Annotated in this window: 78 protein-coding genes; 53 read left to right on the plus strand and 25 right to left on the minus strand. The window is 39.5% G+C overall.

Going from position 1 to position 87,416, the window contains the following annotated elements:
• Positions 1–145 precede the first annotated feature (145 nt).
• From VGE44_RS05435 to VGE44_RS05450, 4 genes are all read left to right on the plus strand, one after another.
• Positions 146–1,003 carry a UDP-2,3-diacylglucosamine diphosphatase gene (locus VGE44_RS05435; protein WP_331076733.1) on the plus strand — a complete coding sequence of 286 codons (858 nt, stop codon included), beginning with the start codon at positions 146–148 and terminating at the stop codon, positions 1,001–1,003.
• Positions 1,000–2,094, plus strand: coding sequence for a glycosyltransferase family protein (locus tag VGE44_RS05440; RefSeq protein ID WP_331076734.1), 1,095 nt, complete (start codon positions 1,000–1,002; stop codon positions 2,092–2,094). The genes VGE44_RS05435 and VGE44_RS05440 overlap by 4 nt, the downstream gene beginning before the upstream one ends.
• Positions 2,094–3,428, plus strand: a complete 1,335-nt coding sequence (locus VGE44_RS05445; protein WP_331076735.1) for a GH1 family beta-glucosidase — start codon at positions 2,094–2,096, stop codon at positions 3,426–3,428. The genes VGE44_RS05440 and VGE44_RS05445 overlap by 1 nt, the downstream gene beginning before the upstream one ends.
• A 214-nt stretch (positions 3,429–3,642) precedes the next feature.
• A complete protein-coding gene (locus VGE44_RS05450; protein WP_331076736.1) occupies positions 3,643–4,863 on the plus strand; it encodes an MFS transporter in 1,221 nt (406 codons plus the stop codon).
• 99 nt (positions 4,864–4,962) lie between these two features.
• Here VGE44_RS05450 and VGE44_RS05455 read toward each other — a convergent pair whose 3' ends face one another.
• The gene (locus tag VGE44_RS05455) at positions 4,963–5,364 is read right to left on the minus strand and encodes a Dabb family protein (protein ID WP_331076737.1); all 402 of its coding nucleotides are present in this window, start codon (positions 5,362–5,364) and stop codon (positions 4,963–4,965) included.
• Between the two features lie 59 nt (positions 5,365–5,423).
• Entirely contained in the window at positions 5,424–6,836 is a 1,413-nt protein-coding gene (locus VGE44_RS05460) for a sialate O-acetylesterase (protein WP_331076738.1), read from the minus strand.
• A gap of 138 nt (positions 6,837–6,974) precedes the next feature.
• Here VGE44_RS05460 and VGE44_RS05465 point away from each other — a divergent pair, with 138 nt between their 5' ends.
• The 12 genes from VGE44_RS05465 to VGE44_RS05520 all read left to right on the plus strand — a co-directional run bounded on the left by VGE44_RS05465 (position 6,975) and on the right by VGE44_RS05520 (position 24,140).
• Positions 6,975–7,868, plus strand: coding sequence for an alkaline phosphatase (locus VGE44_RS05465; protein WP_331076739.1), 894 nt, complete (start codon positions 6,975–6,977; stop codon positions 7,866–7,868).
• 122 nt (positions 7,869–7,990) lie between these two features.
• Positions 7,991–8,542, plus strand: a complete 552-nt coding sequence (locus tag VGE44_RS05470; RefSeq protein ID WP_331076740.1) for an RNA polymerase sigma-70 factor — start codon at positions 7,991–7,993, stop codon at positions 8,540–8,542.
• A gap of 96 nt (positions 8,543–8,638) precedes the next feature.
• Positions 8,639–9,811, plus strand: coding sequence for a FecR family protein (locus tag VGE44_RS05475; protein ID WP_331076741.1), 1,173 nt, complete (start codon positions 8,639–8,641; stop codon positions 9,809–9,811).
• Between the two features lie 255 nt (positions 9,812–10,066).
• The gene (locus VGE44_RS05480; RefSeq protein WP_331076742.1) at positions 10,067–13,504 is read left to right on the plus strand and encodes a SusC/RagA family TonB-linked outer membrane protein; all 3,438 of its coding nucleotides are present in this window, start codon (positions 10,067–10,069) and stop codon (positions 13,502–13,504) included.
• Between the two features lie 60 nt (positions 13,505–13,564).
• Positions 13,565–15,091 (plus strand): SusD/RagB family nutrient-binding outer membrane lipoprotein, encoded by a 1,527-nt coding sequence (locus VGE44_RS05485; protein ID WP_331076743.1) that lies wholly within the window; start codon positions 13,565–13,567, stop codon positions 15,089–15,091.
• Positions 15,092–15,161: 70 nt separating this feature from the next.
• Entirely contained in the window at positions 15,162–15,935 is a 774-nt protein-coding gene (locus VGE44_RS05490) for an HpcH/HpaI aldolase family protein (protein WP_331076744.1), read from the plus strand.
• Between the two features lie 13 nt (positions 15,936–15,948).
• On the plus strand, positions 15,949–17,397 hold the full coding sequence (locus VGE44_RS05495; RefSeq protein WP_331076745.1) for a GntP family permease: 1,449 nt from the start codon (positions 15,949–15,951) through the stop codon (positions 17,395–17,397).
• Between the two features lie 26 nt (positions 17,398–17,423).
• Complete coding sequence (locus tag VGE44_RS05500) at positions 17,424–18,287, plus strand: NAD(P)-dependent oxidoreductase (RefSeq protein ID WP_331076746.1); 864 nt, start codon at positions 17,424–17,426, stop codon at positions 18,285–18,287.
• A gap of 23 nt (positions 18,288–18,310) precedes the next feature.
• Positions 18,311–19,435 (plus strand): mannonate dehydratase, encoded by a 1,125-nt coding sequence (locus VGE44_RS05505; protein ID WP_331076747.1) that lies wholly within the window; start codon positions 18,311–18,313, stop codon positions 19,433–19,435.
• Between the two features lie 18 nt (positions 19,436–19,453).
• The gene (locus tag VGE44_RS05510) at positions 19,454–20,758 is read left to right on the plus strand and encodes an enolase C-terminal domain-like protein (RefSeq protein WP_331076748.1); all 1,305 of its coding nucleotides are present in this window, start codon (positions 19,454–19,456) and stop codon (positions 20,756–20,758) included.
• A gap of 105 nt (positions 20,759–20,863) precedes the next feature.
• The gene (locus VGE44_RS05515) at positions 20,864–23,083 is read left to right on the plus strand and encodes a PQQ-binding-like beta-propeller repeat protein (protein WP_331076749.1); all 2,220 of its coding nucleotides are present in this window, start codon (positions 20,864–20,866) and stop codon (positions 23,081–23,083) included.
• 88 nt (positions 23,084–23,171) lie between these two features.
• On the plus strand, positions 23,172–24,140 hold the full coding sequence (locus VGE44_RS05520; RefSeq protein WP_331076750.1) for an acetamidase/formamidase family protein: 969 nt from the start codon (positions 23,172–23,174) through the stop codon (positions 24,138–24,140).
• A gap of 58 nt (positions 24,141–24,198) precedes the next feature.
• Here VGE44_RS05520 and VGE44_RS05525 read toward each other — a convergent pair whose 3' ends face one another.
• Positions 24,199–24,816 (minus strand): outer membrane beta-barrel protein, encoded by a 618-nt coding sequence (locus VGE44_RS05525; protein ID WP_331076751.1) that lies wholly within the window; start codon positions 24,814–24,816, stop codon positions 24,199–24,201.
• A 450-nt stretch (positions 24,817–25,266) separates the two neighbouring features.
• Between VGE44_RS05525 and VGE44_RS05530 the strand changes: the two genes are divergently transcribed.
• From VGE44_RS05530 to VGE44_RS05625, 20 genes are all read left to right on the plus strand, one after another.
• Positions 25,267–25,872 carry a TetR/AcrR family transcriptional regulator gene (locus tag VGE44_RS05530; RefSeq protein ID WP_331076752.1) on the plus strand — a complete coding sequence of 202 codons (606 nt, stop codon included), beginning with the start codon at positions 25,267–25,269 and terminating at the stop codon, positions 25,870–25,872.
• A gap of 116 nt (positions 25,873–25,988) precedes the next feature.
• On the plus strand, positions 25,989–27,086 hold the full coding sequence (locus tag VGE44_RS05535) for a VIT1/CCC1 transporter family protein (protein ID WP_331076753.1): 1,098 nt from the start codon (positions 25,989–25,991) through the stop codon (positions 27,084–27,086).
• Positions 27,087–27,216: 130 nt separating this feature from the next.
• On the plus strand, positions 27,217–28,035 hold the full coding sequence (locus VGE44_RS05540; RefSeq protein WP_331076755.1) for a sulfite exporter TauE/SafE family protein: 819 nt from the start codon (positions 27,217–27,219) through the stop codon (positions 28,033–28,035).
• Positions 28,036–28,057: 22 nt separating this feature from the next.
• Positions 28,058–28,651 (plus strand): methyltransferase domain-containing protein, encoded by a 594-nt coding sequence (locus VGE44_RS05545; protein WP_331076756.1) that lies wholly within the window; start codon positions 28,058–28,060, stop codon positions 28,649–28,651.
• 125 nt (positions 28,652–28,776) lie between these two features.
• Entirely contained in the window at positions 28,777–30,174 is a 1,398-nt protein-coding gene (locus tag VGE44_RS05550) for an MBL fold metallo-hydrolase (RefSeq protein WP_331076757.1), read from the plus strand.
• Between the two features lie 127 nt (positions 30,175–30,301).
• Positions 30,302–31,717: an MBL fold metallo-hydrolase gene (locus VGE44_RS05555; protein ID WP_331076759.1), complete on the plus strand. Its 1,416-nt coding sequence runs from the start codon at positions 30,302–30,304 to the stop codon at positions 31,715–31,717.
• Positions 31,718–31,819: 102 nt separating this feature from the next.
• Entirely contained in the window at positions 31,820–33,052 is a 1,233-nt protein-coding gene (locus VGE44_RS05560; protein ID WP_331076761.1) for an MFS transporter, read from the plus strand.
• Between the two features lie 9 nt (positions 33,053–33,061).
• Positions 33,062–33,367: a DUF202 domain-containing protein gene (locus VGE44_RS05565; protein WP_331076764.1), complete on the plus strand. Its 306-nt coding sequence runs from the start codon at positions 33,062–33,064 to the stop codon at positions 33,365–33,367.
• Positions 33,368–33,458: 91 nt separating this feature from the next.
• The gene (locus tag VGE44_RS05570) at positions 33,459–33,695 is read left to right on the plus strand and encodes a hypothetical protein (RefSeq protein ID WP_331076766.1); all 237 of its coding nucleotides are present in this window, start codon (positions 33,459–33,461) and stop codon (positions 33,693–33,695) included.
• A 6-nt stretch (positions 33,696–33,701) separates the two neighbouring features.
• Positions 33,702–33,998: a thioredoxin gene (gene trxA, locus VGE44_RS05575; protein WP_331076768.1), complete on the plus strand. Its 297-nt coding sequence runs from the start codon at positions 33,702–33,704 to the stop codon at positions 33,996–33,998.
• Between the two features lie 9 nt (positions 33,999–34,007).
• Positions 34,008–34,319, plus strand: coding sequence for a rhodanese-like domain-containing protein (locus VGE44_RS05580; protein ID WP_331076770.1), 312 nt, complete (start codon positions 34,008–34,010; stop codon positions 34,317–34,319).
• Positions 34,320–34,393: 74 nt separating this feature from the next.
• Positions 34,394–34,639, plus strand: a complete 246-nt coding sequence (locus tag VGE44_RS05585; protein ID WP_331076772.1) for a rhodanese-like domain-containing protein — start codon at positions 34,394–34,396, stop codon at positions 34,637–34,639.
• Positions 34,640–34,656: 17 nt separating this feature from the next.
• Positions 34,657–35,493, plus strand: coding sequence for a universal stress protein (locus VGE44_RS05590; RefSeq protein WP_331076774.1), 837 nt, complete (start codon positions 34,657–34,659; stop codon positions 35,491–35,493).
• 9 nt (positions 35,494–35,502) lie between these two features.
• Entirely contained in the window at positions 35,503–36,057 is a 555-nt protein-coding gene (locus VGE44_RS05595) for a YeeE/YedE family protein (protein WP_331076776.1), read from the plus strand.
• A 3-nt stretch (positions 36,058–36,060) separates the two neighbouring features.
• Positions 36,061–36,474 carry a DUF6691 family protein gene (locus VGE44_RS05600; protein ID WP_324484721.1) on the plus strand — a complete coding sequence of 138 codons (414 nt, stop codon included), beginning with the start codon at positions 36,061–36,063 and terminating at the stop codon, positions 36,472–36,474.
• Between the two features lie 11 nt (positions 36,475–36,485).
• On the plus strand, positions 36,486–37,574 hold the full coding sequence (locus VGE44_RS05605) for a c-type cytochrome (protein ID WP_331076779.1): 1,089 nt from the start codon (positions 36,486–36,488) through the stop codon (positions 37,572–37,574).
• 30 nt (positions 37,575–37,604) lie between these two features.
• Entirely contained in the window at positions 37,605–39,293 is a 1,689-nt protein-coding gene (locus VGE44_RS05610) for a bifunctional metallophosphatase/5'-nucleotidase (RefSeq protein ID WP_331076781.1), read from the plus strand.
• A 144-nt stretch (positions 39,294–39,437) separates the two neighbouring features.
• Complete coding sequence (locus VGE44_RS05615) at positions 39,438–39,872, plus strand: DsrE family protein (RefSeq protein ID WP_331076783.1); 435 nt, start codon at positions 39,438–39,440, stop codon at positions 39,870–39,872.
• 36 nt (positions 39,873–39,908) lie between these two features.
• Entirely contained in the window at positions 39,909–41,339 is a 1,431-nt protein-coding gene (locus tag VGE44_RS05620) for an OprD family outer membrane porin (protein ID WP_331076785.1), read from the plus strand.
• Complete coding sequence (locus VGE44_RS05625; RefSeq protein ID WP_331076787.1) at positions 41,339–41,974, plus strand: Crp/Fnr family transcriptional regulator; 636 nt, start codon at positions 41,339–41,341, stop codon at positions 41,972–41,974. Before VGE44_RS05620 ends, VGE44_RS05625 begins: the two co-directional genes overlap by 1 nt.
• A gap of 3 nt (positions 41,975–41,977) precedes the next feature.
• Here the strand turns inward: VGE44_RS05625 and VGE44_RS05630 are convergent, their stop codons facing one another.
• Positions 41,978–42,991: a hypothetical protein gene (locus VGE44_RS05630; protein WP_331076789.1), complete on the minus strand. Its 1,014-nt coding sequence runs from the start codon at positions 42,989–42,991 to the stop codon at positions 41,978–41,980.
• A gap of 129 nt (positions 42,992–43,120) precedes the next feature.
• On the opposite strand from VGE44_RS05630, the gene uxaC reads away from it, so the two are divergent.
• The 7 genes from uxaC to VGE44_RS05665 all read left to right on the plus strand — a co-directional run bounded on the left by uxaC (position 43,121) and on the right by VGE44_RS05665 (position 52,550).
• Complete coding sequence (gene uxaC, locus VGE44_RS05635) at positions 43,121–44,521, plus strand: glucuronate isomerase (RefSeq protein ID WP_331076791.1); 1,401 nt, start codon at positions 43,121–43,123, stop codon at positions 44,519–44,521.
• Positions 44,522–44,566: 45 nt separating this feature from the next.
• Positions 44,567–45,889 (plus strand): MFS transporter, encoded by a 1,323-nt coding sequence (locus VGE44_RS05640; RefSeq protein ID WP_331076793.1) that lies wholly within the window; start codon positions 44,567–44,569, stop codon positions 45,887–45,889.
• A 123-nt stretch (positions 45,890–46,012) separates the two neighbouring features.
• Positions 46,013–47,056, plus strand: a complete 1,044-nt coding sequence (locus VGE44_RS05645) for a Gfo/Idh/MocA family protein (RefSeq protein ID WP_331076795.1) — start codon at positions 46,013–46,015, stop codon at positions 47,054–47,056.
• A gap of 4 nt (positions 47,057–47,060) precedes the next feature.
• Positions 47,061–48,275 (plus strand): Gfo/Idh/MocA family oxidoreductase, encoded by a 1,215-nt coding sequence (locus tag VGE44_RS05650; RefSeq protein WP_331076797.1) that lies wholly within the window; start codon positions 47,061–47,063, stop codon positions 48,273–48,275.
• A gap of 56 nt (positions 48,276–48,331) precedes the next feature.
• Positions 48,332–49,681, plus strand: coding sequence for a Gfo/Idh/MocA family oxidoreductase (locus VGE44_RS05655; RefSeq protein WP_331076799.1), 1,350 nt, complete (start codon positions 48,332–48,334; stop codon positions 49,679–49,681).
• Between the two features lie 128 nt (positions 49,682–49,809).
• Entirely contained in the window at positions 49,810–51,084 is a 1,275-nt protein-coding gene (locus tag VGE44_RS05660) for an MFS transporter (RefSeq protein ID WP_331076801.1), read from the plus strand.
• Positions 51,085–51,209: 125 nt separating this feature from the next.
• Positions 51,210–52,550, plus strand: a complete 1,341-nt coding sequence (locus tag VGE44_RS05665; protein ID WP_331076803.1) for a putative oxidoreductase C-terminal domain-containing protein — start codon at positions 51,210–51,212, stop codon at positions 52,548–52,550.
• Positions 52,551–52,554: 4 nt separating this feature from the next.
• Here VGE44_RS05665 and VGE44_RS05670 read toward each other — a convergent pair whose 3' ends face one another.
• The gene (locus VGE44_RS05670; protein ID WP_331076805.1) at positions 52,555–53,658 is read right to left on the minus strand and encodes a DUF3810 domain-containing protein; all 1,104 of its coding nucleotides are present in this window, start codon (positions 53,656–53,658) and stop codon (positions 52,555–52,557) included.
• A gap of 130 nt (positions 53,659–53,788) precedes the next feature.
• Between VGE44_RS05670 and VGE44_RS05675 the strand changes: the two genes are divergently transcribed.
• Positions 53,789–54,250 carry a MaoC family dehydratase gene (locus VGE44_RS05675; protein WP_331076807.1) on the plus strand — a complete coding sequence of 154 codons (462 nt, stop codon included), beginning with the start codon at positions 53,789–53,791 and terminating at the stop codon, positions 54,248–54,250.
• A 75-nt stretch (positions 54,251–54,325) separates the two neighbouring features.
• Positions 54,326–55,588: a TCR/Tet family MFS transporter gene (locus VGE44_RS05680; RefSeq protein WP_331076809.1), complete on the plus strand. Its 1,263-nt coding sequence runs from the start codon at positions 54,326–54,328 to the stop codon at positions 55,586–55,588.
• A gap of 21 nt (positions 55,589–55,609) precedes the next feature.
• Here VGE44_RS05680 and VGE44_RS05685 read toward each other — a convergent pair whose 3' ends face one another.
• Positions 55,610–56,209 (minus strand): hypothetical protein, encoded by a 600-nt coding sequence (locus VGE44_RS05685; protein ID WP_331076811.1) that lies wholly within the window; start codon positions 56,207–56,209, stop codon positions 55,610–55,612.
• An 83-nt stretch (positions 56,210–56,292) separates the two neighbouring features.
• Positions 56,293–57,135, minus strand: coding sequence for a CvfB family protein (locus VGE44_RS05690; RefSeq protein ID WP_331076813.1), 843 nt, complete (start codon positions 57,133–57,135; stop codon positions 56,293–56,295).
• 171 nt (positions 57,136–57,306) lie between these two features.
• On the opposite strand from VGE44_RS05690, the gene VGE44_RS05695 reads away from it, so the two are divergent.
• Both VGE44_RS05695 and VGE44_RS05700 read left to right on the plus strand, forming a co-directional pair.
• Entirely contained in the window at positions 57,307–58,068 is a 762-nt protein-coding gene (locus VGE44_RS05695) for a DUF2490 domain-containing protein (protein ID WP_331076815.1), read from the plus strand.
• 37 nt (positions 58,069–58,105) lie between these two features.
• Positions 58,106–60,301 carry a B12-binding domain-containing radical SAM protein gene (locus VGE44_RS05700; protein WP_331076817.1) on the plus strand — a complete coding sequence of 732 codons (2,196 nt, stop codon included), beginning with the start codon at positions 58,106–58,108 and terminating at the stop codon, positions 60,299–60,301.
• 55 nt (positions 60,302–60,356) lie between these two features.
• Here the strand turns inward: VGE44_RS05700 and VGE44_RS05705 are convergent, their stop codons facing one another.
• The gene (locus VGE44_RS05705) at positions 60,357–61,910 is read right to left on the minus strand and encodes a M20/M25/M40 family metallo-hydrolase (protein WP_331076819.1); all 1,554 of its coding nucleotides are present in this window, start codon (positions 61,908–61,910) and stop codon (positions 60,357–60,359) included.
• 224 nt (positions 61,911–62,134) lie between these two features.
• On the opposite strand from VGE44_RS05705, the gene VGE44_RS05710 reads away from it, so the two are divergent.
• Positions 62,135–63,274 (plus strand): carbohydrate-binding family 9-like protein, encoded by a 1,140-nt coding sequence (locus VGE44_RS05710; protein WP_331076821.1) that lies wholly within the window; start codon positions 62,135–62,137, stop codon positions 63,272–63,274.
• A 20-nt stretch (positions 63,275–63,294) separates the two neighbouring features.
• Here the strand turns inward: VGE44_RS05710 and VGE44_RS05715 are convergent, their stop codons facing one another.
• Positions 63,295–64,050 carry a YdcF family protein gene (locus VGE44_RS05715; protein WP_331076823.1) on the minus strand — a complete coding sequence of 252 codons (756 nt, stop codon included), beginning with the start codon at positions 64,048–64,050 and terminating at the stop codon, positions 63,295–63,297.
• 272 nt (positions 64,051–64,322) lie between these two features.
• Here VGE44_RS05715 and VGE44_RS05720 point away from each other — a divergent pair, with 272 nt between their 5' ends.
• A complete protein-coding gene (locus VGE44_RS05720; protein WP_331076825.1) occupies positions 64,323–65,258 on the plus strand; it encodes a type IX secretion system membrane protein PorP/SprF in 936 nt (311 codons plus the stop codon).
• Positions 65,259–65,310: 52 nt separating this feature from the next.
• Here the strand turns inward: VGE44_RS05720 and VGE44_RS05725 are convergent, their stop codons facing one another.
• The 6 genes from VGE44_RS05725 to dcd form a co-directional block, all read right to left on the minus strand.
• Entirely contained in the window at positions 65,311–65,592 is a 282-nt protein-coding gene (locus VGE44_RS05725; protein WP_305365307.1) for an ATP-dependent Clp protease adaptor ClpS, read from the minus strand.
• A gap of 55 nt (positions 65,593–65,647) precedes the next feature.
• Positions 65,648–66,034 carry a RidA family protein gene (locus VGE44_RS05730; RefSeq protein ID WP_331076828.1) on the minus strand — a complete coding sequence of 129 codons (387 nt, stop codon included), beginning with the start codon at positions 66,032–66,034 and terminating at the stop codon, positions 65,648–65,650.
• A gap of 16 nt (positions 66,035–66,050) precedes the next feature.
• Positions 66,051–66,947, minus strand: a complete 897-nt coding sequence (locus VGE44_RS05735; protein ID WP_331076830.1) for an SDR family oxidoreductase — start codon at positions 66,945–66,947, stop codon at positions 66,051–66,053.
• A gap of 1 nt (position 66,948) precedes the next feature.
• Positions 66,949–67,716 (minus strand): enoyl-CoA hydratase/isomerase family protein, encoded by a 768-nt coding sequence (locus VGE44_RS05740; RefSeq protein ID WP_331076832.1) that lies wholly within the window; start codon positions 67,714–67,716, stop codon positions 66,949–66,951.
• A gap of 4 nt (positions 67,717–67,720) precedes the next feature.
• Positions 67,721–70,432: a TonB-dependent receptor plug domain-containing protein gene (locus VGE44_RS05745; protein ID WP_331076834.1), complete on the minus strand. Its 2,712-nt coding sequence runs from the start codon at positions 70,430–70,432 to the stop codon at positions 67,721–67,723.
• A 148-nt stretch (positions 70,433–70,580) separates the two neighbouring features.
• Positions 70,581–71,117, minus strand: coding sequence for a dCTP deaminase (gene dcd, locus VGE44_RS05750; protein WP_324484770.1), 537 nt, complete (start codon positions 71,115–71,117; stop codon positions 70,581–70,583).
• Positions 71,118–71,187: 70 nt separating this feature from the next.
• Between dcd and VGE44_RS05755 the strand changes: the two genes are divergently transcribed.
• Complete coding sequence (locus VGE44_RS05755; protein WP_331076837.1) at positions 71,188–71,838, plus strand: 4'-phosphopantetheinyl transferase family protein; 651 nt, start codon at positions 71,188–71,190, stop codon at positions 71,836–71,838.
• The gene (lipB, locus tag VGE44_RS05760; RefSeq protein ID WP_331076865.1) at positions 71,831–72,535 is read left to right on the plus strand and encodes a lipoyl(octanoyl) transferase LipB; all 705 of its coding nucleotides are present in this window, start codon (positions 71,831–71,833) and stop codon (positions 72,533–72,535) included. Before VGE44_RS05755 ends, lipB begins: the two co-directional genes overlap by 8 nt.
• Positions 72,536–72,703: 168 nt before the next feature.
• Here the strand turns inward: lipB and groL are convergent, their stop codons facing one another.
• The 7 genes from groL to miaB form a co-directional block, all read right to left on the minus strand.
• On the minus strand, positions 72,704–74,344 hold the full coding sequence (groL, locus tag VGE44_RS05765; protein WP_331076840.1) for a chaperonin GroEL: 1,641 nt from the start codon (positions 74,342–74,344) through the stop codon (positions 72,704–72,706).
• 114 nt (positions 74,345–74,458) lie between these two features.
• Positions 74,459–74,752, minus strand: coding sequence for a co-chaperone GroES (locus VGE44_RS05770; protein WP_305365297.1), 294 nt, complete (start codon positions 74,750–74,752; stop codon positions 74,459–74,461).
• Between the two features lie 215 nt (positions 74,753–74,967).
• On the minus strand, positions 74,968–75,303 hold the full coding sequence (gene secG / locus VGE44_RS05775; RefSeq protein ID WP_331076844.1) for a preprotein translocase subunit SecG: 336 nt from the start codon (positions 75,301–75,303) through the stop codon (positions 74,968–74,970).
• Between the two features lie 5 nt (positions 75,304–75,308).
• The gene (locus tag VGE44_RS05780) at positions 75,309–76,766 is read right to left on the minus strand and encodes a hypothetical protein (protein WP_331076846.1); all 1,458 of its coding nucleotides are present in this window, start codon (positions 76,764–76,766) and stop codon (positions 75,309–75,311) included.
• Between the two features lie 32 nt (positions 76,767–76,798).
• Complete coding sequence (locus VGE44_RS05785) at positions 76,799–77,317, minus strand: LptE family protein (RefSeq protein WP_331076848.1); 519 nt, start codon at positions 77,315–77,317, stop codon at positions 76,799–76,801.
• Between the two features lie 14 nt (positions 77,318–77,331).
• On the minus strand, positions 77,332–78,567 hold the full coding sequence (locus VGE44_RS05790; RefSeq protein ID WP_331076850.1) for a sigma 54-interacting transcriptional regulator: 1,236 nt from the start codon (positions 78,565–78,567) through the stop codon (positions 77,332–77,334).
• Positions 78,568–78,711: 144 nt separating this feature from the next.
• A complete protein-coding gene (miaB, locus tag VGE44_RS05795) occupies positions 78,712–80,193 on the minus strand; it encodes a tRNA (N6-isopentenyl adenosine(37)-C2)-methylthiotransferase MiaB (RefSeq protein WP_331076852.1) in 1,482 nt (493 codons plus the stop codon).
• A 220-nt stretch (positions 80,194–80,413) separates the two neighbouring features.
• On the opposite strand from miaB, the gene VGE44_RS05800 reads away from it, so the two are divergent.
• Positions 80,414–82,171, plus strand: coding sequence for a hypothetical protein (locus tag VGE44_RS05800; protein WP_331076854.1), 1,758 nt, complete (start codon positions 80,414–80,416; stop codon positions 82,169–82,171).
• 132 nt (positions 82,172–82,303) lie between these two features.
• Here the strand turns inward: VGE44_RS05800 and VGE44_RS05805 are convergent, their stop codons facing one another.
• From VGE44_RS05805 to VGE44_RS05815, 3 genes are all read right to left on the minus strand, one after another.
• The gene (locus VGE44_RS05805; RefSeq protein WP_331076856.1) at positions 82,304–83,374 is read right to left on the minus strand and encodes a branched-chain amino acid aminotransferase; all 1,071 of its coding nucleotides are present in this window, start codon (positions 83,372–83,374) and stop codon (positions 82,304–82,306) included.
• Positions 83,375–83,474: 100 nt separating this feature from the next.
• Complete coding sequence (locus VGE44_RS05810) at positions 83,475–84,767, minus strand: HAD-IB family phosphatase (protein WP_331076858.1); 1,293 nt, start codon at positions 84,765–84,767, stop codon at positions 83,475–83,477.
• 18 nt (positions 84,768–84,785) lie between these two features.
• On the minus strand, positions 84,786–85,757 hold the full coding sequence (locus VGE44_RS05815; protein WP_331076860.1) for an NAD-dependent epimerase/dehydratase family protein: 972 nt from the start codon (positions 85,755–85,757) through the stop codon (positions 84,786–84,788).
• A 160-nt stretch (positions 85,758–85,917) separates the two neighbouring features.
• On the opposite strand from VGE44_RS05815, the gene VGE44_RS05820 reads away from it, so the two are divergent.
• Positions 85,918–87,099, plus strand: a complete 1,182-nt coding sequence (locus VGE44_RS05820; RefSeq protein ID WP_331076863.1) for a formimidoylglutamase — start codon at positions 85,918–85,920, stop codon at positions 87,097–87,099.
• Positions 87,100–87,416 lie beyond the last annotated feature (317 nt).

The raw sequence follows: 87,416 nt of genomic DNA on the forward strand, positions 1-87,416 counted from the left end.
CTTAATATTCAGATAATAAGTGTTTTACACATTTGTGTAGAAAATTTGAAAGAATTGAATCAAATCCACTCACTCCTGTCTGAACTTATTTTCAATCTCCTTTTTATTCGCTTTTCTAAAATCGGTTCCATTTTTAGACATTAGAATGAAGAAAGGAAAAAGACAGATAGATATAATCGTGATTTCAGATGTACACCTGGGTACTTATGGCTGCAGGGCTAAAGAGCTTTTGCATTACCTGAAATCAATTAAGCCTAAAATTGTTGTTCTGAACGGTGATATCATCGATATTTGGCAGTTCAGTAAAAGCTATTGGCCTAAATCACACATGAAAGTGATCAAGCATCTTATGAATTGGTTAAGTAAGGGAGTAAAAGTCTATTATGTAACTGGAAATCATGATGAGATGCTCAGGAAGTTCGAAGGCTTTAAAATGGGGTCATTTCAGATCGTTAATAAGTTAGTTCTTGAACTGGATAATAATGAAAAAGCCTGGATCTTTCATGGAGATGTTTTTGATGTAACTATGCAGCATTCTAAGTGGCTGGCAAAACTTGGGGCCGTTGGTTATGATTCATTGATTATGATCAATAGTTTGGCGAACTGGATTTCAGAAAGAGTATTTAATAAGGGAAAACTTTCATTTTCAAAAAAACTGAAGAACAGTGTAAAAAGTGCGGTAAAATTCATCAATAGTTTTGAACAAACAGCAGCGGATATTGGAATAAGTAATAATTACCAATATGTTGTGTGTGGCCATATTCATCATCCTGAAATGCGTTTGATTGAACAGGAGAACGGGAAAATTATGTATTTAAATTCAGGCGACTGGATAGAAAATCTCTCTGCTCTTGAGTACCATAATGGAAACTGGACCTTATTCCGTTTTGATGATTCTGAAAGAGTGGCCATGCTAAATTTGCAGGAAGAGGAAACAGATGAAATGAACATCAGGCAATTGTTCAATCAAATGCTGACTGAATTCAATTTAAAAACCTCATGAAAATTCTATATGCAATTCAGGGCACTGGAAACGGGCATGTGACGCGTGCAAGAGAGATTGTCCCCTTGCTCAAAAAGGATCATGACCTTGATATTCTGATTAGTGGTATCCAGGCCGATGTTGAACTGCCATTTGAAGTTCAATACCGTTTTCATGGCTTAAGTTTCATTTTTGGTAAGAAGGGTAATGTTGATATCGCCGAAACCTATAGAAAATCGCGTTTAAGGCGTTTGATGAAAGATATCAAATCACTCCCTGTTGATAAATATGATCTCGTAATCAGCGATTTTGAACCTGTATCGTCCTGGGCCTGTTATTTTGCGGGTAAACCATGTATTTCAATCAGTCACCAGGCTGCTGTTTTAAACAAAAATGCCCCCAAATCACGAAATTTTGATCCGATAGGTAAAGCCATACTTCGCTCTTATGCGCCTTCCACAAGTCAATATGGTTTTCACTTTAAATCATATGATATTAATATATTTACTCCTGTCATTCGGGCTGAAGTCAGGAAAAAAGAGCCATTGAGCTTAGGGCACTATACTGTTTACCTGCCCGCGTATGATGATGCAAGGATCATAAAAATCCTGTCTTTAATTGAAGATGTAGAATGGCAGGTTTTTTCCAAACATAATAAGCAGTCCATCCGAAAAGGGAATGTTTGGATAAGACCAATAAACAATGACGAGTTTATCGATAGTATGTCGAAGGCAACAGGTGTATTTTGCGGTGCAGGATTTGAAACTCCTGCCGAGGCCATGTTTCTTAAAAAGAAACTAATGGTGATTCCGATGAAAGGGCAATATGAACAGCAATGCAATGCTGCCGCTTTAGAGGAAATGGGTGTTCCGGTAATTAAGAGTCTTAAAAAGAAACATTTGCCAAAAATAAAGGATTGGGTTTCATCAGGTGAAGTAATACCTGTAAATTATCCTGATATTACCGAAACAGTTTTGAGAGATATTATTGCTAATGAAGCAAAGACAAGAATCGACAAAATGAAATCGATGACTAAGCAATCTGATTTTCAAATATCTGATAAAACTAATTTCCTGAAAAAACTAAATAAGATAGCTTCCGGAAGGTTCTGATGGTTAAGAGAGCAGATTTTGAAAAAGATTTTGTTTGGGGTGTAGCGGCTTCTGCATTTCAGACAGAGGGAGCAGTTGAAGCCGACGGTAAAGGCTTGTCTATCTGGGATGAATTTTCACGAAGAAAGGGTAAAATTTATAAAGGTCATGCTGCTGATATCAGCAGCGATTTTTACAATCAATATACCAGGGATATTGCCTTGATGAAATCAATGCATATCAATAATTTTCGGTTTTCATTTTCATGGTCCAGAATTTTTCCAGCAGGAACTGGCGAGGTAAATGCCAAAGGTGTGGACTTTTACGACCGCGTAATAGACCTTTGTTTAGAAATGGGCATAAGGCCCTGGGTAACCCTGTATCATTGGGATCTTCCATGGGCATTACAACAGAAAGGGGGTTGGGCAAACAGGGATATCGTCGACTATTTTTCTGACTATGTTGCATTTTGTATCAATCACTTTGGAGATCGGGTTAAACAATGGATGATCTTAAATGAGCCGATGGTTTATACAGGGGCAGGATACTTTTTAGGTATTCATGCACCAGGAAAAAGAGGAGTTGATAATTTTATCCCGGCCATACACCATTCGGCATTATCACAGTCAAAAGGTATCAGGATTGCTCAAAGCCTTAGAACTGACCTGGAAGTTGGAACAACTTTTTCCTGCTCTGCTATTCATCCGCATACGACCAGCCAAAAGGATTTGAATGCTGCCAGAAGAGTAGATGCTTTAGTCAACAGGCTATTTGTAGAGCCTTTGAACGGATTAGGCTATCCGATTCAAGATCTTCCATTCTTAAAAAGGATCGGAAAGTATATGCTACCGGGAGATGAAATAGCATTAAAGGCAGAACCAGACTTTATTGGTATACAAAATTATACAAGGGAGGTAGTAAAACATTCCTATTTTACCCCTTATATAAATTCATCTTTGGTTAATGCTAAAAACAGAGTTGATGAAGTGACCGAAATGGCCTGGGAGATCTATCCGCAGGCCATGCATGAAATGCTTCATCAATTTTCAAAATACAAATTCAAAAAATTATATGTGACTGAGAATGGCGCCGCTTTTCCTGATATTGTTGATGATGGAAAAGTGAATGACATTAAAAGAATAAATTACCTGCAGTCTAACATAGCTGAAATATTGAAAGCAAAAAAGGAGGGTGTAAATGTGGAAGGGTATTTTGTATGGAGTTTCACAGATAATTTTGAATGGGCAGAGGGATATCGGCCCCGTTTCGGTTTGGTTCATGTAGACTATGAAAGCCAAAAGCGAATAATTAAAGCATCCGGACACTGGTACAGTAATTTCTTATCTGAAGTTTAGTTTCTTCCTTTTTCGTTGCCCAATTGCTCACCCGGGCCTGCGGCGCTTGATTAGTAATTTTTCTGATTCAAATAAATACATTTTAATCTGAGCTCATTCCTTGTGAGTCATTAATTATTTAATTCTTAGGTTTTTAATTTCATATTATTTTATCTACTTTAATTTAATGTTTTGAAATCAACCCTAATATTAAACCTTAAAAATTAAAACTGTTATGAGTCAAACTATTAATGCAAATCGCCTCTTTCTGGCGAGTTGTTTTGCACTGATTACTACGGCCTTTTCGTTTAGTATTCGGGCGGGAATCTTAACCCAGCTGGGAACTGAATTGAATTTAGACCCGGTACAGTTAGGTCACATTAATCAAATGTGGTTTTTAGGCTTCCCGATTTCCATGATTCTGGGAGGTATTTTTTACTCAAGTATTGGCCCCAAATTGATTATGCAAATTGCGTTATTAGCTCATGCAATTGGTATAATCTTAACAATTTATGCAACCGGATATGACACTTTATTGATCTCTACACTTTTAATTGGGTTAGGTAATGGTTGTACCGAAGCAGCTTGTAATCCAATGATCGCCGATTCTTATTCCGGCTTGAATTTTAGTCGTAAGATGAATCGTTTTCATATGTGGTTCCCTGGAGGGATAGTTTTAGGAGCTTTGATTTCTAAATTCATGACTGATGCAAATATGAGCTGGCAGTCTCAAATTTGGGTAATTCTGATTCCGACAATTATTTATGCTGTCTTATTCTTTGGACAAAATTTCCCAAAACCCAGGATCGTCGAAAATTCAACTTTGGATAACTTTAAGGCAATGTTGAACCCATTGTACCTGTTCATGGCTGCTTGTATGGCTTTAACCGCAATATCTGAATTTGGTCCACAGCAATGGGTGGGTCCTATTCTGGCAAAGGCCGGTGCAAGCCCAATGCTTATTTTGGCCCTGGTAACCGGTTTAATGGCTGTTGGAAGATATTTTGCAGGTTCCCTGATTAAACAATTAAATACAGTAGGAGTTCTTTTAGGTTCTGCCGTGTTCGGTGTACTTGGTATTTATATGATGAGTACAATGGACGGTACTATGCTGTACGTAGCCGCTGTTTTTTATGCTCTTGGAATCTGTTATTTCTGGCCAAATATGATCGGATTTATTGCAGAAAATATGCCTCAAACAGGAGCTCTTGGACTTTCAATCATGGGTGGTATCGGAATGTTTTCTTCCTCAATGTTTCAACCAATTATTGGAGGATGGATTCAGGACAATAAAATAGTTGCAGTATCTCAAGGTCTGGCCGGAGATGCCGCCGATTTAGCTGCTGGTCAGGCTACATTATCAAATATGCTGATTTTCCCTGCTATACTAATTGTCGCATTTCTTGGTCTTTATTTCTATATGAAAAAGCAAAAAGACCTGAATCCGGCTGTCTGATATAATTTAAGAGGGGGCATTTGCCCCCTCTTTTTTTACTTCAATGCTCTTTTTAAAATCTACCTTAAAATCGGGACTAAGTGCTTGATTTTTTAGAACTTATACCATTTCTGCATCATAGATAACAACCTTATTCCATAGATTACTGTAATTCTTCACGAAATCCAGGTGAATCGGATCTGTTTGATAGCTAGCCTCTCCGGCAATATCATCGAAGAATAATAGCAATGAAACGCCCCAGCTTGTATCTATTACATCTCTTTTTTCAGTTCCGGCTACTATACCTACATGCATTTGGCGGACTGTCTTAATTTTTTTGAGTGTATTTATTCCGTCGATTAATTTTTGCCGTTCTTCCGGATTTTTTAGCCAGAAATATACCTGATGTGCAATTTTATTGTTCTTAGTTTTCATAGATAAAGTTTCGGCCATTGTTGTGCTGCCCGCGGTAAGAATTACCGCCGTGCTGATGAATTTTCTTCTGCTGGATTTATTGTTCATAATAGAAGTTTAGAAACATTTCTAAATCATTAATTAGTTTAATTTAAAATCAAAACATTTTACTTTTTAATAGCACTGGTATCCATTTCCCAATTATCTGTTCTGAATAAATTGACAGGTAATCCCTCCTTATTATACAAATTAGGAATTGCTGTATTATTAAATGCAAACCGAACTGCTACAGGATTTTTAATCTTTTTGTTATAGACAGTTATAGTGTTGCCTTCAATCTTTGCCTGTGCTGGTAAAAAGACTTTATCATCTGCCGCAATCTCAAAACTTGTAATCTGTTCTCCTTTAGCAACCAGACCGTTTGATGCATTGCTGAATTGAACTTTAATTTTATCCTTTTCAATAGTATGACTGCTGTAAACAGGGCTTTCGCAGCTAATGTCCCGGTAACCATAAGTTTTGTTCAGGGCCATATTGGATAAGCGTTTAGCAACTTCTTTCTTAGGTGTAGGATGTATGTTGCTTGTATCGGGAATCAAGTCGGTAATGACTACCATACCTGTATTAGTGTGACTAGCAGCTTTGGTTTGCGTTTCCCGGAGTAAAGCACCAACATTTTGGAATCCGTAGGTAAATGGAGCGATTTGTACAAAATAGAATGGGAAATTTTTATTCCATTGCTGACGCCATGCATCAATCATACCTGTGAATAATTTCTCGTAGGTATAATATGTTCTGACATTGCTTTCACCCTGATACCAGATTGCACCTGCAATGGTGTAATTTGTTAATGGAAAGATCATCGCATTATAAGCCAATGCAGTTTGATGAGGCCATCCGGGTTGGGATTTTAGTTCAGCGGCACCTTTTTTAATAATACTGTTATTATTGACAACATATTCCGGGGTCCAGGTCTCTGCGGGAGTACCCCCCCAGTTTGAATTGATTAATCCGATTGGGGTATTCATTTTCTCATTCAGGTTTTTACCGAAGAAATAACCAATTGCACTGAATTTAATCATTTCTTCAGGCGAGCAAACCACCCATTTCCCGTCCAGATTATCCTGTGGAAATGCTGAAGTCGATTTGCTTACATAAAATAGTCTGATTTTATCATTTCGGGCATTTGGGGCTTCTTCCAGGCTTTGAGGTAATTTTTGGGTGCCCGACCATTCCATATTACTTTGGCCGCCACATACCCATACTTCTCCAATTAAGACATCTTCAAGTTGTATGGTATTATTCCCTTGTAAGGTTATCGAATAAGAACCACCAGCCTCAGGTGTTTTGATTTCTGTTATCCATTTGGCATCATTTGTTGCCTGAGTTTGGTAGCTAACATTATCCCAGCCTGTTTTAATAACTATTTTCTCACCCGGTGCAGCCCATCCCCAAAGCTTAACGCTTGATTTTTGCTGCAAAACCATATGAGATCCGATAATATTTGGTAAGCGGATATTCGCCGCGACTGATATCGAAGTAAAACATATCAGCAGCAGGAGCTGAATTCGTTTTGTCATTAATGAATTGATAATCATAAGGGTTGATTTTCCTGAATTCTGTTTTTTGATTTAAATATAATCGTTTTCCCCGATTGTAAAATTAGATTTTGTTCTTTAAGACTAAATTGTGATTTTGTTATTCAAAATAAATGAAAAATGAAGAATGAATTAAGGAAGCTAATAGTCGTATTATTTCTTTTTGCACTGACACCGGCAACTGTTTTTTCGCAGAAAATAAAGCATGTTATATTAATTGGCTCTGATGGATTCGGTGCCTATGCCTTTGAAAATGCGAAGGTGCCTAATCTCAGAGCTATGATGAAAGAAGGTTCCTGGAGTTTGGAGGCGAGAACTGTACTACCCTCCTCAAGTGCAGCAAACTGGGCATCGATGGTGATGGGTGCTGGTCCGGAGTTGCACGGCTATACTACCTGGGGCAGTAAGAAGCCCGATATGCCTGCCAGGGTTTTGGATGAGTACGGGATGTTTCCAAGTGTTTATGCACTCTTACGTAAAGAAAAACCAGAGAGTGAAATTGGTGTAATATATGAATGGGATGGCATTGGCTATCTCTTTCCGAAAGCAGCAGTCAATCATGACCAAAATGCAAATGGAGATATTGCTATTGCCAATGCTGCATCAAAATATATCATAGAAAAGAAGCCAAATTTTTTGTTTGTTCATCTCCATGATGTAGATAGTGTAGGCCATAATGTAGGGCATGGAACCTCTGATTACTATGCAGCCATTGAGCGTACCGATAACCATATTGGTACTATTTTGAAAAGTATAAAAGAGGCAGGAATTGAGAAGAACACAGTGGTGTTATTTACCGCGGATCATGGCGGTGTAAATAAGGGACATGGCTTGATCTCTATGAATGAAATGCAAATTCCCTGGATAATTAGAGGTCCGGGGATTCAAAGAAATAAGGAATTAACAGAAAGTATCATGACATTCGATACGGCGGCAACTATTGCTAAACTATTAAAGCTGAAAGTGCCACAAGTTTGGATCGGAAGGCCGGTTAAAGGGGCTTTCAATAAATAATAAGGTATTTAATTTTATTCTGAAGATTAAAATAATGTTTACAATGACCCTTTAAAAAATAGTTTATTCGAATTTGATTAATTGAAATATTCATATATTAGGTTTACTAATGTTCGATAGAATTGAATTATCACACTAAAACAGATAGTGAATTACTTGCCTTATTGAGGTTTGGCAATGAGGAGGCTTTTTCGGAGATCTATAACAGATACTGGAAGAGGTTACTTTCAATTGCATACAATATAAGCAAGGATAAATCTGTCTCTCAGGAGATTGTTCAGGATATTTTCATCGGGATATGGTCAAGAAGATTAGATCTCGACATTTCCTGTTTAAATAGTTACCTAGCCAGTTCTGTTAGATTGTCAATGTTCAAGTTTATCTACAGGCAAAAAAGAAGAATGGAAATTGAATCTTCAAATTGTCTGGATGAATCCTCGACGCTAAGTGAAGAACTGATTGATGCCAGATTTACACAGGAGTACATTAATAAGCTGATTGAAAAGCTTCCTGAAAAGTGCAAACTGGTTTTTAGATTCAGTAGAAATGCCGGCCTTAGCATTTCCGAGATATCAATGGAATTAGGAATTTCAGAAAAAACTGTTGAAGGCCATTTAACCAAAGGACTGAAGGCTCTCCGCCTTAGCCTGAAGAATTCACTGAACCTTTTTTAGGTTAATCAATAATTTTCCTCAAAATATTTGAGCCATGAGCAAGGGTAGGGGGCCAAGTTGTGGTACTTTATAATTAATACGCCCAAATTTTAAGCTATGCCAAAGGAGGAAGTCCAGCAACTAGTCGAAAAATACCTGCATGGTACTGCCTCTAAAGAGGAAGAGGAGAGATTGCTTCAATGGTATTGGAGAGAGAGTAGTCTTGAGTCAGAATGGGAATTAAATAATTCACAATCAGAAAACGAACTGAAGTCGATGATTTATGCCAAAATAATTGAGCATGATGAAACCGACAGTAATCAGCTTTCAAAATCTAAAATTAATTTTAGCAGATTAGGCGCACCGCTCCTGTTCACGTTAATTGTTATACTCAGTGCTTATTTTTATTCAGCCAGGGTTCAAAAAGATAGTACTGATAAAATTATTGCGAGCGTAAAGCCGAATGATATTCTGCCGGGCGGAAGCAAGGCTATTCTCACCCTGGCGGATGGAAGGAAGATTGAACTGGATGAGTCTGAAAATGGAATACTGGTTAACCAGGGAGGTATAAAAGTTCATAAGAATTCGGATGGTATTATCGAGTATACATTTTCAAAACAAGAAAGGAATACAATAGTTGCTTCAGATGAAGCTGAACCTGTTTACAATACGATTGAGACCCCGGTTGGTGGTAAATATCAATTGAATCTTGCCGATGGAACTAAAGTTTGGTTAAATTCTTCTTCTTCTTTACGTTTCCCAATCTTTTTTTCTGAGGATAATCGCGAAGTTGAATTAAAAGGAGAGGCTTATTTTGAAGTATCAAAAGACTTTAAAAGAAAGTTTTCAGTCCGTTCCGGAATTCAAACCGTGGAAGTACTGGGCACCCAATTTAACATCAATGCGTACTCTGATGAGAAGTCGATCAAAACAACCTTATTTGAGGGTGAAATTCGTGTAATTGACTTAAAGACCAATGATTCTAAGCTTCTTAAGCCGGGTGAACAATCCAATGTTGATCAAAGTATTCAAATCAAGCGGATTGATACCCAGGCTGAGATAGCATGGAAGGAAGGTTATTTTTATTTCAAAAAAGCTGATATAGAAACGGTTATGCGACAGCTGGGAAGATGGTATGGCGTAACAGCCAGATATGAAGCTAATCTGCCGGAACACCACTTTTCAGGTGCTATTTCGAATAATTTGACTCTTTTAGAAGTATTAGAGATTCTTGAAAAAAGTGATATCCATTTTAGTTTAGATGGAAAGGAGGTTATTGTTATGCCTTAATATCTTACAAATATGAGGCTAAACAAAAAACCAGAAGCGTTGGCCCGCTCCTGGTAAGAGTTTGGGCTTCAAATAATTTTATTGCTTCAATTTCTGATCACCAAACCAATCAAATTTATGAATTTATTTTCTAAAAATGAAGGCTATGTGGGTTTTAACACAAGTTTAGACTCAAAGCCAGAGATAAAAAGTGGAATTCAATTCTTAACATATGCTAGTTCACAATGGGTTATTTTCAATAAAATACTCCGTGTTATGAAGCTGACATTCATACTACTTGTCGTTTTAATATTAAATGCAAGTGCCGAAGGATTTTCACAAAAGGTTACCTATACCGGTAAAAATGTCTCCCTTGAAACTGTATTTACAGTGATTAAAAAGCAAACTGGTTATGGCTTCTTTTTTCAGGAGGAATTATTTGCATTAGCAAAGCCGGTTACAATCAGTGCTTCAAATGAAGACCTATCCAAGGTTTTGGTTAGTGTTTTTAAAGATCAGCCTCTTGATTTTAGTATTAAGAATAAAACAATACTCGTTTCTAAAAAAACATTTCCTTCAATAGACTTGAAACAAAATCAGAACTTATCTGCTGTTTCCGAAGAAGTTAATTTACTGAAGGATATAGTTGTTAAGGGTACCGTTACCGATTCGAAAGGTGAAACCCTTCCTGGTGTAAGCATTAAGCTTAAAGGTTCTACCATTGGTGCCAGTACGGATCTGGATGGAAAATTTTCAATCACTATTCCTGATGGTACCGGCATCCTCGTTTTTTCTTTTATTGGCTTCACTACTCAGGAAGTCGCGGTAAATCAGCGAACATCAATAAATGTAAAACTTGAAGCAGCCAATACTGCACTGAACGAGGTTGTTGTTACAGCATTAGGTATCAAAAGACAATCCAAAAGTTTAGGTTATGCGGCTACAAATGTCTCTGCTGAAGAATTGACCGTTAACAGGACGACCAATTTCATGAATGCGCTTCAGGGTAAAGTTGCCGGTGTAAATATCACGCCAATGGGAACTGGTCCGGCTGGAACAAGTAAAATCAGAATCAGAGGACAGTCTTCATTTGGTGGTAATAATTCACCTTTGATTGTAGTAAATGGTGTGCCGATAGATAATACCAATTATGCTGCAAGAGGAGATGTTTCAGAGAGAGGAAGTAATCGTACATCGGATGGTGGTGATGGTTTAGGAAGTATCAATCCTGATGATATTGAAAGCATGACTGTATTGAAAGGTGCAGCAGCATCAGCATTATATGGTTCAAGAGCCAAGGATGGAGTAATTATGATTACTACCAAAAATAAGGGCTCTGATGGAGTATCGCTTTCGTATAATTCAAATTATACAACCGATCAGCCTTTAGATTATACTGACTATCAGAGTGAATATGGGCAGGGGGAAAATGGGGTAAGACCAACAACAGCTTTTCCTACTTCTGGTGTGTGGAGCTTTGGAGAGAAGTTTCAACCGGGCATGACTCATACTTTATTTAATAATATTATAGTGCCTTACGAGTATCAGGGCAGTGTAATTGATAAATATTACAGAACCGGAAACAACATGACCAATACCATCAGCTTAGCTTCAGGTGGTGCAAATGGTGGAATGAATATTTCGGTTTCAAATCTTAAGAGCAATGCAATCCTTCCTAATTCAGGTTACGACCGGAATACAATCAACTTAGGATTTACCCAAAATTTAGGGAAAAAGTTAACGGTATCAGGAAATGTAAACTACTCTAAAGAGAATCGTAAAAATCCGCCTAACATTGCCGAACAGGATTTTAGTCCTGTAACCATTTTTACTTTGGCTACATCTATGCCTTTATCCATTTTGGAACAATATGCTGAGGATGCTAATGGCAATGAAAATGTATGGTCCAGATTTACAAACAGGACGAACCCTTATTTTGCTCTGAAACGTTTTGATAACATTCAGAATGACCGGGTATTTGGTAACATCACTGCAAAATATAATATCAATGACTGGCTATTTGTTCAGGGCAGGATCGGTCAGGATTATTATGCAAGAGAGCAGGATTACAATTTACCAACAGGTACTCAAAGACAGCCGGCAGCTCCGGCAGGATTCGTGAATGGACAATTTGTACAGGATGCACGTTCGGTCAGGGAGTTAAATGCTGATTTCTTAATTGGTGCAAATAAGACCTTCGGTGATTTTGGTGCAAGCCTGAATGCCGGTGGAAATACAATGAATCGTAAGATCAGCAGACATAATGTGTTTGTACAGGATTTTTATACAAGGGGACTTTACACTATTGGAAATAGTCGCCAGAGAGATGCAATATATGATTATTCAGAGCGCGAGGTAAATTCATTCTATGGATCTGCTGAACTTTCTTATAAAGACTTCTTGTTCTTAAATGGAACGGTTCGTAACGACTGGTTTTCAACCTTATCGCCGGCTAACAGAAGTATCCTATATCCTTCGGTTACAGGTAGTTTCGTGTTCTCCCAGGCATTTGCTTCGGTTTTGCCTAAATGGCTGAATTTTGGTAAAATCAGAGCTGCGTATGCAGAAGTTGGTAGCGATACAGATATTAGTCCGTATGCGAATAATTTATTTTATGGAATTGGCGCACAGCAATTTCCTTCTCCAAGTGGCGCAGCCCAGCCTTTAGGAAGTATTAATGGTTCGACTGTTCCAAATGCAGATTTACGCCCAATGAGGGTATCTGAAAAGGAATTTGGTTTAGAATTGAAAGTACTTGATAATCTGATTGGTTTGGATTTAACTTATTACAATAAGCTATCATCTGATCAGATCCTAAGAGCTCAAACTTCCAATGCGGGTGGTTATTTAAATCAATTGATAAATGTTGGACAAAGCAGGAATCAGGGAGTTGAAATGTTGCTGACTTTAAATCCGATCAGAACTCAAAATGTTTATTGGAATCTTGCTTTAAACACCTCTTACAATAAAACAGAAGTTTTGAATCTTGGAAGTGGTGTTAGTGACAATATGATTACGGTAGGTACTGCTGATTTTACCGGTGAACTTCGCCAGGTTGTTGGTCAGGCGATGGGGCAGTTATATGGCTTTGGGTATTTAAGAGATGCACAAGGCAGACAAGTGTTTGATGCAGGTAATGGTCGTCCGCTTCGTACTCCAACACAGATTGCCTTTGGATCTGCCATACCGGTATGGGTTGGTGGTATTTCTAATAGTATTTCTGTAAAAGGTGTTGAAATGTCTTTCCTTGTCGACTTCAAATTGGGTCATAAATTGATTTCCGGAACCAATCATAATGCATGGCGCCATGGTTTGCATAAAGCAACATTGGCCGGGCGGGATCAGAATTTTGTAATTGGGGATGGTGTAAATCCAAATGGTCAGGTAAATCAAACTAAAGCTGGCGTTCAGGCTTATTATGAAACGGTTCGTTCACAAAATATTGCAGAACAATTTGTCTACAATGCCGGGCTATGGCAATTACGTCAGATTACGCTAGGCTATGATTTTACCAAATTTATACCTGCGAGACTTTCATTTATCAAAGGATTGCGTTTGAATGGAGTTGCAAACAATGTATGGGCAATAAAAAAATGGGTTGATAATATTCACCCTGAACAATCCGGTTTGCCATCCGACAATTTGGTTGGATTGGAAGCAACCGGACTGCCTATTACAAGAAGCATAGGATTCAATCTTAACGTTAAGTTTTAAGGAATCCAAACACTCAACACGAGATTATTTTAGATAAATCGAATACTAAAAAATATTAAGATGAAAAATAAACTAAGAATTTCAGCTATTTTTCTGGTTCTTTTCGGACTGGTAAGCTGTGATAAAGGTTTTGATGAAATGAATGTCAACCCCATTGCTTTAACATCAGTGGAACCTTCTTATCAATTAAATTCCGCCATTATTAATACTGCTCCGGGATATGGAAATTTAAGTTATGAAACCACCATTGTGAAACAGATGATCACACCTTTCAGTGGTCAGGGTTCTGCAGCTAATTTCAATCAGGATAACCGTGGTGTTGCTGCAGGAAACTGGAATACTCTTTATCAAACTAATGTTAAAGAATTAACTGATGTAATTGCAAAAACCAAGGATCTTCCAGCCCGCTCCAACCTCTATAACATGGCCAGGATTTGGAAAGCGTATACTTTCATGCTCTTGACTGATACTTATGGAGATGTTCCTTACAATGAGGCTGGTAAAAATTACCTGGAGGGAATCTCAACTCCCGCCTATGATTCTCAGGAATCAATCTATACATCAATCTTAACAGAGCTGGAAACTGCCTCTGCAGGTTTGGATGCTGCAAAAGCAAGGGTTACTGCAGATGTTTTATATGATGGAGACATAGTCAAATGGAAAAGATTTGGATATTCTTTATTGTTACGTGCCGGTATGCGTTTATCAAAAATAAACCCGACCAAAGCTGCAGAAGCTGTTGGTAAGGCAGTTACCGGTGGACTAATGCAGTCTAACGCAGATAATGCAATTATCAGACATAATGCATCCTTTGCAAATCCTGTTGGGTCACAATTGAATGGTGGACAGTCTGCATTCTTTTACCTTGCAGCAGATTTTGTAACTCATCTGAAAAATGCGAATGACCCGCGTTTAGTTGCCATTGCAGTGCGTTATGTTGGTGCAGCCAGTGGTGCACAGCAGGTTGAAACAAGGGCTAACCGAACCGCTGCTGTTCAGGTTGGAGCGCCTTTGGGTTTTGATAATACAACTATTGGCCCGGCAGTTACGGCAAATGGATTAGCAAGTCTATGGGATTTCAGTCAGCTGGACCGTACCCGTGTTGCCGGCTTGAATGCTCCCAGCTTTCTGGTTACTTATGCCCAAACTCAATTACTGTTGGCAGAAGCCTCATTCAGGAATTGGACAACAGGTACTCCGGGTACTTTCTATTCCAATGGTATTCGTGCCCATATGCAGCAGTTTGCTAGTTATGGTACAAGTTCTGCAATCGCTGATGCGGCAATTAATACATTCGTTTCGGCTAACCCATTAACTGCAGGAAAGGAACTGGAGGAAATTAACACGCAATATTGGGTAGCAAATTTTCTGATTGGACCAGAGGCATGGGCTAATTTCAGAAGAAGTGGTTTCCCAAATCTGACACCAAATCCTTATCCTGGTAAAGATCTTAAGACAGAACCATTTATCCGGAGATTGACCTATACTGATGCTGAACTAAATGTAAATAAAACGAACGTTCAGGCAGCAATAGCCAGACAGGGAGCAGATATCATGGATACCCGCGTCTGGTGGGATAAAAAATAATCATATTTCATGTACCGGATGGGGTACAAATAATTGAATTTTAAATACAAACAGCACTGTCAGATTTAACATGAAAAACTTAAAGCAGAGATTATTAAATGGGGAAACCCTGAATGGTTGTTGGTTAAATCTTGGCAGTGCTGTCACTGCTGAAATAGTGGGTCTATCGGGTTTTGACTGGGTTTTAATCGATCTGGAACATGGGGCAGGATCAGAAAGTACTACCCTTTCGCAGATACAGGCTATTGAGCATACCTCTGCCGGAGTAATAGTTCGCGCCGAAAGTACAGAACCACAACGAATTCACCGGGTTCTGGATATGGGGGCTGAAGGAGTAATGTGTCCGAAGGTCCGGAATGCTGAGGAGGCATTAAAGGTTGTAAAAGGTCTGCATTATCCTCCTTTTGGAAACAGAGGAGTCGCTAAAATGGTTAGGGCAACACAATTCGGTCTGAACTTTAATGATTATTACCAAAAGTCTAAAGATCAGATTCTGGGTGTGGTGCAAATTGAAACCAGGGAAGTATTAAATCACCTTGATGAAGTAGCTGCTACTGAAGGAGTGGATGTTCTTTTTATCGGACCCGCAGATCTGACTATGGAGTTAGGTATTTTCGGTCAGTTTGATCATCCTGATTTTCTGGATGCAGTTCAAAGGATTATTGGAGCTGCAAAAAAGGCAAATAAAGCCGTAGGGATTCTCTTCTTTAACTCCGATGATTATCAAAAATACCATAAAATGGGAATCCGGTTCATGGCTTGTGGTGCCGATGCAACTTTCGTAGCTGACGGTGCACGGAATATGGCAAATAAACTGGCAGATTTTAGAAAACAACAAATTTAATCCGATTAATCTTATGTATGTAACCGATCCTTTTTTATTGTTATTTATTGGAGTAGTCATAGTTGTGGGTGGGATTATCGGGTTTAAACTTCACCCTTTTCTTGCTTTACTATTCGCAGCATTTATTGTTTCAATGCTTACTCCACCTGAATTTCTTCAAAATTATGCCTTATCAAAAGGCATGTCTGCCGATGCGGCATTGTCCTTTTCGAAAAGAAATGTCGGAGAACGCATTGCCACGGAGTTTGGAAATACCTGTGTTAAAATTGGAATTCTGATTGCAATGGCTGCCATTATTGGTAAATGTTTACTCGAAAGTGGAGCTGCAGAACGAATAATCAGATCTATCCTGTATTTAACAGGTATGGATAAAGCACCGGTAGCATTTTTAGTGAGCAGCTTTTTTATAGGTATTCCTGTATTTTTTGATACTGTAATTTTCTTAATGATGCCATTGGTTAAATCTATGGCCCTAAGGATTAAAAATAGCTATTTATTGCTTGTAATGTGTGTTATGGCGGGGGCTGCGATGGCTAATTCTTTGGTTCCACCGGCACCCGGCCCATTATTTTTAATTGGTGAAATGAATATCCCAATTGGTTTGATGATGGTTGCAGGTACAATAGTAGGTCTTTTTACCATTACAGCAGGTTATTTCTTCTCGGTATGGTCGAATAAAAGAGGTCCAATAGAATTGAGGGATTCTGTGGATGCCAAACTTGAAGATATTCAGGCCGCTGCAATCATTGACACCAAGCACTTACCGGGATTAGGGATTTCGTTATTACCTATCCTTATTCCTTTGGTTTTTATTTGTATTGATACGATTGTAAACGCCGTGAAACCTGCTGACCTTAGTACACTTTCGTCGATGAATCAGACTTTAATAAGTGTAGTAGGATTCTTTGGAAACAAAAATACAGCCCTTGTATTAGGTGGTATTGCAGCTTTATTGATTCTGGCAAGTCGTAAAAAAGGCTCAAAAGAAGGAATTTCATCACAGATCCAGGCTGCTTTGAATAGTGGAGGCGGAATAATCCTGATTACTGCTGCCGGGGGTGCATTTGGAGGCATGTTGCAGCAAACCGGAATCAGTTCCCAAATTGCCGATATAACCAAAGGCTATCAAATGGCATTGATCCCTTTGGCTTTCATGATCGCTGCTGTTGTTCGTACTGCACAGGGATCAGCAACGGTCGCTTTGATCACCGCATCTGGTATTTTATCCGGGATGGCTTTGAATTCAGATTTGGCATTTCATCCTGTGTATTTGGGCTTAGCAATCGGTTGTGGATCAAAACTGGTACCCTGGATGAATGATTCCGGGTTCTGGATTATTTGTAAATTAAGTAACCTGACAGAAAAAGAAGCACTTAAGACTATTTCTCCCTTGTTGGTAGTTATGGGTTTTACCGGACTGATTATTATTATGATAGGAGCTAAATTGTTTCCACTGGTTTAAGGATTTTAAATTGTAATAAGTTAATAATGGGAAAAATAGGATTTATCGGTTTGGGTATCATGGGAAAACCTATGGTATTAAATTTATTAAAAGCCGGTTATGAGGTAAATGTTTTAAGTAAAAGCAGTTCATCAGGGATTGTTCAGTCCGCCGGGGCAAAGCTTTTTGATAGTATACCAGAACTTTCGGCAGATTCGGATATCATTATCACGATGTTACCTGATTCACCGGAAGTAAAGCAGGTTGTTTCTGAAATACTTCCCGGAGTCAAAAAGGGCTCTCTATTTATAGACATGTCTACCATTTCACCGGGTGTGACAATAGAAATTTACAATAGTCTGAAGGAGAAAGGAGTTTCAGCTCTGGATGCCCCGGTTTCGGGTGGGCAGGTCGGTGCTGAAGCGGGTACCTTGTCAATCATGGCGGGAGGATCAGAAGAAGCCTTCAACAGGGCTCTGCCAGTTTTTCAGGCAATGGGTAAAAATATCATCCTAATTGGCGATGCCGGTGCAGGTCAGGTTACAAAGGCATGTAATCAAATGATAGTTGGCATTACGATACAGGCAGTAGCCGAGGCCTTTTCAATGGCAAAGAAAGCTGGAGTTAATCTCGAAAAGATGAGAGAGGTGCTATTGGGTGGATTTGCACAAAGCCGTATTTTAGATTTACACGGCAAACGTATGATAGACGGGAATTTTGTGCCCGGTTTCAAAGTTAAATTACATAAGAAGGATATGGGAATAGCGCTTCAAACCGGAGCCAGTCATCAGGTATCTTTAAAAGCAACAGAATTAGTATCCGGATTAATGAATCAACTTGTTAATGAGGGTCATGGCGAGCTGGATCACAGTTCTCTTTTTCTGCTACAGGAAGAAAATAAATCAGTTTAACCGTACTCAGTAAAATTAAAATTATGCAACGTAGAAATTTTGTTAAAACAATCGCTGCAGGATCCATAGGTGCATCTGTGTTGTCTCCAATGGAATCACTGGCAAAAGTAAAACCAAAACCTAAAAAGGTATTGATGAAAGTTGGCTGCCAGTCGGGTGGAACAACAGAGGAGAATCTTCAATTAAAAGGTCGCTGTGGGGTCTATAATATTGATGGAGGGTCACCTAAATATATCCCTGGTGTAGGCTGGGATCTTGAAGATTCACTTAAAAAGCGCGAAGCTTGTGAAAAATATGGAATAAGTTTAGATGCCTATCACTGGCCCCTGACCTCTGCCGGAATTGATAAAGTACTCTTCCCCAATGTAATGCTTGGTAAAAGCCCGGAAAGGGATCGTGAAATCGAAATGCTCAATCAAATGATCATGGTTTCAGGAAAAACAGGCATTAAGGTATTAAATTATAATACCACTATCTTACCTGTACTCAGAACCGGAAAAACACTTGATCCGAAACGGGGAAATGCAGAGTACAGTACATGGAACCTCGCAGAAGCATTAAAAAGGAATGATCCAAAAACAATTGCGGGGGATGTAAGTATTGATGATATGTTCGAAAGGATCACTTATTTATTAGACAGGACCCTGCCTGTGGCAAAAGAATATAATGTAAAACTGGCTAATCATATTGCTGACCCTCCTGCTCCTGTTGGCTACAGGGGAATCACCCGCTGGAACAGCCCGGATGTATTTGAAGGGATTAAAAAATTTGCTCAGCTATATGACAGCAAATATCATGGCTTTAACTTCTGTATTGGCTCAATTGCTGAAGGATTAAAAGATCCTAAAAATGATATCATTCCAATTATCAGATGGGCCGGAGAACGGAATCAGATATTTAATATCCACCTGAGAAACATAAAAGGCGGATGGGGTAATTTTCAGGAGGTTTATCCTGATAATGGAGATATGAATTTCCTTCAGGTTGTTCGTGAATTACGTGAAGTAGGTTTTGATGGGATGGTAATGCCTGATCACGTACCTTACCACAAAGATCCTGTAGCCAGCTGGCAGTCCTTTGCATTTTGCTATGGATACATCAAGGGCTTGATTCAGGCGGTAACTGAAGAGGCAGAAACAGCAAGCTAATCTAAGAAACAAAATAGTATGCTCAGACAAAGGGGTCCCAGGATAAAGGATATTGTGATCACACCTATAGCAATTGTTGACCCGCCATTATTAAATGCGGCAGGTTTGCATGCCCCCTATGCCCTGAGAATTATATTGGAAATTATAACCGATGATCAGATTTCAGGTATAAGTGAAATACCTGGAACCAGTGATATCGAGCAGGCACTTTATGAAGCAAAGGAGCTTCTTATTGGGAAGGATGTATTTCAGCTAAATCAGATCAGGACGGTATTAACTGAACGTTTTGGCTCCGAATCTCCTTTAGCAAGAGGAGAAACTCCATGGGACCAGCGAAAGCTGGTGCATATCTTCAGTTTAGTTGAAGTGGCCTGCATGGACATCATGGGCAAAGTTCTTGGCCGGCCGATAGTGGATTTACTTGGAGGTAAAATGCGGGAAAGTGTACCCTTTTCCGCATACCTCTTTTATAAATACGAAGGTGCAGGAGGTGAGTTTGGGTTTAACCTGAAACCAAATGCCGAAGGGTGGGAGGCAGCGAAACAAAAACAGGCTATAAATCCTGAAGAAATCGTATTTCAGGCCAAAGCAATGTGCAGGGAGTTTGGTTTTAAATCCATTAAACTAAAGGGGGGTGTGTTCGAACCGAGAATTGAAGTGGATACAATCCTTGCACTTTATAAAGAATTTGGACCATCTGTTCCATTGCGTTTTGATCCCAATGCTATTTGGGCATTGGATACGGCAATTCAATACGGAAAAGAACTTGAAGGAGTATTAGAATATCTGGAGGATCCTGTCCGGGGACAAGAAAATATGGCTGCTGTGAGAAAAGTTTTAAAAACACCACTGGCAACAAATATGTGCACTACCTCATTTGAGGAAATACCTGCAGGTATAAAAATTGGTTCAGAAGATATTATTTTGAGTGATCATCATTTTTGGGGCGGTTTAAGGGCATCCATGACGCTTTCAGGTATTTGTGAAACCTTTGGGCGGGATTTATCCATGCATTCTAACAGCCATTTGGGGATTTCATTGGCTGCTATGGTACATTTAGGTGCTGCACTTCCTAAAATGCCCTATGCTTTAGATACACACTATCCGTGGCAATCGGATGAAGTTATAATTGGTGGCCGGATTAAATTTACAGATGGTTCAGTTGTGGTACCAGATGGACCGGGATTAGGTGTTGAATTGGATAAAGTGGCATTAGCCAGATTACATCAAAACTATATTGATTGTGGTCTCAAAAAGAGAAATGATGAGATCGAAATGCAGAAGAAAGTCCCGGGCTGGAAATTTCAATCCACAAGATGGTGAATCACTTATACCGCGAAAATTTTTCAAATTCCCCTAATCCAATAATTTTTTAGGCTTAAATTGTAATGAATTTCTACTACTTGGAGTTTATTAATTATTTAAGTCTTGAACAAACATGTACCTGACACATTGATATATCAAAAACTTAGCAGAAAATCTGGTTTGTGGCTTATTTTGTTCCTGTTTATTTGCTCAGCCTGCCAGACAGCAAATCAGAAAATCACTAACTGGAGCACATATAAAGCAGACTCAAAAAGCAGTAGTTACTCAGCTTTAAAGCAAGTCAATAAAGCAAATGTCAATCAATTGAAACTGGCATGGACTTTTCGTTTTAAAGATGCGCTGCCGGGCACCCGCACCTCCAGAATACAAGCCAATCCTATCATTGTTGGGGGGATCATGTATATTCCTTCCAGCAGGAACAGAATTTATGCAATCAATTCAATAACAGGTGAACAAATATGGACTTTTGACCCTTTTTATGGGGCTCAGGGTGGAGGTGTTAGCCGCGGGGTAACCTATTGGCAAGACGGTAATGATAAAAGAATCCTGTTTACTGCAGGCAGCAATCTTTTTGCCCTGGATGCCCTTAGCGGGAAATTAATTTCTGATTTTGGAAAGGACGGCAAAGTGAATTTGAACGTGGGTATGCGGGGCGATCCAGACAAAATATCCGTTGTTCCTTCCTCACCGGGAATTGTTTATAATGATCTCTATATCCTTGGCACTGCAGTTTCAGAATTATATGGCGCAGAACCGGGATATCAACGGGCATATAATATCAGGACTGGCAAACTGATATGGACTTTCCATACTATCCCTCATCCGGGTGAATTTGGGTATGAAACCTGGCCAAAGGAAGCCTGGAAATATGCTGGTGGCGTAAATAACTGGGCCGGAATGAGTCTTGATGAAAAACGAGGAATGGTATTCCTCGCTTTGGGATCCCCCTCATATGATTTTTACGGGGGAGACCGAAAAGGCCAGAACTTATTTGGAAACAGTATTGTAGCCCTTGATGCGCAAACCGGGAAATATATCTGGCATTATCAAACCATTCATCATGACCTTTGGGACTATGACCTGCCGGCACCTCCAAATCTTGTTAGCGTGGTGCATGAAGGAAAGAGAATTGATGCAGTAGCCCAAACATCCAAAATAGGATTTCTTTATTTGCTTAATCGTGATACAGGTGAACCCTTATTTCCTGTAGAAGAACGCCCGGTACCTGCTTCTGATGTGCCCGGCGAAGAAGCCTGGCCTACTCAGCCATTCCCATTAAAACCAAAACCCTATGCCCGTCAGCATATCTCTTTGAATGATCTGAGCAATTATTCAAAGGAATCATATGATGAACTTTTGAAGAGGTTTAAATCAATAAGGTATGAAGGTCTTTTTACTCCTCCATCCCTGAAAGGTAATGTCAATCTTCCCGGAACAAGTGGTGGCTCAAGTTGGGGAGGGGGTGCTTTTGATCCTGTAAGCGGGGTAATTTACGTCAGGGCTACAAATACCCCCGGAGTGAGTCTCATGAAAAAAATGGAACCTGAAAATGAATCCGGTACCCCATTTACGCAGGGGAAAGCGCTTTATACTACTTATTGCCAGGCTTGTCATGGTGCTGACAAGAAGGGAGATAATGATTATCCATCATTAATTGGACTTCAGGGCAGAATGAATGAGGAAGAAGTGTTAGGTAAAATCAGAGTAGGATCCGGTAAGATGCCCTCATTTGCGAGCATAATTGCAGGTAAAGAGGAAGCGATTATTTCCTTTCTGTTTGATAAGGATACAAGACCTGCAAGGGAGATCAATTTTTTAAAAGAAATAGCAAAAAGTGAGTCAGCAAATAAGGATGCGGATAAATTTAAAACAGAAGTTCCGGTAAGATATCTTGATATTTTATCCAATGGTAAATTCCGTGATTCAGAAGGGCGATATGGAATTAAACCTCCATGGACGACCTTAAATGCAATTAACCTCAATACAGGCGAATATGCCTGGACTATTCCTTTAGGTAATTATCCTCATTTGCAGCAAAAAGGAGAGCCTGAAACAGGTTCTGAGGGTAATACCGGGCCAATTGTAACGGCGGGTGGATTGCTTTTTATCGGAGCCAATATGGGCGGGACCGATTTCAGGTTCAGGGCATATGATAAAGATTCAGGAGAATTATTATGGGATACCCCAATCCCGGGCAGTACAACTTCTAATGCATCAACTTATAAGAGTGGTAAAAAGCAATACATAGCCGTGTCGGTTGCAGGTGATGCTGAGAATCCCGGAGGATATGTCAAGGTTTTTGCATTACCGGATCGCAAGTAAAATTGAAGATAATCTGTTAATTTATGAATCGAAGGATTTAATTTGACTTATAATTCTCTTAATTTAAGTGAAAATTTAATCTAAGCCCATGAAAAAGATCTTCCGTGAACAGGCGGTAAAATTTGCTTTCAATTATTCAGATACCCCCTTAATTTATGTTAAACCTGGTGAAAAATTTGAAATTGAAACATGGGATGCGGGAATTGGATTTTTTAAAAGTTCTGCTGATAAGGCTATTCCTGCCAATCGGCCAGGTTTTGACCGCACACCGCCTCTGGTAAACCCAATTGCCGGCCCGATTTTTATTGAAGGGCTTGATCGTGGTGATACTCTTATTGTAAATATTCATCAGATTGAGGTTCAGAAGACTTCCTGGATTGCTGTAGGGCCAAACCGTGGTCCTTTGGGTGAATCCTCACGCTGGAACGAAATCTCAGGCGAATACAGTACAATGGTTTTTGATCATAGTCCGGGCCCAAGCGGGACTACAGTTGATGGAACACTCCATTTTAATGATAAGATCTCCTGGCCAATTACCCCATTTGTGGGTACTATGGGTGTAGCTCCCGACCGGGATGTGGCAAACAGTCTGGATGGACAGGGTGATTGGGGTGGAAACCTGGATATTCGTGATTTCAAACCAGGGAATAAAATATTTCTTCCGGTTTATCATCCTGGCGGGCTTTTCTATCTGGGCGATGTACACGCTAGTCAGGGTGATACAGAATTCACTGGCACAGCAGCAGAAACTCAGGCAACTGTAAGACTTTCATTTGAAGTGATTAAAGGAAAGAGATCTCCGGGTATTAGAATCGAAACACCGGAATCCATAATTGCGATTCATGCTTTCAGACCGCTGGAGGATGCGGTACATCAGGCAACGGTTTATATAATGGATTGGCTGGTCAGTACCTATGGTTTTACTCAGGTTGAGGCCTATTGCTTTGTCAGTACCTGCCCTGATTTCAGAATTAATGTATATCAGATGTGCAAGATCGGCAAGCTGAATTATGTAGCCGGAGCTGAGGTTCCAAAGAAATATTTAAAAGAAAAATAAACGGCTAAAACAAAGAAGGCGCACTATAAGTGCGCCCTCAACCCTAAACTATTAATTATTAAAAGTGGAACTGTACACCGATTTGAGGTGCGAAGAAATTGGTTCCGAATGAGAAATCTTCTCTTCCTGCACCTTTAACGTCGTTGTCATTAGCGTCTTTTACCTTTAAATTATTGTAAGAGATGCCTTTCAAAGCTAGCTCGATTCCAAGCTTTTTAGTTGGGAAATAAACAAATCCCGGAGATAAAGCCACACCAAAAGATGTTGAAGTTCCTGCTTTAGCACCAGCATCACCATTTGCATCAACTGCTTTTACTGTTCCAAAGGCCATCGGAACGGATGCCTGCCCAAAAAACTTAAACTGGTCACTTAATCCGGCATAATAACGGCCAAAAGGACTTACAATTACAGCATTGTTGATACCTGTAGCACTTGCAACAGCAGCTTTTGAAAAGCTGTAACCTATACCAGTACCGATTGCAAAGTTATCTGAAACAAAATAGCCCAGATTTGGTACAAGGTTAAGATTTTCAGCAGAATTTGCGTTGGCTGCGTCGCTTTTTGAGGTCTCATATAAAGCAGTACCCCCTAAAATAAATTTACCTTTTTCTGTTTGTGCATAGCTCGCTAATGTTAGACTACTTAATGCAACAATTGATAAAATTAACTTTTTCATTTTCTTTAGAATTTACGTTTTAAAAATAATTGTCTTTCGACCATAGAACAAAATTAGTCTAAAAGTTTTGTTTATTAAGCAGGTTGTTTTGGTATAACTGATTTCGTGTTCACAATCGCCTGATAATCAATATAGAGCGTTAAAATCAATTATTTATCTTGACAATCAGATGATTTTCAAATTCCAATCAGAATTTTAATACTGCTATTCAGTTAAAAATTTAGACTAAAAGTTAAAATTGGTTTATATATGTTCGCCCGAATTGATTTTGGATTCTGGAAATGAATTTTGGCCAGCAAAGTTCAATTGCCGGAATGGCTCACATATACACGAACGTTTTGTAAAGACTTATTATTTAATGAGTTTCGGAGAAATTTTTAAATCTCCATATTTTTAATTGATCAGATTTTAGACTATATTTAAACTATGGTCGATAAACTTTTGTGTTAAATGTTGAAAGATGAATTAATCATTCGGGATATTCTGGAAGGCGCAAAACGTCTTTTTTCACATCATGGATTAAAAAAGACCACGATGGAGGATATTGCGGAAGCAGCCGGTAAGGGTAAAAGCACACTTTATTATTATTTCCCGAGTAAGAATGAAATTTTTGAGGCGGTTGTAGATGATGAAATGAAGAGTCATATACAGAAAGTTAGAAAAGCTATAAATAGTGCTACAACGGCTAAGAAGAAGTTGAAAGCATTTCTCGGGACCAATCTTTCTTCAATTATTGGTTATCAGAATCTTAGCAAGATTGTCAAAGAGGAAATCTTTGATGGTATGAAGAAACTTCATGAGCTCAAGCAAAGGTATGATCAGACTCAGGTGGATATGATGAAGGAAATTATTATTGGTGGTGTTCAATCGGGCGAATTCAGGGAATTGTCGCCCGAAATGATAGAGAAGTGTTCTTTCGCTTCTATTGCAGCTTTCAGAGGACTGAGCTTTCCTCTTAGCGTTACATTATGCGACTTCAAGTCGGAAGAATATTTTGATGTTCTTGTTGATATACTTGTAGATGGTATTGGGAACCAAATTGCAAAATCCCGGTAAATAATAATATTTGATTTACCGGCTGATTGTTTATTATCCCTCATTATAGAATAACAGTTTTTTTGTCATAACTATTTTTTTACACTGTTCACAGGCCTGAAAATCCTGATTTAAATATGATAAACCTGAAAAATATTCAGACAGAGGTCGATACCGGCTTTCTGTATAAAACTCTCGCAGAGAACGAAAAGGATTCCAATGTTGCCCGGGTTTTCACTGAAATGAGCGAAATTGAGCACAGTCATGCGCTGGCTTTTCTGCAGAAAAACAATCTGGATATTTCGAATTTACCATCTCCCTCAGGGCGGGCAAGAGTATTGAGGTTTATTGGTAAAGTATTCGGGTATGATTATGTACTTGGGGTATTACTGGATACCGAAAAGAGCATTTCATCTTCCATTGTCAAGGTTAAGAGGAAAAGGAATACAGCCCCTTCTCTATCCGATACATCGCATGTAACAATTCTTAAAAATATCTTAAATAATCATCAGGATATTTCCGGTTCTAATCTGGCCAGGTTTGAAAAGAGACATAGATCTGTGGGTGGCAATGCGCTCAGAGCAGCGGTACTTGGAGGGAATGATGGACTGGTTTCAAATTTCAGTCTGGTAATGGGAATAGCAGGCGCAACAAGCGGACAAAGTGAGGTCTTGTTAACTGGTCTTGCCGGACTGATGGCGGGTGCACTCTCAATGGCTCTTGGAGAATGGATTTCGGTAAAAAGCTCACAGGAACTCTATGAAAATCAAATGCAGCTGGAGATGGAGGAACTGGAAACAAATCCCGAGGGTGAGGAAAAAGAGCTGGCTTTGATTTATATTTCAAAAGGGATTCCTGAACCGCAGGCAAGGTCTATGGCAAAGTCCATTATCTCTGACAAAGACAGGGCTCATGAAATGCTGATAAGGGAAGAGTTAGGTATAAATGCGGAAGATTTGAAAGGCTCAGCAATGGAGGCAGCAATTACCTCTTTTCTTTTGTTCGCTATTGGTGCGATTATTCCGGTCATTCCTTTTTTCTTTCTAAGCGGGATGAATGCTGTATTGATTAGCGCTGGTTTGAGTGCCCTGGGACTGTTCTTAATTGGCTCGGCTATTACCTTATTTACAGGAAAAAGCATCTGGTTTTCAGGTTTCAGGCAGGTCTTTTTTGGCCTGGCAGCAGCTGCAATAACCTATGGAATAGGTACGATCATTGGTGTGTCCCTTGGTTAAAAGGCTTTTGCTTCAGATTCTGATCAATTCAGGCTGCGACATCAAAATTTACTATTATTGCTAAATGTAACTTTTGTAACCATAAAGCGGGTTTGCTATTAAGACCTTTGTGTTCAAATAAAAAGACATTATGGAAATTTTAGGTTATATTTTAGCAGTACTCGTTGGTGTTTCATTAGGCTTAATAGGAAGCGGTGGATCTATACTTACAGTACCGATTCTGGTTTATGTAATGGGGGTTAATCCTATTCTTGCTACCGCTTATTCTCTCTTTATAGTCGGTTCAACCGCCTTTGTTGGAGGTATTCAAAGTGCACTTCAGAAAAAGGCAGATTTTAAAACTGTTCTGATCTTTGGAATTCCATCCATTGCAGCAGTATATCTGACCCGCATGTGGCTGGTACCATTTATTCCATCTGAACTATTCACAATCGGCTCATTGGTTATTACCAAATCCATAGGTATTATGGTTCTGTTCGCCATAGTCATGATTCTGGCCTCTGTAAGTATGATCAGGCCATGTATTGATTGTGATAAAGCAGATGATGAACCCCTGCAATATAACTATCCAATGATCCTTCTTGAAGGTGCCTTGGTAGGTTTACTTACTGGTTTGGTAGGTGCCGGTGGTGGATTTTTAATCATTCCTGCATTGGTGCTTCTGGCTCGTATGCCAATGAAACTTGCAGTAGGAACTTCCCTATTTATTATTGCTGCAAAATCATTAATTGGTTTTATAGGAGATATTCAGGGTGGACAGCTGATCGACTGGAAGCTGCTTGGAACATTTACAGGTCTGGCGGTAGTTGGGATATTCATTGGCATTTACCTGGCTAAGAAAATCAGTGGCGAAAAGCTGAAAAAGTCCTTTGGCTGGTTCGTTCTGATTATGGGTATTTACATTTTTGTGAAAGAATTATTCTTCCCTTCAGCCGGAGGAGGACATTAAGATGTTAAGCAAATCTGCTCAAATGAACAAGGAGCCTGATCTGGACAAGAACTTTTGGAATGAACGCTACAGATCAAACCAAACCGGCTGGGATCTGGGTCAGGTTTCTCCTCCATTAAAAGCCTACATAGATCAGTTAACTGATAAAAATCTGAGGATTCTCATTCCGGGATGCGGCAACTCATACGAGGCAGAATATCTTTTGGAGAAAGGATTTACGAACATTACTATCATTGATATCGCTCCTGAACTGGTTAAAAGATTAAAATCTAAATTTCGATCAAACCAGAATATCAAGATAATTCTGGGTGATTTCTTTACTCACGAAGCTAAGTATGATCTGATTCTGGAACAAACCTTTTTCTGTGCCCTCGACCCGAAACTGCGAAAAAATTACGTGGAAGCAATGAAAGGCCTTCTTGTTAAGGGTGGAAAACTTGCAGGAGTATTATTTAATAAAGAGTTTGAAACGCAGGGGCCACCATTTGGAGGAACAGATACTGAGTATCTGGAACTATTTAGAGATGCCTTTGGTTTCAGAATTTTTGAGCCTTGCTATAATTCTTTCTCTAAACGTGCTGATTCAGAATTATTTGTAATTCTGGAGAAAAAATAAGTCGTTCAGTTTTTGTTGATTGTAACCAATGTTACCGACTGATGTAAGTTTAGTCCCGACCTTTGTATAAGAAATTCGAAGACAAAACAATTAACCAATAGATTCAAAACTAAAAATTAGAAAATATGTTTTTTCAACACATTTATGATAAAAGCCTTGCACAGGCAAGTTATTTCATCGGCTGTCAGAAAGCCGGAGTAGCCGCAGTTATTGATCCGAAGCGTGATGTGGATACTTATCTTGAAATTGCTCAGGCAAACAACATGAAGATCACCCATATCTTCGAAACACATATTCATGCTGATTTCCTTTCCGGTTCACGTGAGCTGGCAAAATTGACCGGGGCTGATATGTATCTTTCAGACGAAGGTGGTGAAGGTTGGGAGTACGAGTTTGATCATATCGGTTTAAAGGATGGTCAGATAGTAAAGCTGGGTAATTTGGTTTTTGAGGTGATGCATACTCCGGGACATACTCCCGAAAGTATCAGTTTCCTTCTAACAGATACCCCGGCATCTAAGGAACCTGTGATGTTATTTACCGGCGATTTTGTGTTTGTTGGGGATATCGGTCGTCCTGATCTGCTTGAAAAGGCTGCAGGTATGGTAGGTACAATGAATGCCGGAGCCAAAGAAATGTATAAGTCGATCAATAAGTTCTCAGCATTGCCGGATTTTATTCAGGTATGGCCGGGTCATGGTGCAGGATCGGCATGTGGAAAAGCTTTAGGAGCCGTTCCAAGTACAACTGTCGGATATGAGAAGATAAGAAACTGGGCATTGCAATACGACAATGATGAGCAGGGATTCGTTCAGTATCTTTTAGCAGATCAGCCAGAACCGCCGAAGTATTTCGCAATGATGAAGAAACTCAATAAAGTTGATCGTCCATTGCTGACAGAGGTGCCTGTATTGAAGAAATTATCGGCTTCAGATTTAAAAGAAGCGATGGGTAGAGGTATGAAAGTGCTTGATGCAAGGGATAAAGTTGATTTTGCTGCAGGATTTATTCCGGGCAGCATGAATATACAGGGTAATAACTCTTTTGCCACATGGGCAGGTTGGTTCCTGAAATATGATGAGCAGTTTATTATCCTTGCTGATGAATCAAAGCTGGATGACCTGACCAGAAAATTAATGCGTATTGGCCTGGACAATATCTATGGCTATGTTCCTTCAACTTCAGTATGGACAGAGTCTGGCGGGAAACTTGAAAAGGCAAATGTGATATCGATTGAGGAAGCTAAAAAGCTGATGCAGGAAGATATACAAATCGTAGATCTGAGGGGTGTTGCTGAGTTTAATTCAGGTCATATAGCGAATGCTGAAAATGTATTTGTGGGTACTTTGCCTCAGAACTTAGATAAGATCAGTAAAGATAAGAAGGTAGTGATTCACTGTCAGAGTGGAGACAGAGCCGCAATTGGCTACTCAATTCTTGTGAAAAATGGCTTTACTAATATCGCCAATTATTCTGGTGGTATTAATGAGTGGGTGAATAAAGGGGAACCATTAGTTTCATAACAGCGGGTTCTTTAAGGTGAGTGTTAGAATTCGCCGGATTCATTTCCGGCGAATTTTTTATTTGCAACAAATGTTACAGTTATGATTGCTAATATTCACGATTTTTGTAGTATCAAAATTAACAAAAATGAATGTAGAGCAAATTTACACCGGATGTTTGGCACAAGGTGCGTATTACATCACCAGCAATGGCGAAGCTGCCATTATAGATCCACTGCGTGAGGTGGAGCCTTATCTTAGCAGACTTAACAAAGATGGGGTTAAACTAAAATACATTTTTGAAACTCACTTTCATGCTGATTTTGTCAGCGGTCACGTTGATCTGAGCAGGAAAACAGGAGCTCCGATTGTTTATGGTCCTAATGCAGCCTGCGAATTTGAATGTATTTCTGCAAGCGACGGACAGGAATTTAAGATAGGTGATATTACAATCAAAGTTTTGCATACTCCGGGTCATACGATGGAAAGCACCACTTTCTTATTGAAAGATGAAACAGGAAAAGACCATTGTATTTTTAGTGGCGATACTTTGTTTTTGGGTGATGTAGGTCGTCCGGATCTTGCCCAGAAGGCAGCACATATGACACAGGATGAACTTGCCGGTTTACTCTATGATAGCCTTAATACTAAAATAATGCCTTTGGCAGATGATGTGATAGTATACCCTGCTCATGGTGCCGGTAGTGCTTGCGGTAAAAATATGATGAAAGAAACCGTAGATACTTTGGGTAACCAAAAGCGGGTAAATTATGCATTGAATCAGCCGGATAAAGAATCTTTTGTGAAAGCTGTTACCGAAGGTCTCCTGCCGCCTCCTGCTTATTTTGGATTAAATGTTGCCATGAATAAGAAAGGATACGAAAGTTTTGATACCGTCTTAAATAATGGCATGAGAGCTCTGAGCCCTGATGAGTTTGAAGCAGCAGCTGAAAACACGGATGCACTGATCCTTGATACCAGAGATAATACAATTTTCTACAAAGGATTTATCCCGCAATCAGTTAATATCGGCCTTGGTGGCGATTTTGCACCCTGGGTTGGAGCATTGATTGTAGATGTAAAACAAGCCATTTTGCTGGTAACTGATGAAGGAAATGAGGAAGAAGCAGTTACCCGTTTGAGCCGTGTAGGTTTTGATAATATTCTGGGACACTTAAAAGGTGGATTTAAAGCCTGGTTAGATTCAGGTAAGGAAGCTGATGTAGTTGATCGTATTACTGCTGAGCAGTTTGCGAAGGAATTCAGACCTGAAAAGGACATGGTACTTGATGTACGAAGAGAAAGTGAATATGCAGCCGAACATGTCGAAAATGCATACAACAGACCTCTGGCCTATATAAATGAATGGATTAAAGATGTAAATCCTAAACAGCATTTCTTCTTACATTGTGCCGGTGGTTACCGCAGTATGATGGCTGCATCAATTCTTCAGGCAAGAGGTTACAGAAACTTCACTGAGATTGCTGGTGGATTTGGAGCAATCAGTAGTACAAATATTCCAAAAACAGATTTTGTTTGCCAGAGTAAGGTGATGCCTGCCTGATCTGCTGATATCTTTCTAAATTTTTTCGAAGGGAGGTGTTTTTAAATGCCTCCTTTTGTTTAATAATACATCTGTTTTTTGATTTTATGCTTAAATTGAATTATGCAGGGTTTACATAAAAACAGATATCAATTTGCATTACTGGTATTGGTGAATGCATTTGTTGGTGCCATGGTTGGCCTGGAACGGTCAATCATGCCTAATTTCGGGAAACTGGAATTCGGTATCAATGCCAATACTGCCTTAATGTCTTTCATTATTGCATTCGGTATCAGTAAATCCCTTAGTAATTATGCTGTTGCTCAGCTTTCCAAAAAACTAAACCGTAAAACTATCCTGATCATTGGCTGGATTGCAGCACTTCCGGTGCCTTTTTTATTGATGTATGCACCAAACTGGAACTGGGTTATTGCGGCTAATATTTTATTAGGGATAAACCAGGGTCTGGCCTGGAGTGCAACTGTAATTATGAAAATTGATCTTGTTGGATCAAGAAACCGCGGCCTTGCAATGGGAATCAATGAATTTGCTGGTTACCTTTCGGTAGGTTTGGCTGCCTGGCTGGCAAGTTCAATTGCACTAAATTATGGCTACGCTTTTTTTCCCTTTATTCCCGGTGTTATATTTTCAATAGCGGGCTTATTAACCACAATTTTCCTGGTTAAAGACACTACCCATTTCGTAAATGCAGAAAGTCTGACAAGCAAGGTCCACCTGCTTCAGAATGTATGGAAGGAAACAAGCTGGAAACATCAAAATTTGGGCTCGGTAACTTTGAATGGTCTGGTGAATAATCTGAACGACGGGGTAGTCTGGGGTTTATTGCCGGTACTGCTTATGCAAAAAGGTTTCGGAATAGGCCAGATTGGAATTATTGCAGGAATTTACCCTGCTGTTTGGGGGACTTCGCAATTATTTACCGGAAAACTAGGGGACAGTCACTGTAAAAAACAAATTATCACTTCGGGAATGTTTTTGCAGGCTCTTGCCATCATCATCATGGCCCTGGCAACTTCCTTACCCTTTTTAATTTTCGCATCGGTATTGCTTGGATTCGGTACAGCACTGGTCTATCCAAATTTTCTATCGGTTGTAGCCGAATGGACTCATCCTTCGCAGCGTGCCGAAAGCCTAAGTATTTTCAGATTATGGAGGGATAGTGGCTATGTTTTTGGAGCCATTTTAAGTGGGATATTAGCAGATGCCTTTGGAATTGTCAATGCGCTTTTTATTGTAGCAGCCATAACAGCTACAGCAGGAATGATAGCTAACCGGCGGATGTGCTGTACAAATAAACTATTCTGGAGCAGCGATTATTGCGTCCCGGTATATTAAAAAAGACCTATGAAATCGAATGAAATTCTAAATAAGGATCTTATCCTCCGTGAAAATCTCGCAATAGAGAGGACTGATATGGCAATTGACAGAACCCTGCTGGCTTTTGTGAGAACCTCTTTATATTTTGCTATCGCAGGCATGACACTAAACAGCCTGTTAAACCTCAGCTATGGATGGTATCTTGAAATCGCTTTCTGGATAATCGCTTTGCTGATATTTTTTATTGGACTTTACAGGTTTTATCATCAAAAGAGAAAACTCAGGAATAACCGCAAGCATATCGGGAATTATATCGCGGACGATAAAAGCTGAAACTGAGATTTTCATTTGTAACCTTTGTTACTTAAATCGCAGCCAGCAGTCCTTACTTTTGTTATATAATTTAGCGTAACAACATATTCAGATGAAAGAGATAATTTTTAGTAACTGGAACATCATCAGAGTTCTTCGTTTGGGAATTGGACTGGTAATTCTGGTTCAGGCAGTGATGGCTGCGGATATATTGTTTGGTTTGATAGGCTTACTTTTTACAGGAATGGCTGTTTTTAATGCATCTTGTTGTGGTACAGGTGCATGTGCTGCTCCTCCTGCCAAAAACGATACCGGATCGAAAGAAATAAGTTATGAAGAAGTTAAATAAACAGCTATGACATTCAATGAATTAATAAAATCCGACAAGCCGGTGCTTGTTGATTTTTTTGCAGAATGGTGCGGGCCATGTAAGGTTATGGCACCAATATTAAAAGATGTTAAACAGGAAGTTGGGGATGCTGTAAGTATCCTTAAAGTTGACGTCGATAAGAACCCCCAGGCTGCTGCAGCATATCAGGTTCAGGGTGTTCCAACCCTGATATTATTTAAACAGGGAAAAGTATTGTGGAGACAAAGTGGGGTCGTTCAGAAAAGCGGATTAGTTGGGGTGATAAATAAATTTACAGTTTAAAATAAGATCATGGGCATATTGACTTGGTTATTTGGAGGTTCTGCAAAGCAGGATCTGACTGGAATTATAAATGATGGGGCATATTTGGTTGATGTCAGATCTCCACGTGAATTTTCTCAGAATCATGTTAAAGGTTCTGTAAATATTCCTCTGGACAGCATACCATCACAATTGGCAAAATTCAAAAATAAGAAGCACATCATTGTTTTTTGCAGGAGCGGGAACAGAAGCTCTCAGGCAAAATCATATCTGGAGCAAAATGGATTTGCAAATGTTGTGAATGGCGGTACTGTAGAAATTGTGAATCAGTTTGTAAGTTAATTCTGATACCAATGTACTGGTTTAATTTTTTAATACCGGGCTGAATTAATTTAAGAACAATAAAAAAAATTATAATGAAAACAATAGTAGTTGATGTAAGAACAACAGATGAATTCAATCTGGATGGGCATGCAGAAGGCAGTGTAAATTATCCTCTTGATAAAATTGAGAACTATATTGATAGTTTACGTCAATTTGATAAAATCATTTTGGTTTGCAGAAGTGGTAACAGAGCCAATATTGCAAGAAGTATACTTTTACAATCGGGTATTTCCAATATTGAAAACCAGGGTGCATGGCAGAATGTTTCGCTAAATTAATTTGATATAAAACCACAATGGAAACACTTAAAATTATAATTCCGACAGATTTTTCAGTTCAGGCAGAGTTTGCTTACCTGATGGTGCAAAGGCTGGAAGAAAAAACAGCAATTGAAATTCATTTTTTGCATGTTTTGAATGTGCCTGACACCGTGACGTTGGATTCATCCGGAAAGATTCAGACATGTGGTGAGATTGATGTAAATTATGTTACACAACAAAAGGATATCGCTGAAAGAAAGCTAGCAAATCTAAAAGTCTTGTATGGCGATCATATTAATACCCATCTGGTGCTTGGTAAAACTACCGATGCGATTTTAAAATTTACAGAGTTAAATCAATTCGATCTGATCGTGATGGGAACCAAAGGTGCCAGCGGTTTGAAGGAAAAACTTTCGGGTTCGGAAACTCAAATTATTGCTCGTAAATCAAAGACGCCTTTACTTTCTTTGATGTGTGATCGTTCTGATCTTCAGATTCGCAACATTTTGCTGGTACATAATTTTAGTCAGCCGGCAAAAGAAAATCTGGTCTTAATGCATAAACTCATTAAGGCATTTGATACTAAAATACACCTGTTGCAGATTACTTCAGGAAGTGTAGATGCGGAGAAGGCAAAAGTTGAAGCTCAAATGACCCGGTTTGCTGAATTGAATGGTATTTCAAATTACCAGTGTCATCTGATCAATGATAAGGATGTGGAGAATGGAGTTATACATTTCAACCAGATGATCAATATGGATATCGTTTGTATTGGTACACATGGTAAAGGTGGATTATTCCATCAAAGTGCGACAGAGAAATTAATTAATCATCTCTTCAAGCCGATTATTTCCTTTCACTTAAACAACTAAAAACAGATAATGGAATTTATATTACAACCATGGTCCTGGTGGTTCTCAGGGATAATGATAGCAGCTATCATGTTCTTTTTATTGTATTTCGGACAATCCTTCGGATTTTCTTCAAATTTAAGAACGATCTGTGCAGCTGCAGGTCTAGGCAAATCAGCTAAATTTTTTGATTTCAACTGGAAAGCACAAATCTGGAATCTGGTGTTTCTTGTAGGTGCAATTTTGGGTGGTTTTATCGCCAGGGAGTTTTTGTCTACTGATGCACCTGTTCTGATTTCTGATGCAACAATCCAGGATTTATCCAAACTGGGAATTGCTGCTCCCGAATCCCTGCAGCCTGCCGAACTTTTCGGACTTGATGCGGTTCTATCCATCAAAGGATTCCTTCTCCTTGCTTTCGGAGGTTTAATGGTTGGATTTGGATCCCGCTACGCCGGGGGATGTACTTCCGGACACGCTATCAGCGGTTTGTCGGACCTTCAGGTTCCATCATTGATAGCAGTGATGGGCTTTTTTATCGGGGGTTTGCTGATGACCTATTTATTTCTTCCTTTAATATTTTAAGTTATGAAGTTTATAAAATTTTTATTGCTGGGTATAGTTTTCGGTATTGTGATGACGAAATCTGAGGCGGTTTCCTGGTACAGAATTCAGGAAATGTTCCGCTTTCAGGCTTTTCATATGTATGGAATTATCGGGACTGCAGTTACCCTTGGTGTAGCGGGTGTGGCTTTAATCAAAAGGTTTCGTATGAGAGATTATCATGGTAACCCTATTATGTTTAATCCGAAAGAAAAATCTGTTGCGCGTTACCTTATAGGAGGTTCGATCTTCGGACTCGGCTGGGCATTGAGCGGTGCTTGTCCGGGGCCAATGGTAGTGAATATCGGATATGGTTATTGGGCTATGGCAATTGTGTTTTTCTTTGCAATAGTTGGAACCTACCTGTACGGACTAATCAAGAATAAATTACCTCACTAAAAATCAGTCATATGTCTCAGAAGCACGATGATGGCGATGTATCTAGGGATCTGCTTTCAGTTATAAGAAAGCTGATCAACCTGATGGTATTATTGATTGTTATAATAGTTGCTCTTCCACTGGGCTATTATCTGGTCAATCTGCCAAAAAGACCAAAAGTTAAGCTGGAGGATACCCAGGCTGTAATAGCTGAAGTTAAATCAGTTGTTCAGGATTTTTGGATTGCACCAGAGGTCAGCACTATCACTAATGCTGAACAAAAATCGGAAGTTGAGTATGGAAAGGAGCTCATTGCACATACAGCTAAGTACTTAGGTCCTAATGGTTCGGTGAGGCAGATCAGTAACGGTATGAACTGCCAGAACTGCCATTTAAAGGCCGGGACAGCAGTATTTGGAAATAACTATGGTTCTGTAGCCTCATTATATCCTAAATTCAGAGCAAGAAGCGGTACAGAGGAAGGTATTGAAAAACGTGTGAATGATTGCTTCGAAAGAAGTTTAAACGGTTCGGCATTAGAAACGAACAGTAAAGAAATGAAAGCTATTGTGGCTTACATTAATTTTCTGGGCACTAATGTGAAAAAGGGTGAAAAGGCTGCCGGTTCTGGCTTCGGAGAACTGGCATATCTCGACAGAGCTGCCGACCCTGGTAAAGGGAAGGCCGTTTATACTTCAAAATGTCAGAGCTGTCATCAGCCTGATGGTTCAGGACTGTTAAATCAGGATAAAACTGAGTATATGTTTCCACCGCTTTGGGGTAAGAACAGTTATAATGATGGAGCAGGTTTGTACCGTATTTCAAACTTCGCTAAATATGTAAGGGACAATATGCCGCAGGGTGCCACTTATGAAAACCCGATACTGAGTGATGAAGAAGCCTGGGATGTTGCTGCCTATATTAATTCACAAACACGTCCGCACATTAATGTTCCAAAAGATTGGCCGGATAAATCAAAAAAGCCGATAGATCATCCTTTCGGTCCGTATTCAGATAAGTTTAGTGAGGAACAACACAAGTTCGGTCCATTTAAACCTATAGCAGAAGAACAAAAAAAGAGCGCAGACTCCTCAAAGAAGAATACAGCGGTAAAAATTTAAAAATTTAATTGAATTCCCGGATCAGGCAATATGGAAAATAACAGGAGAGGCTTTTTAAGAAAAATGGGTGCGATAAGTGCGGGTGCTGCTCTGGTTTCTGCAAATCCGCTTTTAGCGATTGCAAACGAGGCTTCAGGGAGTCTTGCACCTGCAGAGAAGGATGGTGAGTTTACCGTTTCAATATTGCAAACTACCGATGTGCATTGTCAGGTTCATCCCCATGATGAGCTTTTCTGGGAAAATGATCAGGCTGTATTTCGAAAGACAGGAGGCTATGCTCATCTGGCGACCTATCTAAGAAAAGAGAAGAAAAAGAATCCGAATACCTTTATCATCGATACCGGAGATATGTTTCAGGGTAGTGAACTATCTGTAAAAACCTCCGGAAAAGCTATGGTTCCGGTTTTAAATGAGCTGGGTTATGATCTTTATTTACCGGGTAACTGGGAGGTGATATATTACAAAAAGGCCATGCAGACTTTATTGGGGGCATTAAATGCTCCGAAAGTTTGTGCCAATATGTATCATGATCTTGGGAATGGTAAAAGGGGGGAATTGATTTTTCAGCCTTACCATATCTGGAATGTAGGAGGTGTAAAAATTGGATTCCTCGGATATACTGATCCATTGGTTCCTATCCGTCAATCGCCAGGTTACAGCAAAGGAATTATTTATACCAAGCCTGAAGAAAATCTGGCTCATTTTGTAGATGTTTTGCGCAATCAGGAGCAATGTGCCTATGTTTTATTGCTTTCTCACCTGGGATTATCGCAACAGATTCATCTGGCTAATCTGCCCGAATGTGATGGTGTTGATTATATCTTAGGTGGCGATACACATGAAAGAGTAAGAAAGCCTATTCAGTGTCGGTATTCAAAAGTAGTTGAACCAGGAGCTTTTGGCTCTTTTGTTGGAAAACTTGAGCTCCGGATAAAAGATGGTAAGGTTATTCAGGACACCTATTCACTGGTTGAAATTGATTCAAAAAAGTATAAAGCTGATAGGGAGATTTCTAAATTGATAGAAATTCATGAGGAGCCTTTTGAGGACGATATCAATCATATTGCCGGCTACAGCACTTTGCCGCTATATCGTTATTTTGTGATTGAAAATACAATAGATACCCTGATACTTGATGCCTTAAAGTGGAAAATTAAGGAGGCTGATATAGTTCTGTCAAATGGATTTAGATTTTGTCCGCCCAATTCCACACCGGATCACACAGGAAATATCCCAATTACCAATGGATATATATTTGATATGCTACCTGTTGATAGTGTAGTCAGAACCGGTTCGGTTACCGGGAAACAAATTTTCGACTGGCTTGAAAAAGAATTGAATAATGTTTTCGCTAAAGATGCTTCACAGCGGCTTGGTGGCTGGGTTATTAAGTTTAAAGGCATGAAAATTAGCTTTAAGGCTTTTGAGGAAAATGGCCGTAGAGTTAAAGATGTGGAGGTTAACGGTTTGCCACTCGATCCGGCTAAGATTTATAGGATCTGTGCATGCGAACGCGAAGGAGATCCTGAGGATATGCTCTGCAGGATGAGAGGTGTAGTCAACCCGAAGAATACCGCATTTACATTACACTCTGTTTTAAAAGAATATTTAAGTGTAAATTCACCGGTAAGTCCGGTTCCTCCAATGTCTGCAAAGGTTTTAGATGCCTCTCAAACACTTCTGACTCAGGTTACTGGAGTGGATTATCAATTTCGTTAATCAATTTAATATTTAAGAAAATATTTTATTTCATCTAAGAATTAATTTCAAACAAATGAAACCTGCATGAGCATATCACTCACAAAACAACATGAATATAAGTTCATGCAAGCTTCATAGCCATTAAAAAACAAAAATATAAAAATGAAAAAACTTCTTTTTATCCTGGTGTTCTTTGCATTCTCAAATAATATCAACGCTCAGAGTGTTTCTAAGGATCCACGTGCCGATGCTTATAAAGGACTTAAAATCGTGTTCCAGCTTACTTCTGCAGATACAGTTATTCATCAAACCCTGATGTCTCAATTGAAAAACTATTTTGGAGTAGCACCCGATATGCAGGTAGAGGTAGTTTGTCATGGTGGCGGATTAGGAATGCTGGTAAAAAGTACTTCAGTTGTTCAAAAAGAGATCAAAGCTTTTGCAGATAAGGGAGTAAGTTTTGTTGCCTGTGAATTTGCAATGAAAAAAAGAAAAATTACACATGACCAGTTAGTTGCCGGTGCAGGGTCCGTTATTTCAGGTGTAATGGAAATAGCTAAAAAACAGCAGGAAGGCTGGAGCTATATTAAACTCTAAAACCACTTTAAATCATCTTATTTTAACGTTTTGAATATGAAAAATTTCATATATAGAATTCTTTTGCTCTTATTTTTCCTGATTCCAACTAGTGTTTTAGCCCAGCATCAGGAAATTTCTGAACGTCCTGAAATGTATAAAGGCAAGGGGAAGGATTCGGCAGACAGCAAGTCTGTGTTAGGTGCTTTCAAAAACGGAAGTGTGCAGGGTCATTTCAGGTATTTCAATATGATAATCCTTAATGAAAAGGATTTAACTGATTATTATGCGAATGCAGCCGGTGGAGGCTTAAGGTTCGAGACGGCAAAATTTCATAATTTACAGTTTGGGATCAGTGGCTTTTATATTTTCAATATAGGTTCTTCAGACATGACGATTCCGGATCCGCAAAGCGGGCAGTATAATCGTTATGAAATTGGTCTTTTTGATCTGGAGGATGCAGCTAATAAGAAAGATATAGACCGTTTAGAAGAACTTTACCTGAAATATAATTATAAGAAATCTTCCATGACCTTTGGGAGGCAGTTGCTGAACACTCCATTTATTAATCTTCAGGATGGCCGGATGCGACCAACCGGAGTGGAGGGGCTATGGGCAGAGATAAATGAAATTAAAGGAACTAAAATTGAAGCAGGTTGGTTATACAGTATTTCTCCAAGAAGTACTACCAAATGGTTTGGCGTCGGAGAAACAATAGGTATTTATTCCGCCGGTCTGAATCCTGATGGTAGTCAATCACTTTATAGCGGACAAGTACATAGTAAGGGGGTAGCATTATTAGGTGTTACTAAGGTAATTAACAAAAGGCTGAAGCTTCAGGCCTGGAATATGCTCACAGAGAATGTCTTTAACACGGCTATGTTACAAACCGATATTTCTTTTCCTCTCAAAGGAAATTCAAGTCTGATGGCTTCGTCACAGGTCATTAAACAAGATGCTATAAGTAATGGAGGTAATGTAAACCAATCGAAAACATATTTTCCAAAAGGAGCAGGTTCATTGAGTTTCGGGGCGAAGTTAGCCTGGAAAAATAAAGAATGGGAGACTTCTCTAAACTATAATCGTATCACAGCGCAGGGGCGTTATTTAGTCCCAAGGGAGTGGGGCAGGGATCCATTCTTTACTTTTCTACCACGTGAACGAAATGAAGGATTCGGAGATCTGGATGCAGTTATGGCTAAAGTGAACTATAGTATCCCAAAATCGGGATTCAAAACTTCTGTTGCAGCCGGCTATTATCATTTACCTGATACAAAGAATTATGCGTTGAATAAGTATGGAATGCCGTCATATACACAGATAAATACGGATATTAGATATACCTTTACAAATACTTTAAAGGGGCTTGAAGCTCAGCTCTTGCTTGTTGCCAAATTAAATAATGGTGAAACCTATGGCAACAGCAGACTAATTATTAATAAAGTAAATATGGTACAGTCTAATTTTGTTCTAAACTTTCATTTTTAATGAACGCAAATCTGGATATATTCAAAAGTATTTTCGAACCTCAGCTAATACAGGAAATGCAGCAGTTCGGGATCCTTCAATCTTTTAAAGAAGGTGATTTGATAATGGATTATGGTAAATATGTTCGGATGATGCCTATCGTCTTAAAGGGCACAGTAAAGGTTTATCGTCTGGATGAGAAAGAAAATGAGATTTTGCTCTATTATCTGTCGAGTAACGAGAGCTGTTCTATGGCTTACAGTTGTTGCCTTGAGGCAAAAAAGAGCGAAGTCAAAGCTGTTGCCGAAGATAATGTTGAACTGATTGCGATTCCACATGTTAAACTTGATGACTGGCTTTGTACTTATCCAAGCTGGAAGAACTATATCATGCGTAGCTTCAATGAACGCTTTATTGAGCTGTTAAAATCGATTGAAAGCATTGCTTTTCACAAGCTTGACGAACGGCTGATTGGATATCTGAAAGAGAAACAGCGCTTGAGTGGGTCTAGTGTGATCAAGGCATCTCACGGACTGATTGCTGATGAATTGGCCACCAGCAGGGTAGTAATTTCACGTCTCCTGAAGCAGCTTGAGAACGATAAAAAAATTATTCTTTACCGTAATGAGATTAAATTGCTTGCTTCGTTCAGCTAATAGCTATTCCAAATAGTACAGTGCAAACAATAAGGCAACATAGAGCAGTATCATAATAACTGCGTCTATGCCTAATGCAAATCGTTTTTTTGGTGAACTGAACAGGATGCTAATGCTAATCACACTGGTCATTAATAATGTAACCAATGCACTTAATGCATGATTAGGATTTGTGGCAAGAAGTATTGGTCCATCAGTATAAATGAGATCGTCGATTGCGAGAATAAACATATTGAAAATATTACTGCCCAATAGATTTCCAACAGCAAGATCAATACTTCCCATTCTGACTGCGGCAATAGAAACGACCATTTCTGGCAATGAGGTCGACGCAGCAACTAACAATGTTCCCACAAATGACTCCTTTATTCCAGTTTCCTGAGCTAATTTTTCAGCGAAATAAGGAAGAGCAAGAGCCGCTGTAACAATCAGGACTGAGTAAAACAAAAATTTGATTATTGCCTTTTTTAATGAAATTTTTATCTCCTTTTTATGGGGTTGACTTGCCAGATTTTCGATTGCTTTTTGTGCCTGCCTGTCATTTTCGAAGATGATTTGTATAGAAATCAGGTAAATAAAGATAATAAGGCCGGGAAAAAGGCCAAACCAGCCTTTCTCAGGAAATAGTTTGCCGAAATGGATTTCTATTACTGATAAAATAATCAGAATCATACCAAGGAATCCTGCCAGAATTTGACTTTTGGTAACAACTGAAGAGATAGGTTTTCCAGGAACAAAATAATCCAGGAGGGCAAGAATTGCAAGATTAAATGCACAGCTTCCGAACACGGCTCCAACGGCAATGTCCGGCTTTTTTAGGATCAGAACAGAGCTGAATCCTGAAAATAATTCAGGAAGCGAGGTTACGGCTGCCATTAGTATTAATCCAATCCAGGCTTTTCCCAGCCCGCTTAGATCTGCAATTATATCTCCATATTTTGACAGTCTAACCCCTGAAAGGACGATTAGCAAGGCACAAGAAATAAATCCCCCCAGTGTTAGTATAATTGGATTCAATGGCTGATGATTTTTAAATGATAATATTTTTGAATAGTGCCAAATTATGATATTCTAATAGTTAAGCCTATACTTTCAGAATTTTATTTCAGATATTGCTAATCGATATTAAATTACTTATCAGGATAAATGAAAGATTTTTTAGATCAAAATTTTTTGCTGGAGACGAAAACTGCGCTGACATTGTTTCATGATTATGCTGCAGGTTTACCAATTATAGATTACCATTGTCATCTTCCCCCTGATCAGATTGCTGCTGATTCAAATTTTGAGAATCTGACACAAATATGGCTCTATGGCGACCATTATAAATGGCGTGCGATGAGGGCCAATGGCATCCCTGAGAAATATATTACTGGTAATGCCAGCGACTGGGAAAAATTTGAAAAATGGGCTGAAACAGTACCTTTTACTTTCCGGAACCCTCTTTATCACTGGACACATCTGGAGTTACAGCGTTATTTTGATATCTACGAAATTCTTTCGCCCGCAACTGCAAAAAAGATTTATGATGAATGCAATGCAAAACTCCGGACGCCTGAGTTCTCAATTCGCCGGATGATCGAAAGAATGAATGTTGAAAGTATTGGTACAACAGATGATCCGCTGGACGATCTTTCATTCCACCAGAAGATCAAAGCTGATGACTTTTCTGTACTTGTTCGCCCCTCATTCAGACCTGATAAAGCAATGAATGCAGATAATTTACCGGAGCTTCAAACTTATATACAAAAACTGGGGACTCTTTCCGGACAGCAGATCAAAACTTTTGACCAGTATTTGCTTGCACTGAAGAGCCGGCATGATCATTTTGCAAAAAACGGCTGCGTGGTTTCAGATCATGGTTTGGAGCAACTCTGCTATGAAGAATATACTGATGCTGAAATAGATCAAATATTTATTAAAATCCTCAATCAGGATGCTCTGAGTTCAATTGAAATTCTCAGGTTTAAGTCTTGTATGCTGCTTAATCTGGCACATTGGGATCATGAAAAAGGTTGGGTTCAACAATATCATCTCGGTGCTATCCGAAACAATAATTCAAGGTTACTTACAGAGCTTGGTCCTGATACCGGCTTTGACTCTATGGGCGATTTCTCACAGTCGCGGGGCATGTCTAAATTTTTAAATAAACTGGATTCTACCAACAGACTTGCAAAAACTATAATTTATAATCTAAATCCTGCTGATAATGAGATGTTTGCTACCATGGCGGGTAATTTTAATGACGGAACCGTGCCTGGTAAAATCCAGTTCGGATCAGCCTGGTGGTTTCTGGATCAGAAATTCGGGATGGTCAATCAGATTAACGCACTATCAAGCATGGGTTTGTTAAGCCGTTTTGTTGGTATGATCACCGATTCCAGAAGCTTTATGTCTTATCCAAGGCATGAATATTTCAGAAGAATTTTGTGTAATCTGATTGGTAGTGATGTTGAAAATGGGGAATTGCCAAACGATATTCAATGGCTGGGGCAAATGGTTCAGAATATTTGTTACTTTAACGCAAAGAATTACTTTAAATCATAAGCTTACCGGGCACTCTGAATGTAAGAAGCTTAATTATTGATCTGCATGCAAAAAATGACTAATTATCGCTGGACGATATGTTCGCTGGTGTTCTTCGCTACTACTATCAATTATCTTGACCGTCAGGTAATCAGTCTGCTGAAGCCTTATTTAGAAAAGGAATTTAATTGGTCTGAAACTGATTATTCGAATGTTGTAGCTGCATTTCAACTGGCCTATGCACTCGGAATGCTTGGTGTTGGAAGTATTATTGACAGGGTTGGGAGTAAAATGGGTTATGCAATATCTCTTATTTTATGGAGTATAGCCGCAGTTATGCATGCATTTGTAAAGACCACTTTCGGATTTGGAGTGGTGCGGGCATTTTTAGGGCTTACCGAAGCCGGTAACTTTCCGGCTGCTATTAAAGTTGTCGCAGAATGGTTCCCAAAACGCGAAAGAGCATTTGCAACAGGTATTTTTAACAGCGGAACCAATATAGGGGCTGTTATTGCCCCCCTGCTCGTTCCATGGCTTGCTGTAACCTATAGCTGGCAGATGGCTTTCATACTTACCGGAGCTGTTGGCTTTCTATGGCTCATCTTCTGGTTCCTGCTTTATGAAACACCGGAACGGCATAAACGGATTTCAGCTTCAGAACTTGCACATATAAATAGTGATGAGGAAACAATAACAAGTCCCAATGAGGGAGAAACTGAGGCAGTAATTCCCTGGAGGCAACTTTTAACCTATAAACAAACCTGGGCTTATGCTGTAGGAAAGTTCCTTTCTGATGGTGTATGGTGGTTTTTTCTTTTCTGGCTTCCTGCATTTTTAATTTCAGAATATGGATTAGTTGGCCTTGAGGTAAGTTTTCCTGTCGCAGTGGTCTATTTGATTGCCGGAATCGGAAGTATTGCCGGAGGTTGGTTACCAATGTGGTTCAGCAAAAATAAAGGCTGGACTATGGTGAGATCCCGTAAAACATCAATGCTTATTTATGCCGCAATCCCATTGATGGTTATGTTTTCGCAATGGGCCGGATCATTTAATATGTGGTATGCGGTAATCATTATTGGAATTGGAATGTCAGCACATCAGGCCTGGTCGGCTAACATTATGACAACAGTTTCAGATATGTTTCCCAAAACTTCCATAGGTGCAGTTATTGGAATTGGGGGAATGTTCGGAGGTTTTGGAAATATTACTGTTGCAAAGAGTGCCGGATATTTACTTGATCATTATAAGGCTGCAGGACATATTCAAACAGGATATTATATGTTGTTTCTTTTTTGCGGAACTGCTTATTTACTGGCCTGGTTTTTAATGTTCAGGGTTTTGGTTCCCAAAATGACTCCCATTAAGCCTCATATGAAGAAGATAGAGTAACAATATACCTCCCCTATGTACATTATTTGCATTATTGAGCTATTTATTTTACTTTTCGATATGCATATCGGGATATTAACCAGCTAATAACTGGTTTAAATCATAATCACATTTATCATTAATATGAAAATAGAACAGAATCGTAGAACGTTCATCAAAACAACAGCAATTGCTGCTGCAGGTATAGGAATTGGTGCAAGCAGCTTTGCTGAAAGCCTTTACCCCTCATCAAAATTCAGTGCTGCTGTCGGTACCAGAGTTGGAATCATCGGCCTGGATACTTCCCATGTAATTGCTTTTACTAAAGCTCTAAATGGCCCGAATCCTAGTCCTGATTATAGCGGATTTAAGGTTGTAGCGGCTTATCCTTATGGTAGTAAGGATATTAAAAGTAGTTATGAGCGTATACCCGGTTACATTGAAGATGTAAAAAAACTGGGTGTCGAAATTACGGACTCAATAGCTAGTCTTTTAGATAAAGTTGATTTTGTTCTGCTTGAGACCAATGATGGACGTTTACACCTTGAGCAGGCTTTGCAGGTTATTAAAGCCGGTAAGCGCTTCTTTATTGATAAACCGATAGCAGCTTCACTTGCAGATGCTTCTGCCATATTTTCTGCAGCTAAAAAGGCAAATGTGGGAGTATTTTCTGCTTCTTCACTAAGATATTCTGTTGGGGCACAAGAAATTGCAGGCGGTAAGTACGGTAAAGTACTCGGTGCTGAAACTTTTAGTCCATGTCATTTGGAAAGCACCCATCCTGATCTATTCTGGTATGGTATCCACGGTGTAGAATCACTTTTTACAGTTATGGGTCCGGGTTGCAGGCAGGTGGTAAGAATCAGTTCGCCTGATGTTGATGTTGTTGTTGGTACATGGAATGATGGAAGGGTTGGTACTTTCCGTGGACTTCGTTCCGGAAAACTTGGATATGGAGGGACAGTTTTCACTGAAAAGGCTACTGTTCAAATTGGTGAGTATGGAGGCTATAATCCTCTTTTAAAGCAGATTACAGATTTTTTCAAAACAGGGGTAGTTCCTGTAAGTTCTGAAGAAACTCTTGATATGTGTGCATTTATGGAAGCTGCTGATGAAAGTAAACGAAAAGGAGGAGTTCCAGTTAATGTAGCTGATATCTATGCCAGAGCGGCCAGAAAAAACAGATAAATTCATGAAAAATAAAGAGCAATCAAGAAGAAAGTTTATAAGTACCAGTGCATTAGCATTGACAGGTCTTACTGCTTTCGGATCTAAGGGATTTGACTTCCTTCAGCCCGACCAAACTGAAAAGGTTCGTGTTGGGCTGATTGGCTCAGGCAGTCGTGGTTTGGGTCTCGCTCAGACCCTTGCAAATGTTCGTAATATTGAGCTTGTTGCATGTTGCGATATTGTAGAAGATCATTTGAAAGCTGGCTTGAGGCTTGCCGATAAAGATGCCAAAGGATATTATGATTATCAGAAACTTGTAGATGATCCCAAAGTACATGCGGTAATCATTGCTACTCCGCTTTATTTACATTTTCCGATGGCTGTAGCCGCCCTTAAAGCCGGCAAGCATGTTTATGTAGAGAAGACCATGGCTTATGATATACCACAAACGCTTCATCTGGTGAAATTGGTTGATAGCTCAAAGCTTGTATTTCAGGTGGGCCATCAATACAGGTACTATGCAATGTATCATAAAGTCAAGGAGATTATTGAAAAGGGATGGATTGGAAAGGTATTTCATTATGAATGTCAGTATAATCGAAATTCCGACTGGCGTCAACCGGTGACTGATCCTAAAACCGAGCGGGCTGTTAACTGGAAGATGTATAAGGAATACTGCGGGGGCCTTCTATCTGAACTCAGTGCTCATGAAATTGACATGGTTAATATGATTCAGGGCAGCCATCCGATTAAGGTTGCAGGATTTGGTGGTATTGATTTCTGGAAGGATGGAAGAGATAATTTTGATAATATCCGTCTGGTTTATGAGTATCCCGGTGGAGTAAAATCCAGTGTTACTTCTATTCTTACAAATGAGTACAAAGGGTATTCCATTCGTATCCTTGGAACCAAGGGTACGATTGAAATATTAAGGGATAGGGCCTTTATTTATCCCGAAGCAAAAAACAAGACCAAAGGAACGGTTGATGGCGTTACAGGGGCTACTGTGGAAGTTTCACCCGGAGGTGCCGGAGTGCCAATTGTTTTTCACAAAGACAGTCCGGTGCTGGATCCGACTGTTTACGCCCTTCGCGATTTTGCAGAATGTATCTTAACTGGAAAGCAACCTGCTTCCAATGTCAGAACCGGCAAGGATGTGGCTATTGCTGTACATATGGGAAATAAAGCCGCTGAAACTGAGACAACCCAATACTGGAAAAGTGAATATGATATTTAAGCTTTCCTGAGAATTAAAATAAAATAAAGGCTTAAACGCCATAAATTAATATACACATGAAAAATTCAGATTCCCGCCGGGATTTTATTAAAAAGACAGTTACTGGTGCTGCCGCAATTTCATTTGGAGGTGTTCTGCCTGGTTTTAGTGCTAGTAGCTATGCAAAAATTATGGGTTCAAATGAACGCATTCAGGTTGCAATGATGGGTGTTAATAGTCGCGGACTTGCACTTTCTTCAAATTTTGCTGCTCAGAAGAATTGTGAAATTCGTTATATCTGTGACGTGGACAAGCGTGCAGCCGAAAAATGTATCAGTACGGTTACAGGCATACAAAACACCAAGCCGATGGCTCAGCCCGACTTCAGAAAGGCTCTTGAAGACAAACAGCTTGATGCGCTTGTAATTGCAGCACCTGATCACTGGCATGCCCCTGCAGCTTTATTAGCATCGGCAGCCGGTAAACACGTTTACCTTGAAAAACCGTGCAGCCATAATCCTCATGAAGGGGAACTCCTTGTGGCTGCAGCCAATAAATATAAAAATGTGATTCAGATGGGTAACCAGCGCCGTTCCTGGCCTAATGTAGCTGCCGGGATCGCTGAATTACATGGTGGAATTATTGGACGACCTTATTTTGCAAAAACCTGGTATACCAACAACAGACCATCAATTGGAGTCGGTAAAACTACCCCTGTTCCTGAATGGCTTGATTATGATCTTTGGCAGGGACCTGCACCGCGCCGCGAGTTTAAGGATAATCTGATTCATTATAACTGGCACTGGTTCTGGCACTGGGGTACAGGAGAAGCATTGAATAATGGTACACATATGATAGATCTTGCACGCTGGGGCCTACAGGTAGAATTCCCAACTAGAGTAAGCTCTGCAGGTGGAAGGTATCGTTATCAGGATGATTGGGAAGCACCTGATACTCAAAATATTAATATAGAATTCGGAAATAAATCAACTATTACCTGGGAAGGCAGAAGTTGTAATCCGTTTCCAATCGAAGGTAATACGGTAGGTGTTATTTTTTATGGGGAGAATGGCACTTTAGTGATAGGCGGTAGTAATGCATATAAGGCTTTTGATCTCAAGAATAATCTTATCAAAGAAGCTAAGAATGAAATCAAAGTCGATACAGGCAGCCTGACCAGTCCTTCGCAACAATTGGATGCTTTTCATATTCAAAACTTCTTTAGCGGTATTAAGAGCGGAACACCTCTTGCGGCAGATATTCATGGTGGACATCAGAGTACCTTGCTATGTCAGCTCGGTAATATTGCTCAGCGTACAGGTAGAACCCTGAATATTGATCCTAAAAACGGTCATATTTTAAATGATGCGGCTGCAATGAAACTGTGGAAAAGGGAATATCAAAAGGGCTGGGAACCAAAAGTTTAAGCTGAAAATACTGTCATTGTAAAAAAGGGGCTGAATTCCTCAATGTTTGATTGTGGCGAACCATGATTTTTATATCTGTTCCCAATTGCATGTAAATGCAATGATATGTTAATAGAAATGAGGAAATAATGCTTATAGCTTCAAAATCAGGAGTCGGTAATTACCGCTGGAAGATTTGTGCAATGCTGTTCCTGGCTACTACAATTAATTTTGTTGACCGGCAGGTTCTTGGTATTCTGGCCCCGCAGCTTCAAAAGGAATTTGCCTGGTCTGATTCAGAATATGGATTTATTGTCTCCTCTTTTCAGGCTGCATATGCATTGGGATTCCTCATTATGGGTCATCTTCTCGATAAGATTGGAACCCGTTTGGGAGCCACAATTGCTATCGGATTCTGGAGCATGGCTACAATGATGCATGCACTGGTTGCTTCTCTTTTTGGATTTGCGGCAGTCCGTTTTCTCCTTGGATTGGGCGAAGCAGGAAATTTTCCTTCAGCTTTAAAGGCCGTTTCAGAATGGTTTCCAAGAAAAGAGAGGGCTTTAGCTACAGGTATTTTTGTATCCGGAGCAAGTGTTGGAGCAATAGTTGCCCCTCTGACAGTGCCGTTTATAGCCATCAATTATGGATGGCAGATGACCTTCGTCATTACCGGAGCAATAGGTTTTATCTGGATTGTTTTCTGGATGATGATGTACCGGTTGCCCCAGGATCATCCAAAACTTGGAAAAGCAGAACTGGAATACATAACGAGTGATCCAATGGAACCTCAGATCAAAATTCCCTGGCTGCATCTGCTAAAATACAGGCAGACCTGGGCATTCGCATTTGGCGCATTCATGACTCATCCTATCTTTTCATTCTTCCTGTTTTTTCTCCCAAAATTCTTTTTTAGTAATTATGGGATTGGGATCGCTAAGATTGGCCCCATTCTGATCATAATTTACCTGATGTCTGATTTCGGTAGTATTATTGGCGGCTGGGCATCTTCTGCCTTAATTAAGCGCGGATGGTCTGTAAATAAAAGTCGTAAAACTACGTTGTTTGCATCGGCATTATGTGTTGTTCCGGTTTACTTTGCAGCACAGACAACGGAATTATGGCTCGCTGTAGGTCTGATAGGCCTGGCTTTAGCTGCGCATTCCGCATGGTCTGCTAACCTGTTTACGCTTACAACCGATATGTTTCCACGACAGGTAGTGGGTTCTGTTGTTGGCATAGGCAGTATGCTTGGTGCTGTTGGGGGTATGTTCGGTGCAACGATCGGTGGCTTCCTGTTACAAACAACCGGAAGCTATGTTTCATTGTTTATTTTCGCCGGATGTGCCTACTTGATCGCATTTACAGGAATACAATTGCTTTCGCCAAAATTAAAGTCTATAACTCTAGAAAAAATTATTTAATATTTAGTATAGAATTTCCGTTCTTCTACCTGAAATTCAAATAATTGGGATAAATTTAATTTCAAGCTATTCTTATGATAAAATCTAACTTCAAAAACATTAAACACTTTCTGTTAATTAACTGTATGATTCTTTTTGGTACATCATGTGCAGATAAATCTGAAAAAATACAAGAACCTGAAATTCGTTTGATAACCCTTGATCCGGGGCATTTTCACTCTGCTCTGATACAGAAGTCTATGTATCCCGAAATTGATTCAGTGGTACATGTTTATGCCCCATACGGAGATGAGGTCAAGGCTCACCTTAATCTGATCAGTTCTTATAACAAGAGGGCAGAGGGACCAACAAAATGGAATCAAAAGGTATATACAGGGGATGATTACCTGGCAAGGATGTTTCAGGAAAAGGCAGGGAATGTGGTCGTCATTGCCGGAAACAATAAGTTTAAGACTAACTATATCAAGCAGTCGGTTGATTCGGGCTTGAATGTTCTGGCAGATAAGCCGATGGCAATTGATACCGAGGGCTTTAATACCCTGGTTCAGGCTTTTGAATCGGCAGAAAAAAATAAAGTGCTGCTTTATGATATCATGACTGAGCGTTATGAGATCAATAGCATCCTTCAAAAGGAGTTTGCGCATCTTCCGGCTTTTGGTGATCTGGACAAGGGTAGTCCCGAAAATCCGTCGGTTACAAAAATAAGTGTTCATTATTTCTTCAAGAATGTTTCCGGAAAACCTCTTGTCAGACCGGCCTGGTTCTTTGATGTTAAGCAGCAGGGAGAGGGAATCACTGATATTACAACCCACCTCGTTGATTTGGTACAATGGGAATGTTTTCCTGATCAGGTGCTTGACTATAAAAAGGATATTGAGATTGTTTCAGCTAAACGATGGAGTACTAAATTAACAGCCCAGCAGTTTGAAAAGGTTACCCTCAAAAAGGAATTTCCTGAATATCTGAAGGCTGATGTTAAAGATGGTGTATTGAATCCTTATTCAAACGGAGAAATAAACTACCGTCTGAAAGGAATTCATGCAAAAGTTTCTGTGACATGGGATTTTCAGGCGCCTGAAGGAACCGGGGATACCCATTTTTCAGTAATGCGTGGTACTAAGGCGAGTGTCATTATTAAGCAGGGCAAGGAGCAGAATTTTAAGCCTGTATTGTACATCGAGCCTGCTGCAGGTACCGATATGAAAGCATTTGAGAATGCGATTATGGATGATCTGAAAAAAATTAACGACAAGTATCCAGGAGTTGAATTGAAGAAAAATTCAACAGGCTGGGAGGTAATTATTCCCGATAAATATAAAGTTGGACACGAAGATCATTTTGCACAGGTAGCCAAAGCGTACTTTCAATATTTGAGAGATGGAAAGTTGCCGGCATGGGAAGTTCCAAATATGATCGCGAAATATTACACTACAACCAAAGCCCGGGAAGTGGCATTAGCAAAATAATAAGTCAGGGGGCCATTAAAAGCCCCCTTTTTTTATAATAGGCCATGGTCAGTATGATCATCCGGTTATAACTTTTCATTCCATCCGGTTGTTTATTGGCCTTCAGGTAGTTATCGTAAAAGATGCTGCTGAATCTTCTGGTTATTCCTCTGTATTCCTCCCAATAGGCTCTTTCATTTTTCAGATCGGCCAAAAATGGTTCTGAGATCCGGCTTTTCAGAGTTTGAAATACTACAGTATCCAATCTGCCGGTTTCAGACATAAATTCCTGGGCAGCCAGATAATAAGCTGAATATTTGAGCATCGGATTATCCGATTCACTGGCGCTTATAAAACCAATAAAATTAGCCTCATCCTCAGCACCATAGCCCATAGAATGTGCTGTCTCATGACATGCAACAAATGGTTTAAGATAAATCGGCATTCCTGAATTGATCTGAGCTTCACCGGTAAATGGATTGAAGTATCCGGCAGTCCCAAAATAATTCATTAGCGTGCCGATCAGAGAGTTCTTTATTTTTGGAATCGGATATACAGCTGCATCATATGGCGGATGAAGGTTTTTTATCGCTTTGGCTGATTCCGAGTAAAGCTCAGGGTCAGTTTGCGGCCATTGTTCCGGATTGATTTTCGAGCGGATGGAATTAGCAGAATCAATCAGAATTCCGGTTATCTTGTAAAGTTCCTCCTTTGAATACTCCATGCCGCTTAGTTTCAATCTTTCTGCTGCCGGCTGCCGGAAATAATTCAGCCCCCAGAACGAATAGAAAATAAGGATGAGGACTTCAAGGGAAATAATCATGTTGAGTCCAATTTTTGCTCCATCAAGGTGTCTTTTCTGAAAGAAAAAGATCTTTAAAAGCTTAAAAATGGAAATCAATATGGCGATGCTAAGAAGCAAATAAAGAATATCACCCAAACTAATTGGGATATTATTGAAAATGAATTGAAGCCCGCTTCGAATCAGAGGATAGGTGCTAATTGAATAGTATTTTTCAACCAGCTCAGGCTGAGATTTTTGTTGAAAAATGAGTATGATCAGGGAGAGCAGAAAAATGCTGCTGAATAATTTTAGCTTTGGAATTCTATCTGAATTTTTCTGAATCATACCTTAAATATGCAATTTATATTGTGAAGCAAATTCCTTGATTCAAACAGAGAGGTCATCACTTAATAAACATTAACTTTGCAATAATTGATTAAATAAGAACCATTTTGCCCATAAATACCTCCTTAATATGCTTATAATTAATAATTATACTGAGTTTGAATCTTTCCTTGGCCAGGAACTCGGTGTTTCTGCCTGGCACAAAATCACTCAGGATCAGATCAGGAAATTCGCAGATGCTACCCTTGACCATCAATGGATACACATTGATACTGAGAGGGCGGCCACTGAGGGTCCATTTAAGGCAACGATTGCTCATGGTTATCTTACCTTATCACTGATCCCATACTTATGGAAACAGATTACCGATATTAAAAATCTCAAAATGGAGATCAATTATGGTATTGAGAACCTCAAATTTGCACAGGCAGTTGTTGTGGAATCTGAGGTCAGATTAAGAGCAAAATTGGTTTCGATTGCCAACCTCAGAGGAGTAACAAAGGCTGTTCTGGGTGTCGAACTTGAGATCCAGGGGCAGAGTAAACCTGCTTTTAAGGGTGATGTAGTATTCCTTTACCATTTTATTGACTAATCCCTTTTTGTGTAACGTTTATAAACTCCCTGAATTTTAACTAAGTTCACCGCCTAATAATCTGAAAAGGAAATTATGCCTAAATCCCGCAAAGCTGCTGTCAGCTTTATTTTTATTACCCTCTTGCTTGATGTCATTGGCCTCGGTTTGATCATCCCGGTTTTCCCTCAATTAATAGAGGAGCTAATTCAGGGAAATATTAGTGAGGCTTCACAATGGGCTGGTTTATTAACTTTTGCCTATGCAATCATGCAGTTTATTTGCGCTCCAATTGTAGGCAATCTGAGTGATAAATATGGACGACGGCCGGTTTTGCTTTTATCCTTATTAGGCTTTGGAATTGATTATATTTTTCTTTCGATGGCCCCAACAATCTGGTGGCTTTTTGTCGGAAGGCTAATTGCAGGACTTTTTGGTGCAAGTTTTACTACAGCTACAGCTTATATTGCCGATATCAGTACTCCTGAAAACCGGGCTAAAAACTTTGGGATGATTGGGGCTGCATTCGGTTTAGGATTTATTATTGGTCCCGGAATTGGCGGACTTTTGGGCGAGTTTGGTCCCAGGGTTCCATTCATGGCAGCGGCAATTCTAACTTTCCTGAACTTTATCTATGGCTATTTTGTACTTCCTGAATCACTGGCAAAGGAGCATCGGAGACCCTTTGAATGGAAACGTGCCAATCCACTGGGCTCTCTGATACAACTTAAGAAGTACAAAGGTGTGGGGGGCTTAATTGTTTCCCTTATTTTTGTCTATATCGCAGGTCATGCCGTTCAAAGTACCTGGACTTTTTTCAACATAGAAAAATTCCAATGGAGTAATACCTTAATGGGCATTTCATTAACAGTAATTGGTTTGCTTATTGCGATAGTTCAGGGTGGTTTGATCAGATATATTAACCCAAAGCTGGGTGATGAGAAAAGCATCTATGTTGGATTAGGGCTATATTCTCTTGGTCTATTTCTATTTTCTTTCGCTACCGAAGGCTGGATGATGTTTGTTTTTTTAATTCCCTACTGTCTGGGCGGTATCGCAGGTCCGGCACTGCAATCAATCATTTCAGGCAATGTTCCCAGAAATGAGCAGGGGGAATTACAGGGTGCATTAACCAGTTTAATGAGCGCGACTTCTATCGTCGGTCCTTTACTCATGACCAATTTATTTGCCTGGTTTACAAGGCCCGAAGGGGATGTTAAATTTGCGGGTGCCCCATTCTTTGCGGGTGCAATATTAATGCTGATCAGTGCGGTAGTTGCTGCAAGAAGCATGAAAAAAGAAGCCTTTCTGAACAGAAAGACTATTCATGACGAAGAGCCAATAAGCCCGGTTCAATAAATATTTAAAGCAAGGAACCGATCAGTTTTTCTGAGGCTGAGGCGGACTAATCATAATATGAGCCCTGTGTGTTCCGGGATCCATTAGCCAGGGCATACCCGGCACATCAGGTTTAAGTGGAAGGCCGGTACTTTCTGCAGTAGCATAAGGGATGTAAACTACATATCTCAGATATCCATCTTTTACAGTTCCGGTCATAGGATCGAAATTTTCAGCCTTCGCGGTATAAACAAATAAGCTTGCAGGTTGTTTTGGCATAGGAATCCACCCGCTTTTTGCCTCATGATCACGGATATCAGCCACTTCCTTAGGAGTCTTTCCTTCAGCTTTTAAATCACGTCCTCTTTTCATAAATGGTTCCAGATCTTTATGATAACAGGCTACATTTAAGCCGGGAATTTTCGGATCATCTGCCAAACAGATCATTTCATTGGTGCCCTTTCTGAGCAGAATAAATTCTCCTTTTGCAGAATAGCCATAAACACTTGAAGCCCCACGCTTGTCGGCAGGAGCAGCCAGTTCGGCTGTTTGAATTTGTATAGCGGCAGCAGGAATATTGTTTTGTGCCCTTACAGTAAGTCCCATACTTATGAGAACAATGGCTAAAAGTGTTCTTTTCATTGGAGTATTTTTGAATAGATGGTGGATATACCTATTAATGATAAGACTTTTTTCTGATAAAAACAAGCATCAGACCTCCATAATCAGACCTTTTCTTTTGGGACTAATTTTATCTCATGATCAGATATTGTGATAAGACGTTCCTTATAAAGACTCCCAATGGCTTTTTTGAAGGCCTTTTTACTAATCTTTAAACGGTTGTAAATATCTTCAGGTGAGCTTTTATCACCCAGGAGAATGGATCCATTATTTTCCTGAAGATCAATCATCAGGCTATCTTTCAGATCAAGAATATGTTTGAAGCCGATTACCTGCAGACTAAGATCGATTTTATTTCCTTCCCGGATCTTTTTTATAAATCCACGTTTCTGATCACCGGGTTTCAGGTCTTCAAAAACTTCATTGCGGTAAAGAAGTCCCATGAATCGTTGGTTGATAATGGCGCTGAATCCCAGATCACTTTCATCCGTAATCAGCAACCTTACCTCATCTCCCTCTTCAAAATCATGTTCATCCTGATTAATAAAATCACTCAGATATGAAGAGGCTGTAATGCGTTCGGTTTTCTCATCATTGTAAAGGAACACTACATATTTCTGTCCAATCTTCATCGGGCGTTTTTGCTCTTTGTTAGGCACAAAAACATACTTACCTATGCCCATATCCATGAAGGCACCATTTTCATTTTCATCAACAACCTCCAGAAAAGCAAATTCATCAACCTGGGCTATAGGAGTTTCTGTGGTAGCCATTAAGCGTCCATCACTGTGGATATATACAAAAACATGAAGATTGTCGCCAATCTCTGCACCCTCCGGAGCATACACATAGGGTAGCAGAACTTCTTTCTCTCCTTCAGTCAAGATTAGACCATTTTCAGTCTTTTTTATAAACCTTAGCTCATTGAATTTGCCGATCTCTACCATGATTGTAATTTAATATTTTGCAAAGATACTAAACTGTTAACTATTGAATCCTGATACCGGGGTTGATTAGTTATTAAACCTCACCTGATTTCAGGTAATTTATTTGTTATCTGATACTTATCCTGTTCAATTTTCAAATCCATTGATTATTTTCAGACAATATTTGCTGCTATGTTTCTGAGATCTGCTGGGATCTTTTTTAAGATTATAACCTTCCTTTTAGTTTCGTGTTCTGTATATGCTCAGGATTCCCGGAAAGAAGTTATCCGGCAAAGTCTTGCTGTGGCATTTTTTTCCTCTGATCTGGAACTTTCGCCAAAATGGTCTTTGAATGTTGAAGTTCAGGAACGCATTTATACGGACCCAGTCAGGCAATCACAGATGTTTTGTAAATCACAGCTGGGTTTTGAGCCCTTTAAGAATTTTAGTTTTAAAAATGGAATTGCCTATTATTTAAATTCTCCGGGTGATCCTGAGTTCTCAAGTTCATTAATGGTCCCTGAAATAAGACTTAATCACGACCTGGGGTATAGTCACAATTTAAGATCAATTCATTTAAGCCACCGTTATCGGATGGAAGAGCGATTCATCCATAAGAAACAGGATAATTCATTAATCGCAGGATACAGATTTGTGGAAAGGATATCGTATATGTTAGCTCTTGAATGTAAATTAATCAATTCAAAAGATCATAATCACGACATTTATCTTAAACTAAGTGATGGGATTTATGTCAATACTCATAAGGGCATACTTTTTAATTCGTTTGATCAGAACCGGTTCTTTGCCGGACTTAATTATCAATTGATCAAAAATCTGACCGTTGAACTGGGATATATCAACCTCTATCAGCAACGTATTTCGGGAGTCGAGTATTTAAATCGTAATATTGCAAGTCTAGGGATCAATCATAGCCTAAAATTGTATCATTAGTTTTTGAGCAAAATATTAGGGTTTAAAATTTCAGGATTTGGCAACGAAGGTTTTTTTACTAACCCCACCCTTTACGCAGTTAAATACGCCATACCCCGCTACGGCATATCTGAAGGGCTTTCTTAACACAAAAACTATTTCTTCACATCAGGCTGATCTTGGAATTGAAGTCATTTTGAGGCTGTTTTCCAGATCCGGATTGGAAGACATGTTCAATCAGATCATACACACAGATACTATTTCAGAAAATTCAAAGCGAATAATAGCTCTCAAATCTCATTACATTAATACTATTGATGCGGTTATATCATTCCTGCAGGGTCATAATCCAACGCTTTCACACCTGATTTGTCAGGAGGATTTTTTGCCGGAAGCATCACGATTTGAGCAGCTGGACGATCTCGACTGGGCATTTGGTACCATGGGTACCCAGGATAAAGCAAAACACCTGGCAACACTATACCTTGAAGATATTTCCGATCTGATTGTTGAGTGCATCGATCCCCATTTTGGATTCAGCAGATATGCTGAGCGTATGGGACGTTCTGCATCAGCTTTTGATGAATTATACGAAGCATTACAACTTGATAATACCTATATCGACGGAATCCTTTTGCGTATTCTGGAAGAGAATATTACGAAGTTGAAACCTGAGCTTGTGTCGCTCTCAGTTCCATTTCCAGGAAACCTTTATTCTGCTTTTCGGATTGCACAATGGCTGAAATTGCACTATCCTGAAATTAAGATCGCAATGGGTGGTGGTTTCCCGAATACTGAATTGCGTTCAGTTTCAGATGTAAGGGTATTCGAATTCTTTGATTTTATCTGTCTGGATGATGGCGAAGCTCCAATTGAGCATCTTTGTGAATATTTAGATGGAAAGCGTGGTTTGAATGAGTTGAAACGGACTTTTGCAATGGTTGATTCAAAACTGAAGTATTGCAATGGTAGTATTTCTCCTGATTACAGGCAGTTTGATGTAGGTACACCTGATTATAGTGACCTGCTGCTTGATAAGTATATTTCGGTTATTGAGGTGGTCAACCCAATGCACCGCATGTGGAGCGACGGTAGGTGGAACAAGCTGACCATGGCTCATGGTTGCTATTGGGGAAAATGTACATTTTGCGATATTTCACTTGACTATATTAAGGTTTATGAACCTGTTGCGGCCGGTCTGCTTTGCGACAGGATGGAGGAAATGATTGAACAAACGGGTGAGCGGGGCTTTCATTTTGTCGATGAAGCTGCACCACCCGCCTTAATGCGATCACTTGCTTTGGAGATTATCAGGAGAAAACTGACTGTAACCTGGTGGACAAACATTCGCTTTGAGAAGAGTTTTACAAGGGATCTTTGTTTGCTTTTAAAAGCATCAGGTTGTATTGCAATATCCGGCGGACTCGAAGTGGCATCCGATCGCCTGCTGGAACTGATCCATAAGGGGGTAACAGTTGAACAGGTAGCCAGAGTTTGTCATAATTTTACTGAAGCAGGAATTATGGTTCATGCTTATCTGATGTATGGCTTCCCTACCCAAACTGCTCAGGAGACCATTGATTCACTGGAAATGGTAAGACAAATGTTTGAGTCAGGAGTTCTTCAGTCGGCGTTCTGGCATCAATTTGCAATGACAGCTCATAGTCCGGTGGGGATGTATCCCGAAAAGTTCAAAGTTGAAAAAGCATGCAGTACAAGTGGCAGCTTTGCAAATAATGATATAGTTCACATTGATAAAAGTGGAACTGACCATGAACTCTTTAGTTATGGTTTAAAGAAATCCTTGTTTAATTATATGCATGGAATCTGTTTTGATTACCCTTTGCAGGAATGGTTTGAAAATAAGGTACCAAAGACTAAGGTTGATCCTGAATTTATTATGAAGTCTCTTTCTAAGGAAGAGTCATTCCTGCTTAAACCCGATGCAAAAATAGTATGGCTCGGGACAAAGCCTGTAATCGATTATTTTACCAAAAGTAAAAAAGGCAGGCAGTGGGAAATGGCCGAGTTAAAATTCTTTGATAAGAAAGGGAATTTTAACATTCAGGTCGAAAAAGCACAGGCTGATTGGCTGATTAAATTCTTGACTCTTGCAGGTCCTGAAAATGCAGAACTGATGACCCTTAAAAAGGCAAAAATAGATTTTGAGGTTTACTTGGAAGTAGATTTTGAACCATTTTGGTATGGAAAAGCAATAAATAGTTTGAGGCAAAACGGTTTATTGGTAATATAATCGCTAATAAGCTGTTCGACATGCCCTGCGGAACATGCCGAACAGCATATTTATTTTAATTCACACCACCTTTGCGAATAGGGCTGCGTTGTGCAGGCCATGACATTGGCTGCCCGGTTCTTTGACTAACAGGAAGAATACTTTTTTCACGCGATGCAGGTGTTGGATCTTCACTTGCTTTATAAGCCATGATTGCTGTAAGAATTGCATTTTTTTGAACATCATCAAATACAATCTTATCGTAAGTATCACGGTTGGTATGCCAGGTATAAGTTCCATAGGCCCAGCTTAATGAGCTTAATGAAAATGCAGGAACACCTGCAGCTACAAAAGATGCATAGTCAGATCCACCACCACCAGGAGTACCGGGGAAGTTGGTTTTAATCTCTGATCTGATTTCATCAGGTACAGCCTGTAACCATTTACCCAAATAACTGTAAGCATGCAAAAATCCCTGACCTGAAAGATCAACAACCCTTCCGGTTCCGTTGTCCTGATTGAACAAAGCCTGAATATTCCGGACGATATCCGGATGGTCCTCAACAAATGCTCTGGATCCATTTAATCCTTGTTCTTCACTACCCCAATGCCCAACAAGAATGGTCCTCTTTGGATTAGGATAAACTTTTTTAAGGATTCTCATGGCTTCAAGCATGGTTATTGTTCCGGTTGCGTTATCTGTAGCTCCTGTTCCGCCATCCCATGAATCGAAATGTGCGGATAGGACTACATATTCATCAGGTTTTTCAGTGCCTTTGATTTCAGCTATGGTATTGAATACAGGCACCATCCCCAGTTGTTTTGAATCGGCGCGTAAATTAATCTTTGGATTAACTCCTGATTCTGTGAGACGATATAGCATTCCGTAATCTTCAAGAGAAAGATCAATGGTTGGGATCTTTGTACTTTGAGCACCAAATATTTTATTTACACCAAATCCTGCAGACCAGTTTGAAGCAAAAATACCGGCGGCTCCTGCATTTTCGAGTGCTATAGCCAGTGTTTTCGGACTTAATCCTGTTTTGTTGAGACGGTTTCGCCATGCATTTACTGCAGCAGTACGCTCGGCCTTCATTTTTTCAAGAGATTCTTTGGTAGCAAATTCTTCCCAGTTTCTGTCATCTCTTCCTGTGGGCTGCTGCATAGAAATCATAACGAATTTACCCCTTACATTGGGCAACCAGTTTTGAAATGCAATTGAGTCGGCAAGATCTGCCAGAATAATTGTTTCTGCTGTAACAGTTTTACCATGGGTCGAAGCACTCCATGCCAGCTGCATTCCCTCAAGCGATTCTGTACGCGGATGAATCATATCAATGTGGGTTATACCTCTTTCCCATCCGCGCCATTCTCCCCATTTTTCATTTCTGGCAGGAATTCCCCAGCTTTCATATTTTGCAATCGCCCAGTCGTGAGCTTGTTTCATTTGTGGTGTTCCAACTAACCTTGGACCAATGCCATCCGTTAACTCATGTGCAAGTTTTTTCAATTGTGAGTTTTCGCTTGCTTCTTTAATGATCTGCTGTACAATCGGATCGTTGTTTTGGGCATAGGTAATACTACCTGACAATAAAAAGACTATAGCTAAGAGCTTGATTAATTTTCTCATGAATTTAAGATCGTTTTAAAATTGGTTCTGAACTGCGAAGATATTAAAAAGCCAGAAGAAAGAAAATTATACCACTTTGAAAATCAGTATAGTTTCAGACCTTTTATTCTTTCTGGTCTATCGAAATTTCTTTCTTGTTCACCGGACTTCCTTTATTTAATTTTAGTTCTAAATCATAAATAATCTTCTTAAATTCCACCTTTGCATAATACTAAAATTATTAAATGGCCGCCAAAACTGTTTATCCTGTTATTAATCATTATCTGCTTTATTCAAGCCTTCTAACTCTCCTGACAATATCTTTAACTAATGCACAGCCTAAATTTGCTGGGAAAGAGGATTTATTGTCTACTCCAAAGAAATATACCGTATTTTTTAATTCCGAGTCGCCAAAAATCGATGGTAAACTGGATGATGAGGTTTGGAAAAATGTGGAGTGGACAGAAAATTTTAAGGATATTGAAGCTGAACGAAAACCCCTTCCTATCTGGAATACCAGAGCAAAGATGACCTGGGATAGCAAAGGATTATATATTGCCGCTGAACTCATGGAGCCACATGTTTGGGCAAATTTAAAGAACTATGATGATATCGTTTTTTATGACAATGATTTTGAAGTATTTATTGACCCCGATAATGATACTCACCGTTATTATGAGTTCGAGGTGAATGCTTTAAATACCATGTTCGATTTGTTTATGGCAAAGCCATACCGCAATGGAAGTGGAGCTCTAATTGCTTATAATGCTCCCGGTATGAAATGGGCTGTGGATATTCAGGGGACCCTAAATAATCCATCAGATATTGATAAGGGCTGGACAGTCGAGATGTTTATCCCGTTTCGGGCAGTAAGCATGGCTAATTCTGCTAAAGTGCCTGTTGATGGTGATTTCTGGAGGATCAATTTTTCGAGAGTAGAATGGAAAACTGAAGTGAAAGATGGAAAATATATCAAATTGAAAGGAGCTGATGGCAGGAACCTACCCGAATACAATTGGGTATGGTCATCGCAAGGTATAATCAATATGCATTTTCCTGAGCGCTGGGCTTATCTGCATTTCAGCAAACAAGTATCCGGAGATGCTAAAAATTCATTTACTATCCCGTACAGTGAAGAGCAAAAGAAGCATCTCTGGTATGTATACTATCTGCAGCAGGATTACTATCAGAAACATAAAGTGTATGCTTCCGATCTTGGTAAGCTGGGCATCACTCAATTGATATTCCCTGTTGAAGGGAAGGAAAATAAGCTTTGGATGGAAGCTGGCACCCAGCAGTTCATGATATTTATCAGTAGCGATGAGCAGGTTTACAGTGTAAATAATGAGGGGCTGGTACAGATGAGGAAACAGGCGTCTAAGTAATAGCTACCCTTTTCTTCAAATTAATTATAGCCCTGTAATTTATAGATAATAATCCCTGCAATTTCATGCATCAGGTTTTCCCAATGAACAATATTCCAGGTATTCGGGATAAATAGATCAGATGGAGTAGAACCCTGACCGTGGTACATCCCATCAACAGGATGTATATCCACTTCCAAACCAACTTTCTTGAAACATCCTTCTGCCCGTCTCATATGCCATGCAGAAGTGATCATGATTGCGGTTCTTAGTCCTGCTGCATTCATGATTTTTTTAGATTCAACAGCATTTTCGTAGGTATTCCTCGATACGGTGTCAATAATAACTACTGAGTCAGGCACATTGCAATTTTCTATTAAAAATGTTTTTGCGAGTATTGACTCACGTGTATCATCTACCAGACTTCCACTACCCCCACTAATTATTATTGTTTTTATCCGGCCCTTTCTATATTGTATTAAACCCTCGGTCAGCCTGTCTGCACCTTCTCCAAAGCTAAGCCTGCCGCTTTCTTTATCCCGGCCCATGAACCCGCTAAGTACTATTCCTGCATCATAAACTTGCATGTTATTCATATTGCTTTTCGGTTCCCAATATTTAAGTAATTGATTAATTATAAATGGGTTGCTGAAGAAAAGAAGTAGGCCCAAAGAAGCGATGAGCAATTTTCTTCGCAGGGCCGGTTTATTTACTATCAAAGCCAGAATCAAAATACCCAGGATAATGACTGTTGGCGAGATCAGGAAGGTAAGGATCTTTGATAAGTAGAAAAACATGTCTTTGAAATTAAAATGTAACCAATAAGATTTTCGGTTCAGGTAGACAAATTAAGAAAAAATTCAAGGAATTAAGTCAGGGTTAAAATTTAGTGCTAACTGCCATTTATATCCGTAAATCGTAACTATTTCACCTTTCTTAACGTAAAGAACAATAGTTCAAGCCTGATTTTAATACGGGTTGAGCTTGCAGGAATCATTTTCTTCCAATTGTTGAAATGGTATAGTAATTACCCGGATCAGAATAATAATAGTCGCAATCGTTCAAATCAATGAAATTCCAGTCGCAGGAGATCAGAGCTGTTTTACTTGCATTACTGCTTTTCATCTGTGGTACAATTTCTGTATTTGCACAGCAGAAGGCGATGTTTACACAATATATGTTTAACGGATTAATCATCAATCCAGCATACTCCTCAATTGATGATGCAATTAATGTCACGGCACTCGCTAGGCAGCAATGGGTAGGATTTAAAGGTGCTCCCAATACACAAACTATTTCTGTTCATAGCCCGATAAATCAATCAGGAACATCAGCAGGCATAATATTTATGAGAGATCAGATTGGTGAAGTAATTAGCGAGAACGGCTTTTTGGGTACAGTAGCTCATAAGGTTGCTGTTGGGGATAATACTTATTTTTCTCTGGGATTGAATGGTGGACTGGGAAAGTATGTGGGACAATACAGCCAGTCCGGGAGTCCTACAGCAGCTCAGGATCCTGTTTTTGCTGATCAGAATTCCCTGAGGGCGAATCTTGGATTTGGATTAATGCTATTTTCGCAGAAATTTTATGCCGGGTTTTCATCACCCTTTTTTTATTACAGGGATTTGGGTACAGCAAAACAATCTGCCACTGCATACAAACCGCATTATTTACTACAGGGTGGATACCTGACGGATCTGGGAGCTGATATTAAGTTCAAGCCAAATATGCTTATTAAATATGTAAATGGTTCTCCTGTTCAGATAGATTTGAATGCTAATTTCCTTTTTAAAGAAACGCTCTGGCTTGGGGCTTCATTACGTTCTATGGATTCAGTGGATTTGCTTGCTGAGATACAGTTAAGTCCAAATCTGCAGCTAGGATATTCATACGATTTTACAACCTCCAGACTAGCAGCTGTTGAAAGGGGATCACATGAAATTGTGCTTAATTTCAGATTTTCTGCCAGAAATTCAAGCTCAACCCCAAAGTGTTATTTTTGAGGGCTTAAAAGGATGCTAAGCTGTTCAGCAATAACACCTGAATTTCAGCTGTCTATTCTACACTAACAGTTAGGCCTTCCTGCTGAAGTATTTTACGGTAAACCTCAACTTCAGTAAATGAACCTTCAAGGATTGTGCATTTCCCGTCATTATGGACTGTCCAGGCGATTCTTTCGGCCTGTTTTTCAGTATAGTCGAGGTATTTTACGAGGCAGTGAATAACGTGTTCGAATGTATTGGTATCATCATTCCAAAGGATCAGGCGATGATTAACTTTTAACGCTGCTAAAACCTCCTCAAGCGTTAGTGTTTCTTCCTGTACCTGTGTTCCCATTTTACAAAAATACAGAATGGATACCGATTACAGAATGAATATTTTAATAAGTATGTTATTGAATTAATGCCGATACCTCAATTTCTATGAGTAGATCAGGGTGGATCAGGCGGCTTACCTCAACCATAGTTGTTGCAGGTTTTATATCTCTAAAAAACTCAGCATGGGCTTTACCTGCTTCCTCCCATTTGCTTATGTCGGTTACATACATGCGTGTTCGTACTACATCTGTCATTTGTGCGCCAGCCTCTTGCAAAGCTTTTTCAACTTTTAGGAGAATAAATTTTGTCTGAGCATACAGGTCATCTTTTCCGATCAGCATATCTCCATCGACCGAGGTAGTTCCTGAAACTTCAATGATGTTTCCAATTCGTACGGCTCTGCTATAGCCCACCATATCCTCCCAAACGGCTCCGGAAGAAATATTAACACGTTTCTGCATATATTTTCGAATGAAATTAACTTCCTTTGGCTGATCGGGTCATCATTTCAAGCATATCCCACATTTCGGGTGTAATCGCTTCAAGTCCGTTGAATTGCCCCGCTCCCTGTAACCATTCTCCTCCATCAATAGTGATCACTTCTCCATTAATATATCCCGAAAAATCGGACATCATAAATGCAGCAAGATTTGCCAGCTCCTGATGATCACCAACCCGCTTTAGAGGTACCCGGTTTTTGAAATCGAATTTTTTCGCCATATCGCCTGGAAGTAATCTGTCCCATGCTCCTTTTGTTGGGAATGGGCCTGGAGCGATTGCATTATTTCGGATACCATATTTACCCCACTCTACTGCAAGAGAACGGGTCATGGCTAAAACACCTCCTTTTGCGCAGGCCGATGGAACTACATATCCTGAGCCCGTGAATGCGTAGGTTGTTACAATATTTAATATTGTTCCGGCTTGTTTCTCTTTGATCCAGTGTTTTCCTAAGGCCATTGTGCAATTAGCAGTACCCTTTAAAACGATATCAATGATAGTTGAAAATGCATTTGGAGATAGTCTTTCTGTCGGAGAAATAAAGTTTCCTGCTGCATTATTCAATAAACCATTCACCTGGCCAAAAGTATCGAGGGTTTTCTTAAGTACTTCATCAACCTCTTCAGGTTTACGAACATCACATTGAACGGGAAGTACTTTTGCCCTAAGTTCTATGCCATCAGCAGATGCTTCTTCCTGCATCTCAGCAGCAGTCTTTTCAAGAACATCCATCTTGCGGCTTGTGATAACTATATTAGCACCGAGTTTAAGAAAATAAGTGCTCATCGCCCTGCCTAAACCAGTTCCACCACCGGTAACGATGATTGTTTTTCCACTCAGGGCATTATCACGTAACATGGGTTCATTATACATATCAGGAAGATTTTTGTTGAAGATTTTGAATGATTGTCTTTAATATGGAACGTGTTGATGGCGACCACCATTGTTCAAGCATATGCGCAAGCATTTCAGTCTGATCAGCGCTTACTTTTTTGAGGAGATCTTCTCGAATATTCATTTTGCTTTGTTGCCAGGTTTTACGTTCAAGCTGTATGTAAGTTAACATTTTACGCTCAGCGGCATGCAGGATACTTTCAGGGCTTACAAGCTCGTCGACCAACCCGGCACTTAATGCTTCCTGAGTACTCATTAACTTGCCTTCAAGCAATGCACGATAAGCAGGAGCATTTCCAAGCCAGAATGCATAAAGATGGAAAATACTTTCAGGGACAATGATACCTACAGGAACTTCATTCAATCCGATGATAAACTTTCCCTCGGCCATTACCCGGTAATCACAGCAAATTGCAAGAACACAGCCACCTGCCGGGCTATGTCCGCTGATTGCAGCGACCATAGGTTTCTTAAATGAAACCATAGAAGTAACCAGGCTTAAAAATTCTACCCAAAATTCTTTGATCTGATCTTCATCATAACTATATAATTCGATAAGATCCAGCCCTGCTGAAAAGAAGCCATCTTTTCCGGTTAGGATAAGTCCGGCGATAGAATCATCATTTTCGATATTTCTTATCATTTGATGCAGTTCAGAAACCATTTCTGAATTTATAGCATTTGAACGACCGCGATCCAGAGAAAGCACGGCAATTTTATCTTTAATCCTGACTTTTATTGTATTCATCTTTCTATTTGACGCTATATCTGAAAACCTTTCTTCCTATCGATCCATTGATATTTATCCCTTCAACAATTGCTTTATAATTACCTGTTCCATCAGAATTGAAGAATTCAATATTTGCTTTACCGGTAGTATCACTTATAACATTTGGATTCCAGTAAATGGTAGTCCGCAGATCTGGAATCTTTGCATTAATCGCAGGATCTGCATAGTTGGGTGAATAAAATTCCCTTGCCTTAAAAAATCCCTGCGGCTTATAACTCATTATTCCGGGTGAATAAGACCTGTAATTATTGTTATTATCACCCCGTTTGGTAGTTATGATGAGTACGCCACCTCCGCCCATTGAGCCATAAATAGCACTGTTTGCACCGCTTTTCAGGACTTCGACAGTTTCCACATCCTGAACGTTAATGACTGATAGAAATTCAGGACCCAAAAAGGCACCATCCACAACTACCTGCATCGGTACCGGCCCTCTGAATGAAGAACCCATATTTCTCATCAGATAGGCCATGCCATCCCTGATAATTAAACCTGCAACTCTTCCCTGCAGGCATATCGCAAGATCATAACAATTCTGAAGCTGATCAGCCTTGATTATCGCATCAGCCCTTCCCGGGCCATTCAAATTTGAGGAGTATTTTACTTCCTGTTTTCGCTCTACTATTTTCACCTCATCAAGAAGGATATTTCTGCCAATTACACCATATCTCCTGAGTTCATCGAACTGGGTGCGACTATTCTTCAGGTAGGGAAGCATGGAGCGGTTAACATTTACCTCCAGCATAGCCTCGTTTTTGTTCTTTGTAACCAATTGTGGTGGAATCCTGTCAAGTAAAATTTCTACATTTTTTCGGTCTTTTTCATTTCTTGCCTGGATTACGAATTTCGTGCTATCATTAAAAATCAGGTTATCAAATCTGAACTCTCCGTTTACATTGGTAATAGTGTCCATCATAAAAACGTCTCCCGACGCAGAGAATAAGGTAACCTTTCCACCGATCACAGGCTTGCCTGTCATTGTAGTTACCTTGCCACTTACCTGCAAATTGGTTTCGGGTTGATATACCAATGTTGGATAATTGTCAGCCAGTATATTTTTCCACTCAAACCGCCGCCATCCCTGAGTCAGTAATAGGATATCAAGCTGCCTGACTTTATCTTCGTTTATTTCATCGAAATAATAATTGGGCTGTTCAATAAAGCCTTTTAAATCTGAACTGAGCAGAAGGTTTGACATAATAGTGGTTTCATCAGCCTCATTAAAGGGCACTTTTGATTCATCCAGAATCGCAATAGAAAAACTCCCGAGTGTAGGTTTACCCTCAGGGTCTTTTGTTTCAAGGGTCAGTTTGACTTTCTCCCTTTTTTTATACTCAGGCTTGTCGGCACTCAGGTCAATCTGTAAAAAGTCAGAATGATTTATAAATACAAGCCGCTCTGCAACCGGCTCATTTTGACCAGAAAAGAGCGTTAGCTGAAGTATCCCTGTTGGGAAACGTTTTTTAGGGATGCTTGCATTGAAGGTTTTCGAAGTGAGTTTATTTTTTGATACAAAATGTACCTGTCCGTTGCTTTGCGCAATAAGGGTAATTTCTTCATCCGGTTTGGCAGTTTCTGTTGTTGATACCCTGATTTTGAGATCATCCGTATCAGTGTTACTAACAGATAGAACATAACCATTCGCTTTTACCTTTGGCAGTGGATATGCTTTCTCTGAGCCATCTTCAAAAGTAATATGAGCAGTATAGTTATCAGTAATTTCAGGTAATAACCTAAAGTGACCCATTCCTGCATGTTCTGATTTAAAATCAGCCAAACGGACATTATTTTGATTGCTGATATAACCACTGACATTGATCCCAAGTCCGTCTGAACTCACAGCCTTAAATCCAATTCTTGAACTGATTCCATTGACCAGATCCCCGCTTTCGGGGAAAAACTGAACAACTGATTCATTGGATGTTGATTTAACAGGGAAGTTTTTATTTGCGCTGTTCTTATCATCCAGACGGATAGTTGTACTGATTCTTCCAGATTTTAATACAAAAGGCTGATTGTTTACAAAACTGACCTGAAGATTTCCCATTGCATCAGTAATGCCTTTTCCTTTCAGAATACTTCTGAAATCCAGTTCAACATGATAGCTAACCTCTTTATTAGCGAGCGGCTGACCAGCCATATCACTATAATTAATTTTGGCTAATACTTTTTGTCCGCGTGGGTCTTTAGTGTACGAGTAATCAACTTGGGTTAAAACAGTATTAGAAATAGAATTACCTATGGTAATTGTTTTATCAAAGAAGTATTCTTCTCCAAAATTTCGCATCCAGGTAGTATATGCCCGTATTCTGTAATTGCCTTCTCTAAGTGAATCGCTGAGCGTAAAATCTCCCCAGGTTAATCCCAATTCCAAAGGAATTTTTAGAGATTTTTTAATTGAATCCTTGTCGTTGATCAATTCTACATATAAGATCCGGCTCAGTGTAGATAATTCATTTTTCTCAGCATTAACTACATATGCCTTAAACCAGATATTATCGCCAATTGCATAATAAGGTTTATCAAGATGCAAATGAACCTTCTCCTGCGGGTATTGCAGTCTGTATTTTTCTATCTGAGTAAGAATCTTCTTCAGGGGCTCATCATCAATAATAAATCCCAACACAGATGCTGAGAATATTATAGAAAATATGATAATGAAATATTTTTTCATAAAGATAATGCTGAATAAAAAATCTAATGCCGGTATACTTGTAAGCCAGGTTCAACCCGAAAAATTGGTGCCAGTAAAAATTTAAGCCTCAGTTTTTTAAATTGAGGCTTAACTATATATAATATACGATTTATTTTCCTTCTGATGCTCAGAATGAATTCTTCCACATCATACTTTCAACGGGTTTTGTGGTCTTATTGTTGTATTTGGCATTGAGTTTTGTATTGTACATGGTCTCCACATCACCATCGACTACAAAATAGATTAATTGCCCGATAGGCATACCGGCATATATCTTTACCGGTTGTGTACATGATATTTCCAGGGTCCAGGTATTACAGAAACCCACATCTCCCTTTCCGGCGGTTGCATGGATGTCTATTCCAAGTCTGCCGGTACTTGATTTTCCTTCCAGAAATGGCACATGCCTGTGAGTTTCAGTATATTCGAGGGTAACACCAAGGTACAGGGTATTGGGTTGAAGTACAAAACCATCTTTTGGAATCTCGAAATGGTCAATCTCATTATGAAGTTTAGCATCCAGAACCCTGTTTCTGTATGTTGCCAGGTATTTGCCCAGATGAACATCATAAGAATTGGTACCTAAGCACTCCTTTTTGAAGGGTTCAATAATTATATTTCCTCTTTCAATTTCTTCCAGAATGAGTTTATCAGAAAGTATCATAAATAAGCATAAGATTTGGTCTAAATTATGATTAATTTGAGATAGTTTTGCAGGTATTTTAATTTTAAGAATGGCTCTTGCTTACCACCGGGAAATTGACCGCAATACATCTTTTGCAATCTGGAAGATCGAAGAAAGTGCAGATGAATTACTGGCTCAGTTACAGTTAAAGGAACATGAATTATCTTATCTGGATACGCTGATTAATGGCAAACGCAATATGCATTGGCTCAGCACGCGTGTTCTGCTTCGGAGAATGATGGATACGGATAATTATATTGACTGTAAGGTGGATTCAAGTGGTAAACCCTATTTAAGTAATTTCCCCCACCATATTTCATTAAGTCATTCTTATGATTACGCTGCCGTGATGGTTAGTAAGAATAAGGCTGTGGGCATAGATATAGAACTTGTTAAAGATAAGATTGAACGAATTGCCCACAAGTTCCTGAGTAAAGAGGAGCTTGATTTTATTCAGGATAAAAATCGGATTGATCAGTTATACGTAACCTGGTGTGCAAAGGAGGCTATTTATAAACTTCATGGTAAAAAGAATATTAGTTTTCTGGAGCATATAAAGCTTGAGCCCTTTGAATATAATGGTAGTGGCTCTTTTGATGCTATGCTTAATACGGGTACCCGGCACAGGAAGTTTAAAGTGCATTACGAGAAGTTTGATGGGTATATGATCGGATTTGTTGCAGATGATAATGATGAATAAGAAGGTTATATTTCAGGACTGGGACTTGCTTGATTACCAGCAGGCATGGGACAGGCAGGAGCAGGTTTTTGCAGAAACGGTTCTGGCAAAAACACAGAATAGAAATAACAATACAGATTACCCGGTTAATAACCATCTGATTTTCGTTGAACATCCTCATGTTTATACACTCGGAAAAAGTGGAAAGCCCGAGAATTTACTCCTTGATGAAGCCGGATTAGTGAATAAACAGGCAAGTTTTTATAAAATTAATCGGGGCGGTGATATTACCTATCACGGTCCGGGACAGATTGTGGCTTATCCAATACTTGACCTTGATAATTTCTTTACTGATATCCATCTGTATCTGCGTACTCTTGAGGAGGCTGTGATACTTACACTGGCTGATTATGGAATACAAAGCGGCAGGTATGAAGGTTATACCGGAGTCTGGCTGGATGCTGATAATGAACGCGCGAGAAAGATCTGTGCAATGGGAGTTAGGTGCAGCCGCTGGGTAACCATGCATGGACTCGCATTCAATGTCAATACAGATCTGTCTTATTTTAAAAACATAGTGCCCTGTGGAATAGATGACAAGGATGTTACTTCAATGGAAAGGGAGCTTGGTTTTAAGCCGGATATTGAAGAAGTGAAGCAGAAATTGAAGAGGTATATTGGGGGGCTTTTTGAGATGGAAATCTTTGATAATTTATAATTAAGATCCGATAACTATCGGGTTGTAAATTCAGACTGGATAATACATTTTCCTATACTAGTAAATTCCTGATAACAGATTACAACTGTCTGTCAGTCTGCCCAAATCAATAAAAACAAAAAAGCTCCGAATAAAATCCGGAGCTTTTTTGTGCGATTGAGAATAATATTACATCATTCCACCCATACCGCCACCACCCATTGGAGGCATATGAGCACCACCTTTTTCTTCTTCAGGATCATCAGCCAATACAACCTCAGTTGTTAACAGCATGGCTGCAATTGAAGCTGCATTTTCCAATGCAATACGACCAACCTTAGTTGGATCGATAACACCTGCACCGATCAGATTTTCGTAAACATCAGTACGGGCATTGTATCCGAAATCAGCTTTGCCTTCTTTCACTTTCTGAACAACGATAGAACCTTCAATTCCTGCGTTTTGGCAGATTTGACGTAATGGCTCTTCGATAGCGCGTCTGATAATTGCAATACCTGTGTTCTCATCTTCATTAGCTCCCTTAAGATCTTTTAAAGCTTCAACAGCACGGATGAAAGCAACACCACCACCTGCAACAATCCCTTCTTCAACAGCAGCACGGGTTGCATGTAATGCATCGTCAACTCTGTCTTTTTTCTCTTTCATCTCAACTTCAGTAGCAGCACCAACATAAAGTACGGCAACACCACCTGAAAGTTTCGCTAAACGTTCCTGTAATTTTTCTTTATCATAATCAGAGGTAGTTGTTTCAACCTGAGCTTTGATCTGGCTGACACGAGCCTTAATATCAGCAGTTTTACCTGCTCCATTTATTACGATCGTATTATCTTTATCAACAACTACTTTTTCTGCCTGACCTAAATAAGTAAGGTCAGCATTCTCTAATTTATAACCTCTTTCTTCAGAGATAACTGTACCACCAGTAAGGATTGCGATATCTTCAAGCATTGCTTTACGACGGTCACCAAATCCAGGAGCTTTAACAGCAGCCACTTTCAGTGAACCACGGATTTTGTTAACTACCAGGGTAGCTAATGCTTCACCGTCAAGATCTTCAGCAATGATCAATAATGGTTTTCCGGTTTGAACTTGTTTCTCAAGAACTGGAAGTAATTCTTTCATTGAAGAAATCTTCTTGTCGTAGATCAGGATATAAGGATTATCCAGTTCAACTTCCATTTTATCAGCATTGGTTACGAAGTATGGAGATAAATATCCACGGTCGAACTGCATACCTTCAACTGTTTTCATTTCAGTTTCAGTACCTTTTGCTTCTTCAACAGTAATTACACCATCTTTTCCAACTTTCGCCATTGCATCAGCGATCAGAGTACCAATCACTTCATCATTGTTTGCTGAGATTGAAGCAACCTGCTTAATTTTTTTATTGTCTTCACCAACAGATTGTGATTGTTTTTTCAAATTAGCAACAACAGCTGATACCGCTTTGTCAATACCACGTTTTAGATCCATTGGATTTGCACCCGCAGCCACGTTCTTTATTCCGGCAGTTACGATTGCCTGAGCTAAAACTGTAGCAGTAGTAGTTCCATCTCCAGCCTGATCAGCTGTTTTAGAGGCAACTTCTTTTACCATTTGTGCACCCATGTTTTCAAGGGCGTCTTTTAATTCAATTTCTTTGGCAACTGTAACACCATCTTTAGTAATTGCAGGTGAACCAAATTTCTTATCAATAATTACGTTACGGCCTTTTGGTCCAAGAGTTACTTTTACTGCATTGGCAAGGATATCCACGCCTCTTTTCAGAGCATCGCGCGCTTCAACATTGTATTTAACTTGTTTTGACATTGTTTAAAGATTTTAGATGTTGGAGTTAATTCAAACTAATGTTTTTATCAAACTCTGGTTTTCAATTAAATTTAGATTCGAGGAATGAGGTCTAACTTCGGACCTCCGACTACGTTATAATGTTGCAAAAATATCAGATTCACGCATGATAAGATATTCTTTACCTTCATGAGAGATCTCTGTTCCTGCATACTTACCGTATAATACAACATCTCCTACTTTATAAGCCATAGGGATTAAATTGCCGGTTTGTTCTGCATATTTGCCCGGTCCAACAGCTACAACAGTACCTTTTTGAGGTTTTTCTTTTGCAGTATCAGGAATGTAAAGTCCGGAAGCCGTTTTTTCTTCAGCCGGTGCAGCTTCTATAACTACCCGGTCTGCGCTAGGTTTGATATTTAATGCCATATTGATATAATAAATTAAATTGATTGAATGTTTGTACTGTTTTGTTGACATGAATTATGCCAAATAGCCTGAAGATACATTTCTTGTCAAATTTTCATTATTTGATAATCCAGGCCTCTTTTTTGTCAATATATCGGTGTCAAGCTGTCAGTAAAATGTCAGCCTGATGCAAAAAAAAAGCCACCGTTCAGGTGGCTTTTTTCTATAATACTTTTTTATTTTTTAGTGCTGTCTGTTGGTAAAGAAAGACCTGATGGTGCGGCAACAGGAGCAGCAGGCTTATTGATCTGGTTTTGAATATCATTCATTTCCTGGTCAACTACTCCACCACGTGGAACCACTACATTTACCATTAGTGCCAAAACCATTAATGAAACTGCAAGAATCCAGGTACCTTTTTCCAGAAAATCGCCTGTGCGCTGAACGCCCATAATATTATTTGAGCCCGCAAATCCGGAGGATAAACCACCTCCTTTAGGGTTTTGGATCAAAATGATCAGAACCAATAAAACACAAACAATGATCGCCAGGATAATAACTGTATATAACATATCTATTAATTTACTTTCTTTTCTAATTCACGAATTTGGTCGGCAAAGTACGTGCTTTTTTCCGGAACTTTCAAACTTAATTTTTTGTAAGTAGCGATGGCTTTTTCATATAACATCTGGTCTGCATATATATGTGCCAGTGTTTCTGAAACCAGATCGTTCGGATCTTCTGCACTTTTCCTTGCCTTATTCTCGGTATCTAATTTTTGAGAATCGGGCGGTTTGATCTGTGGCTCCTCCCTGATAAATTTCTCCAGAATAGAATCTTCCTTACGTTTAACCTGGAAAGGAACAGTTCTGGGTGCGTTTTCAGCCTGTTCCAAAGGTGATTGTAAGTGGAATATATTCTCAATGATCTGACTGCTCAACTGATCTACAGAACTTATTTTGATGTTCTGATTGGTATCTAATCTGAAATCAGCGTAAGGCTGATATGTTCCTGCATGCTCCATTCGGGTCTTTTGCAACCACCATAAAAAGGAATAGGGCATTTTATCGTCATTATATCTGGATACTTCCTGATCCGTTTCTACCTCTGCCTTTTCAGCGCTGCCAGTTTCCTCAGCTAAGGGTTCTGCAGCATGTGCTTCAGCGTGAACAGTTTGGATATCTTCAGCAGGCTTTATTTCTGATTCCTTTTCAAAATGGAAAACCGGCTCTTCCCTGATTTCTTCTTTTACAGGATCTTCAGATGGAGCAGCACTTTCATTAATTGTATTGAAGATGTCACCCAATAAAGAAGATTCTCTATCCAGATTTTTATTCAGGTCAGCACCCGGCTGCTTAGACTCAGCTATTGGTTCTTGCTCTTCTTTTATAGGATCTTCTGCATTTTCAGCAGGAATTTCTTCATCAATTGTCTGTTTTTCAGTCTCAGCATCCGCCCGGACTTCATTTTCCGGAGATGTTTCTATTTTTGCTGTCCAAACATCTTCCTCAATCGGCTGTTTTTCTTTTTCCGGTTCTGCTGCTATTTCATTACCTGGCGAAGTTTCTACCTTAGCAGACCATGAATCTTCTTCAATTATCTCATTATTCAGTTCTTCTGAAATGTTTTCTGATACAGGTTCCAGTTCGTCTGAACTTGCTTCTTCTTCATTAAAGTCTCCGGTATTTTCAATTCTATGAATCCCTTCGTCCTCCGATTCCTGTTCTCCAAATAGAACAGATTCAATATATTTTAATTTTTCGTGCTCTTTTAATTTTTCCGGTTCATTCAGGATTGTATAAAGAACTTTTCTTTCGGGAATTGATAAAGCCGTATAACTCAATTGTTTCTTCAGGTTTTCGGAGCCTGAGAGTGATAAGGAACGGCTATAACAGAGATTTAATATCTGGCAATAGGGAAACTTTTCCAGGGCTTCCTTTAAAATCTTTGCATCTCCGGCATCTATCACAGAAGGATCTGCAATACAATTTGCAAACAATTTGATGAATGATTCCTGCTGATTAATCTGTTTCAATTGTGCTGAGTTTTTTGAAAGCTAAATATTTATTACCAATTGGCAAAAGCCTTGTTAAAAATATCCTCGGTAAGCTGACGGATGATCAGGGCTAATAATTTTTGTTCCTGAGTTTGTATCGGTCCCTGATTCAGACTAAATTCCTGAAATGCCTGGAACGATTGTTCAAAATTTAATTCAGGCTTCAGAACATTAGTGTATTTTACCATAACAGTTACTGTTACCCTGTTCAGGCCCGCTCGGTCATTCCCCTGGATAGCAACAGGCCGGATAGAATAGTCAGTAATCCTCCCTTCAAAATTAGCATCGGCCTCGGTTCTCACAATGCTTAGTCTGGATTGATTTCTTATTCTGTCTTTTAATCCTTCGGTAAACTGCTGACTCAGATAAGGTACTACCAATGCTGAAGTGTTCTCAAAGAATTGAACAGAAATGGTCTTCATTTCCGGAGGAATTGAGGCTCCTGATAAGGAATAGGTGCCACAGGACTGTGTAAGCAGTACAAGTGCGAGAATGAGGGAGTATCTGAATTTTGAAAGTATCTTTTGCATTTTCCGTTACTGGCTTAAAGTTCTAATTCCTTTATTTTACGATACAGAGTTCGTTCCGATATCCCAAGTTCATGGGCAGCTAATTTTCGTTTACCCTTATGCTTTTTGAGTGCTTTCTTGATCAGGTCTGATTCTTTGTCAATCAATGATAGTGATTCTTCTATCTCTTCTGCATCGTCCATCATATCATACGATTTATCATTATCAGGCTGATGGATTACCAGTTGATGCGGATCGGGGGCCAGGTTATTGCTTCCAGGAATTTCGATATCCCTGTAAAGCTGATTTATTACCTTCTGGTTCGACTGAATGCTTGAGGTATTGCCTCCGTTTTGTATAATCTCAGCAACCAGCTTTTTCAATTCCATCATATCCTTCTTCATATCGAAAAGCACTTTATAAAGAATATCCCGCTCAGAAAAGTCATCCTTATTCTGGTTTGGAATACGCATAGGAAGAGTGCTTCCTGCCTCGGTTGGGATATAGTTCTGCAGGTGCTCTGCTGATAAATTTCTGTCTTTTTCAAGAACAGCAATTTGTTCGGCTATATTTTTAAGCTGACGAACATTTCCCGGCCAGCTGTAATTCATTAGAACCTGCTGTGCACTCTGGTCAAGCTGTACAGAGGGGCTTCTGTATTTATCTGTGAAATCGGCAATAAACTTCCTGAACAGTAAATTTATATCTTCCTTGCGCTCTCTTAATGCAGGAATCTTCAATGGTACGGTATTCAATCTGTAATAAAGATCTTCACGGAACTTTCCGGCACTCACTGCATCGAAAACATCCTTATTTGTAGCAGCGATCACACGAACATTTGTTTTCTGGACTTTGGAAGAACCAACACGAATGTATTCACCCGTTTCTAAAACCCTTAACAAACGGGCCTGTGTTCCGATTGGTAGTTCAGCAACTTCATCCAAAAATATGGTTCCGCCGTCAACTACCTCAAAATATCCTTTGCGGGCATCGTGAGCCCCGGTAAATGATCCTTTTTCGTGGCCAAATAATTCGGAGTCGATCGTTCCTTCGGGTATCGCACCACAGTTTACAGCTATAAAAGGACCGTGTTTGCGGGCACTCAATGCATGAATAATATGTGAAAAAACCTCTTTACCGCTACCGCTTTCACCGGTAATCAGCACAGAAATATCGGTTGGTGCTACCTGCCTCGCAATATCAATTGCCCGGTTAAGCAGAGGTGAATTACCAATGATGCCAAATCTGTTTTTTATGTCCTGAACATCCATTATTTTAATTTGATGATTTCATGATTTGAAAATTTGATGATGCCATATCCTTTCCAAATCAATCTTTATTTTTTTGTTTAAAACGGCTGATTTTTAATTAGTGGTACTGATATTTTCAAATTGTCAAATCATCACATCTCCAAATCAACCCTTAATTTTCCCTATTAAAGTGGCCGGGGTGCAGCGTTCTATTTTGACATCAACATAGTCGCCAGCTTTATACGCTTTATTTACCGGAAAAACCACAGTGATATTATGTTCGCTTTTGCCCGAAAAATCATTGTCTGATTTCTTTGAGAATCCGTCAATAAGCACTTTATGTGTTTTGCCAATATGCTGCTCCAGACGTTTCAATGAGCATTCCTGCTGCTTTTTCAGAATCTCATTGAATCTGCGGGTTTTTACCGTTTCCGGGATATCGTCTTCGAAACGCTTGGCAGCAAGTGTGCCGGGACGTTCCGAATAGGTATACATATAAGCAAAATCAAATTGAGCATAGTCCATAAGGCTCAGCGTATCCTGATGTTCCTCTTCAGTTTCTGTGCAAAAACCGATGATGATATCGGTTGAGACAGCACAATCCGGAATAAGTTTTTTGATCGTATCAATCCGCTCAATGTACCATTCACGTGTATAGGTACGGTTCATCAGTTCCAGCACCCGGGAGTTTCCGGATTGTACCGGCAGGTGAATATGATTACAGATATTTTCATACTTCTTCATTGTATGCAATACCTCATCGGTTATATCTTTCGGGTGGGATGTGGAGAAACGTACTCTCAGCAGCGGATTGATCTGAGCAACAAGTTCTAATAGTCCGGCAAAGTTCAGGGTCTCAGCCCCAAAGGAAATATCCGGCTCCCTCTCATCTGGAGAGGGCTGGGTTGAGGCTATTCCACTCCATTTATAAGAATCTACATTCTGACCAAGCAAGGTTACTTCACGATACCCCTTTTCAAATAATTCCCTGGCTTCCTGAACAATTGAATGAGGGTCTCTGCTTCTTTCCCTGCCCCTGGTGAAGGGGACCACACAGAATGAGCACATGTTATCGCATCCGCGCATAATGGATACAAAGGCGGAGATGCCATTGCTATTCAATCGTACAGGACTGATATCAGCATAAGTTTCTTCCCGGCTTAGAAGTACATTGACTGCCTTCATCCCCTCATCTGATTTGGCGATCAGGTTTGGCAGATCGCGGTAAGAATCAGGACCGATCACAATGTCAACAAGCTTCTCCTCTTCCAGAAATTTCGATTTTAAACGCTCAGCCATACAGCCAAGAACGCCAATTGTCATTCCCGGTCGTTTGTTTTTAGCAGCCCCAAATTCACGCAGGCGGTTTCTAACTCTTTGCTCAGCATTATCACGAATTGAGCAGGTATTTATAAAAATAACATCAGCTTCTTTATATTGACTTGTTGTTTCAAAGCCCATGTCCTGCATGATCGATGCAACAATCTCACTGTCAGAGAAATTCATGGCACAACCGTAACTCTCAATGTACAGTTTTCGTCCTGTATATTGGCCTGTATTTTCTAATATTAAGGCTTCACCCTGACGTGATTCATCGTGTAATGTGGTTTCTGATGAATCTTTTAAGTTTATTGGGCGCTCAAACATTCTTTATTAAATTAGCTGCAAAAGTATGATTTTTTCTGTAAAATGACAATTTGGCAGAGATTCTTTTTGCTCTGCAGACAATATTTTTAAATTGTACTGACATATCAGATAATCTTTAGAAACGTTAACGATTTAGGTTAACTTAGTATTTAACCGAAGACATTCAATGGTTCAGAATAGTAACAAAGTCTTATTTAGAAAGTGGATCTTTTCAATTTTAATGATACTGGTTCTTCTGGTAAGCGGAGCCGCAGTATATCTTAACTACTATTGGAAGCCTATTTTGACTCAAAGAATCAAAGAAGCGATTGAAAGGTCAACAGATGGTTTATACCGCATAGAGTTTGAAAATATCCGGGTGAATTTTATCACCGGAAGACTGAACGTTTCGAATATCCGCTTCATACCGGACACCCTGGTGTATGAAAAGATGAAAGTTGACAGCATTGCACCAAGGCATTTGTATGAAGTTGAAATAGCTGAACTAATCTTAAAGAGGATACAGCCCTGGAAAATATATACTGTTGGCAAACTGGAAATGAGATCTATAGAGATTGACCGGCCTTCTTTGAAGGTTGTATTTTCTAAAATAAGAAATACAAAAACATCCCCTAAACAAGACCTGAGAACTGCTTACCAGCACCTTGCACCCTATCTGAACTCCGTAAAAATCGGGAGTATAATTTTAAAAAATGCTGATTTTAAGTATATCGATCGTAGTGCAGATGGGGGGAATAGAGTAACTGAACTTAAGGATCTGTACATTAGGATCAGCGATCTGCTGATAGATTCGGCATCACAATTTGATCGATCCCGCTTATATTATACCAAAGATATTTATGCTGAACTGCTTGGTTACAAATCCCTTACAGAGGATGGAAACTATAATATTCAGTTTAGTGAATTCAAGGCCTCAACTGCAGGGGGGTATGCCCATATAAAGGGCTTTCGCCTTCTGCCAAGATATTCAGAGATGGAATTTTCAAGAAAATTTAAATTCCAGAAGGACCGATATTCTGCACACTTTGAAGACATTGAGTTAAGCAATATTGATTACGAGTTATTGAACCGCGACAGAAGGCTGATTGCATCCTCATTAACATTAAACAAGGGTAATTTATCAGTTTTTTTGAATCGGGGAATGCCCGATTCGATCAGGGATAAGGGTGTTAATTTTCCTCAGCTGGCATTAAAACGATTCAAGCTTGATACAACCATAGATACAGTACTGCTAAAGGATTCCCATGTCAATTATTCAGAATACAATCCTGATTCAAGGCGCAAAGGAACACTTTCATTTGGAGGTATTAACGGAAGTATATTCAATCTGACCAATGATTCGCTAAACCTGATTAAAAATAAATTCAGTGAGGTGAAGCTAACCTCTTTATTAATGAATCGTGGTCGTTTGGATATAGCGATGAAATTCAATTTGCCAGACCCCGGAGGAGCATTCGAGTTTTCCGGAAAATTGGGGAAACTTGATGCAGAAATGTTCAATTCGGCAATCAGACCATTATCACTGATTGAAGTTAAATCAGGTTATATAAATCAAATGATTTTTAACGGTAGAGGGAGTATTAGTGGGGTAAGAGGAAGTTTGACCTGTTACTATAATGGTTTAAAAATCATTCTTTTAGAAAAAAGTGAAAATTCCAGCCGATTAAAGCGAAAGGGTATCGCTTCTATTTTTGCCAACATTCTAATTATAAAGGACGATAATCCGATGAAAGGTCAGCCTGTGAGGAGGGGAATATTTTATTATGCCCGTCCTGAACGTTCATCATTCTTCAATATGATCTGGAAGGGATTTGCCGAAGCACTGTTGTACACCATTGGCTTTGATACTGCAACTCAGGCTGAGATTAAAGCAAGACTGCGAAAAATGGAAATTGAACGCAACAACAGGGAGGAAAGGCGCGATGACCGACTGCGAAAAAGGGATGAACGTAGAAGCAACCGGAAGGACGATATGTGATCATCACACCTGTTTGGATTTACAAACCTTATATATCAAATTGAAATTTATAGTTTGGAATTACCTTTTTTAGGATTGCAATTCCTTAAAAGCTTCAAAACAAAAAAAGCTGCTAATCAGCAGCTTTTTATATTATTTTCCTACAGCAAAATTCCACCCATGTTCATCAGCAGAGCGGCCATATCTTAATTCATTCAATGTATCAAGAACGCGGTTAGAGAATATCCGTTTTGCCGGGTCAGGAAGGGTGTAAAGTTCGCCTTCATGTCCGATTTCAGCTATGTGAGCAATTGTTGCGGCTGTTCCAACTCCAAATGCATCAGTGATGCGACCTTCTTTAATTCCTTTGATAATTTCAGCAACTGAGATTCTGCGTTCTTCAATTGGAATGTTCCAGCCTTTTGCAAGAGTTAAAACGGTATCACGGGTTACACCTTTTAGTATGGTATCTCTGGTAGATGGGGTAATTAACTTCCCATCCATCATGAACATGATATTTGCAGCTCCCAGTTCTTCAACATAGGCATGCTCTTTTGAATCTGTCCAGATCAACTGATCAAAACCTTCCTGAGTGGCTTTCATTGCTGGAAGCATTGAGCCACCATAATTTCCTGCAGCTTTTGCAAAACCGAACCCTCCATCACATGCTCTTGAATAATAGGTTTCAACTTTTACCTTAAGGTTTTTGGAAAAATAGGGGCCAACCGGTCCGGTTAAAACAATGTATTTGTATGTAGCTGAAGGTGTTACACCTAAAAAAGGATCGGTAGCAAACATAAATGGTCTGATGTAGAGGCTATGGTTTGCCCTAGAAGGCACCCATTCTCTGTCAAGATCAACTAATGTTTCAAGGCTTTTTAAAAATATATCAACCGGAAGTTCAGGCATACACAAACGCTGTGCAGAAAGATTAAAACGCTCTGCATTTTTATCAGGACGGAAGATGCTGACTTTCCCATCGGCATGTTTGTAAGCCTTTATACCTTCGAAAAATGCCTGTCCGTAATGCAGGGCAGAAATTGCAGGACTAAACCCAATCTCTCCGTAAGGCACAATTCTGAAGTCTTTCCATGCTCCATCGCTGTAATCTGCAATGAACATATGATCGGAAAAGGTCTTTCCAAAGGGTAAATTATTGAAATCAATATCAGCCAAACGTGAATGGGCTGTTTTTGTGATGGAAATATTTAATTTATCAGACACAGTATTAAAATTTAATCAGGCTGGCAATTTAATGATTTTTGTTGAAAAACCGTACTGCAAGCTGCTTTTAGCTCTCCGCTTTCAACTTTTTGCTTTCAGCTTAATAAAGTATTCTGAACTTAATAGTATGATCAATCTGCTTAAGAGCTTTCAGTACTTTTTTATCATACTCATCACTCACATCCGTAATTACATAACCTATGCTTGGATTAGTCATCAGGTACTGCCCCACAATATTAATATGATGATCGGCAAAAACCTTATTGATCTGAGCCATGATACCCGGCATGTTTTTGTGGATGTGAATCAATCGATGAGCTCCTGCAATCCGCGGGAGCTGAAGATTTGGAAAGTTCGCACTCACATAAGTATGACCATGGTTGATAAAATTGATCATCCTTTTGGCAATGAATTCGGGATTTTTAGGACTATGCTTCGGGTCGTCAAATATGACAATGCCCATATCAGTACATAAACCATGGGATAGCTTAGGTTCACTGTTTCCAAGATATCCGATCGTTTTTAGTTTTACCGCGCGTTCGAGCTTTTCCCTTTCAAGCAGTTCACCATTAGCCAGCAGCATCATACCAACATCAGGTACATACTTTTCTTCAAAGGTTTTTTTATGGCGAATAGAAAACCCATCTTTTTTTAAGGTTTGAATAGCCAGATCAGGCACATCTCCAATCACCAGGCAAAGAATCCTGTTTTTAGGATAGGAAATGGCTCTTGGCAGATTATTGACATAAAGAAACTCATCAAAACTTGGGGTAACATGATCGGCTTTTTCGGCAACAGTTTTACGTTCGATATTCTCGGTAAAAGCATAGAATTTTTTGATCATCCCAAATTCCTTCAGCTGAAAATCGGAATGGCCGTCGCCAATACCATAAATATCACCCTTGAGATCAAGCTCTTTAAGTAATTTAACTTTTCCTCCTTCATTGGAAAGTGGATTATTTTCATCATATCCAATAATCTTCCCGTTTGGATCAAAGACAAAGGTATTGGCATAAATATTTTCCTTACGGATGTGATATGGAAGTACAACCGGAGTAATAAATTCCTTAAATCCACCCGAAACAATGAGAACAGAATCGGCATGTTTTTTGAAAAATGTTTTGTTCCGGGAGAAGGATGAAGAAACTTTCTTTTTGAGCAGGCTGACCAGCTGCTTTAAATGATTTCGGTCGGCCTCCAGTAGCTGAACACGACCTGTAAGACTTTCCCGGAACGACATTTTACCTTCCATCGCTGCATTTGTCAGATCTTCAATTTTCTGATAGATCTTTTCCCTGTCGGGATGGTTCATTAATGAGATACGGGCCAGTTCATCCAATGCCTCTACCTGGGTAAAGGTACTGTCGAAATCTATGATATAAAACTGCTTCAATGCTTTATGAATTAGGGATTAACTATTTTTAAGGTGCAGGCAAATTTCGCTGATGGATTCATCAACGGATTTAAAATTAAAATTTAAGGCCTTTTTGATTTTTTCATTCGAATAGGTTTGCTTTTTGAATGCACTACGAACGGTTTCTGCGCTCAGACCGAATCGTTTACCTGTTAATAAGGTAATTACCCGGCTTCCCAGCCATGCGATATACATCATCCATGGTTTTAATGCTATAGCCGGTGGGTTTTTACCAAATTTCAGAGCAATGCTCGAAAAAAACTCTTTATAAGTCAGGTTTTCTGAATTGAGAATGAAACGTTCATCAGAAATATTGCTTTCCATTAAAAGGATCATAGATTTGGCGACATCCGCAACATCCACATAGCCGCAACTTCCTCCGGGGAAATAATTCAAACCGGTTCTTATTGATTCAAATAATTGTCCGCTTCCTTCTTTACCCGCATTTTTGCCGATAATGATTGATGGATTTACGATGACCGCATTTAAACCTTCTGCCGCTGCTCTGAAAACCTCCATTTCACTCTTGTATTTTGAGATTGAATAGGAACTCTGACCTGATCCAAATTCCCAGTGATTTTTCTCGGTAATCAGCTTACCTTTTTTGCTCTCACCCAGCGCCGCAATTGAACTCACATGTAAAAAGCGCTGGATGTTCTTTTCCATACAGATGTTGAGCAGATTTGAAGTGCCTTCCACATTCACTTTTAGCATTTCTTTTTTGTCTTTGGGATGGAAGGAAATCAGCGCAGCACAATGATAAACATGGCTTATTCCATCCATGGCCTCACTCAGTGCGAAATAATCAAGAATATCAGCATTGAACCACTCAATATCTTTTTGATCCGCTAAAATTTGGGGTATCCGGGATGTATCCCGCTTTATTGCTCTGATCTTTTCTCCTCTGAGCAGCAATTGCCTGATTAATTCTGAACCTAAAAAACCGGTAGCGCCGGTAACTAAAATCATCCGGATGAATTTTTTTAAATGCTTTCAAAAGTAACTGAATAAACTGATATTTGCTTTGAGTCTGTTCTCAATTATCTGATTCTTCTTCAATTTTGTAAAAAGCAAAATTAATCGGGGCTGTACAATTATAGAACTCAATTAAATTACAGGAACAATTATTATGTCATTATCCGATTTTCTTAGTCCGATTGATTTAGATTCCATTAGCCCGGAAAATGGTTTTTATACAAGTCATTTAGGATCTAAGATCGCAGCATTCCATGATGATTTTCCGGATCTTGACAGTGGTCTTTTTGATATTGCCCTGATAGGAGTATTGGAAGACAGGAATTCAATCAATAATATTGGGACAGCTTTGGCTCCCGACACTTTCAGACAAAAGTTTTATGAGCTGAATGAGGGCAATTATAACACCCGTATCGTTGATCTTGGGAATATCCGTGCCGGACATAAGGTTTCGGATACCTATGTTGCACTCAAGCTTCTGGTGACTGAACTGATCAAAAAGAACATTTTACCGGTTATAATTGGCGGCGGTCAGGATCTGACATATCCTCAGTTCATGGCCTATGAGGAATTGGAACAGAAAGTTGATTTGTTGGTTGTCGATTCACATTTTGACCTGGATGACAATATTGACGGAACGATCGAGACTACTTCAATTTCCTATCTGAACAAGATCTTTTTACACGAACCCAATTTCCTTTTTAATTTCAGCAATATCGGATACCAGACCTTCTATGTCAATCAGGAAAGCCTGAAACTAATGGATAAACTCTATTTTGATGTACATCGCCTGGGGGATTTTGCTGGTAATATAAATCTTGCAGAACCGGTTATCCGCAATGCGAATATGTTAAGTTTTGATATTTCTGCGATTCGTTCTTCGGATGCCGCCGGCAATGCCAATGCTACACCCAATGGATTTTATGGCGAGAATGCCTGCCAGATTGCAAGGTATGCCGGTATGAATGATAAGCTTTCTTCAATAGGATTCTATGAGTTTAATCCGGCCTATGATCTGAATGGACAGACTGCTATGCTGCTGGCCCAAATGGTTTGGTATTTTGTAGATGGCTTTTATAACAGGAAGAAGGAATTTCCTTTATTGCCTAAATCGCAATACATCACCTACAGAGCCGGACTCAAAGACGGTTCTCATGAACTGGTCTTTGTCAAAAGTAAAAAATCAGATCGCTGGTGGATGCAGGTGCCCTATCCTGCAGGGAAGTCGAAGAATGAAAGGCATCACCTTGTTCCCTGCCGCTATGAAGATTATCAGACTGCCAATTCAGGGGAGATGCCCGATTTATGGTGGAGGACGTATCAAAAGCTTATTTGAGTTGTAAGTATTAAGTACTATTACGTTGTTCTGGTGATAGAAATTGCTCATGATGAAACCTTCCTCACTAAGTTTTGGAGTAAAGAACAAGGATCAAAGAATAAAGAAATAACGATAAATTTGAAATGATTCGGTCTAACCAACCAGCTAAAACCACTAACAACCAGCATGCTACTACTCGGTATCGACCTCGGCACTTCATCAATCAAAGTATCTGTTATTGATTCTCAGACTAAGGAATGCCTCTGTACGGTTCAATATCCGGAAACTGAAACAGCGATTATTGCTGAACATCCCGGATGGGCAGAGCAATCGCC

It is taken from the genome of Daejeonella sp., assembly GCF_036405355.1.
In the GTDB taxonomy this organism is placed as follows: Bacteria; Bacteroidota; Bacteroidia; order Sphingobacteriales; family Sphingobacteriaceae; genus Daejeonella.

Bases quoted from the DNA above. Each gene is read 5' to 3' on its own strand.
- VGE44_RS05435 (WP_331076733.1), top strand. From the start codon at position 146: ATGAAGAAAGGAAAAAGACAGATAGATATAATCGTGATTTCAGATGTA.
- VGE44_RS05440 (WP_331076734.1), top strand. From the start codon at position 1,000: ATGAAAATTCTATATGCAATTCAGGGCACTGGAAACGGGCATGTGACG.
- VGE44_RS05445 (WP_331076735.1), top strand. From the start codon at position 2,094: ATGGTTAAGAGAGCAGATTTTGAAAAAGATTTTGTTTGGGGTGTAGCG.
- VGE44_RS05450 (WP_331076736.1), top strand. From the start codon at position 3,643: ATGAGTCAAACTATTAATGCAAATCGCCTCTTTCTGGCGAGTTGTTTT.
- VGE44_RS05455 (WP_331076737.1), bottom strand. From the start codon at position 5,364: ATGAACAATAAATCCAGCAGAAGAAAATTCATCAGCACGGCGGTAATT.
- VGE44_RS05460 (WP_331076738.1), bottom strand. From the start codon at position 6,836: ATGACAAAACGAATTCAGCTCCTGCTGCTGATATGTTTTACTTCGATA.
- VGE44_RS05465 (WP_331076739.1), top strand. From the start codon at position 6,975: ATGAAGAATGAATTAAGGAAGCTAATAGTCGTATTATTTCTTTTTGCA.
- VGE44_RS05475 (WP_331076741.1), top strand. From the start codon at position 8,639: ATGCCAAAGGAGGAAGTCCAGCAACTAGTCGAAAAATACCTGCATGGT.
- VGE44_RS05480 (WP_331076742.1), top strand. From the start codon at position 10,067: ATGAAGCTGACATTCATACTACTTGTCGTTTTAATATTAAATGCAAGT.
- VGE44_RS05485 (WP_331076743.1), top strand. From the start codon at position 13,565: ATGAAAAATAAACTAAGAATTTCAGCTATTTTTCTGGTTCTTTTCGGA.
- VGE44_RS05490 (WP_331076744.1), top strand. From the start codon at position 15,162: ATGAAAAACTTAAAGCAGAGATTATTAAATGGGGAAACCCTGAATGGT.
- VGE44_RS05495 (WP_331076745.1), top strand. From the start codon at position 15,949: ATGTATGTAACCGATCCTTTTTTATTGTTATTTATTGGAGTAGTCATA.
- VGE44_RS05500 (WP_331076746.1), top strand. From the start codon at position 17,424: ATGGGAAAAATAGGATTTATCGGTTTGGGTATCATGGGAAAACCTATG.
- VGE44_RS05505 (WP_331076747.1), top strand. From the start codon at position 18,311: ATGCAACGTAGAAATTTTGTTAAAACAATCGCTGCAGGATCCATAGGT.
- VGE44_RS05510 (WP_331076748.1), top strand. From the start codon at position 19,454: ATGCTCAGACAAAGGGGTCCCAGGATAAAGGATATTGTGATCACACCT.
- VGE44_RS05520 (WP_331076750.1), top strand. From the start codon at position 23,172: ATGAAAAAGATCTTCCGTGAACAGGCGGTAAAATTTGCTTTCAATTAT.
- VGE44_RS05525 (WP_331076751.1), bottom strand. From the start codon at position 24,816: ATGAAAAAGTTAATTTTATCAATTGTTGCATTAAGTAGTCTAACATTA.
- VGE44_RS05530 (WP_331076752.1), top strand. From the start codon at position 25,267: ATGTTGAAAGATGAATTAATCATTCGGGATATTCTGGAAGGCGCAAAA.
- VGE44_RS05535 (WP_331076753.1), top strand. From the start codon at position 25,989: ATGATAAACCTGAAAAATATTCAGACAGAGGTCGATACCGGCTTTCTG.
- VGE44_RS05540 (WP_331076755.1), top strand. From the start codon at position 27,217: ATGGAAATTTTAGGTTATATTTTAGCAGTACTCGTTGGTGTTTCATTA.
- VGE44_RS05545 (WP_331076756.1), top strand. From the start codon at position 28,058: ATGAACAAGGAGCCTGATCTGGACAAGAACTTTTGGAATGAACGCTAC.
- VGE44_RS05550 (WP_331076757.1), top strand. From the start codon at position 28,777: ATGTTTTTTCAACACATTTATGATAAAAGCCTTGCACAGGCAAGTTAT.
- VGE44_RS05555 (WP_331076759.1), top strand. From the start codon at position 30,302: ATGAATGTAGAGCAAATTTACACCGGATGTTTGGCACAAGGTGCGTAT.
- VGE44_RS05560 (WP_331076761.1), top strand. From the start codon at position 31,820: ATGCAGGGTTTACATAAAAACAGATATCAATTTGCATTACTGGTATTG.
- VGE44_RS05565 (WP_331076764.1), top strand. From the start codon at position 33,062: ATGAAATCGAATGAAATTCTAAATAAGGATCTTATCCTCCGTGAAAAT.
- VGE44_RS05570 (WP_331076766.1), top strand. From the start codon at position 33,459: ATGAAAGAGATAATTTTTAGTAACTGGAACATCATCAGAGTTCTTCGT.
- trxA (WP_331076768.1), top strand. From the start codon at position 33,702: ATGACATTCAATGAATTAATAAAATCCGACAAGCCGGTGCTTGTTGAT.
- VGE44_RS05580 (WP_331076770.1), top strand. From the start codon at position 34,008: ATGGGCATATTGACTTGGTTATTTGGAGGTTCTGCAAAGCAGGATCTG.
- VGE44_RS05585 (WP_331076772.1), top strand. From the start codon at position 34,394: ATGAAAACAATAGTAGTTGATGTAAGAACAACAGATGAATTCAATCTG.
- VGE44_RS05590 (WP_331076774.1), top strand. From the start codon at position 34,657: ATGGAAACACTTAAAATTATAATTCCGACAGATTTTTCAGTTCAGGCA.
- VGE44_RS05595 (WP_331076776.1), top strand. From the start codon at position 35,503: ATGGAATTTATATTACAACCATGGTCCTGGTGGTTCTCAGGGATAATG.
- VGE44_RS05600 (WP_324484721.1), top strand. From the start codon at position 36,061: ATGAAGTTTATAAAATTTTTATTGCTGGGTATAGTTTTCGGTATTGTG.
- VGE44_RS05605 (WP_331076779.1), top strand. From the start codon at position 36,486: ATGTCTCAGAAGCACGATGATGGCGATGTATCTAGGGATCTGCTTTCA.
- VGE44_RS05610 (WP_331076781.1), top strand. From the start codon at position 37,605: ATGGAAAATAACAGGAGAGGCTTTTTAAGAAAAATGGGTGCGATAAGT.
- VGE44_RS05615 (WP_331076783.1), top strand. From the start codon at position 39,438: ATGAAAAAACTTCTTTTTATCCTGGTGTTCTTTGCATTCTCAAATAAT.
- VGE44_RS05620 (WP_331076785.1), top strand. From the start codon at position 39,909: ATGAAAAATTTCATATATAGAATTCTTTTGCTCTTATTTTTCCTGATT.
- VGE44_RS05625 (WP_331076787.1), top strand. From the start codon at position 41,339: ATGAACGCAAATCTGGATATATTCAAAAGTATTTTCGAACCTCAGCTA.
- uxaC (WP_331076791.1), top strand. From the start codon at position 43,121: ATGAAAGATTTTTTAGATCAAAATTTTTTGCTGGAGACGAAAACTGCG.
- VGE44_RS05640 (WP_331076793.1), top strand. From the start codon at position 44,567: ATGCAAAAAATGACTAATTATCGCTGGACGATATGTTCGCTGGTGTTC.
- VGE44_RS05645 (WP_331076795.1), top strand. From the start codon at position 46,013: ATGAAAATAGAACAGAATCGTAGAACGTTCATCAAAACAACAGCAATT.
- VGE44_RS05650 (WP_331076797.1), top strand. From the start codon at position 47,061: ATGAAAAATAAAGAGCAATCAAGAAGAAAGTTTATAAGTACCAGTGCA.
- VGE44_RS05655 (WP_331076799.1), top strand. From the start codon at position 48,332: ATGAAAAATTCAGATTCCCGCCGGGATTTTATTAAAAAGACAGTTACT.
- VGE44_RS05660 (WP_331076801.1), top strand. From the start codon at position 49,810: ATGCTTATAGCTTCAAAATCAGGAGTCGGTAATTACCGCTGGAAGATT.
- VGE44_RS05665 (WP_331076803.1), top strand. From the start codon at position 51,210: ATGATTCTTTTTGGTACATCATGTGCAGATAAATCTGAAAAAATACAA.
- VGE44_RS05670 (WP_331076805.1), bottom strand. From the start codon at position 53,658: ATGATTCAGAAAAATTCAGATAGAATTCCAAAGCTAAAATTATTCAGC.
- VGE44_RS05675 (WP_331076807.1), top strand. From the start codon at position 53,789: ATGCTTATAATTAATAATTATACTGAGTTTGAATCTTTCCTTGGCCAG.
- VGE44_RS05680 (WP_331076809.1), top strand. From the start codon at position 54,326: ATGCCTAAATCCCGCAAAGCTGCTGTCAGCTTTATTTTTATTACCCTC.
- VGE44_RS05685 (WP_331076811.1), bottom strand. From the start codon at position 56,209: ATGAAAAGAACACTTTTAGCCATTGTTCTCATAAGTATGGGACTTACT.
- VGE44_RS05690 (WP_331076813.1), bottom strand. From the start codon at position 57,135: ATGGTAGAGATCGGCAAATTCAATGAGCTAAGGTTTATAAAAAAGACT.
- VGE44_RS05695 (WP_331076815.1), top strand. From the start codon at position 57,307: ATGTTTCTGAGATCTGCTGGGATCTTTTTTAAGATTATAACCTTCCTT.
- VGE44_RS05705 (WP_331076819.1), bottom strand. From the start codon at position 61,910: ATGAGAAAATTAATCAAGCTCTTAGCTATAGTCTTTTTATTGTCAGGT.
- VGE44_RS05710 (WP_331076821.1), top strand. From the start codon at position 62,135: ATGGCCGCCAAAACTGTTTATCCTGTTATTAATCATTATCTGCTTTAT.
- VGE44_RS05715 (WP_331076823.1), bottom strand. From the start codon at position 64,050: ATGTTTTTCTACTTATCAAAGATCCTTACCTTCCTGATCTCGCCAACA.
- VGE44_RS05720 (WP_331076825.1), top strand. From the start codon at position 64,323: ATGAAATTCCAGTCGCAGGAGATCAGAGCTGTTTTACTTGCATTACTG.
- VGE44_RS05725 (WP_305365307.1), bottom strand. From the start codon at position 65,592: ATGGGAACACAGGTACAGGAAGAAACACTAACGCTTGAGGAGGTTTTA.
- VGE44_RS05730 (WP_331076828.1), bottom strand. From the start codon at position 66,034: ATGCAGAAACGTGTTAATATTTCTTCCGGAGCCGTTTGGGAGGATATG.
- VGE44_RS05735 (WP_331076830.1), bottom strand. From the start codon at position 66,947: ATGTATAATGAACCCATGTTACGTGATAATGCCCTGAGTGGAAAAACA.
- VGE44_RS05740 (WP_331076832.1), bottom strand. From the start codon at position 67,716: ATGAATACAATAAAAGTCAGGATTAAAGATAAAATTGCCGTGCTTTCT.
- VGE44_RS05745 (WP_331076834.1), bottom strand. From the start codon at position 70,432: ATGAAAAAATATTTCATTATCATATTTTCTATAATATTCTCAGCATCT.
- dcd (WP_324484770.1), bottom strand. From the start codon at position 71,117: ATGATACTTTCTGATAAACTCATTCTGGAAGAAATTGAAAGAGGAAAT.
- VGE44_RS05755 (WP_331076837.1), top strand. From the start codon at position 71,188: ATGGCTCTTGCTTACCACCGGGAAATTGACCGCAATACATCTTTTGCA.
- lipB (WP_331076865.1), top strand. From the start codon at position 71,831: ATGAATAAGAAGGTTATATTTCAGGACTGGGACTTGCTTGATTACCAG.
- groL (WP_331076840.1), bottom strand. From the start codon at position 74,344: ATGTCAAAACAAGTTAAATACAATGTTGAAGCGCGCGATGCTCTGAAA.
- VGE44_RS05770 (WP_305365297.1), bottom strand. From the start codon at position 74,752: ATGGCATTAAATATCAAACCTAGCGCAGACCGGGTAGTTATAGAAGCT.
- secG (WP_331076844.1), bottom strand. From the start codon at position 75,303: ATGTTATATACAGTTATTATCCTGGCGATCATTGTTTGTGTTTTATTG.
- VGE44_RS05785 (WP_331076848.1), bottom strand. From the start codon at position 77,317: ATGCAAAAGATACTTTCAAAATTCAGATACTCCCTCATTCTCGCACTT.
- VGE44_RS05790 (WP_331076850.1), bottom strand. From the start codon at position 78,567: ATGGATGTTCAGGACATAAAAAACAGATTTGGCATCATTGGTAATTCA.
- miaB (WP_331076852.1), bottom strand. From the start codon at position 80,193: ATGTTTGAGCGCCCAATAAACTTAAAAGATTCATCAGAAACCACATTA.
- VGE44_RS05800 (WP_331076854.1), top strand. From the start codon at position 80,414: ATGATACTGGTTCTTCTGGTAAGCGGAGCCGCAGTATATCTTAACTAC.
- VGE44_RS05815 (WP_331076860.1), bottom strand. From the start codon at position 85,757: ATGATTTTAGTTACCGGCGCTACCGGTTTTTTAGGTTCAGAATTAATC.
- VGE44_RS05820 (WP_331076863.1), top strand. From the start codon at position 85,918: ATGTCATTATCCGATTTTCTTAGTCCGATTGATTTAGATTCCATTAGC.